Source organism: Mesorhizobium sp. KR2-14, assembly GCF_040049255.1.
Classification (GTDB): domain Bacteria; phylum Pseudomonadota; class Alphaproteobacteria; order Rhizobiales; family Rhizobiaceae; genus Pseudaminobacter.
In genome coordinates this window covers 618844-734186 of sequence record NZ_JBDZDR010000001.1, presented here as the reverse complement: position 1 = coordinate 734186, position 115343 = coordinate 618844, and the positions used below count along the sequence as shown (strand labels likewise).

The window sequence follows — 115343 nt, the reverse complement described above, 5'->3', positions numbered from 1 at the left end:
CGGCCGATGGGTGTGGTGCAATAGACGCCAAGGCCGCTCTCCATTTCCGTGGGCGGGTAGACGGAGATCGGATCACCTTCGGGCGACAGCGTGTCTGCCTTCGTTTCCTGGAGCCGCCGTTCCGCATCGAGCACATCCAGACGGACGGAGAAGCCGGCCGCAATGTCGCTCATGAATCCGCCGGCAATCTGGACGGGCCCGTCTGCCTGTGCGTCATTCGCTCTGGCCTGCGTGACGATGCTGTTGCCAAGAAGTGCAGAGATACTGTTCTGGTTTGCGCCGCCGTTGATGTATGAAGTGATCAGGGCCGGGGCGGCTATGCCTAGTTGCACGAGTGCAATCGGGCTTCTAACTTCATTGTTCAGTGAAGCTATTATTCCTCCAAGCAAGATCAGGATGGATACTCTTACGCCATAACCTATGTAGTTTCCCGGCGTAAGGGGGCTGGTGCCATCAAGCAGTGGTGCGAAATCAACGGTCAGCAGGCTTACAAGGATCGGCAATATTCCGCCAAGTGCACCGAGCCCGAATACAGATGTCCTGGACATGCATATGCCCCCACTTCTGTTTTATTGCTGGAAAATATCTCTTCCAACTTGTTAAAATGCAAGGGCCGTGACATCTGGCCTGCTCGCAATCTGCGACCTAGGCCATTGTTGGGGAGCCAGAGTTTCCTGAAGGCAAAGGGAGGGTGGAATGCGCGTCAATGAAAATCATCGTCTGGTGGCAGACAATGGACGACTGGTGCCGTTCGAACTCACGAACAACAAGGGGGCTCAGTTCGGGTCCGGCCGGCCGTCACATCTGATCATGCACTACACCGCCGGCGGGACGGCGGACGGTGCGATCTCATGGTTCAGGAACAGGGAGTCCGAGGCATCCGCGCATCTGGTCATCGATCACATCGGAGCCATTACGCAAATGGTGCCGTTCAATACGGTTGCCTGGCATGCCGGTCGCTCAAGCTGGCGAAACCTCGTCGGTATGAACCAGTATGCAATCGGCATCGAAATCGTGAACTGGGGACTGCTGAACGGGGAGCCGGGCAACTGGCGAAACCGGGTCGGCGGCCGGGTGCCGGACGAACGCGTGATACGGGCGCGCCACAAGAACTTTGACCCCAGCACAATGCACGGCTGGGAAATCTTTGAACAGGCCCAGATGGAGGCGGCGCTGCTGGCCGCGTCGGCGATCGTCAAGCATTACGGCATTCCCGAGCAGAACCTGCTCGGCCACGACGATGTCTCGCCGGGTCGCAAGCAGGACCCGGGTCCGGCTTTCAACCTGGAGCGGTTCCGGGCGCAGCTATACGGGCGATCCTCGGATTCGGATAACCTGTTCAAGGTAGTGTCCGGAACCGGGCTGACACTCCGCGCCGGGCCGGGGGTCTCGTTCAACGCAATCGAGATGCTGAAGGACGGATCGCTTGTCCGGCAGATCGGGGCTGACGGCGTCTGGTTCGAGGTGAACCCGGTAATCACCGGCGCTCCCCAGGACAAGATCGGCTGGGTGCACTCGCGCTGGCTGGAAGCGGCCTGAACCGGCTAATGGGCGAGGGGCCGGGCGCCCAGCAATGAGTGGCTGGCGCCCGGCGGAAAGCTGGAAACTACTGCTGCAATATCGTGTTCTGCGTACCTTCCTCGACCTGATCGATTACCAGCAGCTTGACGTCATCGGTGCCGACATTGGCGCCCCGATGCCACTGTCCGATCATTTCCACGACAAAGTCGCCGGGCCCGTAGGTGGTGCTCTTGCCGGTCTCCACATTGGTCACTTCCAGCGTGCCGGCCTGGACATAGGCGTAGCGCGGGAATGGGTGCTTGTGCACCGGCAGTTTCGCGCCGGGCGCGATCTCATAGGTCGAGACCAGAACCTGCACGTTCTTCTGCGGCAATGTGATCGGCTGGCCGGACGCGGTTTGCGTGGCTGACGCGACCGGAGATACCACCACCGCCGCGCCATGACTGTCGAGCGCCTGAGCCGCGCTTGTGGCGCATGCCAGCAGCAGCACTGATGCCAGTGTGGTTCGCATGAAAGCCTCCCATTTGCCAGGCAGCAGGGTGCGGAAAACGTCGCAGGCCGTCAATCCACGTCGGCTCATTCTTTGCCGCTTATTTGCAGCGGTACAGACGTGGGTGGAACTTTCACCACCGCTCCAAGTTATTGGTGTTATTGAGCATCTGCACAGAGGAGCGATTATTATGGGTCGTGGCATTCTTCTTTGGCTTCTTGGCGTACCTATCCCGATCATCATCCTTATCATGCTGTTCATGAGATAGGAGATCGTGATGGAAACGGTGCAGACCGGGCGTCCGGTGGTGGAATCATCATCATCGGCCGTATCGTGGGGCCCGATTATCGTCGGTGCCATAGCTGCTGTTGCGGCAACCCTGATCCTGATGCTGTTGGGAGCTGGCCTCGGACTGAGCGTGATTTCGCCGTGGTCGATGCGCGGAGTGTCGGCCACCACCTTCGCGGTTTCGGCGGCGGTGTGGCTGATCATCGTCCAGTGGCTTTCTTCCGCGCTGGGCGGCTATCTGACCGGCCGGCTGCGCACCAGATGGGTGGGCGTGCATGACGACGAAGTGTTCTTTCGCGATACCGCGCACGGCTTTCTCGCATGGGCCCTGGCAACCGTGGTCATCACTTTCATCGTCGGCTCGGGTCTGACCTCGGCGGTGAGCGGTGGCGTACAGGCCGCTTCCACCGTCGCTTCCGGCGCGGCCCTCGGGGCAGGCAGCCAAGCTGCCGGCGGTGGCGGTGGCACGGCGGAGAATGCGACGGGCTATTTTGTTGACTCACTCTTCCGGCCGGCAAACCCGTCGCCGACAGCCCCGGAAGATCGGGCGGCGGCGACTGCCGAGGCGACGAAAATCTTGTTGATGGGAGCGACGAGCGGCGAGATACCGGCCGAGGACCGCGCCTATCTGGTTACGCTCGTGGGGTCCCGGACGGGCCTCTCGCAGGCGGATGCAGAGGGCCGGGTGAATGCCGTTCTGCGACGCATCGCCGATACAAAAGCCAAGGCGAAAGAGGCCGCTGATACCGCACGCAAGGCCGGGCTAACCCTGTCGCTCGTTGCCTCCATGTCCCTCCTGATCGGGGCCTTCATTGCGGCCGTTGCCGCGTGCGTGGGGGGAAATGAGCGCGACAGGCGAGAGACCCTGATAGGCTAGGCGGGTTGCCACCTATCTTGAAAGCAGGAGCCGTTTCGCGGCTCCTGCTTGTCTTAATGACGCTGCGCCCGTCTCACTGACCAACTTCAATACGGCCGGTGGCACACAGTCACTTTCTTCGTGACCATATGGTTGTGTCGCCATTCACGGGTCACTTCCGTGTGGCAGCCGTGGCGATGATGACGGCGATATCCCTCGTCGTACTCCCGCTCGCGATATTCGGGACGGCCGTGGCGTTCCTGTATTCCGCCTTGATATTCCTGGTGTTCATATTGCGCAACGGCAGTCAGCGGGAGGGTCAGCAGGGCGCCTGCCGCCAAAACGCATACTTTGAGCAAGTCTTGCATGGCGATCTCCTGATCGAATGACCGGTATCCAACCTCACGCAACTGCTAGAGTTCCCATGCGGCCTCATTTTTGAGGCGCAGCGGCAGCGCCCAGCATTTTCAGCGCCGCCCGGTACTTATCGCCGCCATCGGCGGAATGCTCGCAAGCCCTCAGATTGTCCCGCAGATCGGCAATCTTGACCGGCAGCGCCAATGGGTTCGATGCCGCACGTCGCACGAAATCGAGATAGTCTTCGTTTTCGCGGCGCGTAAGCGCATCCACCGCGTCGACTATGCGGGCCGAAAAACCTTTCTGGCGCAACTGGTGCAGGGTGATTTCCGACTTCTCCACCACATCGTGGAGCAGGGCGACTATCTTTTGATCGTCCTCGCTCACGGAAGCCGCCACGCGCAGAACATGGCGGATGTATTCCTCACCGTTCTTGCCGGTCTTGCCTATGTGGGCCGAGAGGGCTGTCGATAACGCGTTCTCAAAAGGGCTCATGGCGCTTCAGATGCCTCCAATCAGGCAGAGAACAGACGCGATTGTCCAAGGTTCCAATCTGGGGCGAGAGGCCGCCCGGGGGAAACTCCGGCCGAGGAGGGGGAGGGGCACTCGACGCTTGTTCTCGAATTGGCGGTAGACGGGCCGCGGAGTTGCAGCCATTCTAGGCTTGTCAGCTTCCTTGGGGGACGAGAAGTGCACGCCCGAGGAAAACCGCGATGCCTACAAGCAATCCATACTTGACCGGCGCCGATCTGGAGAAGATCAAACGCGTTCTCGCAAAGAGCGGAGAACAATTGCCGCAGAGCGGCTCGCCGCTGGATTCCGAAGCGGCGAAGTATCTGATGCGGGTGTTTCAGGAAGGTGTGACCGACGAACACGCCCTGGCCGAGGCGCTGGACCAGTATATCGCCAGGCGGCGCGGCTGGCGGCACGGCCAGTCCGGCTGAGGCGCCGCCATCGCGGTGGCGGGGGCTCCAGATCAAGCGCTCCAAACAGGAACTCGGCCGTGCGATTGGCACGGCCGAGTCATCTGTCTTCCGATCGTGCCGAATGCCTCGGCAGAACGCTTGCTCCGGCCCGCTTTAAGCGGCTGCGCGGGCTCGTTCGTTGGCCCCGGCTTCGGCCAGCTTGGTCAATGCCGCGTCGGTCTTGGCCTCCTCGGCGAGCGTCTGGTCAAGCAGCCGCTCGGCATCCTTCATTCCGAGTTCGGCAGCCCAGCGCTTAAGCGTTCCGTATCGGGTGATCTCGTAGTGCTCCACCGCCTGGGCCGAAGAGATGAGCCCGGCATCGAGGGCCGGCGTATTCTTGAACTCGTCCGCGATCTCTTCGCCTTCCGAGATGATGCCTTCGATCGCCTCGCAGGTCTTGCCCTGAGCGCGCTTGCCGAGGATTTCGAAAACCTGCTGAAGCCGCTCGACCTGGCCCTCGGTCTCTTCCAGATGCTTCTGGAAGGCCTGCTTCAACTCGGCAGACTTGGCGGCCTTGGCCATCTTCGGCAGCGCCCGCAGGATCTTGCGTTCCGCGTAGTAGATGTCCTTCAGCGTGTCGTAGAAAAGATCTTCAAGCTTTTTCTCAGCCATCGCCTATTCTCCTTCTATCGTTGGCCGCCGAACGGCGCCTTTCTGCTTCGGCCGGCGAACGCGGGCCGACATTGTTGCCCGGTTGGCTAATGCCAGCGGCTTGTTGAGGTTCCCGATTTCGTGAAACAATTTCCGCAAGATGCCCCGTAACAGGCCGGCCGAAGGAAAGGCGGACCGTGCACGGAAAGCGAGCTTCCGCCGCTATTTTTTCGGCTCCGAACCCCGGTCCCGGTTGCCTTCGTCGGTCAGGCTCCAACCCTCGCCTTCGTAAAGCGTTCGCTGGTTCTGCAGGTCGACCGCGCCGTTCGATACCAGGATCAACCTGACCGCCTCGGCATGCTTTTCTTCGACTCCAGTGACGCTCACAATCGCTCCGCCGCGGCGAATTCCTTCGGCATAGACGCCGGCGTCATCCTTATCGATGCCTCCATCCACGAGAGCTGCGACCAGACGCCCGGCTACGCCGCCGACCACCGCACCTGCGGCAGCGCCCGCGAGCGTCGCGGCAAGCCAGCCTGCCGCGACAACAGGGCCAACGCCGGGTATGGCCACTATTCCCAGTCCGGCCAGCAGGCCGCCTGCACCGCCGGCGACAGCGCCGGCACCGGCACCGGCACCCGTGGCCACGTCGCTCTGCGCGTCGGCCTCAGGTTCCTCGCGCCCGACATATGCAATATCGGAACTCGCGATCCCTTCTTCTTCGAGACTATTTACAGCCGAGCGAGCCGCGCGGTTGGTAATGAAAAGTCCCGTCACCGTCTGCATCGCCATCTCCCTCATTGCCCGCTTCTGGTTCTTCGCGGCTCCGGTCAATCGAAAGGCAGTTGTCGCTCTTCCCGCACCCGCGAAGTCCCGGTCCTGCTCAGAGCCACGACCGATGGTTCGAGCCGGTGCGACGAGCGGCTTCCCGTCCCCTTGGGCGCCGATTTCCCGACAGCAGGCGTTTTAGAAGTGGCGGCGCGAAGGATTTCAACTCGGGCGCGACGTTTTCGGCCTCGGGCGCACGGCGCTTGCGCAGGCGCGCCGCGTCCTGCAGCATGGTGCCAGCCCAGCGATAGACGTTGTTGGTGCGGACGACGTCGCGCAGCCGGGTCATGCGTTCGCGCTGTTCCTCCTGCGGCATGGTTATCGCACGCAGCATTGCTTCGCCCATTGCGGTGGGATCGAAGGGGTTCACTATCAGCGCGTCGAGAAGTTCCTGCGAGGCGCCTGCGAAGGTGCTGAGGATCAGCACGCCCTGTTCGTCGTCGCGGGAAGCGACGAACTCCTTCGCCACCAGATTCATGCCGTCGTGCAGGCTGCTCACTACGCAGGCGTCGGCTGCACGATAGGCGGTGTACACATCGGGCTGGTTGTTGTGCTCGTCCAGGAACAGGATCGGGCGGTAGGTTCCGTTGCCAAAACGCTCGTTGAACGCTTCCACGAAGGCGAGGCACTCTTCGTGAAGATGCTTGTAGGCCGTCAGGACACCGCGGCTGGGGGCCGCGATCTGAAGAAACGCGACCTTGCCGACCCATTCCGGATGGCGCAGGAACAATTGTTCGAGGGCGTGGAAGCGGTCGATGATGCCCTTCGTGTAGTCCATGCGCTCGACACCCACGAGCAGCTTCGTTTCCGGAGAGAGGCCGAACCGGCTGATCAGCTTTTCCCTGCATTCCTCCACGGAAGGCAGGTCTTCCAGGGTCGTCGGCGGCCATTCTATGGAAATGGGGTAGGGGTGCACCAGCGTGCTCTGGCCGCCGTAGCAAATTGCCGAATGCTCGCGATCGATCCTGCTTTCCAGAAAGCGGTCGACGCTGTCGGTGAAATTGTTGCAGTGGAACTGGATGTGGAAACCCACGATGGAACTGCCCAGCAGCCCGTCAAGGATCTGCTCGCGCCAGGGGCAGATGCCGAAGACCTCGGAATTCGGCCAGGGGATATGCCAGAAGGTGATGATGGTCGCATCCGGCAGCGCATTCCGGATCATGCGCGGCAGAAGGGCAAAGTGATAGTCCTGAACCAGCACCACGGGAGCCGAACTGGTTGCCTCCTTCACGATCCGGTCGGCGAATTTCTGGTTGACCGCCTTGTAGGCCTCCCAGTCGGATTCGCGGAAGATGGGCCTGGTAAAGGCGATGTGGCAGAGCGGCCAGAGCCCCTCATTGGCGAAGCCGAAATAGTAGCCCTCCTGTTCCTCCTCGCTGAGCCAGATGCGGCTGAGCGTGTAGGCCGGCCGGCCGGGAGGGACCTGGACCCGGTCATGCTCATCGACCACGAGGTGGTCTGCGGACCCTCCTCCATGAGCGATCCATGTTCCTGAGCAGGCGCGCATGACGGGTTCCAACGCCGACACGAGCCCGCTTGCCGGAATGCAGAGCTCGACCTTCCCGTCGTTCAGGTTGTGGATGTAGGGTTCCCGGTTGGAAACGAGAATGATCTCCGCGCCGGGCAGTTCGCGGTCTATCACCTGCCGCATCATTTCCGGCGACCAGGTCACGAGAGGAGCGTCTGCCCCTCGGTTGTTTTGCTCGAATTCGGGCAGCAACTGGTGCGGTGCCTCGTCGAGCGGCCTGTTCGGCGGCCCGGCCCGCAGCGCGGGGAGATTGCGCATGGCGGCGAAGGACGTCCAGATCGCTGCAAGCGAAATGCAAAGAGCGGCGGCTGCCAGCCCCATGACGGCTAGAAATGCTGTTTCAATAGTCATACCGCTCGTGGCGTTTGCAAATGTCTCGAACGGTCTCAGCCCGCTCTGGTAGCGAACTCTCCGCGGCCCCAGGGGTTCCAGCCAGCCTCCGAATTTTTCAGCTGCGAACCACCAGGGTCGCCAGTCCTTCGTCGCGAGAGTCGAGGAAGGCCGCGACGCGATCGCCGACCCGCTGGAAGTGAAGGTCGACCCGAACGTCTCCTACGCTGAGGCGCCTGACCGACAGCCGGTCGATGCCGATGGGCAATCTCGGGCGGTTTACGTGGATCTCGCCCTCGAACCCGTCGATTTCCAGCCCAAGGCAGGCCTGCATGAGCATGAATGCAGAACCGGAAGACCAGGCCTGCGGCAGGCAGGCAACGGGATAGGCCACCGGGGCTTCGCCGGGGGCTCGCGTGAAGCCGCAAAACAGCTCGGGCAGGCGCATGTTGAAATGCACGGCGGCTTCGAACGTGCCGCTCATCAGCCTGACCACGCCGTCGCGCATTCCATAGCGAGCCATTCCGGCCCCGCATATGGCGGTGTCATGCGGCCATATCGAGCCATTGTGATACGACATCGGATTGAACGGCACTTCGTCGTCGGCAAGGGTTCGGATCCCCCATCCGGTGTGGAATTGTGCCGTGAGCAATTGGTCGACCAGTATGCGGGCACGTTCCGGAGCCGGAAGCTCCACATAGAGCAGGTGGCCGGCATTCGAGGCACGCACCTGACACTGCCTGCCATCGCCGTCCAGCGCTATGGCGTAGAAGCCATCCTCGGCCATCCAGAAATAGCGTTCCACGGACTCGCGCATGCGTTCGGCACGTTCCGTCCAGTGGTCCGCGAGCGCAAGCTCGCCGCGGCGAGTCGCAAGTTCCGCCAGCCCGCGATAGGCCGCAAAGACGTAGCCCTGGACCTCGATCAGCGCTATGGGCCCCTTCGGCATCGAGCCGTCCGCATGAAAAACCGCATCGAAGCTGTCCTTCCAACCCTGGTTGAAAAGGCCGGATTCGGCGGCGCGCTGATAGGCGATGAAGCCGTGCTCGTGGAGGGCGCCGACGGAGTCGATCCAGCCGGCTGCCGCGCGCAGGGACGGCCAGATGCTGTCGATGAATTCCATGTCGCCGGTCCGTCGGGCGTAGGCGCTGGCCAGGTAGATGTAGAGCGGCGTGGTGTCGACGCCGCCGTAATACCGGCCGAAGGGAAGCTCGCGCAGCGCCGCCATCTCGCCCTTGCGGGTTTCGTGCAGGATCTTGCCGGGCTGGGAGTCGCTGAACGGCAGCGTCTCCGTCGCCTGGTGCTGCGCCAGAAAGGCGAGCACGCCTTTCGCGAGCCCGGGATTCAGCCACAGCATCTGCAGTGAGGAAATGACGCCGTCCCGCCCGAAGGCGGTGGAGAACCAGGGAATGCCCGCATATGGGTATGGGCCCGTGGGCAATTCGGTGGTGAGCAAGGCGATGTCGGCGCGCGCCCGCGACATCCAGTCGTTGAAGACCCGGCCCGAACTGTAAAGGGTCGCGCCGTGCCGGCGCTTGGAGCGCATTTGCCAGCGCGCTCGCGCCGCCGCCGAACGATAGCGTTCGCGGCTGGGAAGCTCGATCTGCTCGGCACCGACTTCCAAGAACAGCGTGTGTGCACCGTGCCGCGGCACAGACAGGCGGAATTCCGCGCGCGAGGTGCTCAGCTCGCGCGGACGCTCGGAGAACGAGATGACCGACTGCCGAACCAGGCCGTCCAGCCCTTCGTAGCAGAGGGCGACAGTTTCTCGCGATGTCTTGCTGGCGCTGATTTTCCCGCGCTTCAGGCGCCTGCTTCCGCGGACTTCAAACATGTCGCGGAAGTCCGCGTCGAACTCCAGCTCCATGGGAACCTGCACGGTGCGGTCGCCGTAATTGGCCAGCCGGATCCGTTCGAACAGCCGATCCTGCCATATCAATCGCGAGCGCTCGATATGGATCACGCCCTGCGGCATGCTGGAGTCCGGCTCGACCTCCAGCGGCATGTTCGTCAGATTGGCGTTGAAGATAATGTTGTCCTGGCTGAGCGACGCCCCAAGCAGGGTCGGCTCCTTGTCGCCGATGGTTAGGCAAAGCAGCGAAAGGACGCGCGTGTCGTCGCGGAACAGGCCATCGCCCCGTCCACGGATGTCGCCCCGGTCATTGGTGACAATGAAACAGTCGCCGTGTTTCAAGGCAAACTGCTTGAGTGGGTTTCTCGGCGGCATCTTGTCAATTGCAGCAAGTGCGACTGCCGGATCGAGCTGGCGTTCGTCGAGTTCTGCCATGATGACTTTCCCATAGCTCGGATCATCCTGCCTTCGGACCGGGGGAAGGGACCCTAAAAGTCCAGCAGCCGAGTGTAAGCGTCGACATATTGCCTGACCATTCGGTCGGCGCCAAAGCGTTGTTCGAACGCCGCGCGAACTTGCGAGCGGTCAAGCTTTGCGACACGATAGACAGCTTCCACCGCGGCTTCCGTGCTGTCAACGACAGCTCCGGTCACACCCTCGTCGATGATCTCCTCCATTGCACCCTGGTTCCAGGCCACCACCGGGGTTCCCACCGCCATGGCTTCGATGACCACGAGCCCGAAAGGTTCCGGCCAGTCGATGGGAAAGAGCAAAGCCGCGGCGTTGCCGAGGAATTCCACCTTCTCGGCCTCGCCGATCTCGCCCACGAATTCGACATTCTCGCCATCGATCAGTGGTTCGATCGTCTCGTGGAAATACGCCCTGTCATCCCTGCCGATTTTCGCGGCGATCCTGAGGCGATAGCCAGTCCTGCGCGCGATCTCGATTGCCCTGTCCGGCCGCTTGTCGCGGGCAATGCGCCCGAGAAACGCCAGATACCCCCCGGACCCGTTCCAGACCGGCTGGCCGCTGTAGGGCAGGCCGTGGTGAATGGTGGCCAGCCATCTGGCTTCGGCAAGAGGCTTTCTCTGACTGTCCGAGATCGAAATCATCGGGAATTCGTTCCACCGCCTGTAGGCGTCGGGAAGGTCGCGATAGTCGAGGCGGCCGTGAGGGGTCGTCACCGTCTTGTGCGCCATGTTCTCGAAGAACGGGAAGTGCAGGAAATGGCTCAGATGAAAGTGGATGATGTCGAATTCCGACGCCCGCTTCCGCACCTCGTCGAGCATCGTGAAATGAGCCGCGATAGACGATGTGTGGGGATGCGGGTCAAGCCGCAGGGCGCAGTCGCGGGTGGCGACCAAGCTGGCGCGGGTGACGGAATCGCCGCTTGCAAACAGCGTGACCTCATGGCCGAGATCGACCAGGCCGTCAGCTAGATAGGAAACTATCCGCTCTGTTCCGCCATAAAGCCGGGGCGGAACGCTCTCCGCAAGTGGCGCGACCTGTGCAATCCTCATCACTCGTCTCTCGTCGCCCACATGCTCCATGTCATGGGGCTGAAATCGATTACTGCCTCGAATGGTTCCAAGTTCGTGGCTCGGCGCGAGTGTCATCGTCGATGAGGGGAACGAAAGCCGAGCTTCGCCGGTTAGACGAAACACCAGCAACGGAACGACGCACAATGAAAGCCTTAGCTCTTGCCACGGACTACGATGAAACCCTTGCCGATGAAGGCTCAGTGTCGGCGGAGGCGTTCGACGCGCTGACGAGGTTCAAGAATTCCGGGCGGAAGCTGATCCTGGTGACCGGGCGTGAACTACCGGACCTGAAGCTTACCTTTCCGGCGCACGCGATTTTCGACAGGATCGTCGCGGAAAACGGCGCGCTGCTTTATGCGCCCGAAACCGAAAACGCACGCCTGCTTTCCCCTCCGCCACCGCCGATCTTTGTCGAACGCCTGCGCCAGAGAGGCGTGGCGCCGCTGTACGTCGGGCGAACAATAGTGGCGACGTTGGTTCCCAATGAAACGATAGTGCTGGAAGAGATCAAACAACTGGGACTGGAACTCGAGATCATATTCAACAAGGGCGCCGTCATGGTGCTGCCCACCGGCATCAACAAGGCGACCGGACTGGCCGCGGCGCTCGAGGAGCTCGAGCTTTTGCCGCAGGACGTTGTGGGCATCGGCGACGCGGAAAACGACCACATGTTCCTTCGCTTGGTCGGCTACAGTGTGGCGGTTGCCAACGCGCTTCCGGCAGTCATCGAAACGGCCAGCCACACGACAACGGCCGCCCGGGGTGCCGGCGTGGCCGAGATGATCGGCAAGATCCTTTGCTCGGACACTGAATTCACCGGTACCGCTCTATAGCGGGGCTCATCGAGCGCCGGCTCTGAGGCCCCAAGGAACAAAGCGGCGGCTGGAGTGTTTTTTGGCGATATGGATCGAGCGAGGACAGGACCATGCGTAGAGCAATCATTGCAATCGCTGCCACTGCTGCGCTGATGGGTATCGGGCAGGCGCAGACCCCCGAAGCCAATGTTGCGGGGGATTTCGTCACCGTCCAGCCGACGGATATTCTTAGCTACAACCTGATTGGCCTGAACGTCACCAATAACCAGAACGAGACGGTCGGCGAAATCAAGGATCTGGTTTTGTCGAACAACACCCTTGCCGCATACATCATGTCGGTGGGCGGCTTTCTGGGCATGGGGGAACATTATGTGGCGGTCAGCCCGAGCGCTGTGAAAATCGACTACCAGGAAAACAACAAGAAATGGGTGGCGACGATGAACGCCACGAAAGACCAGCTCAAGGCGGCGCCGCAATTCAAATATGAAGGCCGGTGGAAACGCTAGGCCGCACGCATTTGTGCAGACGAGCAGCAACGGGAGCGCAAGCCGCGTTTCCCGTTTTGCTCGAAATGACTGGCAGAGCCGGCTTTTCGACGGCGTGATCGAAAGACGACCGCGACCGGGTGCCTGAGTAGTGCCGCGCATGCCAACCGAGGACAAAGACGTTCGTCAGGAAAGCCGCAGGACGCTCTGGGCGGCATCTCTGCTTCTTACGATCGTACCGGCGGGAGCGGCCGAGGCCGAAGCGCCCGTGGGCTTCGCGGGCTCCGGCGAGGGGACCTTCGTTCTTGCAATCGTCCTGCTGCTGCTGGTGGGCCGGGGGCTGGGCGAGATTTTCCAGCGCTTCGACCAGCCGGCGATCGTTGGCCAGTTGATCGGCGGCATCGTGCTCGGGCCGTCGCTGTTCGGCTGGCTGTTCCCTTCTGTTCAGCACTTCATATTCCCGCTCGATGCCCCTCAGAAGACCATGATCGAGGCGGTGGCCCAGCTCGGCATCCTGCTGCTGCTCATGCTGACCGGCATGGAAACCGACCTGAAGCTGGTGCGCAAGGTCGGGGCCTCGTGCCTGTCGATCTCCGCGGCGGGCATCCTGATCCCCTTTGTTCTCGGCGTGGCGTTTGCGTCGCTCTTGCCCCCTTCGCTGCTGCCGAACCCGGACCAGCGCCTGGTTGCCGGACTGTTTCTTGGAACGGCACTTTCGATCTCGTCGGTGAAGGTAGTGGCGATGGTGGTCCGCGAGATGAACTTCATGCGGCGGAACCTGGGGCAGATAATCGTTTCCTCGGCGGTTCTCGAGGACACCATCGGCTGGCTCACCATAGCTGTAACCTTTGCCATTGCGACCCATGGCACGGTGCAGCCCCTGAGCTTGCTGGCCACGATAGCGGCAGTGGCCGTGTTCATGGTCTTCAGCTTCACGGTTGGGCGACGCCTGGTTTTTTCGATGATCCGCTGGAGCAACGACAGCTTCCAGAGCGAATTCGCCGTGATAACCGTGATCCTCGTCATCACCGGCGTCATGGCCTGGACCACCAACCTGATTGGTGTGCACACGGTGCTTGGCGCCTTCGTGGCGGGCGTGCTGATCGGTGAATCGCCGATCCTTTCGGGCCACATCGAAGCGGAATTGCGCGGCGTGATCACCGCATTGTTCATGCCGGTGTTTTTCGGGGTGGCCGGGCTGTCGGCAGACCTTACCGTGCTTGCGGACCCCACACTCGCAATGCTTACCGTAATTCTCATCGCGATCGCCAGCGTGGGCAAGTTCAGCGGTGCTTTCCTCGGCGGAAAGCTCGTCGGCATGTCGGCGAAGGAAGCGATGGCCGTGGGCTGCGCGATGAATGCACGCGGCTCGACCGAGGTCATCGTGGCGAGCATCGGCCTGTCGATGAACATCCTGTCGCACACCCTTTTCACCATGATCGTCACCATGGCGATCTGCACCACGCTGGCGATGCCGCCAATGCTGCGCTGGGCGCTGCGGCGGCTGCCGATGACGCAGGAGGAGAAGGAGCGCATCGACCGCGAAGCCCTGGACGAACGCGGCCTCGTTGCCCGACTGGAGCGCTTGCTGGTCATCGCGGACGACAGCGCCGTGGGAAAGTTCACCGCACGCCTGGCAGGAATACTTGGAGGCAGCAGCGGTATGCCCATCACGCTCCTGCGTCAGGGCAAGCGCCCTTCGGCGGCGGCGTCGGAACGAATCCGGCCGGAAGAGCACGTGAGACAGCTGAAGCGGGCAGCCAAGACAAGCGCCGACGCCGTGCAGAAGGGCGAGGGCACCGCCATCGAGGAGGTGCATCTGACAGCTCGCGACGAGAGCCCGGTTACTCCCGAGACCGTCGCGGACGAGGCCCGCAAGGGCTATGACATGCTTTTCGTGGGGCTGGCTGGCGCACGGGACGAAGAGGCGGCATTCGCCCCCGGCTTGCGCGACATCGTCGCCGGTTTCGAAGGCGGGTTATGCCTCGTGCTGCAAGGCACCGGCACCGGAATGCCGCGCCTCAGCAGCACGTCCACCATTCTCGTCCCGGTCAATGGGACCGAGGTGGCGCGCCGAGCGGCGGACCTGGCTTTGGCGCTGGCCCGGCCTTGCAAGGCAAAGGTGAGGGCGCTCTATGTCGCCCGACAGGGAAGGGAAAGTGCTCGGCGGCCATGGATGTCGCGATGGCGGGAAGAAGCGGTGCTGAAGGAAATCGTGGAACTCGCAAACCGCTACGACGTGCCTGTCCAGACCGCGATCCGCATGCACGCCAACGCCGACAAGGTTATCTGCCGGGAGGCGAAGCAAGCTTCCCTGGTGGTCATGGGGGCTGCGCAGCGGCCCGGCCCGGAACTTTCCTTCGGCCATACGGCAACCTCCGTGGTGGCCGGGTGCCCGCAGCCGATCGTTCTGGTCGTGACCGAACGCGTGCCTTCCGACAAGGCGGTCGACGGAAAGAAGCCGGAAGGGCGTGCCACCCGAAAATAGAGCTGATTGGCGCGGGCTGCGCGGCATCTGCGCAGCGGCGGCATTGTGGCGCCGCCGCGGTGAACTTGTCCGATATTTGAAGGTCAATGGTCCGACCCAGCGGTGGGGGTTTGCCCTCGCGAGCCTCAAATATTGCCGGACGGACGCGGTTTTGCCCACGCCTCGATGGGTAATATCCCCGAATTGCTCATGGTTAACCAATCGTTAACACTAAAATACTGTGAGAGTACTCACCCGATGGGCGGGACGGCCGTAGAACCATCCACATCGATTGATGTTCACAGTCAACGAAAGGAATTTGCCATGAAGAAGCTCCTCCTTGCCTCGATTGCGGTGATCGCCATGACGGCTTTCGCGGCCGAAGGCTATGCCACCGGTGGCGGTGGTGGCGGCGGCGGCACCAGCCAGGGCGGTTCCAACAACGGGAACGGCAATGGCAATGGCAACACCGGCAACAACAACGGCAACAATAACGGCAATAACAACACGGGGTCGAACAACGGAAATAACAACGGCAACAACAATGCCGGTAACGGCAATGGCGTTGGCAACGGCAACCACAATTCTGGGAACAACAACGGAAACGGAAACGGCAACAACAATACCGGTAATAACAACGGCGGAAATAACGGAAACAACAACGCCGGATCCGGAAACGGCAACAACAACGGAAACGGAAACAAGGTCGTCGTCAAAAATCCCGGCGGCGGACACAACCATCATCATCACAAGAAGAACAAGTCGAGCACCAACGATTGAGCGATAAGGTAGAGCTTAGAGCGTAAGCAAGAAGCGAGGGCGGCTGGCTGTCTGGCAAGGCGGCCAGCCGTGTCTTCTTCGTCTTCGCAGTCCACGTCGCGGAGCAGTTCCCCGAACGGGAAGGCACCTCGACGTGACGGAACCTTGTTCGCAGGGGATCGTTAGATGCCGAACCTTCCAGGCTCTGGCTCCAAGTGAGGTGGCCATGAAAAGTAGCTTCAACCGTCGCACTTTTCTGGCCGGCGCCTCCAGCGTCGTCGTCTGGGGCGGGCCCACCCAGGCCCGCGAGATCAAGGGTGAGAGGCCGTGGGTTCCGCAGCAGGCGGATTTGCCGAACCCAAACCCCTCTTCGGACTATCTTTATTTCACGCCCGCAGAGGTCGCCTTCATCGATGCGGCGACGGAACGGCTAATTCCGGAGGACGAACTGGGGGCTGGCGCCCGTGCCTGCGGCGTGACGCTGTTCATCGACCACCAGCTTGGGGGCGCGTTCGGACGCGCCGAGGGTTGGTACATGTCCGGTCCGTGGGAAAAGGGGCAGGACACGCAAGGTTTTCAGTCGCGCTTCACCCCGGCCGCCCTCTATCGCGCCGCCGTCAAGGCGATCGATGAGCATGTCGGTAGCTCATCAGGCAAGCGCTTCGCCGATCTTGCCGCCGAACAACAGGACGCGCTGCTCAAGGATATTGAAGGCGGCAAGCTCGAGCTTGCCAATGTCGACGCCGAGACCTTCTTCAAGATGCTGCTGATGAACACCAAGGAAGGCATGTTTTCCGATCCGATCTACAGCGGAAACCGGGACATGGCCGGCTGGAAGATGCTGGGCTTTCCCGGCGCTCGGTACAACTACCGCGACTGGGTTGGCCGACACGGCCAGCGCTATGATCAGCCCCCGGTAGGCATCAGGGGCCGGCCCGCCTGGAACGGGAAGGGGTGAGGCGATGGCGCGCAAGCTTCCATCCGTCGACGCGGTTCTGATCGGGTTCGGCTGGACCGGCGCGCTGATGGCGCATCAGCTGACCGACAGCGGGCTGGACGTGCTGGCCCTCGAACGCGGCAGCTGGCGCGACACCGCCACCGATTTCGCGCCGACCTTCATTCAGGACGAGCTGCGCTATCGCTACCGCGAGCATCTGTTCGAACAGCCCGCTCGCGAAACGATCACTTTCCGCAACTCGCCGGACCAGACCGCCCTTCCGATGCGGCGGCTCGGGTCGTTCCTGCCGGGAACGGGCGTTGGCGGCTCGATCCTGCACTGGAACGGCCAGGCATTCCGATTCTTGCCCTACGATTTTCAGATCAAGTCGCAGACGATTGCCCGGTACGGAGCGCAGATGGTCCCGGACGAAATGACGATCCAGGACTGGGGCGTCACCTATGAAGAGCTCGAGCCCTATTACACGCAGTTTGACGAGCTTTGCGGCATTTCGGGACAGGCGGGCAACGTTCGAGGACAAAAACAGGCCGGCGGCAATCCGTTCGAGGGCAGTCGCTCGCAGCCTTATCCGACGCCGCCGATGCAGCAGACCTACGGGCCGACGCTGTTTGGCGAGGCGGCCTCTTCGCTGGGGCTGCACCCCTTTCCATGCCCCTCCGGCAATCTTTCGGTCGCCTACACCAATCCGCTCGGCGTCCGGCTCGCCCCCTGCACCTATTGCGGATTCTGCGAGAAGTTCGGCTGCGGCAACTACTCCAAGGCAAGTGCGCAGACGACCATCCTGCCGGTGCTGATGCACAAGCAGAATTTCACGCTTCGGACCGAAAGCGAGGTGCTCAGGATCAATCTCGATCGAAGCGGAAAGCACGCCACCGGCGTGACGTATGTCGACACCAGCGGGCAGGAATTCGAACAGCCGGCAGACCTGGTGGTCCTGTGTGCCTACATCACCCACAACGTCCGGATGCTGATGGTTTCGGGCATTGGCGAGATCTACGATCCTGCCACAGGCAAGGGCGCTCTGGGCAAGAACTACTGCTACCAGATGAACCCCTCGGTCGACATTTTCTTCGACGACAAGCTGCTCAATCCCTTCATCGGCGCCGGCGCGCTGGGCGTGATCGTCGACGACTGGAACGGCGACAACTTCGACCATACGGGCCTGGGCTTCATCCATGGCGGGTATATTGCAGGCTATGTCACGACGGGCCGGCCGATCGAAACGGAGTTGCTGCCCGAGGGCACCCCTAAATGGGGCGCCAAGTGGAAGCAGGCTTTCGTCAAGAACTACCTGACCTCCATGTCGATTTCCCTCATGGGGGCCGTGATGCCGCACAAGGCAAACCGGCTCGACCTCGACCCGACCTATCGCGACGTGCACGGCCGGCCGCTGATGCGCATGACCTTCGATTTTCAGGACAACGAGCGGAAGCTGCAGGATTTCGAAGTCGGCAAGATGGTGGACATCGCCAAGGCGATGAAACCGCGCGAGTTCAAGAAATCGCCTCGCGGTCCGCATTACGACATCACGGAATACCAGACCACGCACAATACCGGCGGCGCAATCATGGGCGCCACGCCGCAGGAAAGCGTGGTGAACCGCTATCTGCAGCACTGGGACGTGCCCAACCTGTTCGTCGTGGGCGCGAGCGCATTTCCCCACAATAGCGGCTACAATCCGACCGGCACTGTCACGGCCCTGACTCTTTGGGCAGCCAATGCCATCCGTTCCCAGTACCTCAAGCAACCCGGCCCGCTGGTGCAAACATGAGGATCTTCGCGCTTGTCGGCCTTTGCGCCGGAGGCGGTGCCCTGGCCCTCGCCTCACTGACCGCCGGGCTTGCGCATGTTGGCGAATATGCTCAACAGCAGCGTGGCCGCTACCTGACGGACCTTGGCGACTGCGCTGCATGTCACACAGCCGAGGGCGGACAGCCATTCGCCGGCGGCCGCCCGATAGAAACTCCATTCGGAACCATCTATTCGCCCAATGTCACTCCCGACCCCGACACGGGGATTGGGGCGTGGACCGACGATCAGTTCTATCGCGCCATGCATGAGGGCATAGCCGAAGACGGCACCCGACTTTATCCGGCGTTTCCCTATCCCTGGTTTACCAAGGTGACGCGGGAGGATGTGGACGCCATCCATGCCTACCTGCTGACGCTTCCGGCGGTAAGGTCGAGACGGCCCGAGAACACTTTGGTGTGGCCGCTGAACCAGTCCCTGGCGATGGTCGGATGGAACACCTTGTTCTTCCGGCCCGGGACCTTCCAACCGGACCCGGCAAAATCGGCGGAATGGAACCGCGGCGCCTATCTGGTCGAGGGGCTCGGTCATTGCGGCGCCTGCCACAGCCCGAAGAACGTCTTCGGCGCAGTGAAGGAAGCGGAGCGCTATCAGGGGTCTCAAATCCAGAACTGGTTCGCGCCGAACCTGACGGGGGATATGGGGAGCGGCCTTGGCAGATGGAGCGTGGACGACATCGTCCGTTTCCTCAAGACCGGCCACACCGAGCGCACGCTTGCCTACGGGCCCATGTCGGAAGTGGTTTCGGTCTCGACCTCGAAAATGGAGGAGTCCGATCTGCGGGCGATGGCCGAATATCTGAAATCGCTTCCGAGCCAGGCCGGCACGCCCGAGAAGGCGACCGCGGATCACGGGATCTCAAGCCAGGGCGAGGCCATCTACTACGACCAGTGTTCCGCGTGCCATCAGATCCGGGGCGAGGGCGTGCCCGGGTTGTTCCCGGCCCTGAAGGGAGGCACGATGGTGCATGCGCAGGACCCGAGCAGCATGATACGGCTGGTTCTCGAAGGCGGTCGTGGTGCGTGGACATCGCAGGACCCAAATGCGATGTCGATGCCATCCTTCAACTGGAAACTGTCGGACGAGCAGGTGGCTGCGGTGGTGAGCTACATCCGGGCCGCCTGGGGCAATGCGGCGCCGCCCGTATCTGCTGACGCCGTCAAGACCATGCGCAAAGCGCTGGAGCCCAAGAGCGAGCAGTAGAACACCCCGTTCGGCGGCATGCGCCGCAAGCGCCGGCAACCAGGTGCCATCCGCGGTCTTGGCTGGAAGTCCGGCTTTATCTTCCCGTTGGATGTCCCCTAAACTCCTGCATTTGATTTGAACGCTGGAGGACCGCGCCGCTCGTGCCACCACGCGGCAACGGCGCTGAGGACTGGGAATGACCGAGTTCAAAGCGAAAATCCAGAATGCACTGGACGAATGCCGCATCCTGGTTCTGGGCACCCAGGTCTTGATCGGTTTTGGATTCCGCTCCTTCCTTGAGCCTGGTTACGAACATTTGCCGTTCGAGGCGCAGGGCCTGAAGATGCTTTCGCTGGCGCTGCTCATCATTGCCTTCGCCGTGCTCTTGATGCCCTGCAGCGAGCACCAGATAGTCTATCAAGGCAGCGATGCTCCCGGCCTGCAGCGGATGGCGACCAGGGCCGTCGCCGTTGCGCTCGTACCGTTCTGTCTTGCCCTGTCCGCAGACGTGGGGGTGGCTCTGACGCCAGTCCTCGGGCCGCGCCCCGCCGTCGCCATAGGCCTTGTCGTGCTGGTGGCAGCGGCGGCGGCGTGGATGGGGCCGCGGGCTCTCTCGCATCGAAAGGAACGTCCCATGGCCAGCCAGCCGACGTCAGTTTCCACGAAAGTGCATCATGTCTTGACCGAAGCCAGGGTCATTCTGCCCGGAGCCCAGACACTGCTTGGCTTTGCGCTGGTCGCCACACTGATGGATGGCTTCGCCAGGCTGCCGCCGCTATCGCAGAAGGTCCACGTTGTCGGCCTCGTTTCGGTGGCGGTGTCGGTAATCATCCTGATGATGCCTGCCACCTATCACAGGCTCGTGGAAGCGGGGCAAGACAGCGAGGAGTTCCACAAGAAGGCCAGCGTGATGGTTCTGGCCGCGCTGGTTCCGCTGGGCGTCGGCATAGCAAGTGGCTTCTATGTCGCGCTGGAGCGGGCAACCGGGCACGTCCAGATCGCTGCCGTCGGGGCTTTGGCGCTGTGTGCGCTGCTCTATTTCTTGTGGTTTGCGGTTCCGTTGGCGAAGCGAGCCAGCCGGCGAAGTAACTGAGATCCGGTCCGGTACGTCGGCGCTTCGCTCGGCCTTTCCCCTTCGCTGCCCACCCCGCGAAAGGCGGAACGTTCTTTCGGGGGCGCGGTTAGTAAAGGTCCGCCCTGGAGAAGTAGCGGAGACGGCTTCCCGCCAGAGGATCGGTCGACGAAGAGGTGCAACATGGCCAGCAAACACGGAACGAAAGCCGCGGTCGAGCGGCAACAAGCCATACAAGGCCGGGTGGCCGCGGCGGACAAGGAAGGCAAGGACAAGGCTCAGGAAGGGGCCATGCAGGCCGGCGCGAGGCGATACCCGGAGCCGCCCTTTCCCAGGCAGCACCAGCCAAAGCCGGGAGAGGAGGCAAAGCTCGAACCGGCGCCGATGTACAACGCGCCATACTATCTCGGGTCCAGGAAGCTCGAAGGAAAGGCGGCTTTGATAACCGGAGGCGACTCGGGGATAGGACGGGCCGTCGCGGTGCTGTTTGCACGGGAAGGGGCCGACATAGCGATTTCTTATCTCGACGAACACCAGGACGCGGCAGAGACGAAAAAGGCTGTGGAAGCGGAAGGCCGCCGCTGCATACTGATACCTGGTGACGTTTCGGACAAGGACTATTGCCAGCGGGCTGTGACCCAGACTGTCGAGCAGTTCGGCCGCCTCGACGTGCTCGTCAATAACGCGGCCTTCCAAGTGCACGCCGCAGAGTTCGAGGACCTCACGCCGGAGCATTTCGATCAGACGGTGAAAACCAACCTCTACGGCTATTTCTACATGGCGCGCGCCGCGGTCGAGCACATGACGCCGGGGTCGGCGATCGTCAATACGGGGTCGGTCACCGGGATCGAGGGTTCCAAGGAACTGATCGACTATTCGATGACCAAGGGCGGAATTCACGCATTCACGCGCGCGCTTGCGGCAAATCTCATCGGGCAGGGCATCCGGGTGAACGCGGTGGCTCCCGGCCCGGTGTGGACGCCGCTCAATCCATCTGACAAGCAGCGCGAGGATGTTTCCAAGTTCGGGGCCAAGGTGCCGATGAAGCGCCCGGCGCAGCCCGAAGAGATTGCGCCGGCCTACGTCTTTCTCGCTTCCTCTCACTGCTCCAGCTACATAACCGGCGAAATCCTGCCGGTGATAGGCGGACACTGAAGAGCGCGGCTCGCCAAGGACGTGGATTGAAATTCGGGTACGTACTGCAGGTTGAAAAACGACATCGACGTCATGTCGGCGACTATGGCGCCTGAAATGTCGTGGAACCAATCGGTTGCATAGAAATTTATTCGAAATCCGACGAGGGCGGATTTCGCCATGCCGCAAATATTTACGGCGTCAGCCGACACTCGATTGCGGGCGTTTGCTTTGGCGATGCTTTTGCTTCTAGTGACGGTGACGTTCTTCACTGCGGGATATGCCAGCTCCAGCTATGAGACGCTCGTCGGCTGGGTGCGTGATCAACCCGTTCCCTTCAGTCACGAGCACCATGTCGGCGGCCTGGGCATAGACTGCAGCTACTGCCACACCTCCGCGGAAACGAGCGCGGAGGCAGGACTTCCAGCGACGCATATCTGCATGACCTGCCATTCGCAGATCTGGACGAACGCCGCGATGCTGGCGCCCGTGCGCGACAGCCTCGCCGACGGCAAGCCGCTCGAGTGGCGCCGGGTCGCGCGGGTTCCGGACTATGTCTATTTCAATCATTCGATCCATCTGGCCCGCGGCGTGCCGTGCGTCACTTGCCACGGACGCGTGGACCAGATGCCCTTGATGGCGCGTGCACAGCCCTTCCAGATGAAATGGTGCCTCGACTGCCACAGGAACCCCGCGCCGCATCTGCGCCCGCCTTCCGACATCACGCGCATGGACTGGTCCGAGTGGGACAGCCAGCCCGAAGAACACCGGCTCTACGGCGCGCTGATGGTGAAAGCTTACGGGCTGCAGCCGTCCAAGCTCGACAACTGCAACATCTGTCACCGGTGACCCAATGGAACGGCGAGAGGGACGTCAAGGCAAGCCGACCGGCGGGGGCACCGTCGAAGCTTCGTTTGCGGCGCCCGGACCCTTAATCGACCGAAGGGCAATGATGAAGGCGATGATCGCGTCGCTCGCCCTGGCCAGCGGATGCACCGGTGAGCCGGACGAGATGGCCTTGCCCTATGTCAATGCGCCCGAAGCCGTCACGCCCGGGAAGCCGAAATGGTATGCGACGGCCTTGACTTTCGCCGGATATGCGCAGCCGGTCCTGGGCAAGACCTATGTTGGCCGCCCCGTAAAGCTGGAAGGGAATCCCGATCACCCCCTTACCGGCGGCGCCACCGACATCTTCATGCAGGCGGCGTTGCTCGGACTCTACGATCCCGCGCGGTCGCAAGGGCCGGCCCATCTTGGGCAGCCGACCAGCTGGCAGGCGTTCGACACCGCCATCGCGGAGCGCGCCGAAGAACTGAACCGGCGCCAGGGGGCAGGGTTTCGCCTGCTGACCGGCCCGGTGTCCTCGCCAACGCTGGTCAGGCAGATCGGCGCATTGCTCGCCCGTTGGCCGCAGGCGCGCTGGCACGTGTTCGACGCGGTTGACGAAGACAACCGGGCTGCCGCAACGAAGATGCTGTTCGGCCGCGAGCTGGCGCTGCACGCCAGGCTCGACCAAACCGAGGTGGTCGTCAGCCTCGACGACGATCTGCTGGGCCCCGGGCCACGGCAGGCGAGCAACAGTCATCTCTGGTCGACCCGGCGCCTCGCTTCCCAGGCGGGCTCCGGCGTGTCCCGGTTGTTCGTGGCTGAACCGACCCCGACGCTGACGGGCGCGAAGGCCGACGACCGGCTGATCGTGCGGCATGCTCGCATCGGGGAAATCGCGAGCGCAATTGGCGGGGAACTCGGTCTTGAGGGTCCCGTCGCACAACTCTCCGAACGCGAGAAGGAGTGGGTCGCTTCGGCCGTTCGCGCGCTGCGCGGCAGCCAGGGCCGGGCGCTACTTTCCGTCGGAGCGCAGTACAGCGCCGAACTGCAGGCTTACGGGCTGCTGATCAACGAGAAGCTTGGCGCGTTCGGCACGACGCTCGGCTTCACCGAGCCGATCATCCAGCCGGCGTCGAACCCGGAACAATCCCTCGAAGCGCTCGTGCAGGACATGGATGCGGGCCGGGTGGACACGTTGGCCGTGCTCGGCGTGAACCCGGTCTACGCGGCACCGTCGGACCTGGCCCTTCGCAAAGCGATGCAGAAGGTAGCGTTCAGGCTGCACGCCGGGCTTTATTTCGACGAAACGGCGGAGCAATGCCAATGGCATGCGCCGCTCCAGCACGAACTGGAAAGCTGGAGCGACGCGCGTTCGGCCGACGGCACCGCAAGCATCGTGCAACCTCTGGTGCGGCCGTTCTATGCCGTGCGCTCGGCGCATGTGCTGCTGGACAAGCTGTCGGGCGGCTCGGGCACGGACAGGGACCTGGTGCAGGCCACATGGCGCGCCAACTGGGGCAGCGATTTCGACGCCCGCTGGCGCGACGCGCTCTTTCGCGGCTTCGTGGAAAACAGCGCATTCGCCCCGGTTTCTGCCGCGCCGGTCGACCGCTCCGTGCGCCCTCAAATCGAGCCGGACCAGCCGGAAAAGCTCGCCGTTCTGCTGCGGCCGGACCCCACGGTGTGGGACGGCTGCTTTGCAGACAATTCCTGGCTGCAGGAAACGCCCAAGCCGCTGAGCACGATCACCTGGGGCAATGTCGTCGCGGTCAGCCCGCATCTGGCGTCGATGCGCAAAATCACCAACGGCGACGAAGTGCGCTTGTCAGTGCAGGGCAGGGAGATCGTCGGGCCGGCCTGGGTGCAGCCGGGGCAGGAGCCTGGGACGATAACTTTGACCCTGGGCTATGGCCGCGCTCGAAGCGCGATTGCCGGCGGGCTCGGCTATAACGCCTTCACGCTCCGCACCGCGCGGGAACCGTGGCACCTCACGGGCGCCTCGCTCGATGTGACGGGCGCACACGCGACCGTCGCTTGCACCCAGCCTCACCAGGCCATGGACGGCTACGACTTCGTGCGCACCGTCGATAGCGCCCGCGCGCATGAGCAGGTCGAAGGGGTCAGCCACGGCCCGAGTCTCTATCCCGAGCGCGCATGGGAAAGCCCGTCATGGGGGATGTCGATAGATCTCGATCTGTGCACCGGCTGCAGCGCCTGCGTGGTTGCCTGCGTGGCCGAGAACAACGTTCCCATGGTCGGCAAGGAACTGGTGGCCGAGGGGCGCCACATGCACTGGCTGCGGGTGGACCATTATCATGAGGGCGATATCGCCGCGCCCCGGTCCTACTTCCAGCCCGTTCCCTGCATGCATTGCGAGCAGGCCCCGTGTGAAATGGGATGCCCGGTCAACGCGGCCGTGCACAGCTTCGACGGGCTGAACCTGCAGGTCTACAATCGCTGCATCGGCACCCGCACATGCTCGTCCTACTGTCCCTACAAGGTCCGCCGCTTCAACTGGTTCGACTATACCGGCGACGATCCCGCATCCGTGAAGGCCATGCGCAATCCTGACGTGACGGTGCGCAGCCGCGGCGTCATGGAAAAATGCACCTACTGCGTCCAGCGCATCGCCGAGGCACGGATCTCCGCCCAAATTGCCGGCCGGCCGGTCCAGGATGGCGAGGTTGTGACCGCCTGCCAGCAGGCCTGCCCGACCAGGGCGATCGTGTTCGGCAATATTCTGGATGCCAAAAGCGAAGTCAGCCGGCGCAAGGCGACCACACGCAATTACAGCCTGCTCGAGGAGGCCAACACCAGGCCACGAACCACCTATCTGGCCCGGATCGAAACCAAGGAAGATCCGGACGGCAGGGAGGGGCAAAAATGACCAGCAGCGAAGGCGAGCTCTCTGCGGTCACCGAAGAGGTCACGCGAATTCCCCTCGCTTATCCGGAGCCGCGAGCGTGGTGGATCTGTTTCGGATTTTCGCTTCTTCTGCTGCTGACGTTCCTGGCTTCGGCGGCTATGGTTTTCGGGCGAGGCGTCGGAGTCTGGGGCAACAACATCCCGGTCAACTGGGGCATCGCCATCTCCAACTACATCTGGTTCCTGGGCATCGGCCATGCCGGAACGCTGATCTCGGCGATGCTCCTGCTGTTGGAGGCGCATTGGCGCAATTCGCTCAATCGCTTCGCCGAGGCGATGACGCTTTTCGCCGTCATCTGCGCGGGACTTTACCCGATCCTGCACCTGGGGCGTCCGTGGTTCTTCTACTGGATGGCGCCTTATCCGAACACCATGACGATATGGCCCCAGTTCAAGAGCCCGCTGAGCTGGGATTTCTTTGCCGTGCTGACCTACCTGACCGTCTCGGCGCTGTTCTGGTATATCGGCATCGTGCCGGACCTGGCCGCCACGCGAGACCGCGCAAGGAAGCGGCGGTATCAGGTCTTCTACGGGCTCGCCGCGCTCGGCTGGCGGGGCTCGGCGCGGCACTGGGTGCGCTGGCGCCAATCCTACAGGCTGACCGCGGCGATTGCCGTGCCGCTGGTCGTGTCGGTGCATTCGGAAGTCTCGCTGCTGTTTGCGGCCGGGCCGCTGCCGGGCTGGAACTCGACCGTCTTTCCCCCCTATTTCGTGCTGGGGGCGGCGTTTTCCGGCTTTGCCGTGGTTTCGATGATCGCGGTGGTGCTGCGGCACGCGCTCGGCCTCGGCAACCTGGTCACCGCACGTCATCTCGACCTGCTTGGAAAGCTGCTGCTCGCGACCGGGCTCATGACCGCCTACGGCTATGTCATAGAGGTGTTTGACACGCTCTATGGCGGCGATCGCCAGGAGATGGACACGCTGATGAGCCGGGTGGCGGGCACCTATGCCTGGAGCTACTGGGGCGCGGTGGTGGCCAACTTCGTGCCGCTGCAGCTTCTGTGGTGGCGCGGTGTGAGGACCAACCCGATACTGCTGTTCCTGATCGGCCTGTCGGTGGCGGTCGGAATGTGGCTGGAGCGCTACATGCTGCTGGTGACCGGGCTTTACCGCAATTACCTCGTCTCTTCCTGGGGGGACTATCATCCGAGCTTCTGGGAATGGAGCCTTTTCGCGGGCATGCTGGGCGTGTTCCTGGCTCCGTTCCTGCTTTTCGTGCGGTTCCTGCCGGTAATTTCCGCTTTCGAGATCAAGGAGACGCTTTTCGAGGAACGGGAGGGCGCGCAGCATGCGTGAGCCTTCGCCCCAGACGGATTGTTTTGGGCTGCTGGCCGAGTTCAGCCGCCCGGAACAGCTTCTGGACGCGGTGCGGCGAACGCGAAAGACGGGCTATCGGCGGATCGAAGCCTACACCCCATTTCCGGTGGAGGGCCTCGGCGAAGCGCTCGGCTTTGATGATCAGCGGGTGCCCTGGGCGACTTTCGCCGGCGCCGTTATAGGCGCGGCGGCTGGTTACGGCATGCAGGTCTACACCAATCTCGATTTCCCCATCGACATTGGGGGGCGGCCGCTGCTGGCCACGCCTGCCTTCATGCTCATCACTTTCGAACTGTCCGTCCTGTTCGCCGTCACGTTCGCGATCGGGGCAATGCTCGTGCTGAATCGGCTTCCGCGCCTGCACCACCCTCTTTTCGATCTGGACCGCTTCCATCTGGCGAGTTCCGACAGGTTCTTCCTTGTCGTCTTCAGCGACGACGACAAGTTCGACCGCAGCCGCACCCGGCGCTTCCTGGACGGACTTGGCCCGGTGCGGGTGGATGTCGTCGCCCACACGGAGCAACCGGAATGAGGCGCGCGCTGCTGACCCTTTGCCTTGTGTCGGCCGGCTGCGACCAGATGAGCCATCAGCCCCGATACGATTCCTACGAACGCAGCACCTTGTTTGCGGACGGGACGTCGATGCAGGCGCCGCCCGGCGGGACGATCGGCCGCGACGATCCCGCCCTGGCCGCGGAGCTTGCACAGCGGCCCGACATCACTCCGCAGCTTCTCGAACGAGGCCAGCAACGCTTCGGCATCTATTGCTCGCCGTGCCACGACTACTCCGGCAGCGGACATGGCACCGTGCCCGCGCGCGGCTTTCCACAACCGCCGAGCTTCCATATCGATCGGTTGCGCCAGGCGCCCTCGCGCTATTTCGTCGAGGTCATCACCACCGGCCATGGCGTGATGTACTCCTATGCCGACCGCGTTACCCCTCGCGACCGATGGGCGATCGCAGCTTATATCCGTGCCCTGCAACTCAGCCAGGACGCACCGGCGGCACTGCTCACGCCTGATGAGCGCGCCAGGCTGGAGGCGCAGCCATGAACGGCTACCGGCAGCTCAGCAGGACGACGTTGTTGGGAGCTGCCATCGGTTTCGGTGCCTGTGCGGCGTGCCTTCTGCTGGGCGTGGTCGACGCCCACGCTGCACTTGCGGGCTGGCTCGTCGGCTTCGCGTTCTGGAGCGCCTTGCCGCTGGGCTGTCTGGTCCTGCTGATGATGATGCGCCTCATTCCCGGGCGGTGGACCGAAGAACTGGCCGGGCCGGCGGAAGCCGCCCTGTTTCTGCTTCCCGCAACCCTGGTCGCGGTGCTGCCCGTGCTTGGCCGCCTCGATCGGCTCTATCCTTGGGTAGGGCGCCCGCAGCACACGCCGTTCCGGGAGGTCTACCTCAGCCCCTGGTTCTTCTCGTTGCGCACTTTGGCGCTTCTTGCCGGGTCGATGCTGCTGGCCTCTCTGTTGATCATGCGCCCGCGCTGGTCGGTGCCGGTCGCTTCGGCGGGATTGATTGCCTTCGTCCTGCTCAACAGCGCGGTTTCGGTCGACTGGCTGATGTCGCTCGATCCCGGATTCCACTCTTCGGGTTTCGGGCTATACGTGCTGTCGGTACAGTGCACGATCGCGCTTTCGCTGTTGGTGTTGATGCGGGCTGCAGCGCCGGGCGACCTCCGCGATGGGACGGTCGGCGCCTTGCTGCTCACTGCGCTGCTGCTTTGGGCATATTTTGCCTTCATGCAGTATGTGATCATCTGGTCCGGAAACCTTCCGCAAGGGGCGGCGTGGTACATCTTGCGCGGCTCGGGAGGCTGGGCAGCGGTGGAATACGCCCTGGCCGGGCTGCAGCTTGCCCCGGCGTTCCTGCTCGGCTTTCCCCCCGTGAGGCGCAGCCGGGCGTGGCTGGTCGCATGTGCGTCCGCGGTGCTCGCTGGCAAGGCACTTGAAGTCTCCTGGCTGGTGCTTCCGGCGACCGGAGGCGGGGCTGTCGCAGTCGTCGCGGCGCTTCTTGCGCTGTGCGGTCTGGGCGTGCTTGCAGTTGGCGGGCTGGTGCTCGTCCAACGCAGCCGCATGAAACCGGCAAGCAAGGGGGCAGTCCCATGAAGGCGGCCCGGAGCGTCGGCGGCGAATTGGCGTATGAGCCCAGCGACGCGTCTCCGCGTCTGGTCGCCTACTCGGTTCTCGCGCTTCTTGCGGGCATCGTCATATCCGGCGTCATCGTCGCGGGTGTGCTGTGGCTTGTGACGCCGAGCCCGCCCGCCATTGTGCCCCTGTCGCCGCCAGCAGCGCAGTTGCCGCCGCCGCCCCGGCTGGAAACCACGCCCGAAGCCGACAGGTTGCAGATCGAGGCCAAGGCGCAGGCCATGCTTGGTGGCTACGCATGGGTCGACAACGCCAAGGGCCGCGTGCGGGTGCCGATCGAGAGGGCCATGAAGCTGCTGGAGGAGCAGGGATGGCCGGATGCGCAAGGCGGAGGCGCGCAATGAGGGCCGTGGCTGTGCTTCTGTTCTGGCTGGCAACAACGTCCGTTGCTTCAGCCTTCGACCCATTCTCCGAAGCTCGCATCGATCAACGGCCGGGGAGCCAGCTTCCGCTGGAAACGACATTTCGGGACGAGAACGGCCGGTCGCTGGTTCTCGGCAGCCTCGCGGCAGGCAAGCCGATGCTGCTCGCGCCCGTGGTGCACAACTGTCCCAACATCTGCGGGGTCACGCTGTCGGGCCTCGCCGAAGCGGTGCTTGCGCAGCCGCTGAAGGCCGGAGCCGATTTTGCCATTGTCGCGTTCAGCATCGATCCCCGCGAAGGCCCGGCCGAAGCGAGAAAGTCACTGGCCGAACTGCGCGAACGGTTTCCGGCGCTTGCGCCCGGCGCGGTCCACGCGCTCACCGGTGCGCCGGATCAGATTGCGGCGCTGACGAATGCCATGGGATATCGCTACGGCTGGGACGAGCAACTCGGCCAATACGCGCATGTGGCAGCGGTTGCCGTGCTCACCCCCGAAGGTCGGCTTTCGCGCTGGCTGTATGGGCTGGCGCCGGACCCGGGCGACCTGCGGCTGGCTCTCGCCGAAGCGGGAGGGGGCAAGCGGGGCTCCTGGCGCGAACAGTTCCTGCTGTTGTGCTATCGCTACGACCCGCAAACCGGGCGCTACGAGCCCCTGGTCTGGCTCCTTTTGCGGATCGGAGCCGGGGCCACCGGGGGCATCGGCGCCTTGCTGATCGCATCGGCGGTCATGCGCGAGCGCCGGGCTGCGAAACGGGTTGGCCCATGAGCGGCCTGTTGGAATTCTGGCCGCCCGAAGCGTCCAGCTATGGCCGGCATGTCGACCTTGTGCTTGCCAGCATGTCGGTGCTGACGCTTGCGCTGTCGGCGCCGGTCTTCGTGCTCATCGTGGCGTTTGCGGTGAAGTACCACCGCGGCAAGGCAGCCGACCGCAAGCACCCCGCCAACCGCAACGTCTGGCTGGAAGTTTCTTGGGCGGTCGTGCCGTTCGTGCTGACGTTTCTGCTGTACATATGGGCCACGCAGCTTTTCAGCGGCCTGTATCGTCCGCCTGCCGACACGCTGGACATCGCCGTGGTCGGGAAGCAGTGGATGTGGAAGTTCCAGCATCCGACGGGCCAGCGCGAGATCGACGAACTGCATGTTCCGATTGGCCGGCCGGTCCGGCTGACCATGACCTCCGAGGACGTGATCCACAGCCTGTTCATCCCCGCGCTGCGGATGAAGCGGGACGTTCTGCCGGGCCGTTATGTCATCATGTGGTTCGAAGCGGATACGCCCGGCACCTACCGCCTGGCCTGTGCCGAGTTCTGCGGCACCGACCACTCACGGATGACGGGGAGGTTCATCGCGCAAAGCCCGACCGATTATGCGCAATGGCTCGAGCAGGCGGGCTCCAACCAGACGCTGGCTGTCGAGGGCGAGAAGCTGTTCCGCCAATTTGGGTGCAGCGGCTGCCACGGGCCTGCCGCGACGGTCCACGCCCCCTCGCTGGCCGGGCTCTATGGCCGGCACGTGCCGCTCGAAAGCGGGGAGGTGGTGCTGGCTGACGACCAGTACATTCGCGACAGCATTCTCCTGCCGCAATCCCAGATCGCGGCAGGCTATCCGCACATCATGCCGACGTTCCAGAACGTGTTGAGCGAGGACCAGGTTCTCAAGCTGGTGGCCTACATCAAGTCGCTGGCGACCGAGGAGGGGAGGAGATGAGCAAGGCAGGGTCGCCCGGCGCGCGTCCGGATCCGGCAAATCTCGACGACCGCGGGCTTTCGGAAACGGAACTCCAGCGGCAAAGCTATCTGCGTGCCGGTCGCACGCTGAGGTCCTGGCTGCTTACCCACGACCACAAGCGCATTGCGATGCTCTACCTTATCTCCGTCACGCTCTTCTTCTTCATCGGCGGCTCGGCCGCGGCGCTGGTGCGGCTCGAATTGCTGGCGCCGGGTGGACGCTTCCTGTCCAACGAAGGCTACAACCGCACCTTCACGCTGCACGGCGTTGTGATGGTCTGGTTCTTCCTGATCCCCTCGATCCCCAACACATTCGGCAATTTCCTGGTTCCGCTGATGATCGGGGCGCGAGACCTAGCCTTTCCGAGGCTGAACCTGCTGAGCTGGTACATCTATATGCTCGGAGGTCTCTTCACCCTCTTCGTGCTGATCGCGGGGGGCATCGATACGGGCTGGACCTTCTACACCCCGCTGTCGTCGATGTTCGCCAACGGCTGGGTGGTGCTGGCGGCCACTGCCGTCATCATCGTGGGCTTCTCGTCGATCCTGACGGGGCTCAACTTCATCGTCACCATCCACAAGCTGCGCTGCCCCGGCATGACCTGGGGCCGCCTTCCGCTGTTCGTCTGGTCGATCTACGCCACCTCCCTGGTTCTGGTTCTGGCAACCCCGGTCCTGACGCTCACCCTTGCGCTCATCATCGCCGAGCGTGCGTTCGGGCTCGGCGTGTTCGATCCCAAGCTGGGAGGCGACCCTCTGCTCTACCAGCACCTGTTCTGGTTCTACAGCCACCCGGCCGTGTACATCATGGTTCTGCCGGCGCTGGGCGTGGTCAGCGAGCTTGTGGCGGCGGCGGCGCGAAAGCCGGTCTTCGGCTACACCTTCGTGGCGGCGTCTTCGATCGCCATCGCCGTCATCGGCTTTCTCGTCTGGGGCCATCACATGTTCGTTGCCGGCCAGTCCATGTATGCCAGCGCGATCTTCTCGTTTCTCAGCCTCGCCGTGGCCGTGCCCTCCGGCATCAAGGTCTATAACTGGACGGCGACGCTGTATAAGGGGCACATCTCGCTCGACCCGCCGTTCCTGTTTGCCATGGCCTTCATCGGGCTGTTCGTGGTGGGCGGCATGACCGGCCTCGTCCTGGCCATGCTCGCGGTCGACGTGCATGTCCATGACACCTACTTCGTGCTGGCTCACTTCCACTACATCATGGTGGGCGGCACGGTGTCGGCCTTCTTCGGGGCACTGCACTTCTGGTGGCCCAAGATGATCGGGAGGACCTACTCGCTGGTCTGGGGGCGGCTATCGGCAGCGTTCATCTTCATCGGGTTCAACCTGACCTTTTTCCCGCAGTTCCTGCTCGGCTATCTCGGCATGCCACGGCGCTATCACCTCTATCCGCCGGAATTCCAGACCTTGCACGTCCTGTCGTCCGCCGGGGCCAGCCTGCTCGCGGTCGCCTACCTGCTGCCTTTTACCTACCTGCTCTATTCGATGCGCTACGGGGACCCGGCGGAAGCCAACCCCTGGGACGTCACGGGTCTGGAATGGACGGTTCCCTCTCCGCCGCCGAAACACAATTTCGACAGGCAGCCGGAAGTTTCGCGCCCGCCCTATGATTATGAGATCGAGATGGAGGGCGAAGATGCCGCAGCAAGGCGTTGAACTGCAGGAGCCGTTTGCAAAACCCGCCCAACAGCGCCTGGCCGATATTTTGGGCACCTATGTGTTCCTGACCACCGAAATCATGCTGTTCGGCGGGTTCTTCGTGCTGGCGATGTTCCTGCGCATCGCCTATCCCGAAGAATATGTCAGGTCATCCAAGGCGCTCCACCTGTTCATCGGCGGCGCCAACACGGCCGTGCTGCTCACGTCCAGCCTGCTGGTTGCGCTTGCAGTGCAGGCCGCGCGATCCGGCGCGAGACGGTGGGCCGCGTGGTGTCTGGCGGGCGCCAGCCTTCTTGGCATTGCCTTCCTGTGCCTGAAGGCGTTCGAGTACAGCCTCGAATATTCGGAAGGAATGCTGCCGGTGCCCGCCTCAGAGGCGCAATTCAGCTCGCCGATGCAGCACCTGTTCATGAACCTGTATCTCCTGGCGACCGGGCTGCACGCCCTGCACGTGACTGCGGGTGTCGTTCTGCTGGCCGGCATGGGCTACGGGATTGCAAGAGGAGCGTTGCGCGTGCCCACCCGCTCGGTGGTGGTCGAAGCAGGCGGCCTCTACTGGCACGTCGTCGACGTGATCTGGGTGTTCCTGTATCCCGTTCTGTACCTGGCGAGGTGAAGGCGATGAAGGCTTTGCTTTGGCCCGTCTTTGCCTGGATCGCCTCGATCTGCCTGCTCACGGCCACCGTGGCGGCGAGCTTCGCAGTGACCGGTCCCACCTCCATCACGGTAAGCCTCGGGATTGCGCTGGCCAAGGCGGCGCTGATCTGCTGGTTCTTCATGAACTTGAGAGCCGAAAGCGGATTGCTGCGGCTCGCGGCGGGCGCGGCCGCCATCTGGCTTCTGATTTTCCTGGCACTGGTGGCAGCCGACTATGCAACGCGATCGTAATCCGCGACGGGAATTCGACGGGCTGAACAGATCGAGGCGCGCACTAGATCCGAGAGATCCGATCCCTTTTTGACGAAGCGAGGCATGCCATGGAGATCAAGAGAAGCGGTTCACAGCCGTCAGGCAAAGGGCCGGCAGACTGGTTCTCGGGCTCGGTCCGCATAGATCCGTTGTTTTCTCCGCCCGATCCGGCGCGGGTCATGGGTTCGCTGGTCACCTTCGAGCCGGGTGCACGCACCGCATGGCACACCCACCCGCTCGGCCAGACCCTGATCGTCACGTCCGGCCTTGGCTGGGTTCAGCGCGAGGGTGGGCCGGTCGAGGAGATCAGGCCGGGTGACGTGGTGTGGTTCGAGCCCGGCGAAAGGCATTGGCACGGCGCCACGCCCAGCACCGCGATGAGCCACATCGCCATCCAGGAAAAGCTCGACGGCTCCGCGGTCGACTGGATGGAAAAGGTCAGCGACGAGCAGTACCGGCGATAGCGCTGGTGTACTGAAGACGGTTGATCCGGGTCAATGACCCGGGTGCCGGGCGCTACGAGGATGGCGCTCCCATTGCGCAGCGGAGGCGAGCGGTGGAACACCACGCCGAGGTGTTGAGCGGAGGCGTATGGCAGCAGAGAATCCCGGGCTGGAGGGATCTTGTTGCAACGCTACTGCTGCTGAGCATCATTATTCTGCTCGGCATCGGTGCGCATCAAATGGTGGCGCCCGCCGCCCCCACCGAGGTCGCCGAGATTTCACTGTCGCCGACTGCCTTGCCGCTCTACACGCTTCGAACGATTACGCGGATGCTGATGGCGTTGCTCGCCTCGCTGGTCTTCACCTTCGTCTACGCGACCGTGGCGGCCAAGAGCCGGCGAGCCGAGATGGTCATGATCCCGATCCTGGATGTGCTCCAGTCGGTTCCGATCCTCGGCTATCTCTCCTTCACCGTCGTGTTCTTCGTTTCGCTGTTCCCTGGCAATGTGCTCGGGCCGGAACTGGCGGCCATCTTCGCCATCTTCACCAGCCAGGCCTGGAACATGACCTTCAGCTTCTACCAGGCGCTGAGGACCGTCCCGACCGATCTGGACGAAGTCAGCCGCAGCTTCCGGGACACTGGCTGGCAGCGCTTCTGGCGACTTGAAGTGCCGTTTGCGATGCCCGGGCTCATCTGGAACATGATGATGTCCATGTCGGGGGGCTGGTTCTTCGTCGTCGCTTCGGAGGCCATTTCTGTCGGCGATATTCATATCGCGCTGCCCGGCGTCGGGTCCTATGTGGCGCGCGCGATCCAGGAAAGTGATCTGCAGGCCATTGGCTGGGCAATTGCCGCAATGACGGTGGCCATCGTTCTTTACGATCAGCTGTTGTTCCGGCCGATGGTTGTGTGGGCAGAGAAATTCAGGTTCGAACAGACCGCGGCCCAGGTGGCGCCAAGAAGCTGGGTCCTTACCCTTTTTCGCCGCTCGCCTATGCTTAGCAGCCTTGCGGCCCCGGCATGGGTGGCATTGCGCAAGACGGCGCGAGCGCGAATGGCCCTCCCGCCGGCCATCACACGACTTGCCCTCTGGTCGCCACCGCGACTGCTTGTCGACGTCATCTGGTATGCCGCCCTGATCCTTGTGATCGGCTATGTCGTCATTTCGCTGCTTCGTTTTCTGGGTTCGGCCCTTTCCTGGGAGGATGCGAGGATCGCCATCAGCAATGGCTTGCTCACGCTTCTGCGCGTGGTCATTCTCGTCGCGCTTGCAACGCTTGTGTGGGTGCCGGTGGGCGTTGCCGTGGGGCTGCGGCCGAAGCTTGCGGGCCGCATTCAGCCCATTGCCCAGTTTCTCGCCGCCTTTCCGGCCAACCTGCTGTTCCCAGTCGCTGTGTACCTGATCGTAAGGTACAATCTGTCGCCGGTGATCTGGCTCAGCCCGCTGATGATCCTTGGGGCGCAGTGGTACATACTGTTCAACGTGATTGCGGGAGCCAGCGCATTTCCCTCCGATCTGCGGGAAGCAGCAGAGAGCCTTCGGGTCCGTCCCCGGCGCTGGTGGCGAGAGGTGATGCTGCCCGGCATCCTCCCTTATTACGTCACCGGCGCCATTACCGCCGCCGGCGGCGCCTGGAATGCCAGCATCGTCGCCGAATGGGCGAGCTGGGGGAACGTCAGGCTCAGCGCCTCCGGCCTTGGAGCCTACATTGCGGAAATGACCGCGACAGGCGACTATCCTCGGATTGCGCTCGGTGTCGTTGTCATGTCCATACTTGTCATTGCCATGAATCGCCTGCTGTGGCGCCCGCTCTATGCCTATGCGGAGCGGCGCTCGCGGCTGGATTGAGAGGGCGCCCGTGGGTGATGCTTCCTCACCGCCGATCATAGAGCTCGACAATATCTTCATGGCTTTTGCCAAGCCATCCGGCGAGCCGTTGCCGGTGCTTGCGGGCGTCAACCTCGTCTTGCGCGACGGAGAGATCCTGGGCCTGCTCGGCCGTTCGGGGTCGGGCAAGTCGACATTGCTGCGCATCGTGGGCGGTTTGATCCGGCCCACGTCGGGACAAGTGCTGTATCGTGGCGCGCCGTTGTCCGGCCCTTCACCCGGCATCGCGGTCGTATTCCAGACTTTCGCGCTCTACCCGTGGCTGACGGTGCTGGAAAATGTCGAGCTTGGCCTCGCCGCACTGGCTTTGTCCGACGAGGAGGAGCATCGCCGCGCTCTCTCCGCTATCGATCTCATAGGGCTGGAAGGCTTCCAGTCCGCCTATCCCCGCGAGCTTTCCGGCGGGATGAGGCAGCGCGTGGGCTTTGCCCGGGCGCTCGTCAGCGATCCGGTCCTGCTGCTCATGGACGAGCCGTTCTCGGCCCTGGACGTTCTCACGGCCGAGACGCTGAGAACGGATTTCCTCGACCTTTGGACCGAACACAAGCTGCCCATCAAGGCCGTGATGATGGTGACGCACAACATCGAGGAAGCGGTGTTGATGTGCGATCGCATTCTGGTGCTCGGCACCAATCCCGGCCACATCGCGGCCGAGATCGCGGTTCCGCTGCCGCAGCCGCGCAACCGGCTGGACGCAGCGTTCCACGCCATCGTTGACGAACTCTATTCCATCCTGACGGCCAGGATGACGCAGACGATCGACGCGCAAAGCCAACTGCATGGCGGTCTGGTCCAGCCATTGCCCGACGTCGCGATCAGTCGCCTCACCGGGTTCATCGAAAGGCTGAATGCGGTTCACGAGGGCTATGTCGAACTGGCGCATGTCAGCACGCCGCTTGCGTTCGAGACGAAAGACCTGTTCTCGCTGGCGGGAGCCTTGCACATTCTCGAGTTCGCCGAGTTGAAGGACGGGGCGATCAAGCTCACGGCGGCTGGACGGGTTTTCGCCGAGAGCGACGCCAGGGAGCGCAAGCGCCTGTTCAGGGAACATCTGCTGCGCTTCGTGCCGCTTGCCGCCCATATCCGCCAGGTGCTGGAAGAGCGCGCGGGGCACCAGGCGCCGCGGGAACGCTTCGAGCTGGAACTCCAGGATCACCTGAACAAGGGCGACACCGACAAGACCCTCCGTGCGGCCATCGGCTGGGGAAGATATGCCGAGCTCTTCCAATACGACGACCGTTCGCGAAGCTTCGGCCTGGGGCATCCCGGAGAATGACGGTCGCGAGTGGCTACAGGCCAGGCAGCGCGACCGTCGGGCACGAGCGCGCCCTACTTGCCGGGAACGATCGACGGGATGGGGATGAACAGCAGGTATTTGCGATCCTCGGCCACGGGCCTGAGCGCCTCGCCAAAGCGGGCAACGAACCCGTCGATCTCGCGTTTGGGCACAAGCACGCCGTCGCCGGGGGCGAGCCAGTCGGCCAGGGCCGCTGGCGTTTTCAACCGCGTGATCTTGCCTTCGCTGTAGAATTCGGCCGAGTAGCTGCGCCCGCCCACGATGGCCAGACGGCCGGTATCGGGGAAGGCGTCGACGAGGCGGCCTTCGGAGGGCAGGGCCGAGCGGTCCAGGCCGAGCATCGACACAACGACAATGCCCATGGAAGCCACCAGGACCTCCGCCACGCCGAGCTTCAGCCAGCCCGCCCCCGTGGGACCGGTCCGGACCCACAATATTACGCCCAGAAGGGCTGCCGCCGGCAAGCCAGGCAGCACATAGGCCAACAGAATGTTGGCGGCCGGGGTGAACAACGCCAGCGGCGCCAGCGCGAACAGAAGCAGGTACAGATGAAGGCCGTCGCCGTTTGGCATGCCCTGCTTTCGCAGCCGCCAGATCAGGAGAGGCAGCAGCGGGCTCCAGGGCAGGGTGGCGGCAATCCAGTATAGCCAGATCGTGCCCTTCGGGTGCGCGCGCCCTGCGCCGTAGAGATCGCCCGTCCAGCCGGGCTGCAGGAAGCGCTGGATATGCTCGCCGATCAGGAAATAGTGAAGGAAACCGGGCGTTGCGATTTCGGCGGCCACATACCAGGGGACGACCAGCACAGCCACCAGCGCGATACCTCCGACCCAGGGCAGGCGGGCGAGGTCTTTCCAGCCGCCGCGCCATAGCATCCAGATAGTGATCGGCATGAGCGACAGAACCGTGGCCACCGGCCCCTTGGCCAGGAGCCCGATGGCCAGGCCCAGAAAGAACAGCCAGCCCCAGCGGCGTTCTCCCTGCAGGCCACCGTAAAAGCCGGCCATGCAGGCCGTGACTCCAAGCGTCATCGCCATGTCGGTCTGGACGAAGGCCGCGGCGACGAAAAAGAGACCTGAGCTCGCGGCCACCAATACCGCGGCCGCCGCCGTCTGGCGGTCCGTCAGCGTGCAGGCCCAGCGCCACAGGATCAAAAGCGTCGCGATCGCCGAGAGCAGAATTCCCAGCCGCGCTGCAAAGGCGGTTGCCCCGAAAAGCGCGAGGCCCGCCGCCGAAAGCCAGGTGTGCAGCGGCGGTTTCGCCCAGAACGGCACGCCGTAGTCGAACTGCGGTGTGATCCAGTTGCCGGTTTCGACCATCTTGCGGGCGATTTCGGCATAGCGGGCTTCGGTCGGGTCCGTCAGTGGCACCCAGATCATCGCCAGCAGTCGAACGGCAAGAAGCAGGAGCAAGCCCCAAAGAATGGCGCGGCTTTTGGTCATGTCAGTTCAACGCACTTTCAAGCAGGATTTCGGCCTCGGCAGCACGGCTTTCAGGGGCATGGCCAAGGCATTGAATCGGGTCTGTGGCGTCGCCCGGATGCAGCATAACCAGGCATTGCGGCCCGGCCGCCGACAGCAGGCGCGGAAGCCGGCGCCTGACAGCGGCCGGATCGTCGAGGCGGAGAAAACCGGAAAAGTCGCTGTTCACGCGCAGGCCCGCGCGGGCGAATACCGTCCGCGCCCGTGCCGCGAAGGTCATGATGGCCAACACCTTGGCGCCGCCCGCGCACAGGTTGAGCCATCGCCCCGCCCATGTGGCGGGCAGCGGCACGCGCACCCATGTGTTTGGCCCGTAGGGTAATCTCGGGATCAGCGGCGCTATTGCCGGGAAGCAATGGCAATGTTGGTGGCCGTCGTAATAGTCGGGCAGGTTGCCGAAGAGGGCCACGAACTCTTCCACCTGACGGTGGAGCGAAGCGGCGATGCCGTCGGGCAGGCGGCCGCCCGGCCGTATCAGCTTGCCCAGTGGCGAGACCGGCCCGCTTTCCGGGAAGGGCTGCGTCAGGTTCAGATGAAGGCCGACCTGCGCGCCGTTGTCCCGCAACGCCCGAAGCCGGGCTATTGCACCAGGCTCGATCCTCCCATGGACCATGACCGATGTGCCGTCGAGCTTTCCTGCCGCCAGCAGCGACAGGATCACCTCGTCGTGCCTGCGGCCCAGTCCGAAATCATCCGCGATCCGCAACGGCGTGCCCCTTGCGGCTGATGTCTTCGGCCAGGATGTAGGGGGGGCGTTTCTTGGCCTCCAGGACGGACTTGCCGACATATTCGCCCAGAAGACCCAGGAAAATCATCTGGACACCCCCGAAGAAGGCAATCAGCGCAAGGACCGAAGCGATGCCGGACGGCACTGCGGGGAAGAAGAAATGCTGGATGACGATGTAGATGCCATAGGCCGCGCTGAGCAGGGCGATGGCGATCCCCGCCAGCGCCATCAGCCGCAGCGGCGTGGTGGTGAAGCTGGTGAAAGCATCGAGCGTCGTCAGCAGCAGGCGAAGCGGGTTGTAACTGCTCGTGCCCCGGGTGCGCGGGGGCGGCTCGAGCGGCAGGCCGGTCTGGCGAAAGCCGACCCAGCCATAGAGCCCCTTCATGAAGCGGTCGCTCTCCGGCAGGCGGCGCAGGGCGTTCATGAAGCGGTGGTTGATGAGGCGGAAATCGCCGGCATCGGGCGGGATCTCGTAGCGGACGTCGCGATTAATCACCCAGAAGAACAATTTCGAAAAGATTGACTTCGCCAGCCCTTCGGACGCGCGGCGGCTGGCCTTGTAGGCATAGACGCTGTCGGCCCCTTCGTTCAGCCAGATGCGGACGAAATCGGAAATCATTTCGGGCGGATGCTGGAGATCGGCGTCCATGAGAACGGCTGCATCGGCATATTCGGCGGCGTCTATCCCGGCCGACAGCGCTGCCTCCTTGCCGAAATTGCGCGAGAACTGGAGAAGACGGACCGACCGCGCGCCGAAATCATGCGCCTTGAGCAGGCCAAAACTGTCGTCGCTGCTGCCGTCGTCGATGAAGATGTAATCGACGGTGAGTGCAAACTCGGCGGAAACAGTGTCTGCAATGGCGTCGAGCCGGCCAAGAAGATCAGGCAGGCCCTCGGCTTCGTTGTAGACTGGAACGATGATGCAGAGCGTCTTTGCGGTCATGACGGGCTTTTAGCGAAAATCACCGCCGAGGAAATGGCGAAGTTTATGATCGAGGCCAGCCCGATCGCGAGTAGCAGCGCCGCAGCCAGTGGCAGGCCTGTATACAGCATCGTCTTCAGTAGAAAAGCCCGTAGCATGAAGATCAGGCCGCTCCAGCCCATGAAGAGCACATATCGGCGCACGATGTTGCTCGTCGCGTCCTCGAAAGTAATCCGGACGTGGAACAGGAACACGACAGACGCACTGACGATCATGGCCAGCCCCAGTGCCAAGGCCGGGTCCAGACCGAGCCAGCCCGTTGCCGCGAGCGTCACGACATAGTCGATCGCCGCGCCGATGGTGGAACCGCCAGCAAAGAGGGAAAATCGTTTCAGCATCATCCAAATGGTCTAGTCGAAACAGGTTCACGAATTCTCACGTGGACCTGCGCTCCTGTAGCCCATTTTCAGCAATTGCGGCAGATAAATCGAACCAGGCAGCCTGGCCAACGCAAGAAAATCGGTTCTTAGCGTGGCGGGCGGTCAATGGCGGCACAATGTGGGGGAAGGAGTGGCAAAAAGCAGCCGATGGCTTAGCCAGCCGGCGGCGGTCTCGGCGGGCCTGGCTGCGGCGGGAGCGCGTTAGCCGGCAGCCCTCACTTCATGCCCGTCGAGACCGTCCTTCGCGAAAGTCAGTGCGGGGCAGCCACCGCATGGATGAGTTCGCCGCACAGCTCGCGGCTGACATGATGCGAGATGTCGCCGAGCGCGAGCATGCCCACCATGCGCTTGTTCTCGTCGATTACCGGCAAGCGCCTGACCTGCTTTTCTTCCATGAGGTGGATGGCGTCCTCCAGGGGCTGGTCGGTGCGGCAATAGATTATGCCCTTGGGCATCACGTCCCGCGCTGTGAGGCGGGTTGGGTCCTTGCCACTGCCAAGCGCGCGGAGCGCCAGGTCGCGGTCGGTCACCATTCCTATCAGCCGGTCGTTTTCACCCACGGGCAGGGCGCCGATGTCCTGTTCCTTCATGAGGGCGGCGATCTGGGCGACCGACATTTCCGGGTCGATCCATTTGGTTCCCTTGTGCATCACGGTGGTGATATTCATCGTCTTCTCCTTGGTTATGCTGCCTTTCAGGAGCTGGCCGCCATCGAGGAAGCATCTCTGATGCCGTGTCCTAGGCGCCCTTGACCTCGATCTTCTTTTCAGCCTGCTTGGCTTCCATCGACTTGGGCAGCTTCAGCTTCAGCACGCCCTTGGTGAAGTTCGCCTCGATCTTGTCGGCATCCACGTCTTCGGGGAGATGGAAGGAACGCTGGAAAGATCCGAACCGGCGCTCGGACATGTGGAAGTCTTTGCGCTTTTCTTCCTTTTCCTCCTGCTTTTCGCCCCGGATCGTCAGCATGTCGTTGGCCAGCTTGACCTCCACGTCCTTTTCGTCGAGCCCGGGCAGTTCGGCGGTGATCTCGTACTCGTCTTCCTTCTCGGTCAGGTCGATCGCGGGCATGACCCGCCATTCGGATGGGCCGATGTGACGAGGCATTTCAAGCCCCAGCATCGACCGCCACGACGGGCGCGACAAAGGGCGGAAATCTTCGAACAGCCGGTCGATCTCCCGTTGCAGGCTTTCGAATGGAGACCACTCAGTGGTCATTGCCCGCGTGGTCTTTTCATTCTTTACAGGCACCTTGCTTGCAGGTTCAGCCATGGTCTTGCTCCTCTTCGGCAGTTTGGGCTCATCTTCGAGCCTGCTCGGCACGTTCCAGAGGCCGAGGACGAGTGCGGTTGCGCTGTCGGTAGGCCTCGTTCGCGGGCAGGCATTCGCCTCTGGAAAAATGACAATCAAACCCCTTTCCGGTGGGCCTTTCATTGATGGGAGTCAAAGCGCGCGTTGAGGTTGGTCGTCGCGCTCGCCACGAAGTCCGCTGCGGCATTGCGCCGACCCTCAGCATGGCCTAGGGCTGCCCTGAACGGCATGGACAATCCTTCGGCATGTTTTCTTTTCTCTTCCGGCCTGTCCGGCAAAACCAGTTCGCCCGCCGGTGGCCGTCGCGAGGCGGCGAGGCCGGTCTGGGGCGAGGAAGGCTTTGATGGATGAGCTTGCTGTGTTCGGTGGCCTGTTTGCCGTCGGCTTCCTGGCCGCGACGCTACTGCCGATGCAGTCGGAAGCGGCGCTGGCCGGAGCCTTGGCCGTGGGATCGTTTTCGCCGGCGGGACTGGTGCTGGCCGCAAGTGCCGGCAATATCCTCGGCTCCGTGGTCAATTGGCTGATCGGCCGCCGCATCGAGGCTTTTGCCGGCCGCCGCTGGTTTCCGGCGAGCCCGCGGATGCTCGACCGCGCCACCGCGTGGTATCGGCGCTACGGCCGGTGGTCGCTGCTGCTGAGCTGGGCGCCCGTGGTGGGCGACCCGCTGACGCTGGTGGCGGGGGTGCTGCGCGAGCCGCTGTGGAGCTTCGTTGCGCTGGTGGCGGTGGCCAAGACAGCGCGCTACCTGACAGTGGCGGCGGCTGTTTCAAGCCTTTGGTGAGTGCAGGGAGCCTTCGGATGAAAACCCCGACGGCGGCTGTCAGAGCCGTGGCCGGGCGACGCGGTAGGCGGCGATGCGCCGGCGGCGGCTGCTGTTCGATGCCGAGATCAGGGCATCCTTGGCCAAAAGGCCTCCCACCTTGGCGAAATTGAAGAACGCCTTGCGCGCATCCTCTGCGGATGCCTGGTCCAAGCTGGCGGAAAAGCAGGCGTTCAGCGCGCGCTGGTACACCGGCCCCTGGCGGCCGATGGGCCACGCAAGCAGAAAGTCGAGCGCTTCGTCGACGCCGTAGATTTCGATGACCGGCTGTCCGGCCTCGGTCACCAGTCGCACCGGCATCAGGAATTGCAGGCTGTCCATCATTTCCTCCAGCTACCCCAATTCGAACAGAATGCCCGCACCGCGTGCGGCTTCTGCAAAGGCCTTTCGCGCATCCTCGGGTCTTCTTTCGCCGCGCAATACCTCCAGGCAGGCCTGCCGCGCGTCCCTATGCTGCTGGGTGCCGGCGCTTGGCCAGTGGTTCATGAGTATATCCAACGCCTGCCGAGCATTGGATATGTTGCGAACATCATGCGTCAAGCCGACGGAAACTGGAACCGGCTTGTCGAACCATCCGAAAATCTGATCTGTGTCCATGGCGACACCCCCCAATTTTCTGCGCATGTCTCAACGCATGACGGCGCGGGAGGTTGCATGCGGAAGCAGGCATTCGCGGCAATCCGAAGGGGGCCGCTTGCGCGACCATTCAGTCGACGGGGACGGTCACCGCCGGGGCTGCGAAACGTCCGATGGACCGTGTCGTGGTCCGCGCAGGCGGTGTCGTTTTCGCGCTCGCCGGCCACCGGCGTCGGTGATTTGATGGCGGTGTTCGAGGTGCCGGTTTCCGGAGCGCTCAGGCCCGTTTTAAAGCCTTCGGGCCAAGCTCCAATTCCTTCAAACCAAGCATCGTGCCCGCGGCGGACCGGACCCCGATTTCGGGGTCGGTTCCCAATGAGTGCGTGCGAGGCAAAGACGGGAAGGGACCGCCCGCGAATGTCGTCAACCTGGCCTGCCAGGCGGGCGCCGAGGGGTAGGTGGTTGCGCATGGCAGACCCTGGCGGACCTGCGCGACGATCCGATTTTGAGGTCTCCGCACGGCCGGTCCCATGCAACAAATGATCAGGAGCGGCGCATGACCGTGGTTCCTTTCCCGCAGGCCTCCAGTGAGATCGACCCAATCGACGGCCTGGTGGCGTCCCATCGTCCCGGCTACGGCCTGGCTCGCGCGTTCTACAAGGACCCGGCCATCTACGACCGCGACATGGAGCGCGTGTTCCGCCGCCATTGGCACTGCCTGGGGCATGCCAACATCATTCCCAACCCTGGCGACTTCGAACTGTTCAAGATCGACAGCGAGGCCGTGATCCTTTCGCGTGCCGAGGACGGCACGATCCACGCGATGCTCAACGTCTGCCGCCATCGCGGCGCCGAGGTCTGCACCAAGCCCAAGGGCAATGCCAAATTCTTCGTGTGCCCCTATCACGCCTGGACCTATTCCAACGACGGCAGCCTGCGCGCCGCGCGGCTGATGCCGAAGGATTTCGACCGCTCCGCCCATGGGCTGAAGAAGCTGCATGTGCGCGTGGCCGAGGGGCTGGTGTTCATCTGCCTTGCCGAGAAGCCGCTGGACTTCGAGCCGATCGCCGAGCAGTTGCGCACGAGCTGCGGCCAGTATGGCTGGGCGGACGCCAAGGTTGCCTACCGCCAGACCTATCCGGTCGCCGCGAACTGGAAGCTTGCGGTGGAGAACTATGTCGAGTGCTACCATTGCGGGCCGGCGCATCCCGAATACTCCAAGACGCATGCGCTGGAGCAGCCGCTGCACATGATCGAGAAGCTGAACGCCGCGATGGAGGAGCGCACCTGCGCGCTGGGCATCGAGATCGTCAGCGCCGACAACTGGCAGACTTCCGCCAAGGGCCAGGAGGCGATTCACAGCTTCCGCTATGCGCTTTACGACGGCGTTTCGAGCGGCAGCGAGGACGGCTCGCCGGTGGCGCCGCTGATGGGCCGCTTCACCGACTATGACGGCGGCGTGACCTCGATCCATCTCGGCGGCACGACCTTCCTGGTCTGCTATCCCGACCATGGCATGATCTACCGCTTCATTCCCAAGACGGTGGACACCTGCGAGATGGAGCTGATCTGGCTGGTGCGCGGCGATGCCGAGGAGGGCAGGGACTACGACCTCGAAAAGCTGATCTGGCTGTGGAAGGTCACCACCGAGGAAGACAAGAAGATCATCGAGCACACCGCGCACGGCGTGGCTTCGCGCTACTTCGAACCCGGGCCGATCGCGCCGATGGAGCACAACGAACTGCGCTACATCGGCTGGTATCTGGACGAGATCAGCCGGCCCTGACGGGCCTTTGCCGACCTGCCTCGGCGGTTGGGCTCACAGGCTGTGCAGGGTGGTTGCGCCGTGCACGGCCGCGGGCTCGAATGAATAATCATGGAGCGATTGTTCGCAACCTCGCAGGATTGAAGGCTCAATCGTCGTTCGAGGCGTTCAGTTCGTCCGGACGCAGGCCGTCCTCTGCATCGCGGTCATAGAGCACTGCGCGCACGAAGATGGTGTTGGCTGCGCCGGGTTCGATGGAGAAGACCCCGAACTGCGGGGCTTCCGGCTCCTGATGGGGAATGTGCAGCGCCACGCCGTCGCCGGGTGTATCCACTGCGGAAAGCGTGAACGTCACGCCGTTGCCCAGCGTGACCTCGATTTCGTCGGCGTCGATTTTGGTCGTCTTGCCGCCGCGAACGGCGCGGAAACGGACCGCGCCGTGGCTACCTTTGTGTTGCTGGTCCATGCCGCTTTCCGGAGCCCGGCTGCCCCGAACTGGCGGGAAGCCGCGGCCCTAACCCCTTGGTTTGGCGCGTGATCCTTGCAAAACAAGTGTGCTACTTTTCAGCTCGTTGCGCCAGCGGAGATTTCGGAAATGCGGAATTCCCGCGGTTGATCAGACGTCCTTGTAGATGACGTAGAGCTTGCGCACCTTTTCGTGGACCGTCCACTCGCCGCGCCAGCCCTTGGGCAGCACCAGCACCTCGCCGGGGCGAACTTCCTGGGTGCGGCCGTCGGGGCCATGCAGCGAGACGCGGCCCGACACGATGTGGCAGGTCTCGGAGTTGTCCTCGCGCACGGCGGTGAAGCGGCCGGGGGTGCACTCCCAGACGCCGATCTCCAGCTTGCCATCCGGCGAGGTCCACAGCGTCTTGGCCGCCTCTTCCTGGTTGCCCTCGACCGAGGTGGGCTTGGGCTCCGGGGCGCCAAGATCGATGTTGGCGAGGTGGGCGAAGGTCTGGAATTCGATCATGGCAATCTCCGGATGGTCGTTAAAATACTAAGTTCTTGAAGTTGTTCTGATTTCTCAGAAGACCACCGGGCTTAGTGCCCGGTGATGCTGTCGGCGAGGGCTGCCAGCTTCGAAGTTTGCTGGAGGCCGGCTTCCTCGCGCTCGTCGGCGATGCGGTAGAGTTGGTACATGGAATGTACGCCCAGCCAGCGCATCGGCTCGGGCTCCCACTTGCGCACCCGGCGGTTGACCCAGGGCAGGCGGGTGAGCTCGGTGTCGCGGCGCAGGATGAGATCGCGCAGCGTGCGGCCCGAAAGGTTGGAGCTTGAGACGCCCAGGCCCACATAGCCGCCTGCCCAGGCGATGCCGGTTTCCTCGTCGAGCCCGGCGGTGGTGCACCAGTCGCGCGGCACGCCCAGCACGCCGCACCAGGCATGGTCGATCTTGAGATCGCGGGTCTGCGGCAAGAGCCGCATCAGGATCTTGTAGAGCGCGTCGATGGTTTCCTGCTGCGTCTGGCCGCGCACGTCGGTCTTCGAGCCAAACCGATAGGGCACGCCGCGCCCGCCCATGGTGATGCGGCCCTCGCGGGTGCGCTGGGCGTAGCAATAAGCGTGTGCGGCATCGCCGAGCAGTTCGTGGCCGTTCCAGCCGATCTCGTCCCACAGCGATTGCGGCAGCGGCTCGGTGATGATCTGGGCGCTGTTGAGCGGTAGCCACAGCCGCTCGTTGCCCGGAATGCCGGCGGTAAAACCTTCCGTGGCCCGCACGATGATGGGTGCGCGCACCGTGCCGCGATCGGTCGTGACCTTGCCCTTCTCGAGGCCGAGCACCGTGGTCTGCTCGTAGATCGGCACGCCGAGGCGCTCGACGGTGTGGGCCAGGCCGCGCACCAGCTTGGCCGGCTGCACCCGCGCCATGCCGCGCAGCACATAGGCGCCCTGCACATTGTGAATGTTGATGCGTTCGCGTGCTTCCTGCGCGCTGAGGAACGCAATGCGGTCGGCCGGCATGTCCCAGGTCTTGGCCTGTTCGTATTCCGCCTTTGCACGCTCAAGCTGGGGCTTGTTGGTGGCGACAGTGATGTTGTCGACGCGCATGATGTCGGCGTCGATGCCCTCGGCCTCGGTCACCGAAATCACCTCATTGACCGTGCCATACATGGCAAGCTGCATGTCCACCACAGCGCCGCGGGTCGAGGTTTTCAGGTATTTTTCCCGCGACCAGCCGAAGCCGCCCGACAGCCAGCCGCCATTGCGACCGGAAGCGCCGAAGCCGGCGAATTCCTTTTCCACGATGGCGATGCGGATCGAGGGATCGGCCTTCTTGAGGTAGTAGGCCGTCCACAGGCCGGTGAAGCCGGCGCCCACGATGCAGACATCGGCTTCGAGATCGCCGGGCAGGGGGGCTCGGTAGGAAGGTACGCCGCCTATGTCGGCGTACCAGAAGGAGATGTTGCCGTTTGTCTTGGCTTGCATGTGGTGAGGTCCGGCTTGGGTGAAAATCAGGTCAGCGTGAGGTCGGCGCGCTCGTCGTCGGCGAGCAGCTTGGAATCGGCGATCGACCAGCGCACATCGACCTCGTCTCCGATCGAGAAGGAGGCGGCTTCCAGCGGCGAGCGCACGATGGCGACCGAGCCGTCCTTGAGCGTGACCTGGTATTTGGAGCCGGAGCCGAGATAGATCGCCTCGCTCACCCGGCCGGCCAGGCTGTTGTGGCCATCGGCCAGCGGTGCGCCGGCAGCGGCCAGCGCCAGCTTTTCCGGCCGCAGCAGGATGACCGGCTTGCGCCCGTCGGAAAGATGTCCTTTCGCCACCGCCTTCTGGCCGGCGATGGTGAGGCCGGTCTCGCCGCCCGCGGCTTCGGCGGTGCCGCGCAGGGTGGTGGATTCGCCTATGAACTTGCCTACGAACAGCGTGGCCGGCTCGTCGTAGAGCTCGCGTCCGGTGCCGATCTGCTCGATGCGGCCCTGGTTGAAGACCGCGATGCGGTCGGACAGAACCAGCGCTTCCTCCTGGTCGTGGGTGACGTAGACGAAGGTGGTGCCGAGTTCGCGGTGGATGCGCTTGATTTCAAGCTGCAGCCATTCGCGCAGCTTCTTGTCCAATGCGCCCAGCGGCTCGTCCATGAGCAGCAGCGGCGGGTCGAACACGATGGCGCGTGCCAGCGCCACGCGCTGCTGCTGGCCGCCCGACAGTTCGCTTGGATAGCGATGCGCGAAATCGGCCATCTTGACCATGTCGAGGGCCAGCGCCACGCGGCGGTCGCGCTCGGCCTTGTCCACGCCCCGGAGGGTGAGCGGATAGGCCACGTTCTTGCCCACGGTCATGTGCGGGAACAGCGCGTAGTGCTGGAACACGACGCCGATGTTGCGCTTGTGGGCCGGCACGCCGACGATGCTCTGGCCGCCGACGGAGAGCTGGCCGGCGGTGAGGTCGGTGAAGCCCGCGACGACATTGAGCGTCGTGGTCTTGCCTGAGCCGCTGGGGCCCAGCAGGGTCATGAACTCGCCCGGCTCGATGTGCAGGCTGACATCGTTGAGGGCGACGAAATTGCCGTAGCGCTTGGTGGCGTTGCGGATGTCGATGGCCGCGCCGCGTTCCCTGGTCTTCGAGGGGGACATGTTGGTTGTGTGCATGTCAGCTTCTTTTCGATTTCGAGCCGATGAGCAGCCCTGCAGTGATGATCAGCGACGTGGCCAGGAAGATGATGGTTCCGACGGCCGCGACCGTCGGGTCGGCGTCACGGGTGATGCTGGTGAAGATCTGCACGGGCAGGGTCTTCAGGTAGGGGCTGGTGATGAACAGCGCCACGATGATCTCGTCGAACGAGGTGACGAAGGCAAACAGCAGCCCCGAGAGGATGCCGGGCGCGATCAGCGGCAGCGTGATGGTGCGGAAGGTGGTGAAGCGGTTCGCGCCGAGGCTGGCGGCGGCCGTTTCAAGCCGCACGTCGAAGACCTCAAGGCTGGCCGACACGGCGATGATGACGAAGGGGATCGCCAGCATGGTGTGTGCGATGACGAAGCCGAGCGTGGTGCCGACGAGCTGGTAGTTGAGGTAGACCGCATAGACGCCGATGGCCAGCACCACGCCGGGCACGATCATGGGCGTGATCAGCAGCGCACGCAGGATGCCGGCGCCCGAATGCTTCATGCGGCTGAGCCCCAGAGATGCCAGCGTGCCGATGAAGGTGGCAACGATGGCGACGATGCCAGCCACCTTCAGCGAGTTGACGAAGCTCGTGAGCCACTCCGGATTGGTGAAGAAATTGACGTACCACTGCCAGGAGAAGCCGGCGGGCGGGAAGGCCAGTGACTTCTTCTCGTTGAACGACATGGGGATGACGACCAGCGTCGGCATCACCAGCCAGATGGCGACGAGCAGGCAGAACAGGCCGAGAATGATGCGGAAGGGCTTCATTTTCACGACCTCGCAGACTTCTTGTGGCGCTGGCGCATGAACGGTGCGGCGACCGCCAGCAGCACGAAGGTCGACATCAGCAGCACCACGCCCATGGCGCCGCCGCGGCCCCAGTTGAGCAGGCTGAGCACCTGGTTCTGCACGAGCGTGGACAGCATGGTGCTGCGCGGGCCGCCGAGCAGGGCCGGCGTGATGTAGAAGCCGAGCGCCAGGATGAAGACGATGATGGCACCGGCGAAGACGCCGGGCAGCGACAGCGGCAGATAGACCTGCAGGAAGGCGAGCGAGGGCCGCGCGCCGAGGCTGCGTGCGGCCTGGACCAGCCTGAGGTCGATGCCGCGCATGACGGAATAGAGCGGCAGGATCATGAAGGGCAGGAGCACCTGCGCCATGCCGATGACGACGCCGGTGGGGGTGCGGATGAGCTTCACCGCGCCGAAGCCGAGCGACTTGATGATGGTATTGATGACGCCGGAATCCTGCAGCAGGATCACCCAGGCCAACGTGCGCACCACGCCGCTGACCCAGAACGGCACCAGCACGCACAGGATGAGCAGCAGCCGCATGCGCGGCCCCACCACCGTCATAAGATAGGCGTAGGGGTAGGCCGCGACGACGCAGACGATGGCGACCCAGGCCGAGATGGAGAAGGTGCGGGCCAGGACCGTGAGGTTGACGGGGGTGGAAAAGAACCAGACGTAGTTCTGCAGCCCCCATTCCGGTTCGGAGAAGCTGCGCAACACGATGGTGAGCAGCGGATAGCCCATTGCCGCGATGAGAAGCAGGACCGCCGGCGCCGTCAGCAGTGACGGATAGGCGGCCAGCCGCCAGCGCCGCGGCGCTGCGCTGCCTGCGGACCGGGGGCTAGGCCCCCCGGTCATGGTCATGTCGATTGTCTGGTTCACGCTTTACAGCCCCGGTCTGACGATGCGGCTTAGTTGCCGGACATCAACGCCGTCCACTTTTCAGAGGCGGCATCGAAGTTCTCGACCCAGAACTTGATGTTCTGCTGGTAGCCCTGCTTCACGCGCTCGGGCGTGTTGGTCAGGAAGGCGGCGACCGACGGATCGACCTTCGGCTGGGCCTCGTCATGGATCGGCGAGTAGGAGGTCTGCTCGGTCAGCACTTCCTGCGCCTGCTTGCCCAGATAGGCGTTGATGAGCGCGTAGGAAGCTTCCGTGTCCTTGACGCCGACCGGAATGGTCATCTGGTCCATCACGACCATCCAGTCCTGCCAGACCGGCGTGTATTCCGCGCCGTTCTTCACGGCGGTCATGGCGCGGCCGGTCCACATCATGATCATGTCGGCTTCGCCGGACTCGGCGAGCTGCTGCGATTCCGCGCCGGTCTTCCAGAAGATGGTGTCCGGGCCGAGCGCCTTGATCTTGGCGATGCCGCGGTCGATGTCGGCAGCGGTCATGTTCTCAACCGAGCCGCCGTCGGCCAGAACGCCCTGCTCGATGAGGCCGCCCAGCGGGTCGCCGCTGCCGTCGATGGCGCGGATGCCGGGGAACTTCTCGGTGTCGAAGAAATCCTTCCAGTCCTTGGGCGGATTGTCCTTGTAGGTGTCGTTCTTGTACATCAGGACGATGCCGTAGTTCATCGCCGGCACGCTGCACTCGCCGACCTGGCCGGGCGGAATGTGCGAGATGTCGAGCTTGGAGAAGTCGAGCTTCTGGAACAGCGTGCCGCAGTGCACGTAGGGCGGGAAGTCGGCGGTGTCGACGACGTCCCAGGTGACATTGCCGGATTCGACCTGCGCCTGCAGCTTGGCGATCTCAGTCGGGCCGTCATTGAGCAGCGTAACGCCGGTCCTGTCGACGAATTCCTTCATCGCCGCGACCTGGCCGTCCTGGTAGATGCCGCCATAGGAGACGAAGGTCAGCGTCTTGCCCTTGAGCGAACCGTCCACGATGGTGCCGGCGGGCGGCGCATCCTGCGCCACGGCGGCAGTGGCGAGCATGGCAAGCGCCGAGGCGCTGGCAATGCCCATAATCGACTTATGGATCATTTATTCCTCCGATAACCCGCTGTCTGTTTTTGAATGCCCGGATGCGAGCGATTTCCGGGCCACATATTGATCGAGTTCGACGGCTTCGCTGGTGGGGGGCGCAATCACCCACAGCACCTCGGCCGGCTTGTCGCCAACATTCCTCGCCTTGTGCGGCGTTGCGGTTGAGTATTCGATGCTGTCGCCTTCATCGAGGATGAAGCGCTCGTCGCCGAGGGTCAGCTCCAGCCGGCCTCGCAGCACTATGAACATCTCATGCGCGTTGCCATGCGTGTAGAGCAGGTCCCCTGTAGAGCCGCCGACGGCGAACTCGCCCGAATAGACTTCCATTTCGTGGATCGGACGACGCGAGAGCATCGTCTTGCGATAGCCTTCGCTGAGGGCCAGGGCAGGGCGTTCGGCACGGTTCAGGACCCTGTGCGGCGACACTTCCCCTTCATCGAAAAGGTTGGAGACGCTTATGCCGAGCGCATTGGCGATCAGCATCAGCGTGCTGGTGTTGGCGCCAGAGCGACCCCGCTCGAGCTGGCTCAGGAAGCTGGCCGTGGTGCCGACCATCTCGCCCAGCTGCCGCAAGGTCAGGCGCCTGGCGGTGCGAAACGCCTTCACGCGCTCGCCCAACAGCGGCGGGCGCGGCTGCATTCCGGCTTCCCCGGCCGTGGCAGATTGCTCCTCCGAAAGCTTCAATCTATCCTCTATTCCTACCCACTTTACAGCTTATGAAGTGGTGTCCGGCGCGGTCAAGTATGAATCTGCGGCGGCATCATTTGCCTGTGAATAGGGCTCGGTCCCGACGTTCCGTCCGCCCGATTGCGACCGGCCCCTGGCGGAAAAAGGTATTTGGACCCAAGCGCTTGCTGTTTCCCTCGTGGGTCCGATGGCAGGCGCATCCGGATGGTCGCGCCTGCTGCCGCGGTTCGTCAAATGCGGCCTTTATGCGGCGACCGCGGCGCGCGCGTCGAGTATCTGGTGGCAGGCGTTGGCTGCCTCCTGGCCCTTCACCTTGAAGTGCTCGAAGAAGAATCGCCGGTGCTCCTCGCTCTCGTGGAAATTGTGCGGCGTGAGCACTGCCGACAGCACCGGGACATTGGTGGCGAGCTGCACGGTCATCATGCCGTCGAGCACGGTGCCGGCCACGAAGTCGTGCCGGTAGATGCCGCCATTCACCACGAAGGCGACGCCCAGGATGGCGTCGTAGCGGCCGGTCTCGGCCACCAGCTTGGCGTGCAGCGGGATCTCCAGCGCGCCGGGCACGTCGAAGACGTCCACGGCCGTCTTGCCGTTTGACAGCGAATGCGTGAGTTCGGTGAAAGAGTTCACGCACTGGTCGACGATGTCGGCGTGCCAGCGTGCGCGGATCACGGCAACGCGGCGGGTTTCGAATTCGCGAGGGGTAATCTGATTCATGGGTCCTTCCTTCCGTTCAATGCCCAGAATCAGGACGCACGAGACGAGACACAATCAGCCCTTGGGGCAGCCGCGGTCGCGTTCGTTCTCTTTCATCCGGACTATGACCGTCGGCTCCGGAATTCAACCGGATCTGCTGACCCTTTCGAAGGTTCGAAAGGCGCTCGCGGGCTCAAGCTTTCGCTCTTACCGCCGGTGGGGAATTTCGCCCCGCCCTGAGAACTTGACGCCCGTGTTTATGGAGTATGACCTGGCATGGCGTCAATCCACGTCGTGCTTATGTGGAAGCAGCCTTCGGTTCCGAAGCCGCGGCTAGGACATTCCTTTCGTTTCCAGGGGAAGAGTCGCAACTCGAAAGCATGGCTCAAAAGACTTGCCAGCGGCGTGTTGCAGGGTTCAATGGCAATTCACAGCCGCGCTCGCGGTGATTTCGTTTGACATTCGTTATAGGTTCGAAATATTTCCATATTGGCTGAGGCAGTGGCCGGAAAGTCGGGCCCGTCAGCGGCATCAGAGTGCACAGATGAGCGAACTTCCCATCCACGACGTGTTCATCATCGGCGGCGGCATCAATGGCTGCGGCATTGCGCGCGATGCGGCCGGGCGGGGCTATTCGGTGTGCCTGGCCGAGATGGACGACCTCGCCAGTGGCACCTCCTCGGGCTCGACCAAGCTGATCCACGGCGGCCTGCGCTATCTCGAGCACTACGAGTTCCGCCTGGTGCGCGAGGCGCTGATGGAGCGCGAGGTGCTGTGGCGGATGGCGCCGCACATCATCCGGCCGATGCGCTTCGTGCTGCCCCACGCCGCGGGCCTGCGCCCGGCCTGGCTGATCCGGCTCGGCCTGTTCCTCTACGACCACATCGGCGGCCGCAAGCTCTTGCCGGCCACCAGGACGCTGGACATGCGCCGCGACCCGGCCGGCAAGCCCTTGAAGCCGCTGTTTGCCAAGGCGTTCGAATATTCGGACGGCTGGGTCGACGACGCCCGGCTGGTGGTGCTCAACGCCCGCGACGCCGCCGACCGCGGCGCCGACATCCGCACCCGCACCAGGGTGGTGGCGGCCCGCCGCGCCGGCGACCACTGGGTGGTGCTGCTCGAAGACACCCGCAGCGGTGCGGTCGAGGAGGTGCGGGCTCGCCTCATCGTCAACGCCGCCGGCCCCTGGGTGGACAGGGTTTTGGCCGATGCGGTCGGCGATGCGAAGGCCCATCATGTGCGCCTGGTGCAGGGCAGCCACGTCGTGGTGCGCAAGAAGTTCGACGACCCGCGCGCCTATTTCTTCCAGAACAAGGACGGGCGCATCATCTTCGCCATTCCCTATGAGGAGGATTTTACGCTGATCGGCACCACCGACCGCGATTTTTCTGGCGATCCGCACGGGGTAAAAATCACCGACGCCGAGGTCGACTATCTGTGCGCGGCGGCCAGCGAATATTTCGCCGACCCCGTGAAGCGCGAGGACATCGTCTGGACCTATGCGGCCGTGCGCCCCCTCTACGACGACGGCGCCTCGAAGGCGCAGGAGGCGACGCGCGACTACGTGCTGAAGGCGGAGGCGGGCGAAGGCGCGCCGCTGATCAACGTCTTCGGCGGCAAGATCACCACCTACCGGCGCCTGGCCGAAGCCATGCTGGAAAAGATCGAGGCGCATCTGGGCAAGCGCGGCAAGCCCTGGACCGCCGGCGCGCCGCTGCCGGGCGGCGACTTCTTCGCCATCGGCTTCGAGGCGCAGGTGGCGGCGCTGAGCCGTGCCTATCCGTTCCTCGCGCCCGGCCATGCCCGGCGGCTGACCCGGGCCTACGGCACGCGCGCGGCCGAACTGCTCGGCGATGCGCGCTCGGCCGCCGATCTCGGCCGCCATTTCGGCGCCGACCTCTACGAAGCCGAACTGCGCTACCTGATGCAGCACGAATGGGCGCTGACGCCCGAGGACGTGCTGTGGCGGCGGACCAAATGCGGGTTGCACATCGATGCCGCACAGCGCCAGGCGCTCGGCGACTTCATGCGCGGCGCTGCCGACGGCACCGGCAGGCTGGCAGCCCAATAATCGGCGCGCGATTGGCCGCCGACGCAAATGCGGCAAAATTTCGTGCTAGGTGGTGACGCGACGGCGTCTTTTGGCTATGAGGGAGTACCCGCGGGTACGGTTCGGGCGCAAGGGACGGGATTCTCCCATGCCGTTGCGCCGGGCCAAGCCTGTGAAAAGGGCGGCCACTGCTCGTTAAATGAGGCGGAAGGGCCCTGAAGCCGCTGATTTTTCGCGCTGATCCCGCGGAAAGCCTATATCAGGGGTCAACGACCAGCTTAGGAAGAATCCGATGCCTGCTTATCGCTCCCGCACCACCACCCACGGCCGCAATATGGCCGGCGCGCGCGGCCTCTGGCGCGCCACCGGCATGAAGGACTCCGATTTCGGCAAGCCGATCATCGCGGTCGTAAACTCCTTCACCCAGTTCGTGCCGGGCCACGTGCACCTGAAGGATCTCGGCCAGCTCGTGGCGCGAGAGATCGAGAAGGCTGGCGGCGTCGCCAAGGAGTTCAACACCATCGCCGTCGACGATGGCATCGCCATGGGCCACGACGGCATGCTCTACTCGCTGCCTTCGCGCGAGCTGATCGCGGATTCGGTGGAATATATGGTCAATGCGCATTGCGCCGACGCCATGGTCTGCATTTCCAACTGCGACAAGATCACGCCCGGCATGCTGATGGCCTCGCTGCGCCTCAACATCCCCACCGTCTTCGTCTCCGGCGGGCCGATGGAAGCCGGCAAGGTGGTGCTGGCCGGCAAGACGCAGGCTCTCGACCTGGTCGACGCCATGGTGGCGGCTGCCGACGATCGCGTCAGCGACGAGGACGTGAAGGCCATCGAGCGCTCGGCCTGTCCGACCTGCGGCTCGTGCTCGGGCATGTTCACGGCCAATTCCATGAACTGCCTGACCGAGGCGCTGGGCCTGTCGCTGCCGGGCAACGGCTCGACGCTGGCCACCCATGCCGACCGTAAGCGGCTGTTTGTCGAAGCTGGCCACCTCATCGTCGACCTGGCGCAGCGCTATTACGAGCGGGACGACGAGACCGTGCTGCCGCGCAACATCGCCTCCAAGGCCGCCTTCGAGAACGCCATGACGCTGGACATCGCCATGGGCGGCTCCACCAACACGGTGCTGCACATCCTGGCCGCGGCGCATGAGGGCGAGATCGACTTCACCATGGACGACATCGACGCCCTGTCGCGCCGGGTTCCGGTGCTGTGCAAGGTCGCGCCCGCCAAGGCCGACGTGCATATGGAAGACGTGCACCGCGCCGGCGGCATCATGGCCATCCTCGGCCAGCTCGACAAGGCTGGCCTGCTCAACCGGGATTCGCCGACCGTCCACGCCGCCACCCTCGGCGAGGCGCTGGAGCATTGGGACATTTCGCGCTCCAACAGCCAGGCCGTGCGAGACTTCTTCCTGGCTGCACCCGGCGGCGTGCCGACGCAGACCGCCTTCAGCCAGGATCGCCGCTGGGACGATCTCGACCTCGACCGCGAGAACGGCGTCATCCGCTCGGCCGAGCATCCGTTCTCGAAGGACGGCGGCCTTGCCGTGCTCAAGGGCAACATCGCGCTCGACGGCTGCGTGGTGAAAACCGCCGGCGTCGACGAGTCGATCCTGAAATTCACCGGCCCGGCCAAGGTGTTCGAAAGCCAGGACGCTGCGGTCAAGGGCATCCTCGGCAACGAGGTGAAGGCCGGGGATGTCGTGGTGATCCGCTATGAAGGGCCGCGGGGCGGACCGGGCATGCAGGAAATGCTCTATCCGACCAGCTACCTCAAGTCGAAGGGCCTCGGAAAGGCCTGCGCGCTGCTCACCGACGGACGTTTCTCGGGCGGCACGTCGGGCCTGTCGATCGGCCACGTTTCGCCGGAAGCGGCGGAAGGCGGCACGATCGGACTGGTGCGCGACGGTGACATCATCGAGATCGACATTCCGGGCCGCACCATCCGCCTCGCGGTGGACGAGGCGACGCTGGCCGCGCGCCGTGCCGAGCAGGACGCCGCCGGCTGGAAGCCCGTCGAGCAGCGCAAGCGCAAGGTCACGACGGCTCTGAAGGCGTACGCTGCCTTCGCCACCAGCGCCGCCCGTGGCGCCGTGCGCGACCTGGGCGAAGACTGACACTTCCAGAACACGCCGGCGACCTGCCCTATAGGCAGGCCGCCGGCTGACATAAGACGCGCCTGGCATGCGGGGAGTATGAGAGTGGCAGGCCAAGTGTCCACCCGAACGCTGGTCGTTTCGGAGGGGCCAACAGCAGGAAGACTATCGTGACCGATGCTTCGGCGACAGCCGGCCGTATCCAGGCGGACAACACAGTCTACGCCATTCTCCTGGCGGTGAGCTTCTGCCATCTCATCAACGATGTGATGCAGTCGCTTCTGGCGGCGATCTACCCGATGCTGAAGACCGGATACGGCCTTGACTTCTGGCAGATCGGCCTGCTGACGATGACCTTCCAGCTCACGGCTTCGCTGCTTCAGCCGCTTATCGGCATGTTCACCGACAAGCGGCCAATGCCCTATTCGCTGCCCGCGGGCATGACGTCGACGATGATCGGCCTCTTCGTGCTCGCCTATGCCGGAAACTACGCGATGCTGCTGCTTGGCGCCTCGCTCATCGGCATCGGCTCGGCCGTGTTCCATCCGGAATCCTCGCGCGTGGCGCGCATGGCCTCGGGCGGCCGCTACGGGCTCGCTCAGTCGGTGTTCCAGGTCGGCGGCAATTTCGGATCGTCGCTCGGGCCCCTGCTGGCCGCCTTCATCGTGGTGCCCAAGGGGCAGACCAGCGTTGCCTGGTTCTCGGCGGCGGCTCTTGTCGGCATTTTCGTGCTCTGGCAGGTCAGCGGCTGGTATAGCCGTTACCGCGCGGCCTCGGCCAAGCGGCCCGCCAGCAGCCATGCCATTTCGCTGCCACGCCGCAAGGTGGTGATCGCGTTGGTGGTGCTGGCCACGCTGGTGTTCACCAAGAACATCTACATGGCCAGCCTGTCGAGCTACTACACCTTCTACGTCATCCACAAGTTCGGCGTGTCGGTGCAGGAAGCGCAGATCATGCTGTTCATCTTCCTGGGTTCCGCCGCAGTCGGCACCGTGGCGGGCGGGCCGATCGGCGACCGCTTCGGCCCGAAATTCGTCATCTGGTTCTCGATCCTGGGTGTGCTGCCGTTCACGCTGGCGCTGCCCTACGCGGACCTGTTCTGGACGCGCATCCTGACCGTGCTGATCGGCCTTATCCTGGCTTCGGCCTTCTCGGCCATCGTGGTGTTCGCGCAGGAGCTGGTGCCGGGCCGTGTGGGCATGATCGCCGGTATCTTCTTCGGCTTCGCCTTCGGCATGGGCGGCATAGCGGCCGCGGTGCTCGGCATTATCGCCGACATCAAGGGCATCGACTTCGTCTACATGATCTGCTCGTTCCTGCCGCTGCTGGGGCTGCTGACGATCTTCTTGCCTTCGATGAAGGCCGTGCGCACGGCTGCGGCCTGAGCGCCGATGGCGGGGCGGCGGCTTCCGTCCCGTGAATACGACCCCATGTCCGGCATCTCTTCGACGCAATGACGGGCCGGCCGCTTGAGCGGCCGCACTTCTTCGAGCCGGCTTCCCATCCCAACGCATGCCGCTCCTGCGACAGGAGGGGAATTGTCGTGGATGCATCTCGCCGGGCTTGGCGGGGTGAGGCAAAGGCCATGCCTGCGCTACGCCCAAGGCGTACGCCGCCGGATTTAAGAACTGACCCGGCCAGAGGGTTTCCCGCTGGCGATGCCCTTCTTGTTAAGCTGGCACTTGCCCGAGACAGCGGCATCGGCCGCCGCCTTCCTGGCGGAGCTATCGGCGAAACAGAACCGGTTCCATCTACCCTGAGCCGCTTCGCTCCTTTCTCGACCCACCAGACGGCCAAACAAAAAACGGCGCCCCGAGAGGCGCCGTTCTTGTGTCGGTAAGCCGCTCCGGAAAGCCGGAGCGGAACGCCGGCCTAGCTCTTGGCCGGAGCGCCTTCCACGCGCTGCGGGTGGTTCTTGGCCCACCAGTCGCCGAGCAGCAGCAGGATCGGTGCCGCGATGAAGATCGACGAGGAGGTGGCGATGAAGACGCCGAACACCATCGGGATCGCGAAGTTCTCGACCGCGCTGCCGCCCCAGATCGCCATCGGCAGGATCGAGAGCAGGATCGCGACCGAGGTGTAGATGCATCGCGCGAACACCTGGTTGATGCTCATGTCGATGATCTGGCGCAGCGGCATCTTCTTGAAGAGGCGCAGGTTCTCGCGCATCCGGTCATAGACCACGACCTTGTCGTTCACCGAATAGCCGATGATCGTCAGCAGCGCGGCGATGGCCGTCAGGTTGAAGTCCAGCCCCATCAGCGCGAAGAAGCCGACCGCCTTGGTGGTGTCCAGTATCAGCGTGGCTATGGCTCCGAGTGCGAAGTTCCACTCGAACCGCCACCAGATATAGACCAGCATGGCCAGCGCCGAGAGCACTACGGCCAGCACGCCCGATTGCGCGAGCTCGCCGCTGACCTTCGGCCCGACGACGTCGACGCGGTCGAACTTTACGCCCGGATCGAGCTTCGAGACTGCTTCCTTGACCTTGGTCACGGCTGCCGTCTGCGCGGCCTCGCCGCCGTCCTGGCGCTGCACGCGGATCAGCACGTCGTTGTCGCCGCCGATCCTCTGCAGGGCCACTTCGCCCAGTTCGAGACTGCTCAGCGTGCTGCGCAGCGAGGCCAGGTCGGCCGGCTGCGAGGTGGTGATCTCGACCTGGATGCCGCCCTTGAAGTCGATGCCGTAGTTGAGGCCCGGCTTGATGAACAGCGCGATCGACGCCAGCGACAGCAGGATCGACATGCCGATGCCGAGGAAGCGGGCGTTCATGAACGAGATCGACGTGTGATCGGGGAAGAAGCGGACCAGCGGCTCGATGTGGATGGTCTTCATCTTCTGGCGGCGCACCACCGCGGTCATCAGCACCCTGACGACGGCCACGGCCGTGAACAGCGACAGGCAGGTGCCGAGGATCATGGTGACGGCGAAACCGCGCACCGGGCCGGAGCCGAACATGAACAGCAGCGCGGTCACGATCAGCGAGGTGACGTTGGCGTCGACAATCGTGGAGAAGGCTCGCTTGAAGCCATGGTCCAGCGCGGCGAAGGCGCTGATACCCTTCTTCGATTCCTCTCTTATTCGTTCGTTGATGAGAATGTTGGCGTCCACCCCGAAGCCGATGCCCAGGATGATACCGGCGATGCCGGGCAGGGTCAGCGTCGCACCGATGATGGCGAGGCCGCCAATGGTCATGATGAGGTGCAGCAGCAGGCCGAAATTGGCGATCATGCCCCAACTGCCGTAGAGCAGCACCATGAACACCACGACGGCCAGGAAGCCGGCGACACCGGTGTAGAGGCCCATGCGGATGACGTCGCCGCCGAGGTCCGGACCGACGGTGCGCTCCTCGATGACGGTCAGCGGCGCGGGCAGGGCGCCGGCGCGCAGCAGGGCCGACAGAACCGTAGTGTCTTCGACGGTGAAGCTGCCGCTGATCTGGCCCGAGCCGCCGGTGATAGGCTCGCGGATGACCGGCGCGCTCAGCACCTTGCCGTCGAGCACGATGGCGAAGGGCCGTCCGACATTGGCCTGGGTGATCTCGGCGAACTGGCGGGCGCCGACGCTGTCGAAGCGGAAGGAGACGATCGGCTCCTGGGTGGTCTGGTTGAAGCCGGCGCGGGCATCGGTCAGACGCTCGCCGCTGATCGCAACGCGGTCCTCAATTGGGTATTGCTGGTTGGTCTTGGCGTCCGGCAGCATGGACACGCCCGGAGGCAGCGGCTGGCCGGGCTCCACATTGGTGGCGACCATGTGGAATTCCATCTTGGCCGTGCTACCCAGCAGCTCGCGCAAGCGTGTCGGATCCTGCAGGCCTGGCAGCTGAACCAGGATGCGGTCGGAACCGACGCGCTGGATCGTCGGTTCGGCGACGCCGACCTGGTCGACGCGCTGGCGCACGATCTCCAGGCTCTGCTGGATCGCCGCGTCGATGCGGTCGCGGATGCCGGCTTCCGTCAGCACCAGCCTGATCTGCTTCTGCTGGGTGGTGACGTCGATGTCGGCCGTGCCCGCGCCGAAGCCGATGCCGCTGACGGGAGCGGCGAGCTTCTTCAGCACGTCGAGCGCCTGGGCGCGCTGGTTGTCGTCGTCGATGCTGATGACAACGGCATCGCCAGCCACGCGGGCCGACTGCACGGGGATGCGCTCCTTGCGCAGGGCACCGCGTGCATCGTCCAGCAGCGAGCGCAGCCGGTCGGTCTTCAGCGCATTGGCGTCGACTTCGAGCACGAGGTGGGAGCCGCCCTGAAGGTCGAGGCCGAGGGTGACCTGGTGCCTGAACCAGCTCGGCATCTTCTCGAGCATGGAGGGCGGCATGGCGCTTGGAAGGGCGGCGAAGATGCCGATAAGGATGATGACGACGTAAGACGCCACCACCCATTTGGAAGTTCGCATTGGTTCTGGTCCTGTCTATGCGCGATGCCGGTCGATCAGCCGGTCAATCCGCAGTCAATTTCAAAGCAGGTGGATCCTGTCGAGCGCGCGGCTCGCTCAAGCCGCAGCCGGCGGCGCGCGCGCGCGATGAGCTGCCGCCCAGACCTCGCGCAGACCCTGCGGAGCCTTGTCGCTCAGGCAAGGGCGGAATGTGGAAGCGACGCACCCTTGCGCCACGGGCAGGATGGCCGGGCCGGTGTCGCCGCCTGGAAGCTGCGATTTCAGCGCAAGGCCGCGCCATTCGGCAATCGCCACCAGCCGCTGGTGGCTGACAATGCTGGTGCGCTCGCCGCCCTGCTGGCCGGCGGCGCCGACGCTGTCGGCCTGCAGTCTCAGCCCGCGGGCAGGAGAAATCGCGCCTACCAGGCCATGAGCCGCGGCCGCCGCAACGACAAGCCACAGCAGGACGGCGGAAGCATATCCGCGTCCTGCAGGCGTGTGGGCGTTGCTGAACTTCATCGTGCCAGGTCGTTTCCTGCGGCTTCACCTTGCGCCCAAGTTTAGCATGGGGCAGCGGATGCTCCTACACCATTGCGGCGGAACTACCAACCCCATGCGCATCCTGAGGCGGGCTGATTGCCCGCCGCAAGGCCTACAGCAGGCGCGAAACAGCCTGGAAGAAGGCCAGGTTCTGCTTGTCCATTTCGTCGTCCACCGGCAGCGGCTGCGACGACATCTTGACCAGCACGACCTCGTTCGCCGGGTCGACATAGAGCCACTGGCCGTGGATACCGATGCCGCAATAGGGCTCGCCCTCGAAGCCGGTCTGGTACCATTTGTTGCGATAGCTGCCATTGGGCAGCAGGAAGGCGAAATCGCCCTTCTGCCATGCCTGGCGGTCGCCGCCCGTGGCAGTGTCCTTGACCCAGCTCTCGGGCAGGATGCGGCGGCCTTCGTAGACGCCGCCGCAGCGCATCATCTCGCCGACGCGGGCGAGGTCGCGCGCCGTAACCGAGACGCCGCCGGCCGCACGCGCGGTGCCTTCACCATCGACGGTCACGCGGCCGCCGCGCTTCGCACCCAGCGGCGCCCACAGGCGCTCAACCATGAGGTCGGCATAGCGGCTGCCGGAAGCGCGCTCGACGATGACACCTAGCAGGTCGGAATTGGGCGAGCGATAGCGGAAGACCTCGCCGTGCTCGCCGGCGCCCTTGGAGATGGACATGATGAAAGGCAGCAGCTTCTCGCTGTCCGGGCCGTTGGTGTTGGGGTTCCACAGCGTCGCGCGGCGATAGCGGGCAAAGGCGCTTTCCGGGTCGAGATAAAGCTCCTCGAAATCGATGGTGCTGGTCATGTCCAGCACGTGCTGCACCGTGGCGTCGGCAAAGGCCGTGCCTGCGGCCTCAGAGATGTACCGCGTGACCGGGGCGGTGGGATCGAGGAGACCATCGGCATGGAGCGAGCCGGCGAGGATGGCCGTCAGCGACTTCGAGATGGAAAAGATAATGTGGCGTCCGCCCGGCTTCATGTGGGGCGCGTTGTAGTCGCCCAGGAAGCGGCCACGCTTCATGGCCACGAAAGCGTCGGTGTGGGTGCGCTCGAGGAAGGCGGAGATGGTTTCGGACCCGGCGGCAGTGACCACGGTCTCGGCAAGCAGTTCCTTCAGGTCGCCCGCGGACGCCTCGGGCGCGTCGCCCGGGGCTGCGATCTCGGCGCTCGGCACCAGCTCGCCGACATTCTGGAAGGCCCAGCGGTTGTAGGGATGGGTGCGCCAGTTCTCCAGCGTGACGTCGGAGCGGGCAAAGCCGAATTGGCGCGCGAAATCGGTCTGGGCGGTCATGATGATGTGCTGTCCGGGATGGGGAAGGGGGAGAGGGCGCGTCGCCCGTGGCGCGGCGGGGGCGGCCCGGCTGTGCGCCGGGCCGCGGTCATGCTGTTACTTCTGAAGCTCGGTCCAGATCTTGGTGTAGAGGTCGTGCACCTCGGGGGAGCAGGTCTCCAGGAATTCGCCGGCCGCCTGGTACTCTTCCGGCACGTTCAGCTCCGGAGCGCCCCTCATGTCCTCGGGCATGAATTCCTCGGAGCCCTTGATGCCGTTGGCGTATTTCGCGAAGGCGGAAAGAAGCGCGGCGTTTTCGGGCGCCATGATGAAGTTCATGAACAGCTTGGCATTCTCGGGGTTCTTGGCGTCCTTCAGCATGGCGACGCTGTCCATGAAGTAGGGGAAGCCTTCCTTCGGATAGCCGAAGCGAACGTCGGGGTTCTTTTCACGCGAGCGCATCGCCGCGCCGTTCCAGTAGTAGGCTGCGCCGTAGTCGCGGCTGGCGAACTTTTCGATGGTGCCGTAGTCCATGGCGATCCATTTCGGCTTCGCCTCGGCCACCTTGTCACGAACCTTCTTCAGCAACTCGCGGTCGTCGGTACACCACTTGCCGCCGAAATACCGGATCGTGGCGTAAAGGACGTCGTTCATCTCCGGCGCGACGTTGATCTTGCCTTCCAACTCGGCCGGCGGATCGAGGAAGATAGCGGAGGTGTTGATATCGCCCTTGTAGAGCGACGTGTCGACGATGATGCCGGTCAGGCCCCACTGCCAAGGCACGGTGTAGTGCCGGCCCGGATCCCACGGCACGTCCACCCAGCGCTCGTCCACGTTCTTGAAGTTCTCCATCTGGTCGGGGCGAGCCTCGGCGAGCAGGCCTTCCTTGACCCAGATCTGCACATAGTTCGCGGACGGCACGACGAGGTCATAGCCGTGGCCGCCGGCGCGCACCTTGGCCAGCGCGGTGTCGTTGGAATCGTAGTCGGTTACGGTCACCTTGACCTTGTAGGTGTCCTCGAACTTCTTGATCAGTTCCGGGCTGGTGTAGTTGCCCCAGTTGTAGATGTTGAGTTCGCCTTCGGCCCAAGCCGCCCCGGCGGAAGCCGCGACGGTCATGGCCGTCGCCAGCGCTGTCAGTGTCCGTTTCATAGTTCCTCTCCCAATGTTTGGCGTCGAATTGTACTCACTGGGCCTTTTTCCGGTTCAGGAAGAAAAAGGCCGTCACGATTGCCACCGAAAGCGCCAGGAACACGGTGGCGATGGCGTTGATCTCGGGCGTGACGATGCGGCGAAGCTGGCCCAGCATGTAGGTGGGCAGCGTTTCCTGGCCGCCCGACTTGACGAACTCGGTGATGACCACGTCGTCGAGCGAGATGACGAAGGCCAGCATGAAGCCCGCTATGATGCCCGGCCGAAGCAGAGGCAGCGTGATGCGCCGGAATGTCATCCAGGGTGTGGCGTAAAGATCGGCAGCCGCCCGCTCGAGCATGAGGTCCATGCCTTCCAGCCGCGCCCGGATGGGCAGATAGGCGAAGGGAATGCAGAAGGCCGTATGCGCGGCGAGCAGGTAGCCGAGCCCCGAATAGCCCGTCCACACCTTGATGCGCGAGAAGACAATGAGCAGCGCCACCGCCGTGACGATCTCGGGCACCATTAGCGGCTGGTTGATGAAGGCGTATTTGAAGGTGAGGCCGCGGTAGGACCGCGTGCGGGTCGTCGCCAGTGCAGCCATGGTGGCCGCAATCGTCGAGATGGTTGCCGCCACGGTGGCGATGATGAGCGAGCGTTTCGCCGCGTCCTGCACGATGTCGTTGTTTGCAGCCGAGATGAACCAGCGCAGCGACACGCCTTCCCACACTGCGATCGAATTGCCGGCGTTGAACGCATAGGTGACCAGCGTGGCGATCGGCAGATAGAGCAGGAAGAAGGTGAACAGCGCTATCACCGCGAAGCCGGGTTGTGCGCGGATGTCGAAGCGCCTAGCCATTCCGTTCGGCTCCCGATCTGGTCGTGCTGCGGACGTAGAAGAGCAATGCCGTCATGACGAGCGCCATGAGCGTGATGGAGATCGCCGCGCCCAGCGGCCAGTTCCTGCCCTGGCCGAACTGGAGTTCGATCAGGTTGCCGAGCATCATGTTCTTGCCGCCACCGAGCACGCGCGGCGTCACATAGGCGCCAAGCGAGGGAATGAAGACGAGGATGGAGCCGGCCACTATGCCGGGCATGACCAGCGGAATGATGATGCGCCGCAACACCTTGAAGCGGCTGGCATAAAGGTCGTAGCCGGCCTCCACCAGCCGGAAATCCAGCTTGTCCATGGAGGCGTACAGCGGCAGGACCATCAGCGGCAGGTAGACATAGACCATGCCAAACAGGATCGCCGTGTCGGTGAACATGATCTGGATGGGCCGTTCGATGAGACCGAGCCAGATGAGGGTCGAGTTGATGATGCCTTCGTTGCGTATCACTTCCTGCATCGCGAAGGTGCGGATGAGCAGGTTGGTCCAGAACGGGATCGTTACCAGGAACAGCCACACCTCGCTCTTCTCTGCCGGTCGCGTGGCGATGAAATAGGCCGTGGGGAACCCGAACAGGAACGTCACCGCGGTGGTCACCAGCGAGAGGCGGACGGAGCGCCAGAAAATGGCGAGGTTGGCGTCGGCGAACGAAACCGTATCGTCGAAAATGTCGCGTTGAAGGAAGACCGAGAACCAGCCGTCGAGCGAGAACTCGCCGAACTTCACGTCCCCGTAATCGCCCTTCGCCATGAAGGAATAGGCCAGCATGATAAACAGCGGGCCGACAGCGGCGAAGAAGATGATCAGCAATGCCGGCGTCGAAAGCAGCCAGCGATTGCGCACGTCCTGCCTTTCGGCAGCCCTGACGATTTCCTGTGCGCTCGCCATCTGGTCAGTCCTTCAGGATCTGCGCGACGTCTTGGCCGAACTCGATGCCGACGCGATCGGCCTTGGCGAAGCCGTTATGGCCGTTGTGACCGTTGCGGCTGTTCTGCTGGCGCACGATGAAGGGCGTGCCGTCGTCGAGGCGCACGTGGAAATGCGTGTCGGTGCCGAGGTAGACGACGTTCTCGACCTGGCCGATGTGCGCGGAAGTGCCGTTCGGCGCGGCCACGCGCGCATGCTCGGGCCTGACCACGATGGTGACCTTGCCTTGTGGGCTCAGGCCGGCAGGGAAGGTGGCCGGAATTTCCTTGCCCGAAGACAGGCGCACCGTGGCGCGGCCATCAGCGGCCGAAAGCACTTGTGCCTCGAGGAAATTGGTCTCCCCGATGAAGTCGGCGACGAAGCGCACTGCCGGGCGGTCATAGATGTCCCACGGCGAGCCGACCTGCAGGATCTTGCCCGCCGACATCACCGCGATGCGGTCCGACATCGTCAGCGCCTCTTCCTGGTCGTGGGTGACGAAGATGAAGGTGATTCCGGTCTCGTGCTGCAGGCGCTTCAGCTCGATCTGCATTTCCTTGCGCAGCTTGTAGTCCAGCGCCGAGAGCGGCTCGTCGAGCAGCAGGACCTTGGGGCTCGGCGCCAATGCGCGGGCCAACGCTACGCGCTGCTGCTGTCCGCCGGAAATCTGGCTGGTCTTGCGGTCCTTCAGCGCCTCCATGCGCACAAGCCTGAGCATCTCGGCGACCCGCGCCTGGATCTCCGCCTTGGGCTTGCCCAGCATCTCCAGGCCAAATGCGATGTTCTGGCCGACCGTCATGTGCGGGAACAGCGCGTAGCTCTGGAACACGGTGTTGACCGGCCGCTTGAAGGGCGGCAGCGGGGCGATGTCTTGGCCGTAGAGCATGATCTGGCCGTCGGTCGGGAAGTCGAAGCCGGCGATCAGCCTGAGCAGGGTGGTCTTGCCGCAGCCGGACGGCCCCAGAAGGGTGAAGAACTCGTTTTCGCGGATCGATACGGAAACGTCGTCGAGCGCCGCGACCTGGCCCTCTCCCGTACCGAATAGTTTGCTGACGCCGCGGACTTCAATCGCATTCTTATCCGGCATTTCCGGCACGCGTTCCCCTTTTTTCGCTCGCTCTTTCGGCGACGCATTTCTGGCCAATTGTCATCACATGCCGTTGGCATTGGCAACTGGCCGACTGAACAAAGATTCAAGTGGATGCGTAGTTCAGGCCGCTTGTTTCTGAGCTAGGATTGTGATGCGGCCGCCGCAGATCTTAGTGACCGGGCGATGATCGGGCATGTGCTCGACCCATGTTTCGCCAGTCATTGAAGCCCGCATGGCCGCGGTCGGATCAGATCGGCACAGGATGTCATGTCGTTCTCCGTGATCCGAGCAGGCTAGCAATCCCCGGAAAGTTGAGATGATGCCAGAAGCGGCGCTGCGCTTGGCACAGGCCTGCCCTTGTGGAAAGGCGGGGCATCCGGCTAGGGTCACGCCCCGAACCACCATGGGGATACTGAATGAAGACGATCTTTTCTCCGCTGCACGCGGGTCATGCCGGACAGATGGAGCTGGTTGCCGGCGAGATCGTGCCGGGCTTCGAAAAGCCCTCGCGCGCCGAATACATCAAGGCACGGGTCGAGAGCGAGAAGCTGGGCCCGATCCTGGCGCCGAAGGAGCATACGCTGGATGCCGCCAAGCGCGTGCACGCCGCCGACTATATCGATTTCCTGCCGACGGTCTGGCCTCTGTGGCAGGAGGCCGGCTATCCGGGCTCGGCGATGGCATTCACCTGGCCCACGCGCGGCCTGCGCGGCGACGTGCGCCCGACGCGGATCGACGCGGCTCTGGGCTATTATTCCTTCGATGCAGGCGCGACCTTCACCAAGGGCACCTGGGATGCCATCAAGTCTTCCTATGATGTGGGGCTGACCGCGGCCGAGGTGGTGAAGGCCGGCGAGCGGGCTGCATTCGCGCTCTGCCGTCCGCCCGGGCATCATGCCGGCGCTGCCTTCATGGGCGGCTACTGCTTCATCAACAATGCGGCCGTGGTGGCGCAGTGGTATCGCGACCAGGGCGCGGCCCGCGTGGCGATCCTCGATGTCGACTACCACCACGGCAACGGCACCCAGGAAATCTTCTACGAGCGCGACGACGTGCTGGTGTTGAACCTGCACGGCGACCCCAACACCGAATATCCGTTCTTCCTCGGCCATGCCGATGAGCGCGGCGCAGGCAAGGGCGAGGGCTTCAACGTGAACTATCCGATGGCGCCCGGAACGCCGTGGGACAAGTGGAGCCTCGCGCTCGAAGACGCCTGCAAGAAGGTCGCCGCCTATGCGCCCGACGTGGTGGTCGTGTCGCTCGGCGTCGACACCTTCGAGAAGGACCCGATCAGCCAGTTCAAGCTGAAGAGCGAGGACTATCCCAAGATCGGGCAGCGCATCGCCAGGCTCGGCCTGCCGACGCTTTTCGTCATGGAGGGCGGCTATGCGGTCGAGGAAATTGGCATTAATGCCGTCGGCGTGCTGACGGGCTTCGAGGACGCGTGACTTAAACGGGGCGCTGCGGCGCCCCAATCTTGCGGTCTTTGACCAGATCGGAACGGAAACCATGAGCAATCATCTGAAATTCTACATCGACGGCGAATGGGTTGCGCCGGTGAAGCCAGCCACGCTGGACGTCATCGACCCGTCGACCGAAGAAGCCTACACCACGATCTCGCTCGGCTCGAAGGCCGACGTAGACAAGGCAGTGGCTGCCGCCCGCGCGGCCTTCGCCAGCTTCTCGCAGACCACGCGGGAAGAGCGCCTGGCGCTGCTGAAGAAGGTGCTGGAAATCTACAACCGGCGCTATGAGGACGTAGCGCAGGCGATCTCTCAGGAAATGGGCGCGCCGATCACCTGGGCGCGCGAGGCGCAGGCCGCTGCCGGCCAGGTGCATATGGAATCCACCATCAAGGCGCTGGAAGAGTACGAGTTCAGCCATCTGCGCGGCACCACCATGGTGGTGAAGGAGCCGATCGGCGTCTGCGCGCTGATCACGCCGTGGAACTGGCCGCTGAACCAGATCGTCTGCAAGGTGGCCCCGGCCATCGCAGCCGGGTGCACCGTGGTGCTGAAGCCGTCCGAGATCGCGCCGATCAGCGGCATCGTCTTCGCCGAGATCATGCATGAGGCCGGCGTGCCGAAGGGCGTGTTCAACCTCGTCAACGGCAACGGCCCGGATGTCGGCCAGGTGATGGCCGAGCACCCGGATGTCGACATGGTGTCCTTCACCGGCTCGACGCGCGCCGGCGTGCTGGTCGCCAAGGCGGCGGCCGACACGGTCAAGCGCGTGGCGCAGGAACTGGGCGGCAAGAGCGCCAACATCATCCTGCCCGATGCCGACTTCGAGCATGCCGTGCGTGAGGGCGTGAACGCCTGCTTCGGCAACACCGGCCAGTCTTGCGATGCGCCCACGCGCATGCTGGTTCCCGCCTCCCGTCACGACGAGGCGCTGGAAGTGGCGAAGGCCGCAGCCGAAGCCCACAAGACCGGCGATCCGCGCTCGACCGAGACGCAGCTCGGCCCGGTCGTCAGCCAACTCCAGTACGACAAGATCCAGGGGCTGATCGAAACCGGCATCGCTGAAGGCGCCAAGCTGGTGGCCGGCGGCCTCGGCCGCCCCGAGGGCCTGAACCGCGGCTATTACATCCGCCCCACCGTGTTCGGCCATGTCACGCCCGACATGACGATTGCGCGCGAGGAAATCTTCGGGCCGGTTCTCTCCGTCATCTCCTATCAGGACGAAGACGACGCGGTGCGGATCGCCAACGACACGGTCTATGGCCTTGCCGCCTACATCCAGTCGCAGAACATCGAGAACGCGCGCCGCGTGGCCTCGAAGATGCGCGCTGGCTCGGTCTATCTGAACTATCCCGACTGGGACACGCACGCGCCCTTCGGCGGCTACAAGCAGTCGGGCAACGGTCGCGAATATGCCGACTGGGGCATCCACGACTTCCTCGAGATCAAGGGCATCGTCGGCTACGCCGGCTAATTGCCATTGGACGCGGCGGTGAAAACGCCGCCGCGCCCCCCATGTGCGGAGAAGGCGGGCGAACCCGCCCCTCTGGGCGCATCCGCAGCGTTCGTCCCCAAATCATCCCTTATCGTACTGCCTGTTGAGAGGCCGAGGCATGGATCCCCGCGATCCTGCCCTTCTCGCCGCTTGCTGCGCACGCGGCTCGGCGGCCAGGACGCGAGGATGACGGCTGTATTGGTTGTTTGCGCTAATCTTTGAGGTAGCGATTGCCGCTACTGCCACCCGTCTGCCGTTACTCCTCCCGTCGTCCTCGGGCTGGAGCACGAGCGGAGCGAAGTGCGAAGGTTCCGGCGACCCATGCCTCGACCGCGGTGCAATCAGAGCCGGTGAAGAATGTGTGTGTGTGAATAATGCGGCGATGGCTCGCGAGATTGGGCCATAATGGCTCGCTGGAGCCTGCCTTGCCATGCGCATCGCCCAAAAAAGAAAACACCCGCCAGGGGAGGAGGTCCGGCGGGTGTCTCTAAAGGTGGTCGACAATCGGGAGGAGGTGAAAGTCGACCGTATCCGGATTGGCCTGGGAGGAGGAAAGGCCGCTCCGAAATCGCGTCCCCCAGATGCGCCCTTTCGATCGTGAAGACAACCGCCAATGGCGCATGGCAGCCTTGCAAAATTGTGCGATGCAACATTCTGCCGCACTGATGTTGCGATGCGAGATGGGCGAGGCGAGGGGGATGATGCGCTCCGGCGTCCACCTTTGGGAGGACGATCGCATGTAGAATTCGACCCCCACTCCGGTTTGCTTTGCAAACCACCATTCCGGGGCGAGCCACGGGTCTCGCCCGTCCTTCGGACCCCCCGCTCGACGGGGGAGAGGAAAACGCCGTCCGCGAGCTAGGCGCCCTTCCTCTCCCTTTTTGAGGGGGAGAGGTGCCGAGCAAAGCGAGGCGGAGTGGGAGTAGATCGCGGCATATGCGGTTGTCCTGCCCTCAAGGGGGAGGTCGCACTCAAATATGCAGCGCATGGCCGAGCGCCTTGAGCGCCGCTTCCTGGAAGGCTTCGCCCTGGGTCGGATGAGCATGGATCGTGCCGGCTATGTCTTCCAGCCGCGCGCCCATCTCGATCGCCAGGCCGAAGGCGGTGGAGAGTTCCGAGACGTGCTGGCCGACCGCCTGGATGCCGAGCACCAGATGGTTGTCGGCCCGCGCCACCACGCGCACGAAGCCGGCTTCGCCCTGCATGGTCAGGGCTCGGGCATTGGCGGTGTAGGGGAACTGGCCGACCTTGATCTCGTGGCCCTGCGCGCGCGCTTCTTCGGGGGATAGCCCGGCGCTCACCACCTCCGGGTCGGTGTAGCAGATGGCCGGAATGCAGCGCTTGTCCCACGAGCGTCGGTCGCCGGCGACGATCTCGGCCACCATCTCGCCCTGCGCCATGGCGCGGTGCGCCAGCGTCGGCTCGCCGGTCACGTCGCCGATGGCATAGACGCCGCGCATGGAGGTGCGGCACTGGCTGTCGATGCGCAGGAATTTTCCGGCGCGGTCGAGGTCCAGTTCCTCCAGCCCCCAGCCTTCCATCACCGGCTTGCGGCCGACCGTGACGAGAATCTTGTCCGCGAGAAGTTCTTGTTCCCGACCGTCGTCCGTTTCCACAATGAGGGCGTCGCCCTTTGCCGAAAGGCCCTTTGCCTTTGCCTCGGTCAGCATGGTCACGCCAAGCTCGCCGAGCCGCTTTGCCACTGGCCGGGTCAGCTCGGCGTCATATTGCGGCAGGATGCGCGGCAGGGCTTCTACCACCGTCACTTTCGAGCCGAGCTTGGCGAAGGCAGTGCCGAGTTCCAGCCCGATATAGCCGCCGCCCACGACCACCAGCCTTTCGGGTACCTTCGTCAGGGAGAGTGCTTCAGTCGAGGAAATCACCGGCCCGCCGAAGGGCAGGGCGGGCAGTTCCATCGGCGTGGAGCCGGTGGCGATGACCACCGTCTCGGCGCGGATCACCTGCGTGCCGGTCTCGGTCTCGACCTCCACCGTCTTGCCGTCGCGGAATTTTCCGCGGCCATGCACGATCTTCACGCCGGCCTTCTTCAACAGGCCGACCACGCCGTTGTTGAGGCGACCGACCACGCCGTTCTTCCAGGCCATGGTCTTGGCGAGGTCGAGCTTGGGGGCTTCGACGGTAATGCCGAGCGTGCCCTTGCCGTTGCCGTTGGCCATCAACACGGTCTTTTCGAATTCGTCGGCGGCGTGGATCAGCGCCTTGGACGGGATGCAGCCGATGTTGAGGCAGGTGCCGCCGGCTTTCTCCATCTCCACGATCACCGTGTCGATGCCGAGCTGGCCGGCGCGAATTGCGCAGACATAGCCGCCCGGGCCTGCTCCGATCACCAGAAGCTTGCAGGAGATATCTTTCATCGGCTCACCCCTCGACGAAGATCAGCGCCGGCGTTTCCAGCAGCGTCTTGACGCGCTGGATGAAAACGGCGGCATCCCAGCCGTCGACCACGCGGTGGTCGAAGCTGGAGGAAAGGTTCATCATCTTGCGTGGAATGAACTGCGTGCCGTCCCACACCGGGCGCACCATGATCTTGTTGACGCCGACGATCGCCACTTCCGGATGGTTGATGACCGGCGTGGTGACGACGCCGCCCATTGCGCCGAGCGAGGTGATGGTGATGGTCGAGCCCGAAAGTTCCTCGCGCGTGGCGGTGCCGGCCTTGGCGGCATCGGCCAGGCGACTCACCTCGGCCGCGCAATCCCAGATGTCGCGCGCCTCGGCATGGTGCACCACGGGCACCATCAGGCCGCTCGGGGTCTGGGTGGCGATGCCGATATGCACGCCGCCATATTGATGCACCACGCCCGCCTCGTCGTCGAAGATGGCGTTGACATTGGGCTGGTCGGCTATCGCCTTCACCATGGCCCGCATCAGGAAGGGCAACAGCGTCAGCTTCGGCTGGTCGGCGCGCTTTTGCTTGTTGAGCGCCGCGCGCAGGTCTTCCAGCGCGGTGACGTCGATTTCCTCGACATAGGTGATGTGCGGGATGCGCGACTTCGCCACCGCCATCTTCTCGGCGATGCGGCGGCGCAGGCCCACCACCTTGATGTCTTCCACCGTCGTGTTCCGGACGAGGCCGGGCGCCGGGGTGGGGGCGATCTGCGGGCCCCGTGCGAGGAATGCGTCGATGTCCTCGTGCGTGATGCGGCCGGCCGGGCCCGTGCCGGGCACCTGGCGCAGGTCGATGCCGGCTTCGGTCGCGCGCAGGCGAATGGCGGGCGCGGCGATGGGTTTTTCGCCCTCGGCACTGGGCGCGAAGGTCGGCTGACCCCCACCCCTAACCCCTCCCCACAAGGGGGAGGGGGATGGCATCGCGCCTGTCGCCTGGGGGGCGGCTTTAACTTGAGCGGCCTTAACCGGGGCAATTTCAACCGGTGCAGCAACCGGTTCCCCTCCACCTTGTGGGGAGGGGCTAGGGGTGGGGGTATGCGGCGTCTCCATCTGCGGTTCCGGTTGTGCTTCGGCTTCGCCCTCCACCTTCAACCTGATCAGCGGCGAGCCCACCGCGATCACGTCGCCGATCTCGCCGCCCAGCCACGTGATCTCGCCATGGACGGGCGAGGGGATTTCCACGGTCGCCTTGTCGGTCATCACGGCGGCCAGCATTGTGTCCTCGCGCACCAGGTCGCCGACCTTGACGTGCCACTCGACAAGCTCGGCTTCCGCCACGCCTTCGCCGACGTCCGGAAGCTTTATCACGTGCTCGGCCATGCTCACGCCTCCATCGTTTCGCGCATGGCCTGCCCGAGGCGGGCGGGGCCGGGAAAATAGTCCCACTCCTGTGCGTGCGGGTAGGGCGTGTCCCAGCCGGTCACGCGGGCGATGGGCGCCTCGAGATGGTAGAAGCAGTGCTGCTGCACCAGCGCCGCCAGTTCCGCGCCGAAGCCGGATGTCAGTGTAGCCTCGTGCACGATCACGCACCGCCCGGTCTTGTTCACCGAGGCGACGATGGTCTCCAGATCGAGCGGCAGCAGCGTGCGCAGGTCGATGATCTCGGCGTCTATGCCGGTTTCGTCGGTCGCGGCCTCGGCCACATAGACCATGGTGCCGTAGGCGAGGATGGTCATAGCCGACCCTTTGCGGCGCACCGAAGCCTTGCCGAGCGGCACGACGAAATGGCCGTCCGGCACTTCGCCCAGCGGGTGCTTCGACCATGGAGTGACAGGCCGTTCGTGATGTCCATCGAAGGGGCCATTGTAGAGCCGCTTCGGCTCCAAAAAGATCACCGGGTCGGGGTCTTCGATGGAGGCGATCAGCAATCCTTTGGCGTCATAGGGGTTGGAAGGCACCACCACCTTCAGGCCCGAGACGTGGGTGAACAGCGCCTCCGGGCTCTGGCTGTGCGTCTGGCCACCGAAAATGCCGCCGCCGGTCGGCATGCGCACCACGATGGGGCAGGTGAACTCGCCGTTGGAGCGATAGCGCAGGCGCGCCGCCTCCGAGACGATCTGGTCGTAGGCGGGGTAGACATAGTCGGCGAACTGCACCTCCACGCAGGGGCGAAGGCCGTAGGCGGCCATGCCGATCGCAGCGCCCACGATGCCGGATTCGCTGATCGGCGCATCGAAGCAGCGGGTCTTGCCGTATTTCTGCTGCAACCCTTGCGTGCAGCGGAACACGCCGCCGAAATAGCCGACATCCTCGCCGAACACGACGACGGTGTCGTCGCGCGCCATCGACACGTCCATGGCGCTGCGGATCGCCTCGATCATGGTCATTCTGGCCATGGTCTACACCCCCGCTTCCTGCCGCTGGCGCCGCAGATGCGGCGGCATCTCGGCATAGACGCCTTCGAACATGTCGCGCGTGGAGGGCTTGCCGCCCGCATGCAGCGTGCCGTGGCTCTCGGCTTCCTTCTGCGCGGCGATGACGGCGTCGAGGATTTCGGCCTCCGCCTGCTTGTGGCGCTCTTCCGACCAGACGCCCTTGAGGATCAGGTGGTTCTTCAGGCGCAGCACCGGATCGCCTAGCGGCCAGGCCGATGACTCCTCCTTTGGCCGATAGGCGGAGGGATCATCAGAGGTCGAATGCGCGCCGACGCGATAGGTGACATATTCCACCAGCGTCGGCCCGAGATTGCTGCGGGCGCGCTCGGCGGCCCATTTGGCCACCGCATGGACGGCCAGATAGTCGTTGCCGTCCACGCGCAGGGCCGGAATGCCGAAGCCGAGGCCGCGCGCGGCAAATGTGCCGGAGCCGCCGCGGGCGATGCCCTGAAAGGTGGAGATCGCCCACTGGTTGTTGACGATGTTGAGGATGACCGGCGCCTTGTAGGTGGAGGCGAACACAAGTGCTGCGTGAAAATCGCTTTCGGCGGTCGCGCCGTCGCCCACCCAGCCGGCGGCGATCTTCGTGTCGTTTTTGATGGCCGAGGCCATCGCCCAGCCGACGGCCTGGATGTACTGCGTGGTGAGGTTGCCCGAGATCGAGAAGAAGCCGTGCTCCTTCGACGAATACATGACAGGCAGCTGGCGGCCCTTCAGCGGGTCGCGCTCGTTGGAGAAGATCTGGTTCATCATGTCGACCATCGGATAGCCGCCCGCGATCAGCAGGCCGGCTTGCCGATAGGTCGGAAAGTTCATGTCGCCGGGGGCAAGCGCCTTTCGGAAGGCGCAGCTCACCGCTTCCTCGCCCATGTGCTGCATGTAGAACGAGGTCTTGCCCTGGCGCTGCGCCATCAGCATGCGGGCATCGAAGGTGCGCAGGGTCATTATGTCGCGCAGCCCCTGCAGCAGTTCCTCGTCGGTCAGTGTACCGGCCCAGGGGCCGACGGCCTCGCCCTCGCGGTTCAGCACGCGGATGATGGAATAGGCGAGGTCGCGGATTTCCCTGGGATCGACGTCGATCGCGGGGCGCGGCACGGAGCCGGCTCTGGGAATGGGAACGTTGGAGAAGTCCGGCGTGCCGCCGGGGCGAACCTCAGGCTCGGGAACGTGAAGGCTGAGCGGTCCATGTTCGGTCATGCGGCCAATTCCTCCCGGTTCCGGTTGGCCAAGACACTCGACACCGCCATTCTTTCCACCCCGGCGGATGGCAATCAACCCCTGCGGCCAGCCACGGGGCGCTCTGGACCAATGCGCCGCGGTGATGTTTCATCCAAGCCGAAACTTTATGAGCCGCTCCAGGCGCGTCTGCTTCTTTCGTGTCTGTGCGAGAATTTCGAACAGCGTTTCATGTCTTGCTGGCCCATTGCTTTTTTCACTCACATGAGAAACTTTTTCCTATCCGTTACTAACGGTGGCTCATGCGGACAAATGCATCTAAGCTAATGAGCCGGAGAGGGGAGAGGAGACCGACATGCCTGCCTTGCTGCCGCCGCTTTACCAGGGTCATGCACCGATCATGCTTCACCAGGCGTTTCACGATGCGCTGGAAGCCTATGAGGAGTGGCGGCTCGATGCGCCGGAGCCTTGCGTCGAAGTAGAAGGCAGGAGCGTGGCCATAAGCGCCGTCTTCGGCCGGATGCGTTCCTGCACCGACCTCATCCCCGTCCGCACGCTGGATGCGCTGCATGATATTGTCGGCAAGGCGGCGCGGGAACTGGGCGAAGAGCAGGTCACCTATGCACATGCCGCGTTGCTGTTGCGGGCCTTGTGCGTGGAGCGACTCAAGGGCTGAGCTGATTTTTCCGAGTTTTCAGATCTGCGGAATTTTTGAAACCAGGTTTCTAGCAGAAAGAATTCTTGGAAAAAAAATCTCGATTCGCCACGGAAAATCGCAATCGACAAAATCTACAAAACTCATAGACTATTCGGGATCATGGAGGTCTCGATGGCTCGCAGCTTGCAGTCCACGGCAAAATGGCACCGCGCCCGCACGTCGCTGGCCATTCGCCGCCGCGGTTTCCGCTTCGGGCTGGAGATCCTGATTTTCGCGCTTGCCGTCGGTTTTGCAGCGGCGCTGGTGTTCGGCCTCATCGGCTGACCGATACAAGGAGGCGCCCGTCAGGCGCCGCTGGCTTTCAGACCCTGTACTTTATGGTGCGCAGCACGTCGTCATTGTCGGCGTCGCGCATGGCGGCCAGGCTGCGATTGTCCAGAACCTCGGCAATGGCCTGGCGGACTTCCAGCATCATGTGGCGAACCTGGCAGGTGGCCTCGTCGCAATCCTCGCAGCGCTGGTACTGCGTGCGGCTGGCGCAGGAAATGGGCGCCAGCGGGCCATCCAGCACGCGCACCACATGGCCGATCCTGATCTCGGAGGCCGGGCGCGCGAGCCGGTAGCCGCCATCCTTGCCCTTGCGGCTCTGCACGAAGCCCGCATTGCGCAACTCGCCCAGAATGGCGTCGAGGAATTTCTTGGGAATGTTGTTGGAGACGGCGATATCGTTGACGAAGGCGAATTGACCGACCGGCAGGCCCGAGAGATGCACCAAGGCCTTGAGGCCGTATTTGCCTTTTTTAGTCAGCATATCCGCGAGAACTCACAGAAAATACGCCAATGCCTGTGGCGAGCGTTTGTGTGCAAATAATGACAGCACGCCCCTGGATGGCACGCATGCCTTCCATAAGAGTGCCTGTCGGCATAGACAAGCGCAAACTCGTTGACGTTCGGTGACTTTCCTGCGGTTTCTATCCACTGGCGAGCAAAGACGTGTCACGCGGCAAAAACGCGTCCGCGCCGCACCGCCACGAAGCCTTCGTCGCCGGCGCGCGCCCGCGTTTCCGGCGCAACGTCGAGCTCCAATACACTGCCATGATCGGGAGCCACCAGCAGCCGGCGGCCCCCCGGATGGTCGATGACGCGCAGGATCTTCGCCGCCACGCCGTCCCTATCTGCAGTCCAGTCAAGATCCCCCGGGCGCAGGAACACTTCTGCCTTGCCGTCGGCCACGCCGGGGGCGGGCAGGGTGGCATCGCCGACCTTCGCCAGACCGTTCACCACGGTGGCCGGCAGGCGGTTGGTGTCGCCCAGGAAACTCATCACGAAGGGCGAGTTCGGCTCGCGGCACACCTCTTCCGGCGTGCCTTGCTGCACGATGTCGCCATCCTTGAGGATCACGACGCGGTCGGCAAGGTCGAGCGCCTCTTCCTGGTCGTGGGTCACGAACAGCGTGGTGATGCCGAGCTCGTCATGGATTTCGCGCAGCCAGCGGCGCAGGTCGCGGCGCACATTGGCATCTAGAGCGCCGAAGGGTTCATCGAGGAGCAGCACTTTCGGGTCCACGGCAAGCGCGCGGGCCAGCGCCACGCGCTGCCTCTGGCCGCCGGAGATCTGCGAGGGGAAGCGCTCGCCCAACCCGTCGAGCTTGACGAGGCGCAGCAGTTCAGCCACGCGCGCGGCGATCTCCTGCTTACTGCGCTTGACCTTCGACACTTTCATGCCAAAGGCGACGTTTTCGGCGACCGTCATGTGCGGGAACAGCGCATAGTGCTGGAAGACAAAACCGACGCCCCGGTCGCGCACGGGAATGTCGGTGGCGTCTATGTCGCCAAAATGGATCTTGCCGCTGTCGGCATATTCCAGCCCCGCGACCATGCGCAGTATGGTCGTCTTGCCCGAGCCCGAGGGGCCCAGCAGCGCCACCAGCTCTCCGCTTTCGATCTCCAGCGACACGCCATGCACGGCGCGGAACGTGTCGAAGCTCTTCACGACATTGTCGAGGCGGATTTTCACGTCGTTTTCTCCGAGGCGAGTTGGGGGATGACCGCAGCGGCTTTCGGCGTGGCAAGCGCGGGGCGGCCGCGGCGGCCTGCGCCCTGGCGCTCCAGCAGTACCTTCGCGATCAGCGTCACCACCGCCAGTACGGCGAGGATGGAGGCGACGGCAAAGGCGCCGGCGGTCTGGTAGTCGTGGTAGAGCAGCTCGATGTGTAGCGGCATGGTGTTGGTCTGGCCGCGAATGTTGCCCGAAACCACCGAGACGGCGCCGAACTCGCCCATCACGCGGGCGTTGCACAGCACCACGCCATAGAGCAGCGCCCAGCGGATGTTGGGCAGCGTGACCGAGAAGAAGGTGCGCCAGCCCGAGGCGCCGAGCGAGGTGGCGGCTTCCTCCAGGTCGCGGCCCTGCGCCTGCATCAGCGGGATCAGCTCGCGCGCGACGAAGGGCGCGGTGACGAACATCGAGGCAAGCACGATGCCCGGTAACGCAAATAGGATCTTTACGTCGGCCGCCTGCAGCGCGGGGCCGAACAGGCCTTGCAGGCCGTAGACGAAGAGGTAGGCCACGCCCGCGACGATGGGCGAGATCGAGAAGGGGATCTCGATGACGATCAGCAGGAAGCGGCGGCCTCGGAAATCGAACTTGGTGATTGCCCAGGCGGCGGCGACGCCGAAGACGGTGTTGACCGGCACCGCGATCAGCGCCGTCACCACCGTCAGATAGATGGCGTGGCGGGTGTCAGCATCGGTGATGGCGGCGGCATAGACCGCCCAGCCCTTGGAGAAAGCCTCAACGCCAATGACGACCAGCGGTGCGACGACGAAGAACGCAGTCACCACCAGCACGGTCGCGATCAGGGCGCGGCGGAAGACGCGATTGTCGCCGACGCGCGGCGGCTTCTTTGCTGTGCTTGCGCTCATGGTCTCAGGCCCTTTGCGTGTAGCGCAGCGCGCGCGCCTGCAAGAGGTTGGTCACTGCCAGCATCGCGAAGGCGGTTATCAGCAGCACCGAGGCGATCGCGGCTGCGGCCTGGTAGTCGTATTCCTCGAGCCGGATGAAGGTCAGCAGCGCCGTGATCTCGGTCTGGAACGGCTGATTTCCGGCGATGAAGATGATGGCGCCGAATTCGCCCAGGCTGCGGGCGAAGGCGAGCGAGATGCCGGCCAGCAGGGCCGGTGTCAAAAGCGGCAGGATCACCTTGCGGAAGATCGCGCTGTCCGAGCCGCCGAGCGACTGTGCGGCTTCCTCCAGCGCCGGGTCGAGGTCTTCAAGCACTGGCTGCACCGTGCGCACGATGAAGGGCAGGCTGGTGAAGGCCATGGCGATCATGATGCCGAGCGGGGTGTAGGCCACCTGAATGCCGAGCTTGCCGAGATAGGCGCCAAACCAGCCACTGGGCGCAAACAGCGCCGTCAGCGCAATGCCGGCCACGGCCGTGGGCAGAGCGAAGGGCAAGTCCACCAGCGCATCGATGAAGCGGCGCCCCGGAAAGCGATAGCGCACCAGAACCCAGGCCAGCGCGAAGCCGAAAATCACGTTGAAGACCGTTGCAGCGAGCGCGCACAGTACCGTCACACGGTAGCTCGCCACCGCGCGGCCGGACGAAACTATGCGCCAGTAATCGGTGAAGCCGAGGCTCGCCGCCTTGTAGACCAGCGCGCCGAGCGGCAGCACGACGATGATCGAGACATAGAGCAGCGTTAGCCCGAGCGTCAGATGCAGGCCCGGCAGGACACGTCGTTTCACGCTGCCGCCCCTCGGGAAAGGAAGGAAGCGTCGGGCACTCCATGACACCCCCCTCTGTCCTGCCGGACATCTCCCCCACAAGGGGGAAGATTGGCTGTCATCGCTGCTTTCGCCAATCTCCTACGTTGCAGAGAAAGCGGCGCGGTTGCGGCCGGCTGATCTCCCCCCTTGTGGGGGAGATGTCCGGCAGGACAGAGGGGGGCAACGTAGAACGCCAAGATCGCTATCCGTATGCTTTTCACAAAAAATGAGCCCGGCGGAGAGACGCCGGGCATCGGTGCCAAGATTGTGCCGGCGTCAACGTTCGCCGTAGATCTGGTCCAGCAGCGCGCCGGAGGCGAAGTGCTCGGCCTGCACCTTGTCCCAGCCGCCGAACACGTCCTCGACGGTCACCAGGCGAACCTCGGGGAACTTGTCCTTGAACTCGGCCACGACGTTTTCATCGCGCACGCGGTTGCCGTGCTCGGCCAGGATCTTCTGGCCTTCCGGCGTGTAGAGGAAGTCGAGATAGGATTTCGCCAGCTCACGGGAGCCCTGCTTGTCCGCCACCTTGTCGACGATGGCAACCGGGAACTCGGCCAGCAGGCTGACGGAGGGGGCGACCTGCTCGAACTTGTCCTCGCCGAATTCCTTGCGGATGCCGGTGGTTTCGGATTCGAAGGTGATCAGCACGTCGCCGATGTTGCGTTCCACGAAGGTGGTGGTGGCGGCGCGGCCGCCGGTGTCGAACACCGGCACGTTGTTGAACAGCTTGGAGATGAACTCCTTCACCTTCTCCTCGTCGCCGTTGAAGGCCTCGCGGGCATAGGCTGTGGCGGCCAGATAGGTGTAGCGGGCATTGCCCGAGGTCTTCGGGTTAGGGAAGACGACCTTCACGTCGTCGCGGACGAGATCGCCCCAGTCCTTGATGTTCTTGGGGTTGCCGGCGCGCACCAGGAAGGAGGGCAGCGAATAGAAGGGCGAGGCCTGGTTGGGGAAGTTGCTCTTCCAGTCTTCCGAGACAAAGCCGTTCTTGACCAGGAAGTCGATGTCGGTGACCTGGTTGAAGGTCACCACGTCGGCCTCCAGCCCTTCCACGATCGCCCGGGCCTGCTTGGAGGTGCCGGCATGCGATTGGTCGATGGTGACGCCCGGGTGCTGGGCGGCGAAGGCCTTGTTGACGTCCACGAACAGTTCGCGCGCCACGTCGTAGGAGGCGTTGAGCAGCTTGTCGGCGGCAAGCGCCGAGGCGGGGGCGGCGAGCAGGCCGGCAATGGCCGCGCCGACGAGCAGGAAACGTCTCATTCAATCAACTCCAGAATCAATGGACGGCTTGGTGTCCGGTATCGAAGGCCAAACTAGCCAGAGGTGGCGCAGCGCGCGAGGAATGGCCGCCCCCGTTGCGTGCGCAAATGGGAAAGGCTGGGTCCCGTGATCTGCCGCGATTGGAAAATTATTTCCAGGAGATGGAAGTGATGGTGCGGAAGCCAGTGTTTTTGCGGCTCGCCCAAAATTCTTTTCCGAAGAACCGGTTTCCGTCCCGTTCCCGGCGCTGGCCGGAATCGCGTTCCCGGCAGGCGCACCCGTTTCCGTCGTCCTCGGGCCGGAGCACGAGCGTAGCGAAGTGCCAAGGTTCCGGGGATCCATGCCTCGACCTCGACGAGGCCAAAGCCGGCCCAGAACTCAAAAGCCGGAAACCCTCACGCGGCCGGAAACACCTTCCACCGGCGCGGGCGGAAGGCGACGCGGGTCTTCTGCGCCGCCGGGTGCTCGATGGGCAGCTCGATCTCCACTTGCTGTCGCGCGCCGCCAATCTCCAGCTCCACACGCCGTGTGCCGGCCACGCGACGACTGGCCGCCACCGTGCCGGCGATGCAGCCGCTGCAGCCGTCGAGCAGCTCCACATCGTGCGGCCGGAAATAGAGCGTCGCCTTGCCATCGGGCGCGTCCGGCGCTGAAAGCCCGATGGGCCGGTCGGCGACCCAGAGCTGCCCGTCCTCGATCTTGACCGGCAGCGAGCTGGAATCGCCGACGAAACCGTAGACGAAGGGCGAGTTGGGCGTGTCGTAGACCTCGTCGGCGGTGCCCACCTGCTCGATGCGCCCCTGGCTCATGACCACGACGCGGTCGGCCAGCTCCAGCGCTTCTTCCTGATCGTGGGTCACGAAGACGGTTGTGTGGCCGGTGGCATCGTGGATCTCGCGCAACCAGCGGCGCAGTTCGCGCCGCACCTGCGCGTCGAGCGCGCCGAAGGGTTCGTCCAGCAGCAAAACCTTGGGCTCGATTGCCATGGCGCGCGCCAGCGCTACCCGCTGGCGCTGGCCGCCGGAAAGCTGGGCCGGATAGCGCTTCTCCAGCCCCGAAAGCTGCACCAGGTCGAGCAATTCGGAGGCGCGGCGGCGGATCTCGGCCTTGGGCGGCCGCGTCGCGCCGGGGCGGACCTTCAAGCCGAAGCCGATATTGTCGGCCACCGTCATGTGCCGGAACAGCGCGTAGTGCTGGAAAACGAAGCCGACATTGCGCTCCTGGATGGTGCGCTGTGAGGCGTCCTCGTCGCCGAAATAGATCTTTCCGCGCGTCGGCTTTTCCAGCCCGGCAATGAGGCGCAGAAGCGTCGTCTTGCCCGAGCCGGACGGCCCCAGAAGCGCGATCAGCTCGCCCGATTTGATGTCCAGCGAAACGTCGTGGAGTGCCGGGAAGCGGTCGAACTCCTTGCGTACATTGGCAACGCGAACTTCCATGAAATTACCCTTGTCCCCAAATGCGTTCGTCAATGCCCGCGGCTGGCGGCGATGGCGTGGCCGTAGCGGATTTCCAGAATGGTCTTCAGCACCAGCGTCACCAGTGCCAGCCCCGCCAGCAGCGAGGCCACCGCGAAGGCGCCGACGGCGTTGTATTCGTTGTAAAGAATTTCGACATGCAGCGGCATGGTGTTGGTCAGCCCGCGAATGTGGCCAGACACCACCGAAACCGCGCCGAACTCGCCCATGGCGCGGGCGTTGCAAAGAAGCACGCCATAGAGCAGGCCCCATTTGATGTTGGGCAGGGTGACGTACCAGAAGGCCTGCCAGCCGTTGGCGCCGAGCGACAGCGCTGCCTCCTCGTCGCCGCTGCCCTGTTCCTGCATCAGCGGGATCAACTCGCGCGCCACGAAGGGGAAGGTCACGAACATGGTTGCCAGCACAATGCCGGGCACCGCGAACAGGACCTCGATGCCGTGGCTCTTCAGCCAGGGGCCGAGCAGGCTGCTTGCGCCGAACAGCAGCACATAGACGAGACCCGAAATGACCGGCGAGACCGAGAAGGGCAGGTCGATCAGCGTGATCAGGAAGGCCTTGCCCTTGAACTCGAACTTGGCGATCGCCCAGGCCGCGGCCACGCCGAAGACGAGGTTGAGAGGCACGGCAATCGCTGCCACCAGCAAGGTCAGGCGGATCGCGGAGATCGTGTCGGGATCGACAAGCGTTTCGAAATAGGGGTCCCAACCGCGCTTGAACGCCTCGGCGAAAACCAGGACCAGCGGCAGCAGCAGGAAGACGGCGACGAAGGCGAGGGCCAGCGCCAACAGCACCCAGCGCGTGGCGCGGCTTTCGCTGATGGCCGAGGCGCGCGTATCACGGGTGTCGGCCGCGGCGGTGAAGGAGAGATCAACCATAGCGCTTGCGGCTCCAGGACTGGATCAGGTTGATGACAAGCAGCATCAGGAATGAGATCGCCAGCATGATCGTGGCGATCGCGGTCGCGGCGGCATAGTGGTATTCCTCCAGCCGGATGACGATCAGAAGCGGCGCGATTTCAGACACATAGGGCAAGTTGCCGGCAATGAAGATCACCGAGCCGTATTCGCCAACGCCGCGCGCGAAGGCGAGCGCGAAGCCGGTGACGATGGCCGGCGCCAGGCCCGGCAGCAGCACCCGCGTGATGGTCTGCAAGCGGCTGGCGCCGAGGGTTGCGGCGGCTTCCTCGACCTCCCGGTCAATCTCCTCGATGATGGGCTGCACCGTGCGCACCACGAAGGGCAGGCCAATGAAGATCAGCGCGATCACGATGCCCAGCGGCGTATAGGCCACCTTGATGCCGAGTGGGGCGAGCAGGCTGCCGACCCAGCCCTTGGGCGCATAAAGCGAGGTCAGCGCAATGCCCGCCACGGCCGTGGGCAGGGCGAAGGGCAGGTCGACCATGGCGTCGATGACGCGCCGGCCGGGAAAGCGGTAGCGCACCAGCACCCAGGCCACGAGCGTGCCGAAGACCACATTGACGGCGGCCGCGATCAGCGCCGTGCCGAAGCTGACCCGTAGCGCGCTGACCGTGCGTCGGTCGGTGGCGATGGCCCAAAAGTCCGCCCAGCCTAGCGAAGCCGAGCGCCAGACCAGCCCCGAAAGCGGAATGAGGATGATGAGGGTGAGGTAGGCAAGCGAGAAGCCGAGCGTCAGTCCGAAACCCGGGATCACGCTCGGCAGTTTAAATCGCCACCCTGCCTGGGCGGTTGCTGTGTTCATGTGTTCCCCGTTTTTTATCGTCGCCGGTCGCCATCGGCGCCATCATAGCATGCCCTGCCAGAGTGGATGACGCGGCGCTGTCCAAAGTCGCGTCAGGCTTTTCCCGGCGGGCTGGATCGCAAAGGGCTGCTATTGGCCCGGCTTGTAGAGCTGGTCGAAGATGCCGCCGTCCCCGAAGTGCTCGGGCTGCACCTTCTTCCAGCCGCCGAAGATCGGATCGTCGATGCTGACGAGCTTGAGCTCGGTCAGCTTCTGCAGGTCCTCGGCCGGAACGAGTTCCGGCTTGGACGGCCGGTAGTGGTGCCTGGCGGCGATACGCTGGCCTTCTTCCGAGTAGAGATGGCCGAGATAGGCTTCGGCCACCTTGCGGGTGCCCTTGGCTTCGACATTGCCGTCGACCACCGCCACCGGCGGTTCGGCAAGAATGGAAGAGGGCGGGATGACGATGTCGAACTGGTCGGCGCCGAATTCGTCGAGCGCCAGATAGGCTTCATTCTCCCAGGCCAGCAGCACGTCGCCCAGGCCGCGCTCCGCGAATGTCACGGTGGCGCCGCGCGCGCCTGTGTCGAGCACCGGCACATGCTTGTAGAGGCTGGCGATGTAGTCCTTGATCCTGGCCTCGTCGCCGCCGAACTGGTTGTGCGCCCAGGCCCAGGCGGCCAGATAGTTCCAGCGCGCGCCGCCGGAGGTCTTGGGGTTGGGCGTGATGACCTGAAGATCGTCCTTGACCAGGTCGCCCCAATCCTTGATGTCCTTGGGATTGCCCTTGCGGACCAGGAAGATGATGGTCGAGGTGTAGGGCGAGGAATTGTTGGGCAGCTTGCCGCGCCAGTCGGGCGCGATCTTGCCCGTCTTCTCGGCGATGGCGTCGATGTCGCCTTCAAGCGCCAGCGTCACCACATCGGCGTCCAGCCCATCGATCACGGCGCGAGCCTGCTTGCCGGAGCCGCCATGCGAGGTGCGGATCGTCACCGTCTCGCCGGTTTCGGCCTTCCAGTGCCTGGCAAAGGCGTCGTTGTAGTCCTTGTAGAGTTCGCGGGTCGGATCGTAGGACACGTTCAGGATCGTCGTGTCGGCGAATGCGAAGCCGAAAACCCCGAACTGCACCGCGCCGGCGAGGAGGCCGGCAAGAAGGAAACGCGGTCGAAATTGGGTCATGTCTGCCTCCGTTGAATAACCATACTCTATCGATTTGGTGGAGTTTGCATGCGCCGGTTCGTGCCAAATTTTGTATGCCGGGGCAATTTTCCTCACTTCGCCCCTCGGCCGGGACGGAATTATTTTCCGGCGGAGAGGAGCGGCATCAACGGGGCAGAGGTGCTTCGGTTCCCCAGCGGGCATGTAGGGAAGCCCCACGCCCGCTGAAGATCGCCGGGGCGCTCCTCACTCCACGAACACCTTCACGCTTGCCGCGCGGCCGGCGGCGTCGATCACGGTCAGCGTCGAATAGCCGGTGCCGTCGGGCTGCCAGGTGGCGGTGCGACGGCGGGAAGGCTCTTCCAGCGGCTTGCCGTTGGCCAGCCAGCGGAAGGGTGCGCGGCCGCCCTGCAGCTTCAGCACCAGCGGCGTGGCGACGTTCGAGGCGGCGGCAAGGTCGACATGAGCGCCGTCGGGCGGGAATACGATCTGCGGCGCCGGTTCGGTCGGCGCAACTGCCACCAGCCCGTCGGCTGCCGGTGAAAAGCGCTGCTGCGTGACCGGCAGGTCGGCGCGGGTGGTGCGGAAGGCGCCTGCCGGCGCGCGACCGAGCGGCACGGCGGCAAGGCCGGATTTTGCAAATCCTTCGAACAGGATGGGCGCGGCGGAAGCGTAGCCGGAAAGGCCGGGCACGGAGCCGGCATCCGCGCGGCCCACCCACACGCCCAGCACGTGGCGCCCGTCGAAGCCGACAGACCATGCATCGCGATAGCCGTAGGAGGTGCCGGTCTTGTAGGCGATGCCGCGCGGCGAGGCGCCTTCCGGCGGCCGAACGCCTGACAATATGTCGGCGATCTGCCATGTCGCATGTTCATCGAGAATGGTGCCGCCGCTGTTTTCGACCGGCGCGGTCTCGGTGCCGTCGCGCAGCGTGCGCGCCTTTCCGCCATTGGCGAGCCCGGTATAGAGCTGCACCAGGTCGCGCAGCGACACGCCGACGCCGCCGAGGCCGATGGCCAGCCCCGGCGCCTCGCCCTTGGGCAGAACGGGCGTGACGCCGGCCTGCCGGAAGCGCGCCGTCAGCCGCGCCGGGCCAACCGCGTCGAGTAGACGCACGGCAGGTACGTTGAGCGAAAGCTGCAGCGCCTGACGCACGCTGACATCGCCCTGATAGCTCATGTCGAAATTGCGCGGACGGTAGCCGGAGAAGTCGGCCGGGCGGTCCTCGATCATCGTTTCCTGGGCGATCAGGCCCTGTTCCATCGCCAGCCCGTAGATGAACGGCTTCAGGGTCGAACCCGGCGAGCGCACGGCGCGCGTCATGTCGATCCAGCCGGAGCGGCCGCCGTCGAAATAGTCGGCCGAGCCGACTTCGCCGAGGATCTCGCCATTGCTGGCATCGGCCAGCACCATGGCGACGGAAATGCGCGGGCCCAGTCTTTCGGCGGCATTTCTGGCGACCGCTTCCAGCCCTTCCTGCACGCGCTTGCTCAAGGTCAGCCTGTGCCGGCTTTCGGAAGGCGCCTTGCGCAAGGCGGTGTCGGCGACATGGGCGGCGAGTGCCGGCAGGGCAAGGCGGGTGCCGGCCACGGCCTCCCCCGCGGCACGGTCGGCCTCCGGCTCGTTCAGCACGCCGGCCGTCACCATGCGCGCCAGCACGCGGTCCCGGGCGGCTTCCGCCACGTGGCGGTTGCGGTCGGGACGGCGGCGCTCGGGCAATTGGGGCAATGCAACCAGCAGCGCCGCTTCCGACACGGTGAGCCGGCGCGGCTCCTTGCCGAAATAGGCGAGGGAAGCCGCGCGCACGCCTTCGAGATTGCCGCCATAGGGTGCAAGCGTCAGGTAGCGTTCGAGGATTTCGGTCTTGGACAGCCGCCGCTCGATCTGGAAGGCGCGCAGCACCTGCCGCAGCTTGGAGCCGAAGCTGCGGCTTTCGCGCGGCTCGATCAGGCGCGCAAGCTGCATGGAAAGCGTGGAGCCGCCCGAGACAATACGGCCGTTGCCGGCGAACTGTTTCGCCGCCCGCATGAGCGCCAGCGGGTCGACACCGCCATGCTCGAAGAAGCGCTTGTCCTCATAGGCGATCAGCATTTCCACGAACTGCGGATCGACTTGGTCAAGGCGGGTGTCCAGCCGCCAGAAACCGTCCGGCGTCGCATAGGCGCGCAAGAGTGCTCCGTCGCGGTCTACCACCTCGGTGGAGACGGCAAGTCGCGCGGGCAGCGGCGGCGGGTAGGCGCGGTCGAGCGCATAGAGAGCGCCCATTACGCCGGCGAGGCCGATGGCAGCCGGGGCGGAAAGTGCAAGTGTGCGCAGCCGGGTCATGGCGTGGCTCCGCAACGCTGGTAACGTATCCGGCTACCACCCCCCTCTGGCCTGCCGGCCATCTCCCCCACAAGGGGGGAGATAAGATGTCGCGACGGCTTTCGCCAATCCTCAACGTTGCAGGAAGGGCGGCAGCGCCGCAACTGCCAATCTCCCCCCTTGTGGGGGAGATGGCCGGCAGGCCAGAGGGGGGTATTTCCAGCCATCGGTTTCGCTCGCCTTACGGCGCCGCCACCTCCATCATGCCGGTCGAGGTGCGGGCCGAATATTGTGGCCGGTACATGTCCTCCACACTTGCGGCCGGGTGGGCATAGAGGCCCGGCGTTACCGCGCGCACCACATAGGCCAGGGTCATTGCGCTGGCATCGCCGGCCTGCCGGTCGAAGGCTGCAACAAAACGGTCGTTGCGGAATTCGAGATGCGCGGGCTCCGTGCGCTCCAGCCACGGGAAGTTGGAAAGGTCGGCGCTGGACACCAGACCCGGATTGTCGATCTCGAAGCCGGCCGGCAGCAGGTCGGTCACCAGCACGCGCGATGGCCAGTTATTGAGCGCGTCGATCTTCAGAACCACGACGAAGCGGTGGTTCTGCTGAACGCTGGTGACGTTCGCCTCCGAGCCGTCGAGCGCGTAATATGTGCGCTGTATGTTGAAGCCATTGCCGCCGGCGGGCAGCGGCTGCGAAGGCGCTGCCACGGCGGTCACCACCGCCTGTACGGGCTCGCCGCCGGTGTTGGCGATCACAACCGGGTTGTCGGCCAGCACGCTCCCGTCGATGCGCTCGGAATAGACACCGCCATGCGGGGTGCCGTTGACGGTGAGCTGGATGGCCTCGTTGTCGGCCCTCAGCGCGCGCGCGGCCAGCAGCATCCAGGCCTGGTCCTGCGTGCTGAGATTTTCAGTAGCCCTGCGCTCGGCGGTCACGAGGCCGATCAGCTCCGGCACCACCCTCGGCGTCGGCCGGCTTTCGGCCGCCAGCGCCAGCATGCCGGCGCCGTCGCGCAGGCGCGAGCCGTAGTCGGAGCGGGCGAGGTCGTGCGGCGTGGCCTTGGCCAGTGCCAGCGCGGCGCCGAAGGTTGCCTCCGAGCGCTGCTGGTCGCCATAGAGCGCAAGGCTCGCGGCCAGCTGCGCCACCGCCATCGGGCTCGAGAACGCCTCGAGCTGCGTGTCGGAATAATAGCGCAGGTCGCCGATCGAGGCCTTCTTGTTGCGGGCCAGGACATAGAGCGCATATGCGATGTCGCTGCCGCGGCTCTGCAGGTCGGTGGTATAGGTCAGCGCGTTCTGCAAATTGTTCAGCGCCGACATCATGGCCTCGCGCGGCACGTCATAGTTCTTCTCTCGCGCGCGGGTCAGGAAGTCGGTGACATAGGCGTCGAGCCACAGGTCGCCCGAGCCCGGACCCCACAGGCCGAAGCCGCCCGCAGACGACTGGTTGTTGAGCACGCGGTAGATCGCATCCTGGATGCGCTGGCGCATCTCCGGATCGTCGGCCATGCCGGCGCTCTGCGCCATCTCGCTGAGATAGAGCAGGGGAAGCGCGCGGCTGGTGGTCTGCTCGGCGCAGCCATAGGGATAGCGGTCGAGCGTCATCAGCAGCGACGGCACGTCGAAGGCCGCGGCGCGCGATACGCCGATGCTGACATGGGCGCCGTCGAGCAGGCTCGCCGCCAGAAGCTCGCGGTCGACGCGCAGGCTGCCGCCATTGGCCGCCAGGTCCACCACGGTGCGGGTGGTGATCGGCAGTTCGGCCGGCCGCACCGGCAGCGACAGGGTCTGCTCGACGCTGACGCCGCTGTCATTGGCGAGGCGGATGGTGAGGCCCGCTTCGCCGGTCGCATGCGCGGTAAGCGGCAGGGTCAGCGACTGGCGCTTGCCGGACGTCAGCGTCACCTTGCCGGGAGCCGCGCTGCCGTCGACCGCGAGATTGCCGCTCGGCTCGACCGACAGGTTGTAGTCGCCTTCCGGCGCGTCGGTGTTGGCGATGTCGAGGCGCATCGTCGCCTGGTCGCCGGGCGTCAGGAAGCGCGGCAGGCTGGCGGTGATCACCACCGGGTCGCGCACGATCACGTCGGTCACGGCGTGGCCCACGGCCTCCCTGGTCCAGGCCACGGCCATTACCCGCACCGTGCCGTTGAACTGCGGCAGGTCGAATTCCACCGTCGCCCGGCCTTCGCCGTCCAGTTGCACCGGGCCGGAGAAGAAGGCGACCAGCTTTTCGGTCGGCGGGCTACCCTCGACGGCCATGTTGCCGCCGTCGCCGCCGGTGCGCAGCCTGCCGGTGGTGCCGAGCGATCCGTCGATCAGCCGGCCGTAGAGGTCGCGCAGCTCAAGTCCGAGCTGGCGCTGGCCGAAGAACCAGCTTTCGGGGTCGGGCGCCTGGTAGCGGGTGAGGTTGAGGATGCCGACATCCACCGCCGCGACCATCACATAGGCCTCGCTTGCGGCGGACGTGCCAGTGACGGCAACGGGAACGGAAAGCGTGCGGCGCGGCTCGGTCTTTTCCGGCGGCGAAAGCGTGACGCCAAGCTGTTTCTCGCCCGGCTCGACCGCAAGCCATTTCACGCCGATGGCGCGGGCCGGCATGCGCGATTCCTGCGCATTGCCCGGCCGGTAGAGCGTGGCGGTCACATAGGCGCCCGCGCCCCAGTCGTCGCCGACCGGAATGTCCACCGTCGCGCCGCCTTCCGGCACCGTCGCGGTGAAGGTTCTGAGCAGCCGGTCGGCACCCACCGTCACCAGAAGCTCGCCGGCAAAGCGCGGCGAAACCTGCAGCTTGGCCGTCTCGCCGGCGGCATAGGCGTTCCTGTCCAGCGCGATCTCCAGCCCGTCCGGCGTCTCGGTCGAGGTTGCTTCCACGAACCAGCCGGCATCGAACTCGTAGCTGGTCATCGGGCCGGCCGGATCAGCGGTCGCGACCTCCAGCCGGTAGCGGCCCCATTCGACCGGCAACGTAATGGATGCTTCGCTGTCGGCGGCAACGTCGACCTGGCCGTTGGCGATGGCGCGGGTGAAGGTCACCGGCTCATAGTTCCAGTAGTTGTTTGCGCGGTACCATTGGTAATTGCGCTCGATCTTGATGAGCGACCAGCGCGCGCCCTTCATCTCCTTGCGCTCGCCATATGCACTCGTCGCGATGATGCTGAACCTGGCGGTCGAGCCCTGCGGCACCTCGTTGCCGGAGAATTCGGGGCGGATCCCCAGCATGTCGCCTTGCGGGCGAACGGCGATGTCGAGCGCGCGCTCCACCGCGCGGCCGCCGCTTTCGCGCATGCGCACGGTGACGGCCGCATTGAGCAGGCGTGTGGTGGAGGGCACCTGGTCGACCGCCACCGGGAACGTGGTCTTGCCGTCCTCGCCCGTCGGCGGCAGGTCCAGCGGAGTGCGCGTCGCCTCGCCCTCCTGCTCGTCCGCGAGTCCGAAGGAGAAGCCGGGGAAACGCTCCCAATCCCGCTTCGTGGAGACGGTGACCTCGCCCTCGAGCGCCAGGCCGGCGGCGGGCGCGCCATAGAGGAAGCGTCCGTCGACGGTCACGTTGGCCGCTTCGCCGGGCGCGATTTCGCTGCGGTCGCTGGTGAGGTCGAATTCGATGCGGTCGGGCACGAAATCCTCGACCAGGAACACCTGCCTGGCCACCGCGGGCTGCTTGGGGTCGGTGTGGATCGCCACGTTCCAGGTACCGCGCATGGCATTAACCGGCAGGGTCAAGTCCACGGCATGGCCGCCGGCCTTGCCGCCGTCGGAGATGATCCGGCGGTCTTCCACGCCGTCAGGTCGCGTAAAGATAAAGGTGAGCGGCAGGTTCTCCACCGCCCTGGCCGCCTCGTCACGGGCAAGGGCGGCCACATGCACCTCTTCACCGACGCGGTAGATGCCGCGTTCGGTCCAGGCATAGACGTCGAGTGCGGCGGGCGCGGCGCGGCCGGCGACGCCACGGTCGGAAAGGTCGAAGCCGGCGCGGGTCATGTCGAGGAAGACGAAGTCGCTGTCGCCCTGGCTGGCCATCAGCACGGCCGGCACCATGCCGCCCGTGCCGCGCGTCAGGCCAGGCGTGAAGGTGGCGCGGCCCGCCGCATCGGTCGTGGCCTTGCCGAGAACTTCGTTGTTGCGGGCAAGCAGCGTCAGTTCGACGCCCGAAAGCGGCTGCGCGGTGCCGAGCGAGCGGGCAAACGCGTTCAGCCCGTCCTGGCCGGTATAGGTCGACAGGCCGATGTCGGAGACGACGAACCATTGCGTGGCGCGGGCTTCGTAGCTCTCGCTGCGGTCGTTCTGCGGCTGCGCCGTGAGCACGTAGACGCCGGGCCTGCGGTTGGGCAGCGCCTCGTCGATCGGGAAGCTGGTGGTGACTTCCTTGTTGAGCTCGTTGCCGGCGGTCTCGATCTGGCCTTCCCAGATCGGCTCGCCCATCTGGTCGGAAACGCTGGAGATGTCGTAGCCGTCGAGCTGGCGCAGGAACTGGTAGCCGGACAGAAGCTGGGCCAGCGACCGGTCGCCAATGCGGAAGAGCTTCACATCGGCAACGGCGGTGTTGACGCTGACCAGCGGAATGCCGCGCCGCGCCGTGGCGGGCAGGACAAAGCTGTCGCCGGTGAAGCGCACGGAAGGCGAGCGGTCCTTCACATAGATCGACAGCGTCACCGGCGCGGCCAGCGCCTCGCCGACCGCCGCCGGCAGGCCAGCACGGAAGGTCACGCGGTAATGGCGGCCGTGTTCCAGACCCTCGACGCAGATCTGCTTGTCCTTGGCCTCGATCGCCTTCGGCGTCGCATCGTCGAGCTTCACGAAAGAGGTATAGTCAACGCCGGTTCTTACCAGATCCTCGGAGAACTGGGCGCAGATGCGCGGCGTGGCGGCATCGCGGTCGATCGAATGATCAACGATGCGAAAGCCCTTGCGCGCCTTCAGGTCCTCGTATTCCGCGCGCACGGAAGCGGAGTTTTCAAGCGCCAGGCTTGCTTCAAAGGCCTGCAGGGCAGGGCGGTAGAGTTCGCGCTTGTCTAGCCCTGCGGCCAGCACGGCAAGCGCCTCGGCGCGCGCGGCCGCGCTGCGGGAAAGCTGGTAGCCGTTCCATGCGGCCGAGGTCGCGTCGCGCTGGAGCCTGACTGCCTCTTCCTCGTTTGCCGGCGCCGTACCAAGGATGGCGCGGGCAAGCTCGATCCACAGCGCGCCGTCGTCGGGTGCGGTGGCCACGGCCGAGGTAAACTTCTGCATGGCGGTGCGCGGGTCGCCGTTGCGCATTGCCTCGCGCCCGGCGTCCGTCAGGGCGGCAAGGCCTTCCTCGCCCACCGGCACCGAACCGTTGGTCAGGCTGGCGTGAAAGCGGCGTGCCTCATCCACCATGTTTGCGGCGAAGAAGGACAGCGGGGGCGGCGCGCCGATGTCGGGTGCGCTGTCGCGCAGCACCACCTTGCCCGCCACCGCGCCGGGAAAGGGATTGAGGTGGCTGAAGTCGGACTTCAGGAAGCACCACTTCGCCTTGGGGTTGTAGGTGAAGGCGCGGCAGGCGCTGTCGCCCAGGCAGGTGCTCTTGCACTGGTCGAGCGTGACATTCTGCACGGAGCGAAGGTCGAAGCCGAAATAGTCGCTGTCGGGCGTCGTGGCAATTGCGCGGGCTTCGACCGCCAGCGCCGGCGACCATGAGAGAAGCATGGCAAGGAGTGCGAAAGCCGACCAGATACGAGCAGCGCGAATTGCCATGAGCTTCCTCCGGACTCTGGTGCCTTCCCGTGTCCATGATCAAGAGCACTGGCTTTGCTTGTCAACATGGACGCGGCCGCAGGCTAGCCCACGCACATGTGATTTGTACGTCAGCCTCCTGCAGCGCGCGTTTCTTGCGAGTGTTGCGTGCCCGCGGATAGTAGCTTCCGCCACTTTCCACAGGTTTTGGCCCCGAGGGCGAAATAAGCAGGCGGGCAAGGCAGCGTGAAGCCTTGGCTGGCCCCACGTTGAGCCCGATCTGGTGCTGTTCGCTTCCCGGATTTGGCCGTAGTTTCTATGGCTCGCGAAAAAAATGCTCGAATCTGCCGCTGACTACCAATTTTGCGGCATTCTTGTCGTATTCGCGCCACCCGCTCCCCATCCAAAGTTGCACTCTTGCCTGCAAGTTTCGAGCTCTCGCTTTTTGACATTGGCGAGGGGATACGAAATGCTAATCGGCGGAAAGCCAACAATGGGAGAACAATAATGTCTTTCTACAAGAGCAACGCGGATGTAGTGCCTGATCACATTCGCGAAATGGCCAAAGACGTGAAGGCGGGAAAAGTCGACCGCCGTGAGTTTCTTGCTTTGGCGAGCGTGTTCGGCGCTTCCACGGCCATGGCCTATGGCATGATAGGCCTTGCCGCACCCACCCCGGCTCGTGCCGAGGAGCCCAAGAAGGGCGGCGTGCTCAAGATTGCCATGTTCATCAAGGCGCCCAAGGACCCGCGCATGGCGGACTGGTCCGAAATCTCCAACTCGCAGCGCCAGTCGCTTGAGCCGCTGGTCAAGTATACGCGCGACTATACTTTCGAGCCCTATTTGCTCGAAGGCTGGGAAGTGAACGACGATGCCACCGAATATGTGCTGAAGGCGCGCAAGAACGCCACCTGGACGAATGGCGATGCCTTCAACGCCGACGACGTGATCTACAACCTCAACCGCTGGTGCGACAAGAAGGCCGAAGGCAACTCGATGGCCGCGCGCATGGGCACGCTGATCGACGAGGCCACCGGCAAGGCCCGCGAAGGTGCCATCACCAGGGTCGACGACCACACCGTCAAGATCAAGCTGGCCGCCTCCGATATCTCCTTCATTCCCAACCTGACCGATTATCCCGGTCTTGTCGTGCACCGCACCTTCGACGAGACGGGCGCCGACTTTACCAAGCACCCGATCGGCACCGGCCCGTTCGAACTCGTCTCCTTCGATGTCGGCCAGCGCGTGGTCTACAAGCGCCGCACGGACAACAAGTGGTGGAACGGTGACGTCTATCTCGATGGCGTCGAGTTCATCGACTACGGCACCGACCCCGCCGCGACCGTGAGCGCCTTCGAGTCCGGCGAAATCCACGCCAACTACGAGACGACCGCCGACTATGTGAACATCCTCGACGGGCTCGGCCTGGTGAAGTCCGAAGTGGTCACGTCGACCACGCTGGTGGCGCGCACCAACGTCAACAACAAGCCCTATGACGACCAGAAGGTGCGCAACGCCCTGCAGCTTGCCGTCGACAATGAGACGATCCTGCAGCTCGGCTATGGCGGCGCCGGCTCGGTGGCGGAAAACCACCATGTCTGCCAGATCCATCCGGAATATTTCGCCCTGCCGCCGATCAAGCGCGACATCGAGAAGTCCAAGGCGCTGATGGCGGAAGCCGGCCAGGCCGACTTCGAGCACGAGCTGATCACGGCCGACGAGGATTGGCACAAGAACACCGGCGACGCCATTGCGGCCCAGCTTCGCGAGGCCGGCATCAAGGTCAAGCGCACGGTGCTGCCGGGCTCGACCTTCTGGAACGACTGGACGAAGTATCCCTATTCCATGACCAACTGGAACATGCGCCCGCTCGGCGTGCAGGTGCTGGCGCTGGGCTATCGCAGCGGCGAGGCTTGGAACGAGACCGGCTGGTCGAACAAGGAATTCGACGAGAAGCTCAACAAGGCCCTGGCCGTCGCCGATGCCGAAAAACGCAAGGCGATGATGGAGGACATCGAAAAGATCCTCCAGGATTCCGGCATCATCATCCAGCCTTACTGGCGCAAGCTCTACAACCACTCGGTGGCCGCGGTGAAGAACCACGGCATGCATCCGACCTTCGAGATTGACGTCGGCAAGGTCTGGCTCGACGAAGCCTGAGCGCATTGATGGCGGGAGAGGCGCTGGCGCGTCTTTCCCGCCTTTCCAACTGGGTTGATCCGCGTCGCTGAATTCATGAAACTGGCCGCAGGTCGTGAGGCGGTCCGCCTCCGCCGGTACGTCCAGCCCGGACGGCTTGTGAGCGCATCCGCCGGGCGGGCCCTTCGGCCGGCTCATGAATCGCGGCCCGCCCGAAACCCGACAGGCAGGGGCACGCATGCTTGCATTCATTCTCCGCCGGCTCGGCACCATGGCATTGACCATGGTCTGCCTGACGCTGCTCGTTTTCTTTCTCGTCAATCTCGAACCCAACCTGAAGAAGCTGGCGATCAGCCAGACCGAGCAGCGGGCCACCGCCGAGCAGCTCGAGAGCTGGCTGGTGAAGAACGGCTACCGGCAGAATTTCTTCGTCCGCTACGGCCAGTGGCTCGGCGTGCTGCCCAAGCAGCCCAACATCGACCCCGCCACCGGCAAGGCCGTGCCGCGCTTCCGCTTCTGCAACGAGCCGGACGTGCCGACCTTCTCCGGCGTTTTCCAGGGTGATTTCGGCTGTTCGACCAAGTTCCGCGCGCCCGTGGCCGAAAAGCTGTTCCCGGCGCTTGGCGCCACCGGCATCCTGATGTTCTGGGTGATGGCGACGATGGTGCCGATCTCGCTCCTCATCGGCATACTGGCCGGCATGCGCGAGGGAAGCCGCACGGACCGCGCGCTGTCCGTGGCTTCCATCACCACCACCGCGACGCCCGAATATGTCTCGGGCATCATCTTCACCGTCATCTTCGCCTCCTGGCTCGGCTGGCTGAACGGCTCGGCTGCGACGGCAACCGCGCAGGGCGTTACCTTCTACAATTTCACCCTGCCGGTGATGACCATGGCCATCTACGGCATCGGCTACATCGCCCGCATGACGCGTGCCTCGATGGTGGAGGTGATGACGCAGCAATATATCCGCACCGCGCGACTGAAGGGCCTGAGCTTTTCCGGCGTCGTCATAAAGCATGCGCTGCGCAACGCGCTGATTGCGCCTTTCACCGTCATCATGCTGCAGTTCCCGTGGCTGCTCACCGGCGTCGTCATCGTCGAGGTGATGTTCCGCTACCAGGGGTTCGGCTACACGCTGGTCGAGGCGGCGAGCAACAACGACATCGACCTTCTGCTCGGCTGCTCGCTGGTTTCCGTCTTCGTCGTGCTGTTCACGCAGCTCATCTCCGACCTGGGCTACGCCTATCTCAATCCACGCATCAGGGTGCAATAAGATGAGCGGATTGGAATATCTCTCGACCACGCAGATCGTGTTCGGCGCCCTGGCGCGGTTCTGGCCCGTCTGGGTGGCCCTTGCCCTGGTGCTGGCGGCAAGCTTCCGTTTCAGGAAGCGCCTCGGCCTCTATGGCCAGATCTTCGAAAGCGGCGTCGGCGTCGCCGGGGTCACCATCTGCCTGTTCTGGCTGTTCACGGCCATGTTCGCCGGCCATGTCGCCACCTTTGATCCGCTGGCGCAGGTGCCCGTCATGAAGGATGCGCTGCCGGGTGCCATCGATCCGGCCTCGGGCATGCCCTACCTCTTCGGCGGCGACAAGCTCGCCCGCGACGTCTTCAGCCGCATGGTCTATGGCAGCCAGATCGTTCTGGCCATCGCGCCGGCGGCCACCGCGTTTGCGCTGATGGTGGGCATCACGCTCGGCCTGCCGGCCGGCTACTATGGCGGCAGGATCGACACGGTTCTGTCCTTCCTCGCCAATCTGGTGCTGGCCTTCCCGGTGATCCTGCTGTTCTACCTGCTGGTCACGCCGGGCATCATGGACACGCCCATTCCCTATGCGATGGCCGGGCTGTTCTTCGTGTTCCCGATCGTGTTCTTCTGCGTGCTGTTCTACACGCGCTTCAAGAGCCGGCCGGAGCGCCTCTACATCCTGCTTGCCCTGACCCTGCTGGTCGGCGGCTGGGTCTATGCCGGCCTGGTGTTCAACGCCGATCCGCTCGGGCTGATCAGCATGGCGCCCAACGAGCTGAACATTTTCGTGGCGGTGGTGTTCGCCTCCAGCCCCGGCGTATTCCGCATCGTGCGCGGGCTCACCATGGACATCAAGACGCGCGACTATGTGGCGGCGGCACAGACGCGCGGCGAGGGGCCGTGGTACATCATGCTATGGGAGATATTGCCCAATGCGCGCGGACCGCTCATCGTCGATGCCTGCCTGCGTATCGGCTACACCACCATCCTGCTTGGCACGCTCGGCTATTTCGGCCTAGGCCTCGCGCCTGAAAGCCCCGACTGGGGCACTGCCATCAAGGACGCCAGCCGCCTGCTGCGCTCGGCCGTGCACCCGGCGCTGCCGCCCACCATCGCGCTGATGTCCTTCGTGCTCGGACTGAACTTCCTGGCCGACGCGCTGCGCGAGCAATCGCTGAAAGACTGATGGAGGCAACCATGAACGAAGCCGCCAGGACCACGGACACCGTTCAGGGCGTCGAACCGATCCTCGAGATCGAGAATCTCTCCATCTCCTTCTTCACGCGGGCCGGGGAAATTCCGGCGGTGATGGATTTCTCCTGCACCGTCATGCCGGGCGAGGCCATGGGCATTGTCGGAGAAAGCGGCTGCGGCAAGTCCACCGTGGCGCTCGGCGTCATGCGCGACCTGTCCAATATCGGCAAGATCGTTGGCGGCCGGATCAAGTTCCAGGGCCGCGACATGGCCGAGATGTCGGAAAAGGAACTACGCGCCATCCGCGGCAACAAGATCGCCATGATCTACCAGGAGCCGATGGCGAGCCTCAACCCGGCGATGAAGGTCGGCAAGCAGCTCATGGAAGTGCCGGTCATCCATGAGAAGGTCTCCAGGGACGAGGCCTACAAGCGCTCGGTGGAGATGCTGAAGGCGGTGCGCCTGCCCGACCCGGAACGGCTGATGAAGTCCTATCCGCACCAGCTTTCCGGCGGCCAGCAGCAGCGCATCGTGATTGCCATGGCGCTGCTTTCCAAGCCGGCGCTGCTGCTGCTCGACGAGCCCACAACCGCGCTCGACGTCACCGTGGAGGCCGGCATCGTCGATCTGGTCAAGGCGCTGGGCAAGGAGTTCGGCACGGCGATGATCTTCGTGTCGCACAATCTCGGCCTGATCCTGGAAACCTGCGACCGCATCACGGTCATGTATTCGGGCGAGGCGGTGGAGACCGGCGAGGTCAAGGACGTGTTCGACCGCATGCGCCACCCCTATACGCAAGGGCTGTTTCGCTCGATTCCGCTGCCGGGCGCCGACAAGAATGCGCGGCCCCTGATCGCCATTCCCGGCCAGCTGCCGCTGCCGCATGAGCGGCCCAAAGGTTGCAATTTCGGCCCGCGCTGCCACCACTTCGTGGAAGGCGTCTGCAACGCGGCCGAGATTCCCATGCTGCCCGTGGAAGGGCACGCCCACCATTTCAGCCGATGCGTGCGGTTCAACGAGATCGACTGGTCGGCGGTGCCGGAAGGCGCCAAGACCGGCAAGGAGCCGGTGAAGCCTGGCAAGCCGGTACTGCAGATCGAGGAGCTGAAGAAATACTACAAGGTCTCGGCCAACGAGGTGTTCGCCAGCAGCGAGGGCCGCGTCGTCAAGGCCAATGAGGAGATCAGCTTCGAGGCGCGCGAGGCCGAAACGGTCGCCATTGTGGGCGAAAGCGGCTGCGGCAAGTCCACTCTGGCCAAGGTTCTGCTGGGGCTGGAGACGGCGAGTTCGGGAAAGGTCAGCCTCGCGGGCCGCGAGATCCAGTCCACCCCGGTCGAGGAACGCGACGTCGACACCGTATCGTCGATCCAGATGGTGTTCCAGAACCCGTTCGACACGCTGAACCCCAGCCATTCGGTCGGCTCGCAGATCATCCGCGCGCTCGAAAAATTCAAGGTCGGCAAGAGTGCTGCCGAGCGCCGGCAGAAGATGTTCGAGCTTCTGGATCTGGTGAAGCTGCCGCGCGCCTTTGCCGAGCGCATGCCGCGCCAGCTTTCCGGCGGCCAGAAGCAGCGCATCGGCGTGGCGCGCGCCTTCGCCGGCCATGCCCGCGTGGTGGTGGCCGACGAGCCGGTCTCGGCGCTGGACGTGTCCGTGCAGGCGGCGGTGACCGAGCTTCTGATGGACATCCAGCGCGAGCAGAAGACGACGATGCTGTTCATCAGCCACGATCTTTCGGTCGTGCGCTACATCGCCGACCGCGTGGTGGTCATGTATCTCGGCCATATCGTGGAGCAGGGCACCACCGAGCAGATATTCTCGCCGCCCTATCACCCCTACACCGAGGCACTGCTTTCGGCGATTCCGATTGCCGACACCAGCGTGGTCAAGAAGCGCATCGTGCTGGAGGGCGAAATCCCCTCGGCCATGAACCCGCCCACCGGCTGCCCGTTCCAGACCCGCTGCCGCTACAAGCACCTGGTGCCGGATAATCTGTGCGAGACCAAGGTGCCGCCGTTGAAAGATCTCGGCGGCGGTCACAAGAGCCTGTGCTGGCTGTCGGACGAGGTGCTGGCCAAGATGGAGCCGGTGATCAGCTTCGAGCGGGACGATAAAATGCAGGATCCGGCCGCATCTGCCCGCTGAAGATGGTCCGAAACCGGGAGAACCCTATATAAGTCGGTGCAAGTGCATGACCGCACCGGAGTTGGTGCGGTGCAGTGGAGTGCGTGCGATGTCGGCTTTGCGGAATGTGTCGGGGTTGATGGTGGCGGTCTTGGTGGCAACGATGCTTGGGGGCATGACCCAGGTTTTCGCGGCCGAACGGGGAGGCGGTTCGGGGCGAAGCTCCGCGCCGCCGCCGCAGATCCTGGTACCTGACGATTCCCAGTCGCTGCGCGACGAGCAGATGCGTGAGAACTACCAGCTGCAGCAGCAGATCTACCGCGATCAGGACCGTCCGCGCATCAGCCCGCAGCCGATGGATGTGCCGATCATGCGACCGCGCGGGCAATAGGGCAGCCGAAGATCCGGGCTGTTGACTGGGCTACGCGGCAAGTCCCGGAATTTTCGAGAATGCCAGCCGGCGGTGCTGCGCGCAGCAGATGCAGGTTCCCACGAAAATATGAGTACCATATTCATGTTTTCATATAGTCATTTCAGGTAGTTACTTCGAAAATTGACCAATTGATAAAAAAATAATCTGTGCTAGCCTTTCCCAAAACCACAATAATGGGGAACTGAAATGGCCGAAGGTCAGTTCAAGGAAGGCATAGCCGCCGGAAGGCTTGCCGCCGCACAGTATGCGGAGAATTTTTCCGATCTTCATCCTCCGCTGGATCATCACGAAGCCCTCGTCGAGGCGGACCGTTGCTACTTCTGCTACGATGCGCCCTGCATGCAGGCCTGCCCGACGTCTATCGACATCCCGATGTTCATCCGGCAGATCGCCACGGGCAATCCGCTCGGCTCGGCCAAGACCATCTTCGACCAGAACATCTTGGGCGGCATGTGTGCTCGCGTCTGCCCCACCGAGACGCTGTGCGAAGAGGTCTGCGTTCGCGAAGTCGCTGAAGGCAAGCCGGTGCAGATCGGTCGCCTGCAACGCTATTCCACCGATATCGCGATGGAGGAGGGCAAGCAGTTTTATGAGCGTGCCGAACCGACCGGCCGCAAGATCGCCGTGGTCGGCGCCGGACCGGCCGGCCTCGCCGCCGCGCATCGCCTGGCGCGTTACGGCCATGAGGTGACGGTTCTCGATGCCAAGCCCAAGTCCGGCGGTCTCAATGAATACGGCATTGCCGCCTACAAGAGCACCGACGATTTCGCCCAGGCCGAGGTCGACTATGTCACGGCAATCGGCGGCATCACCATCGAGAACGGCAAGGCGATGGGCCGCGATTTCCATCTGGCCGACCTCACCGCGAACTATGACGCCGTGTTCCTCGGTCTCGGCCTTGGCGGCATCAATGCGCTGCGGGCCGAAGGCGAGGATGCGGCTGGCGTCGAAAACGCTGTCGAATATATCGCTACGCTGCGCCAGGCCAGCGATCTCGGCGCGCTGCCCGTCGGCCGGCGCATCGTCGTCATCGGCGGCGGCATGACCGCCATCGACGTGGCCGTGCAGTCGAAGCTCTTGGGCGCCGAAGAGGTCACGATCTGCTACCGGCGCGGACAGGAGCACATGAACGCCTCCGTGTTCGAGCAGGATCTGGCGGCCGCCAACGGCGTCGTCATTCGTCACTGGATGCAGCCCAGGCGGGTCGTCTCCGAAGGCGGCAAGGTGGTGGGCATCGAGCTCGAATACACCACCATGAAGGGCGACAAGCTCGCCGGCACCGGCGAGATCGTGCGGCTGGCTGCCGACCAGGTCTTCAAGGCCATCGGCCAGGCCTTCGAGCCCGCGGCGGTGAACGGCTCCGGTGCGAGCCTCGCCATGGAAGGCGGCCGCATCGTGGTCGACGATCAGGGCCGCACGTCGCTGGCCAGGGTCTGGGCCGGCGGCGACTGCATCCTCGGCGGCGAGGACCTCACCGTTTCGGCAGTCGCTCAAGGACGCGACGCTGCCGAAAGCATTCACCGGGCACTCACCGCGAACGGGAGGGCGTGAGCATGGCTGACATTCGCAACAATTTCATCGGCATCAAGTCGCCCAATCCGTTCTGGCTGGCCTCCGCGCCGCCCACCGACAAGGCCTACAATGTCGAGCGCGCCTTCAAGGCGGGCTGGGGCGGCGTGGTCTGGAAGACGCTGGGCGAGGAGGGGCCGCCGGTCGTCAACGTCAACGGCCCACGCTACGGCGCGATCTGGGGCGCCGACCGTCGCCTGCTCGGCCTCAACAATATCGAGCTGATCACAGACCGCGACCTGCAGACCAACCTGCGCGAGATGAAGCAGGTGAAGATGAACTGGCCGGATCGGGCGCTGATCGCCTCGATCATGGTGCCCTGCGTGGAGGAAAGCTGGAAGGCGATCCTCCCGCTTGTGGAGGAGACCGGCGCCGACGGCATCGAGCTGAACTTCGGCTGCCCGCACGGCATGAGCGAGCGCGGCATGGGTTCGGCGGTCGGCCAGGTGCCGGAATATATCGAGATGGTGGTGCGCTGGTGCAAACAGTACACGCGCATGCCCGTCATCACCAAGCTGACGCCCAACATCACCGACATCCGCAAGCCGGCGCGGGCGGCACATGCCGGCGGCACCGACGCGGTGTCGCTGATCAACACCATCAACTCGATCACCGCGGTCGATCTCGACAGCTTCTCGCCCGAACCCTCGATCGACGGCAAGGGCAGCCATGGCGGCTATTGCGGCCCGGCGGTAAAGCCGATCGCGCTCAACATGGTGGCCGAGATCGCTCGCGATCCGGAAACCCGCGGCCTGCCCATCTCGGGCATCGGCGGCGTCACCACCTGGCGCGATGCGGCCGAGTTCCTGGCGCTTGGCGCCGGCAACGTGCAGGTCTGCACGGCGGCCATGACCTATGGCTTCAAGATCGTGCAGGAGATGATCGCCGGCCTTGAGAACTGGATGGACGAGAAGGGCCACAAGACGCTGGACGACGTGATCGGCCGCGCCACGCCAAACGTCACGGACTGGCAGTATCTCAACCTCAACTACATCGCCAAGGCGCATATCGACCAGGACGCCTGCATCAAGTGCGGTCGCTGCCACATCGCCTGCGAGGACACCTCGCACCAGGCGATCACCAGCATGGTCGACGGCGTGCGCCACTTCGAGGTGATCGAGGAGGAGTGCGTGGGCTGCAATCTGTGCGTCAATGTCTGCCCGGTCGAAGGCTGCATCACCATGGAGCCGCTGGCGGTGGGCGCGCTGGACAAGCGCACGGGCAAGACGGTTTCGCCCGACTACGCCAACTGGACCACGCATCCCAACAACCCGATGGCGCGGCAGGCGGCGGAATAAGGTTCCTCCCGGCCAGGCGGAATCCCGAAGGGGGAAGGGAGGCCGCCTGGCCACAGATTTGCAGAACTGGTGGGCCTTTGGTCCGCCAGTTTTCTATTTGCATAATTGACGATAAAAAACATCCAGGATATAAAATATCCATGAATAGGATTTGCAAGCCATGAAGCTGAGTGAAGGCGTTGAAGCGGCGATCCATTGTGCGGCTGCTCTGACCGGCATGGAAGAGGGTGCAACCATGCCGGGCGCCGCACTGGCCGAGCAGTTCGGCCTCTCATCCAGCTATCTCTTGAAGCATCTCAATGCGCTGGTCGCTGCGGGCATTTTCGAATCCGTGCCGGGGCCCACCGGCGGGTACAGGCTGGCTCGTGCGGCCGAGGAAATTTCGCTGTTCGACATCGTGCTGGCTATCGAAGGGCCGCAACCGGCCTTCCGCTGCGGGGAGATACGCCAGCGCGGCCCGGCAAGGCTGCCGGCTTCGGCCTATGTGAAGCCGTGCGGCATCAACGCCGCGATGCTGCGGGCGGAAAAGGCCTATCGGGCAGCGTTGGCGGCCGAGCGCCTGTCCGACATCGTGGCCGAGTATCTGGCGGAAGCCGACCCCCGTTCCGTGGCAGCCAACTGCGCCTTCGTCGCGCGCCATCAGCGTGTGCAGAAAACGCCGTTTTCCAAACGATAGAGAGAGGAAATGTCGTGAAGCCAAGACTGAATTTCTACAATGCTGCTCCCGAGCTGATCAAGGAGGTGTGCGCCCTCAACAAGGCCGTGGACGAATGCGGGCTGGAAAAGAGTCTCCTGCATCTGATCAAGCTGCGCGCGTCGCAGATCAATGGCTGCTCCTACTGCGTCGACATGCACAGCCGCGAGGCGCGCCACGACGGCGAGACCGAACAGCGGCTCTATCTCGTCGCGGCCTGGAAGGAATCGCCATTGTTTTCCGAGCGCGAGCGAGCAGCCTTCGCCTGGGTCGAGGCGACAACGGTGATTTCTAAAGGTGGTGTTCCCGACGAACTCTACGAGAACACGCTCAAGCACTTTTCCGAGCAGGAACTGGTCAAGCTCACCGTGGCGGTGGGTATGATCAACATGTGGAACCGGCTGTGCGTGTCGTTCCACGCCATCCATACTGTTGCGAAGGCCGAGGCTGCGTAACGCTTCGATAAACCCGACATCAGAAGCCCAGTCCGGCCCGCGGGCCGCCTGTCTTGAGGCGTCTTGCCCCACGTCCCGTGCGGTGCTTTGCTGTGCGCAGACAGGGAGGAAGGGAATGCGATCCATTTTTCTTGGGCTTGCCGTCGCCGCGTGCCTGCAGTGCGGCGGCGCCTTCGCTGAGGAAGCTGCGTTCGACCAGTTGCATGCGATCGACATCGACAACGCCGATCCCGAGTTCGTCTCCGACATGTTCGGCCCGTGGACGATCAGCAACGCTGCGGGCGACAAGCATTGCATGGTCGTCCTGAAGCGCGAGCTGACCATCGGCGGCATGGAGCTGGAACTCGCGCCCGACTGCCCCGCGAGCTTCCCGGTTCTGGACGACATCACCGCATGGCGGCTGCTGGAAGGCTGGGCGATCGATCTGGTCGATGCCGAGCGCAGGACGCGCATCCACTTCGAAACGCCCGACGACATCTATGTCGCGTTCCCCGACACGGACGGCGTCTTCACGATCCAGCCGGCGCCCAAGGGCTGAGCCGCACGTCTGAAGCGGAAGAACGGCTGCCGTTGCGGGGAAGTCCGGCCAGCATGGTCGTAGCTTGCTTTGGTGAATAGCCGGACGATAGTCCTGCGCGGCCGTCATTGCTCAAGCCTTGTGCGGCGCCAGCCCGTGGATGAACAGGTTTTCCAGGAAGCGGGCCGCGTCCTCGAAGCGGCCTTCGCCGCTCCGGTCGGGCCCCAGCACGGCGCGCACCTGGACGTCGAAATCGGCATAGTGCTGGGTCGTGGCCCAGATGGCGAAGATCAGGTGCCAGGGGTCGGTCTTGACGATCTTGCCGGCTCGCATCCAGCCTTTGATGATCTCGGCTTTCTCGTCCACCAAGGTTTTCAATTCGCCCTCCAGCATCGGCATGATGCGCGGCGCGCCCTGCAGGATCTCGTTGGCGAACAGCCGGCTTTCGCGCGGATAGTCGCGCGCCATCTCCAGCTTGCGGCGGATATAGCCGCGGATCTCGGCGATCGGGTCGCCGCTGTCGTCCAGTTCGCGCAGCGGCGCCAGCCAGGTGTCCAGCAGGCGCTCCATCAGCGTTTCGTGGATGTCCTCCTTGCGGCGGAAGTAATAGAGCAGGTTGGGCTTCGACATGCCGGCGGCTTCGGCGATCTGGTCGATGGTGGAGCCGCGGAAACCGTGGGTGGAAAACACCTCCAGCGCGGCTTCCAGGATGAGTTCACGCTTTTCTTGCTGGATGCGTGTGCGGCGGGGCGGCGCGGCGCTTTCCATCGTCATGGAAGCCTCCTGGCGAGGGCGCGGGCCACTCGGCTGTGGACTAATTCGCTGGACCAGTTCCTCTTGGTCCGTGGAACGCGATTTGGCGCGCGCATATGGGCTAGTATTCCCTTGACCGCCTGTCTGGCGGTGCTAACGTTTGTCCAACCGGTCAAAAAATTGCGTAACACAGAAGTGTCGCAAAGACCAAGCGTTGGCCGCATCGAAACAGGGGACCGCAGAAGGAAAGCTTGGTTATGTCTAACAGAAAGAACGTCGCTCCGAACGACCTCAGCGCATTCTGGATGCCGTTTACGGCAAACCGTCAATTCAAGCAGGCGCCGCGCATGCTCGTCGGCGCCAAGGACATGCACTACACGGCAAGCGACGGTCGCAAGATCCTCGACGGCACTGCCGGCCTGTGGTGCGTCAACGCCGGCCACTGCCGCCCCAAGATCACCGAGGCGATCCAGCATCAGGCCGCTGAGCTCGACTATGCGCCCGCCTTCCAGATGGGCCACCCGATCGTGTTCGAGCTGGCAAACCGCCTGGTCGACATCGCGCCGGCCGGCATGGATCATGTCTTCTTCACCAATTCGGGTTCGGAATCGGTCGACACCGCGCTGAAGATGGCGCTGGCCTACCAGCGCGTGAAGGGCGAGGGCTCCCGCACCCGCCTCATCGGCCGCGAGCGCGGCTATCACGGCGTCAACTTTGGCGGCATCTCGGTCGGCGGCATCGTCACCAACCGCAAGATGTTCGGCACGCTGCTCGCCGGCGTCGACCATCTGCCGCACACCCATCTGCCGGCCAAGAACTCCTTCACCAAGGGCGAACCGGAGCATGGCGCCGAGCTTGCCGACGAGCTGGAGCGCATCGTCGCGCTGCATGACGCCTCGACCATCGCGGCCGTCATCGTCGAGCCGGTCGCCGGTTCCACGGGTGTTCTAATTCCGCCGAAGGGCTATCTGCAGCGCCTGCGCCAGATTTGTGACAAGCACGGCATCCTGCTGATCTTCGACGAGGTCATCACCGGCTTCGGCCGTCTTGGCACGCCGTTCGCGGCCGACTATTTCGGCGTCATCCCGGACATCATGACCACCGCCAAGGGCGTCTCCAACGGTGTCATCCCGATGGGCGCGGTGTTCGTGAAGAAGGAAATCCACGACGCCTTCATGAACGGCCCAGAGCACCTGATCGAGTTCTTCCACGGCTACACCTATTCGGGCAACCCGATTGCCTCGGCCGCCGCTCTCGGCACGCTCGACACCTACAAGGAAGAGGGCCTGCTGACGCGCGGCGCCGAACTGGCGCCCTACTGGGAAGAGGCGCTGCACTCGCTCAAGGGCGAGCCGCATGTCATCGACATCCGCAACATCGGCCTCGTCGGCGCGATCGAGCTGGAATCGATCCCTGGCCAGCCCAGCAAGCGGGCGTTCTCGGCCTTCGTGAAGGCGTTCGAGCGCGGCGCGCTGATCCGCACCACCGGCGACATCATCGCGCTGTCGCCGCCGCTGATCATCACCAAGGGCCAGATCGATGAACTCATCGATCATGTCCGCGAAGTGCTGAACATGATCGACTAAAACAATGATGCCGGGAGGCGAGGGTCTCCCGGCATTTTTCTGTTCGAACAGGGGGAATGAAAAGAATGGCCGCGCCGGGCGAGAATCTGCGAATCAATTCAGAACGCTTGTGGGATTCGCTGATGGAAATGGCGAAGATCGGCCCCGGCATTGCCGGCGGCAACAACCGCCAGACGCTGACCGATGCCGACGGCGAAGGCCGCCACCTCTTCAAGAAATGGTGCGAGGAAGCGGGCCTCGAAATGGGCGTCGACGAGATGGGCACCATGTTTGCCCGTCGCGAGGGCACCGACCCGGACGCGCTTCCGGTCTATGTCGGCAGCCACCTCGACACCCAGCCTACCGGTGGCAAGTTCGATGGCGTGCTTGGCGTTCTGGGCGGCCTGGAAGTCATCCGTACCCTGAACGATCTCGGCATCAAGACAAAGCATCCCATCGTCGTCACCAACTGGACGAACGAGGAAGGCACCCGCTTTGCCCCGGCCATGCTGGCCTCCGGCGTGTTTGCCGGCGTGCACGAGCAGGACTGGGCCTATGACCGCAAGGATGCCGAAGGCAAGCGCTTCGGCGACGAGCTCGCCCGCATCGGCTGGAAGGGCGACGAAAAGGTCGGTGCGCGCAAGATGCGCGCCTTTTTCGAATTGCATATCGAGCAGGGCCCGATCCTCGAGGACGAGGAAATCGAGATAGGTGTCGTTACCCACGGGCAAGGGTTGAAGTGGCTGCAGGTGACGCTGACCGGCATGGAAGCGCATACCGGCTCGACGCCGATGTACAAGCGCCGCAATGCCGGCCTCGGCATGGCGCGCGTGACCGAGCTGGTGCATGAAGTGGCGATGGACTACCAGCCCGACGCCGTCGGCGCGGTCGGCCACATGGAAGTCTATCCCAACTCGCGCAACATCATCGCGGGACGCACGGTCTTCACCATCGACATACGCTCGCCCGACAAGGAAGTGCTGGACGAGATGGATGCCCGCATTCGCGACGGCATCGCCACCATCTGCGACGCGCTCGATATCTCGTTCGAGATCGATCAGGTCGGCCATTTCGACCCGGTCACCTTCGACGAGGGCTGCGTGAAGGCGGTCCGCGACGCTGCCGAGCGGCTGGGCTACACCCACCGCGACATTGTCTCTGGCGCCGGCCACGACGCCTGCTGGATCAACCGCGTGGCGCCTACGGCAATGGTATTCTGCCCATGCGTCGACGGGCTCAGCCACAATGAGGCTGAGGAAATCTACCCGGAATGGGCAGCCGCCGGCTGCGACGTGCTTTTCCACGCGGTGGTGGAGACTGCTCAGATCGTGGAGTAAGATCACGCAGGAGAATACCGGGCCGACGCGCCACAAAGAAGTGCGCGGCCCGCAAGAAGGGGAATACGGGAGAATGAGGAGCACCTTCACCTACGGCACATAGCGACCGGTCGCCATGCGGCGGCCGCAAGGTCGCGCGCTCAACGATCCGGTCCTCCATTGGGGCGGGAAACGCACTCTCGCGACCAAATTGCGAAATCGAGTCAGGAGACGGGCGTAATCCGTTGTTTTTGGGCTTGTTTTTGCGCATGCGCCGTCTGCCGCACCCCGAAAATACGCTTTGATCGATCAACGGAAATTGGAAAGAGCCAGCTTGCAGCCAGCACACAACAATACCGTCATCGAAGCCAGTAAGCTTGGGCTTACCTTCCAGACCAATGACGGGCCCGTCAGGGCGCTTTCGGATGTCGACCTCTCCATCGGCAAGGGGGAGTTCGTTTCCTTCATCGGCCCGTCGGGATGCGGCAAGACCACCTTCCTGCGCGTGATCGCCGACCTTGAAAGGCCGACCTCGGGCACGATTTCCATCAACGGCATGACGCCGCAGCAGGCGCGCGAGGCGCGCGCCTATGGCTACGTGTTCCAGGCCGCGGCGCTGTTCCCATGGCGCAGCATCGAGAACAATGTCGCGCTGCCGCTGGAGATCATGGGCATATCCAGCAGCGAGCGGAAGGCGCGCATCAGGCGCACGCTCGACCTCGTCAACCTGTCCGGCTTCGAGAAGAAATATCCGTGGCAACTCTCGGGCGGCATGCAGCAGCGCGCCTCTATTGCCCGCGCGCTCGCCTTCGATGCCGACCTGCTCCTGATGGACGAGCCCTTCGGCGCGCTCGACGAGATCGTGCGCGACCACCTCAACGAGCAGCTTCTGAAGCTGTGGGACCAGACCAACAAGACGATCTGTTTCGTCACCCACTCCATCCCGGAGGCGGTCTATCTCTCCACCCGCATCGTGGTGATGTCGCCGCGCCCGGGCCGCGTGACCGACGTGATCGAGTCCACCCTTCCGCGGGAGCGCCCGCTCGACATCCGCGAAACGCCCGAGTTCCTGGCCATCGCTGCGCGCGTGCGCGACGGCCTGCGCGCGGGGCACAGCTATGACTGACACAGCTATGCTAAATTCCCCTCCCCCTTGTGGGGAGGGGTTAGGGGTGGGGGTGCTTCTCATGCCAACTGGCATTCGACCTGCCGCTATTCGCCGCGCCAGGCGGCTGCGGCGCAACATGACCGAAGGTGAACGTAAGCTCTGGTCGGAACTGAGGGAATTTCGTCGACTTTACGGCATTCACGTTCGTCGGCAGGCTCCCATTGGTCCGTATGTTGTTGATTTCGTGATCCACGAACGACACCTCGTCATCGAGGTCGACGGTGAACATCACTTCACGACCACTGGCCTCGTTCGCGATCGCATACGTGATGAATGGTTCGCAGCCCAAGGCTACAATACATTGAGGTTCAACACCGGCGAACTGTCTGACTCTTTTGAAGGGTGCGTCGTAGAGATCCTGCACGAGCTTGGCCTCTTTCCGGAGGCGGAAAATACCCCCACCCCTAACCCCTCCCCACAAGGGGGAGGGGAACGAATGCCCTGCCGTCGTGACAAGACTTTCTCCGTCAACACGACAGTGGAGAGGGTAGCCGCGCAGCGGCCGGGCGAGGAGGACATCTCAACCAAGGGGGCCAAGGAATGACCATGGCCTCGAATGTCCTCGCGCAATCCCCGGAAAAACAGGCCGGCATTCTTTCGCGCATCGTTTCCGGCAGCGTCTTTCCGGTGCTGTCGATCCTCTTCGGGCTGGTGGTGCTCTGGTACGTCTTCGCCGTCGTCATGAATGCACCGTTCCAGCGCGATCTCGACCGGCGCGCCGGCGAAGCGCCCGGCTTCGTTGAATTCGTCGGCAAGACGCTGTCGCAGCCCAAGCCGACGCTGCCGGCGCCGCACCAGGTGGCTTCGAACTTCTTCGAAAACACCTTCATGCGGAAGATCACCAGCAACCGCAGCCTGGTCTATCACGCCTGGGTGACGCTCTCCTCCACCATGCTCGGCTTTGCCTTCGGCACCGCGCTTGGCATCATGATCGCGGTCGGCATCGTGCATTTCGTGGCGCTCGACCGCAGCCTGATGCCCTGGATCATCGCGTCCCAGACCATTCCCATCCTGGCGATCGCGCCGATGGTGGTGGTGGTGTTCGCGGCCATTGGCATCACCGGCCTGGTGCCAAAGGCGCTGATCTCGACCTATCTGTCGTTCTTCCCCGTGGCCGTGGGCATGGTGAAGGGCCTGCGCTCGCCGGAGATCATGCATCTCGACCTCATGCACACCTATAACGCCAGCGCCTCGCAAACCTTCTGGAAGCTGCGTGTGCCGGCCTCGGTGCCGTATCTCTTCGCCTCGATGAAGGTGGCGGTCGCGGCAAGCCTTGTCGGCGCCATCGTTGCCGAACTGCCCACGGGTGCGGTGGCCGGCATCGGCGCCAAGCTCTTGGCCGGCTCCTACTACAGCCAGACCATCGACATCTGGTCCGCGCTCGTGGCCGGGTCGATCGTCGCGGTGCTGCTTGTCACCCTGGTGGGCGTTGCCGGGCGCATTGTCGAGCGTTCTATGGGCGGGAGGCCGGCATGAGCGGGTTCAGGATTTCCTGGCAGGCGGCGCTGGCGATCATCGTCTGCGCGATTGCCGCCGCGAAGCTGCCCATTGCTGGCGTCGAGGGCGCTGAACCGTTCGGCTCCGGCACAACAGCGGCGATTTTCGTGCTGATCGGCGCGGCGGCTCTGCTGTCCATGTTGCCGCTGTCGGCCGCGCTTGCGGCGGCGGTCCTCTTCGTCGGCGCGCATGGAGCGGCATGGCTGCTCATTTCGGGCATCTACGGCAACGAGGGGGCGGCGCACGCCTCGTTCTTCCTGCTGGTAGGGGCGGCCTGGCTGCTGGCATGGCGCTGCGTGACCGTGCTTTCGGCAATGCGGCCGGCAGACCGCACCGCCAACACGCTGCTCCGGTTGCTGATCCCGACCATCTTCGGCGCGTGGATCCTCATCATCTGGGAGACGGTGACGCGCGGGGCGGGCATTCCCTTCGTGCTGCTGCCGCCGCCCAGCGCGGTCGCCGCCCGCTTCGCCAATTCGCTGCCGGTGCTGTGGGCGGACGTCAACCAGACCATCTTCCACGCCGTGATCTTCGGCTACATCATGGGCTGCGGCGCGGGCTTCGTCGTCGCCATCCTCGCCGACCGCGTAGATTTCCTGCGGCGCGGGCTCTTGCCCATCGGCAACATGGTCTCCGCGCTGCCGATCATCGGCGTCGCGCCCATCATGGTGATGTGGTTCGGTTTCGACTGGCATTCGAAGGCGGCGGTGGTGGTCATCATGACCTTCTTTCCCATGCTGGTGAACATGGTAGCCGGGCTTGCCGCCTCCGGCCACATGGAGCGCGACCTGATGCGCACCTATGCGTCGGGCTACTGGCAGACGCTGCGGAAGCTGCGCCTGCCGGCGGCCGCGCCCTTCATCTTCAACGCATTGAAGATCAACTCGACGCTGGCGCTCATCGGCGCCATCGTCGCCGAGTTCTTCGGCACGCCGGTGGTGGGCATGGGCTTCCGCATCTCCACCGAGGTCGGGCGCATGAACGTCGACATGGTCTGGGCCGAGATCGCGGTTGCGGCCCTTGCGGGTTCAATATTCTATGGCGTGGTTGCCCTTGCGGAAAGGGTCGTCACGTTTTGGCATCCGTCTGTCCGTGGTGGGTAGGCGAACTTCAGAGGGTGTAAAAATGAAGAAACTGATTGTTTCCATGCTTGCCGGCGCCATGTCGCTGGCGGCTGCCCAGGCCTGGGCGGCCGACAAGGTGACCCTGCAGTTGAAGTGGGTGGCGCAAGGGCAGTTCGGGGGCTACTTCGTCGCCAAGGACAAGGGCTTCTATGAAGAGGAAGGCCTCGACGTCGACATCAAGCCCGGCGGGCCGGACATCGCGCCCGAGCAGGTGATCGCCGGCGGCGGCGCCGACGTCATCGTGACCTGGATGGCGGCTGGCCTGTCGGCGCGCGACAAGGGCGTGCCGCTGGTGAACATCGCCCAGCCCTATGCGAAGTCCGGCCTTGAACTGATCTGCCCGAAGGATGGCCCGGTCAAGTCCGAGGCAGACTTCAAGGGCCACACGCTCGGTGTCTGGTTCTTCGGCAACGAGTACCCGTTCTACGCCTGGATGCACAAGCTTGGCTATTCCACCGAAGGCGGGCCGGACGGCGTGACGGTTCTGAAGCAGAGCTTCGACGTGCAGCCGCTGGTGCAGAAGCAGGCCGACTGCATCTCGGTCATGACCTACAACGAATACTGGCAGGCCATCGACGCCGGCTTCAAGCCTGAAGATCTCATCGTCTTCAATTACTCGGAACTGGGCAACGACCTGCTCGAAGACGGCCTCTACGTCATGCAGGACAAGCTCCAGGACCCGGCCTTCCAGGACAAGATGGTGCGTTTCGTTCGTGCTTCGATGAAAGGCTGGAAGTATGCGGTGGAGCATCCGGATGAGGCCGCCGAGGCGGTGATGGATGCCGGCGGGCAGGACGAGAACCATCAGAAGCGCATGATGGGCGAGGTGGCCAAACTGATCGGCGACGGCAAGCTCGACAAGGCTCTGTACGAACGCACCGTGAAGGCGCTGCTCGACCAGAAGATCATCACCAAGGAGCCGGAAGGCGCCTACACCACCGAGATCACCGACAAGGCGCTCTAAGCGCGCTCAGTGCCGCCGCAGCCTGGCTGGCGGCGGGTGGATGACAGGGCCGGCAGACGGCCAGCTGGCCTCGCGTGGGGCACGGAAAAAGGGGCGGGCAACCGCCCCTTTTTCTTGGCAGTGCGGCAACCTTCAGGCACCGCTGCCGTTAGAGCAGCCATACCGGAAGCGCTGTTCGCCTTCTCTGGGGGCGCTTCTGGAAACCACGGGAGGAAGTGAAATGAAGCACTTCAACTACACGCCCCTGCTTGCGGGCCTTGCCATCGCCATTCTGGCGGCATCGCCCGTTTTGGCAAAGGAGATGAAGTTCTCAGCCAAGATGGACGGCTCGCATGAAGTTCCGCCCACCGACACCAAAGGCTCGGGCATCGTGCATGCGACCTACGACCCCAGCACGAAGACGCTTAGCTGGACGCTGGAATATAAGGGCCTGACCGGCGAGGCCACTGCAGCGCATTTCCATGGCCCGGCGGCGCCTGGCGAAAATGCCGATGTGGCGGTGCCGCTGCCCGACGCGGCCAGCGGTTCCAAGGGTTCCGCCACGCTCACGGACGAGCAGGCAGCCGATCTTGATTCTGGCAAATACTACGTCAACGTTCATACGGAAAAATACCCCGACGGCGAAATTCGCGGTCAGGTGGAGAAGGCAGGCAAATAGCCGGCTGCTTCAAGCCAGGCAGGGCCCGGACTGACACTTCGGCTCATCGGGCTTCAAATGAAGAGGGCGCCAGCGGCGCCCTCTTGTGATTTTCTCAGCGCTTTTCGCGGATGTCGGTCAGCGTGCGCGCGGGCGTGATCGCTTCCGGATCGAGCTTGATTTCGA

At 64.0% G+C, this 115343-nt stretch carries 103 protein-coding genes, 1 pseudogene and 1 riboswitch (2 of these 105 only partly in view); of the genes and pseudogenes, 54 read left to right on the top strand and 50 right to left on the bottom strand.

The window, feature by feature from the left end; genetic code table 11:
• On the bottom strand, positions 1-548 hold the 5' portion of the coding sequence (locus tag ABLE86_RS03410; RefSeq protein ID WP_348777495.1) for a hypothetical protein. Its footprint begins 88 nt before the window's first position; 548 of the gene's 636 nt are visible here — the first part of the coding sequence; the start codon lies at positions 546-548; the stop codon falls past the left edge of the window.
• 148 nt (positions 549-696) lie between these two features.
• On the opposite strand from ABLE86_RS03410, the gene ABLE86_RS03405 reads away from it, so the two are divergent.
• Positions 697-1539 carry an N-acetylmuramoyl-L-alanine amidase gene (locus ABLE86_RS03405; protein WP_348777494.1) on the top strand — a complete coding sequence of 281 codons (843 nt, stop codon included), beginning with the start codon at positions 697-699 and terminating at the stop codon, positions 1537-1539.
• A 67-nt stretch (positions 1540-1606) separates the two neighbouring features.
• Here the strand turns inward: ABLE86_RS03405 and ABLE86_RS03400 are convergent, their stop codons facing one another.
• Entirely contained in the window at positions 1607-2032 is a 426-nt protein-coding gene (locus tag ABLE86_RS03400) for a cupin domain-containing protein (protein ID WP_348777493.1), read from the bottom strand.
• 256 nt (positions 2033-2288) lie between these two features.
• On the opposite strand from ABLE86_RS03400, the gene ABLE86_RS03395 reads away from it, so the two are divergent.
• Positions 2289-3176, top strand: coding sequence for a hypothetical protein (locus ABLE86_RS03395; RefSeq protein ID WP_348777492.1), 888 nt, complete (start codon positions 2289-2291; stop codon positions 3174-3176).
• 86 nt (positions 3177-3262) lie between these two features.
• On the opposite strand, the gene ABLE86_RS03390 is transcribed toward ABLE86_RS03395, so the two are convergent.
• Together ABLE86_RS03390 and ABLE86_RS03385 are read right to left on the bottom strand one after the other, a co-directional pair.
• On the bottom strand, positions 3263-3523 hold the full coding sequence (locus ABLE86_RS03390) for a hypothetical protein (RefSeq protein WP_348777491.1): 261 nt from the start codon (positions 3521-3523) through the stop codon (positions 3263-3265).
• Between the two features lie 64 nt (positions 3524-3587).
• Complete coding sequence (locus ABLE86_RS03385; protein WP_348777490.1) at positions 3588-4007, bottom strand: HD domain-containing protein; 420 nt, start codon at positions 4005-4007, stop codon at positions 3588-3590.
• Between the two features lie 239 nt (positions 4008-4246).
• Between ABLE86_RS03385 and ABLE86_RS03380 the strand changes: the two genes are divergently transcribed.
• A complete protein-coding gene (locus ABLE86_RS03380) occupies positions 4247-4456 on the top strand; it encodes a hypothetical protein (protein ID WP_348777489.1) in 210 nt (69 codons plus the stop codon).
• Positions 4457-4591: 135 nt separating this feature from the next.
• On the opposite strand, the gene ABLE86_RS03375 is transcribed toward ABLE86_RS03380, so the two are convergent.
• From ABLE86_RS03375 to ABLE86_RS03355, 5 genes are all read right to left on the bottom strand, one after another.
• A complete protein-coding gene (locus ABLE86_RS03375) occupies positions 4592-5089 on the bottom strand; it encodes a ferritin-like domain-containing protein (RefSeq protein ID WP_348777488.1) in 498 nt (165 codons plus the stop codon).
• A gap of 201 nt (positions 5090-5290) precedes the next feature.
• The gene (locus tag ABLE86_RS03370) at positions 5291-5854 is read right to left on the bottom strand and encodes a hypothetical protein (protein ID WP_348777487.1); all 564 of its coding nucleotides are present in this window, start codon (positions 5852-5854) and stop codon (positions 5291-5293) included.
• A gap of 97 nt (positions 5855-5951) precedes the next feature.
• Positions 5952-7775: a trehalose-6-phosphate synthase gene (locus tag ABLE86_RS03365; protein WP_348777486.1), complete on the bottom strand. Its 1824-nt coding sequence runs from the start codon at positions 7773-7775 to the stop codon at positions 5952-5954.
• Positions 7776-7872: 97 nt separating this feature from the next.
• Positions 7873-10041: an amylo-alpha-1,6-glucosidase gene (locus ABLE86_RS03360; protein WP_348777485.1), complete on the bottom strand. Its 2169-nt coding sequence runs from the start codon at positions 10039-10041 to the stop codon at positions 7873-7875.
• 53 nt (positions 10042-10094) lie between these two features.
• A complete protein-coding gene (locus tag ABLE86_RS03355; RefSeq protein WP_348777484.1) occupies positions 10095-11126 on the bottom strand; it encodes a glycosyltransferase family 4 protein in 1032 nt (343 codons plus the stop codon).
• Between the two features lie 164 nt (positions 11127-11290).
• Here ABLE86_RS03355 and ABLE86_RS03350 point away from each other — a divergent pair.
• The 24 genes and pseudogenes from ABLE86_RS03350 to ABLE86_RS03235 form a co-directional block, all read left to right on the top strand.
• Positions 11291-11953 (top strand): annotated as a pseudogene (locus ABLE86_RS03350) (HAD family hydrolase); the annotation flags it as partial.
• 119 nt (positions 11954-12072) lie between these two features.
• The gene (locus ABLE86_RS03345) at positions 12073-12468 is read left to right on the top strand and encodes a PRC-barrel domain-containing protein (protein ID WP_348777483.1); all 396 of its coding nucleotides are present in this window, start codon (positions 12073-12075) and stop codon (positions 12466-12468) included.
• Positions 12469-12607: 139 nt separating this feature from the next.
• The gene (locus ABLE86_RS03340) at positions 12608-14935 is read left to right on the top strand and encodes a cation:proton antiporter (protein WP_348777482.1); all 2328 of its coding nucleotides are present in this window, start codon (positions 12608-12610) and stop codon (positions 14933-14935) included.
• Between the two features lie 132 nt (positions 14936-15067).
• The gene (locus ABLE86_RS03335; RefSeq protein WP_348777481.1) at positions 15068-15694 is read left to right on the top strand and encodes a hypothetical protein; all 627 of its coding nucleotides are present in this window, start codon (positions 15068-15070) and stop codon (positions 15692-15694) included.
• A gap of 205 nt (positions 15695-15899) precedes the next feature.
• Entirely contained in the window at positions 15900-16631 is a 732-nt protein-coding gene (locus ABLE86_RS03330) for a gluconate 2-dehydrogenase subunit 3 family protein (protein ID WP_348777480.1), read from the top strand.
• 4 nt (positions 16632-16635) lie between these two features.
• Positions 16636-18402, top strand: coding sequence for a GMC family oxidoreductase (locus ABLE86_RS03325; protein ID WP_348777479.1), 1767 nt, complete (start codon positions 16636-16638; stop codon positions 18400-18402).
• The gene (locus ABLE86_RS03320) at positions 18399-19643 is read left to right on the top strand and encodes a cytochrome c (RefSeq protein ID WP_348777478.1); all 1245 of its coding nucleotides are present in this window, start codon (positions 18399-18401) and stop codon (positions 19641-19643) included. The genes ABLE86_RS03325 and ABLE86_RS03320 overlap by 4 nt, the downstream gene beginning before the upstream one ends.
• Positions 19644-19821: 178 nt before the next feature.
• A complete protein-coding gene (locus tag ABLE86_RS03315; protein WP_348777477.1) occupies positions 19822-20718 on the top strand; it encodes a DUF6328 family protein in 897 nt (298 codons plus the stop codon).
• A gap of 162 nt (positions 20719-20880) precedes the next feature.
• A complete protein-coding gene (locus tag ABLE86_RS03310; protein WP_348777476.1) occupies positions 20881-21852 on the top strand; it encodes an SDR family oxidoreductase in 972 nt (323 codons plus the stop codon).
• Positions 21853-22011: 159 nt separating this feature from the next.
• A complete protein-coding gene (locus ABLE86_RS03305) occupies positions 22012-22680 on the top strand; it encodes a cytochrome c3 family protein (RefSeq protein ID WP_348777475.1) in 669 nt (222 codons plus the stop codon).
• Positions 22681-22780: 100 nt separating this feature from the next.
• Positions 22781-25546: a 4Fe-4S dicluster domain-containing protein gene (locus tag ABLE86_RS03300; protein WP_348777474.1), complete on the top strand. Its 2766-nt coding sequence runs from the start codon at positions 22781-22783 to the stop codon at positions 25544-25546.
• Positions 25543-26880 carry an NrfD/PsrC family molybdoenzyme membrane anchor subunit gene (gene nrfD / locus ABLE86_RS03295; protein WP_348777473.1) on the top strand — a complete coding sequence of 446 codons (1338 nt, stop codon included), beginning with the start codon at positions 25543-25545 and terminating at the stop codon, positions 26878-26880. Before ABLE86_RS03300 ends, nrfD begins: the two co-directional genes overlap by 4 nt.
• Positions 26873-27433 carry a DUF3341 domain-containing protein gene (locus ABLE86_RS03290; RefSeq protein ID WP_348777472.1) on the top strand — a complete coding sequence of 187 codons (561 nt, stop codon included), beginning with the start codon at positions 26873-26875 and terminating at the stop codon, positions 27431-27433. Before nrfD ends, ABLE86_RS03290 begins: the two co-directional genes overlap by 8 nt.
• On the top strand, positions 27430-27954 hold the full coding sequence (locus ABLE86_RS03285; RefSeq protein WP_348777471.1) for a cytochrome c: 525 nt from the start codon (positions 27430-27432) through the stop codon (positions 27952-27954). Before ABLE86_RS03290 ends, ABLE86_RS03285 begins: the two co-directional genes overlap by 4 nt.
• On the top strand, positions 27951-29006 hold the full coding sequence (locus ABLE86_RS03280) for a hypothetical protein (protein WP_348777470.1): 1056 nt from the start codon (positions 27951-27953) through the stop codon (positions 29004-29006). The genes ABLE86_RS03285 and ABLE86_RS03280 overlap by 4 nt, the downstream gene beginning before the upstream one ends.
• Positions 29003-29389: a hypothetical protein gene (locus ABLE86_RS03275; protein ID WP_348777469.1), complete on the top strand. Its 387-nt coding sequence runs from the start codon at positions 29003-29005 to the stop codon at positions 29387-29389. Before ABLE86_RS03280 ends, ABLE86_RS03275 begins: the two co-directional genes overlap by 4 nt.
• Positions 29386-30174 (top strand): SCO family protein, encoded by a 789-nt coding sequence (locus ABLE86_RS03270; protein WP_348777468.1) that lies wholly within the window; start codon positions 29386-29388, stop codon positions 30172-30174. The genes ABLE86_RS03275 and ABLE86_RS03270 overlap by 4 nt, the downstream gene beginning before the upstream one ends.
• Positions 30171-31115: a cytochrome c oxidase subunit II gene (gene coxB, locus ABLE86_RS03265; protein WP_348777467.1), complete on the top strand. Its 945-nt coding sequence runs from the start codon at positions 30171-30173 to the stop codon at positions 31113-31115. Before ABLE86_RS03270 ends, coxB begins: the two co-directional genes overlap by 4 nt.
• The gene (locus tag ABLE86_RS03260) at positions 31112-32800 is read left to right on the top strand and encodes a cbb3-type cytochrome c oxidase subunit I (RefSeq protein WP_348777466.1); all 1689 of its coding nucleotides are present in this window, start codon (positions 31112-31114) and stop codon (positions 32798-32800) included. The genes coxB and ABLE86_RS03260 overlap by 4 nt, the downstream gene beginning before the upstream one ends.
• A complete protein-coding gene (locus ABLE86_RS03255; protein ID WP_348777465.1) occupies positions 32781-33419 on the top strand; it encodes a cytochrome c oxidase subunit 3 in 639 nt (212 codons plus the stop codon). The genes ABLE86_RS03260 and ABLE86_RS03255 overlap by 20 nt, the downstream gene beginning before the upstream one ends.
• Positions 33420-33424: 5 nt before the next feature.
• On the top strand, positions 33425-33691 hold the full coding sequence (locus tag ABLE86_RS03250; RefSeq protein ID WP_348777464.1) for a cytochrome C oxidase subunit IV family protein: 267 nt from the start codon (positions 33425-33427) through the stop codon (positions 33689-33691).
• A gap of 89 nt (positions 33692-33780) precedes the next feature.
• Complete coding sequence (locus ABLE86_RS03245) at positions 33781-34176, top strand: cupin domain-containing protein (RefSeq protein ID WP_348777463.1); 396 nt, start codon at positions 33781-33783, stop codon at positions 34174-34176.
• Between the two features lie 218 nt (positions 34177-34394).
• A complete protein-coding gene (locus ABLE86_RS03240) occupies positions 34395-36005 on the top strand; it encodes an ABC transporter permease subunit (RefSeq protein WP_348777462.1) in 1611 nt (536 codons plus the stop codon).
• A gap of 58 nt (positions 36006-36063) precedes the next feature.
• A complete protein-coding gene (locus ABLE86_RS03235) occupies positions 36064-37320 on the top strand; it encodes a nitrate/sulfonate/bicarbonate ABC transporter ATP-binding protein (RefSeq protein ID WP_348777738.1) in 1257 nt (418 codons plus the stop codon).
• Positions 37321-37373: 53 nt separating this feature from the next.
• Here the strand turns inward: ABLE86_RS03235 and ABLE86_RS03230 are convergent, their stop codons facing one another.
• The 6 genes from ABLE86_RS03230 to ABLE86_RS03205 form a co-directional block, all read right to left on the bottom strand.
• Positions 37374-38780: a glycosyltransferase family 39 protein gene (locus tag ABLE86_RS03230; protein WP_348777461.1), complete on the bottom strand. Its 1407-nt coding sequence runs from the start codon at positions 38778-38780 to the stop codon at positions 37374-37376.
• Between the two features lies 1 nt (position 38781).
• Entirely contained in the window at positions 38782-39525 is a 744-nt protein-coding gene (locus tag ABLE86_RS03225) for a ChbG/HpnK family deacetylase (RefSeq protein WP_348777460.1), read from the bottom strand.
• Entirely contained in the window at positions 39509-40489 is a 981-nt protein-coding gene (locus tag ABLE86_RS03220; RefSeq protein ID WP_348777459.1) for a glycosyltransferase family 2 protein, read from the bottom strand. The genes ABLE86_RS03225 and ABLE86_RS03220 overlap by 17 nt, the downstream gene beginning before the upstream one ends.
• Positions 40486-40866, bottom strand: coding sequence for a GtrA family protein (locus ABLE86_RS03215; RefSeq protein WP_348777737.1), 381 nt, complete (start codon positions 40864-40866; stop codon positions 40486-40488). The genes ABLE86_RS03220 and ABLE86_RS03215 overlap by 4 nt, the downstream gene beginning before the upstream one ends.
• 293 nt (positions 40867-41159) lie before the next feature.
• On the bottom strand, positions 41160-41576 hold the full coding sequence (locus ABLE86_RS03210) for a CBS domain-containing protein (RefSeq protein ID WP_348777458.1): 417 nt from the start codon (positions 41574-41576) through the stop codon (positions 41160-41162).
• 70 nt (positions 41577-41646) lie between these two features.
• Entirely contained in the window at positions 41647-42177 is a 531-nt protein-coding gene (locus ABLE86_RS03205; protein ID WP_348777457.1) for an Hsp20/alpha crystallin family protein, read from the bottom strand.
• Between the two features lie 382 nt (positions 42178-42559).
• Here ABLE86_RS03205 and ABLE86_RS03200 point away from each other — a divergent pair, with 382 nt between their 5' ends.
• Entirely contained in the window at positions 42560-42997 is a 438-nt protein-coding gene (locus ABLE86_RS03200) for a YqaA family protein (RefSeq protein WP_348777456.1), read from the top strand.
• A gap of 39 nt (positions 42998-43036) precedes the next feature.
• Here ABLE86_RS03200 and ABLE86_RS03195 read toward each other — a convergent pair whose 3' ends face one another.
• Positions 43037-43357: a DUF982 domain-containing protein gene (locus tag ABLE86_RS03195; protein WP_348777455.1), complete on the bottom strand. Its 321-nt coding sequence runs from the start codon at positions 43355-43357 to the stop codon at positions 43037-43039.
• Between the two features lie 12 nt (positions 43358-43369).
• Entirely contained in the window at positions 43370-43633 is a 264-nt protein-coding gene (locus ABLE86_RS03190; RefSeq protein ID WP_348777454.1) for a DUF982 domain-containing protein, read from the bottom strand.
• Positions 43634-44168: 535 nt separating this feature from the next.
• Here ABLE86_RS03190 and ABLE86_RS03185 point away from each other — a divergent pair.
• The gene (locus ABLE86_RS03185; protein ID WP_348777453.1) at positions 44169-45398 is read left to right on the top strand and encodes an aromatic ring-hydroxylating dioxygenase subunit alpha; all 1230 of its coding nucleotides are present in this window, start codon (positions 44169-44171) and stop codon (positions 45396-45398) included.
• Positions 45399-45525: 127 nt separating this feature from the next.
• Here ABLE86_RS03185 and ABLE86_RS03180 read toward each other — a convergent pair whose 3' ends face one another.
• The 9 genes from ABLE86_RS03180 to ABLE86_RS03140 all read right to left on the bottom strand — a co-directional run bounded on the left by ABLE86_RS03180 (position 45526) and on the right by ABLE86_RS03140 (position 53169).
• Complete coding sequence (locus ABLE86_RS03180) at positions 45526-45843, bottom strand: hypothetical protein (protein WP_348777452.1); 318 nt, start codon at positions 45841-45843, stop codon at positions 45526-45528.
• Positions 45844-45993: 150 nt separating this feature from the next.
• Complete coding sequence (locus ABLE86_RS03175) at positions 45994-46350, bottom strand: cupin domain-containing protein (protein ID WP_348777451.1); 357 nt, start codon at positions 46348-46350, stop codon at positions 45994-45996.
• 71 nt (positions 46351-46421) lie between these two features.
• Complete coding sequence (locus ABLE86_RS03170) at positions 46422-47807, bottom strand: FAD-binding oxidoreductase (RefSeq protein ID WP_348777450.1); 1386 nt, start codon at positions 47805-47807, stop codon at positions 46422-46424.
• Between the two features lie 26 nt (positions 47808-47833).
• Positions 47834-48967, bottom strand: coding sequence for an ABC transporter ATP-binding protein (locus tag ABLE86_RS03165; protein ID WP_348777449.1), 1134 nt, complete (start codon positions 48965-48967; stop codon positions 47834-47836).
• A 1-nt stretch (position 48968) separates the two neighbouring features.
• Positions 48969-49757, bottom strand: a complete 789-nt coding sequence (locus ABLE86_RS03160; protein ID WP_348777448.1) for an ABC transporter permease — start codon at positions 49755-49757, stop codon at positions 48969-48971.
• Positions 49754-50638, bottom strand: coding sequence for an ABC transporter permease (locus ABLE86_RS03155; protein ID WP_348777736.1), 885 nt, complete (start codon positions 50636-50638; stop codon positions 49754-49756). The genes ABLE86_RS03160 and ABLE86_RS03155 overlap by 4 nt, the downstream gene beginning before the upstream one ends.
• A gap of 47 nt (positions 50639-50685) precedes the next feature.
• The gene (locus ABLE86_RS03150; protein WP_348777447.1) at positions 50686-51762 is read right to left on the bottom strand and encodes an extracellular solute-binding protein; all 1077 of its coding nucleotides are present in this window, start codon (positions 51760-51762) and stop codon (positions 50686-50688) included.
• Entirely contained in the window at positions 51763-52404 is a 642-nt protein-coding gene (locus ABLE86_RS03145; RefSeq protein ID WP_348777446.1) for an XRE family transcriptional regulator, read from the bottom strand.
• Between the two features lie 291 nt (positions 52405-52695).
• Positions 52696-53169, bottom strand: coding sequence for a 6,7-dimethyl-8-ribityllumazine synthase (locus ABLE86_RS03140; RefSeq protein WP_348777445.1), 474 nt, complete (start codon positions 53167-53169; stop codon positions 52696-52698).
• A gap of 80 nt (positions 53170-53249) precedes the next feature.
• Positions 53250-53396: riboswitch (FMN riboswitch) on the bottom strand.
• A 296-nt stretch (positions 53397-53692) separates the two neighbouring features.
• Here ABLE86_RS03140 and glpD point away from each other — a divergent pair.
• From glpD to ABLE86_RS03125, 3 genes are all read left to right on the top strand, one after another.
• The gene (gene glpD / locus ABLE86_RS03135) at positions 53693-55219 is read left to right on the top strand and encodes a glycerol-3-phosphate dehydrogenase (RefSeq protein ID WP_348777444.1); all 1527 of its coding nucleotides are present in this window, start codon (positions 53693-53695) and stop codon (positions 55217-55219) included.
• 271 nt (positions 55220-55490) lie between these two features.
• Positions 55491-57329: a dihydroxy-acid dehydratase gene (gene ilvD / locus ABLE86_RS03130; RefSeq protein WP_348777443.1), complete on the top strand. Its 1839-nt coding sequence runs from the start codon at positions 55491-55493 to the stop codon at positions 57327-57329.
• Positions 57330-57478: 149 nt separating this feature from the next.
• Positions 57479-58693: an MFS transporter gene (locus tag ABLE86_RS03125; RefSeq protein WP_348777442.1), complete on the top strand. Its 1215-nt coding sequence runs from the start codon at positions 57479-57481 to the stop codon at positions 58691-58693.
• 487 nt (positions 58694-59180) lie between these two features.
• On the opposite strand, the gene secD is transcribed toward ABLE86_RS03125, so the two are convergent.
• The 7 genes from secD to ABLE86_RS03090 all read right to left on the bottom strand — a co-directional run bounded on the left by secD (position 59181) and on the right by ABLE86_RS03090 (position 67524).
• A complete protein-coding gene (gene secD / locus ABLE86_RS03120) occupies positions 59181-61703 on the bottom strand; it encodes a protein translocase subunit SecD (protein WP_348777441.1) in 2523 nt (840 codons plus the stop codon).
• Between the two features lie 96 nt (positions 61704-61799).
• The gene (locus ABLE86_RS03115) at positions 61800-62201 is read right to left on the bottom strand and encodes a hypothetical protein (protein WP_348777440.1); all 402 of its coding nucleotides are present in this window, start codon (positions 62199-62201) and stop codon (positions 61800-61802) included.
• A gap of 133 nt (positions 62202-62334) precedes the next feature.
• The gene (locus tag ABLE86_RS03110) at positions 62335-63522 is read right to left on the bottom strand and encodes a serine hydrolase (protein WP_348777439.1); all 1188 of its coding nucleotides are present in this window, start codon (positions 63520-63522) and stop codon (positions 62335-62337) included.
• Positions 63523-63618: 96 nt separating this feature from the next.
• Positions 63619-64653 carry an extracellular solute-binding protein gene (locus ABLE86_RS03105; protein WP_348777438.1) on the bottom strand — a complete coding sequence of 345 codons (1035 nt, stop codon included), beginning with the start codon at positions 64651-64653 and terminating at the stop codon, positions 63619-63621.
• 34 nt (positions 64654-64687) lie between these two features.
• Entirely contained in the window at positions 64688-65491 is an 804-nt protein-coding gene (locus ABLE86_RS03100; RefSeq protein ID WP_348777437.1) for an ABC transporter permease, read from the bottom strand.
• Positions 65484-66410 carry an ABC transporter permease gene (locus tag ABLE86_RS03095; RefSeq protein ID WP_348777436.1) on the bottom strand — a complete coding sequence of 309 codons (927 nt, stop codon included), beginning with the start codon at positions 66408-66410 and terminating at the stop codon, positions 65484-65486. Before ABLE86_RS03095 ends, ABLE86_RS03100 begins: the two co-directional genes overlap by 8 nt.
• Before the next feature lie 4 nt (positions 66411-66414).
• Complete coding sequence (locus ABLE86_RS03090) at positions 66415-67524, bottom strand: ABC transporter ATP-binding protein (protein WP_348777435.1); 1110 nt, start codon at positions 67522-67524, stop codon at positions 66415-66417.
• A 410-nt stretch (positions 67525-67934) separates the two neighbouring features.
• Between ABLE86_RS03090 and ABLE86_RS03085 the strand changes: the two genes are divergently transcribed.
• Positions 67935-68966 carry a histone deacetylase family protein gene (locus ABLE86_RS03085; protein ID WP_348777434.1) on the top strand — a complete coding sequence of 344 codons (1032 nt, stop codon included), beginning with the start codon at positions 67935-67937 and terminating at the stop codon, positions 68964-68966.
• Between the two features lie 61 nt (positions 68967-69027).
• Positions 69028-70455 carry an aldehyde dehydrogenase family protein gene (locus ABLE86_RS03080; protein WP_348777433.1) on the top strand — a complete coding sequence of 476 codons (1428 nt, stop codon included), beginning with the start codon at positions 69028-69030 and terminating at the stop codon, positions 70453-70455.
• A 992-nt stretch (positions 70456-71447) separates the two neighbouring features.
• On the opposite strand, the gene lpdA is transcribed toward ABLE86_RS03080, so the two are convergent.
• Genes lpdA through ABLE86_RS03060 form a run of 4 tightly spaced genes read right to left on the bottom strand, consistent with a single transcriptional unit; the run spans position 71448 to position 76457 of the window.
• Entirely contained in the window at positions 71448-72851 is a 1404-nt protein-coding gene (gene lpdA / locus ABLE86_RS03075) for a dihydrolipoyl dehydrogenase (RefSeq protein WP_348777432.1), read from the bottom strand.
• 4 nt (positions 72852-72855) lie between these two features.
• Positions 72856-74205, bottom strand: coding sequence for a dihydrolipoamide acetyltransferase family protein (locus ABLE86_RS03070; protein WP_348777431.1), 1350 nt, complete (start codon positions 74203-74205; stop codon positions 72856-72858).
• Positions 74206-74207: 2 nt separating this feature from the next.
• Positions 74208-75221 (bottom strand): alpha-ketoacid dehydrogenase subunit beta, encoded by a 1014-nt coding sequence (locus ABLE86_RS03065; protein ID WP_348777430.1) that lies wholly within the window; start codon positions 75219-75221, stop codon positions 74208-74210.
• Between the two features lie 3 nt (positions 75222-75224).
• Positions 75225-76457: a 3-methyl-2-oxobutanoate dehydrogenase (2-methylpropanoyl-transferring) subunit alpha gene (locus ABLE86_RS03060; protein ID WP_348777429.1), complete on the bottom strand. Its 1233-nt coding sequence runs from the start codon at positions 76455-76457 to the stop codon at positions 75225-75227.
• Between the two features lie 334 nt (positions 76458-76791).
• On the opposite strand from ABLE86_RS03060, the gene ABLE86_RS03055 reads away from it, so the two are divergent.
• Together ABLE86_RS03055 and ABLE86_RS03050 are read left to right on the top strand one after the other, a co-directional pair.
• The gene (locus ABLE86_RS03055; RefSeq protein ID WP_348777428.1) at positions 76792-77112 is read left to right on the top strand and encodes a hypothetical protein; all 321 of its coding nucleotides are present in this window, start codon (positions 76792-76794) and stop codon (positions 77110-77112) included.
• Positions 77113-77265: 153 nt separating this feature from the next.
• A complete protein-coding gene (locus ABLE86_RS03050) occupies positions 77266-77418 on the top strand; it encodes a hypothetical protein (protein ID WP_348777427.1) in 153 nt (50 codons plus the stop codon).
• Positions 77419-77455: 37 nt separating this feature from the next.
• Here ABLE86_RS03050 and ABLE86_RS03045 read toward each other — a convergent pair whose 3' ends face one another.
• From ABLE86_RS03045 to ABLE86_RS02995, 11 genes are all read right to left on the bottom strand, one after another.
• A complete protein-coding gene (locus ABLE86_RS03045; protein ID WP_348777426.1) occupies positions 77456-77905 on the bottom strand; it encodes an Rrf2 family transcriptional regulator in 450 nt (149 codons plus the stop codon).
• A gap of 185 nt (positions 77906-78090) precedes the next feature.
• A complete protein-coding gene (locus tag ABLE86_RS03040) occupies positions 78091-79110 on the bottom strand; it encodes a sulfate/molybdate ABC transporter ATP-binding protein (RefSeq protein ID WP_348777425.1) in 1020 nt (339 codons plus the stop codon).
• On the bottom strand, positions 79107-80018 hold the full coding sequence (cysW, locus tag ABLE86_RS03035) for a sulfate ABC transporter permease subunit CysW (protein ID WP_348777424.1): 912 nt from the start codon (positions 80016-80018) through the stop codon (positions 79107-79109). Before cysW (ABLE86_RS03035) ends, ABLE86_RS03040 begins: the two co-directional genes overlap by 4 nt.
• A gap of 4 nt (positions 80019-80022) precedes the next feature.
• Complete coding sequence (gene cysT, locus ABLE86_RS03030) at positions 80023-80844, bottom strand: sulfate ABC transporter permease subunit CysT (protein WP_348777423.1); 822 nt, start codon at positions 80842-80844, stop codon at positions 80023-80025.
• A gap of 297 nt (positions 80845-81141) precedes the next feature.
• The gene (cysP, locus tag ABLE86_RS03025; RefSeq protein ID WP_348777422.1) at positions 81142-82128 is read right to left on the bottom strand and encodes a thiosulfate ABC transporter substrate-binding protein CysP; all 987 of its coding nucleotides are present in this window, start codon (positions 82126-82128) and stop codon (positions 81142-81144) included.
• Positions 82129-82523: 395 nt separating this feature from the next.
• On the bottom strand, positions 82524-83564 hold the full coding sequence (locus ABLE86_RS03020) for a sulfate/molybdate ABC transporter ATP-binding protein (RefSeq protein ID WP_348777421.1): 1041 nt from the start codon (positions 83562-83564) through the stop codon (positions 82524-82526).
• 29 nt (positions 83565-83593) lie between these two features.
• On the bottom strand, positions 83594-84478 hold the full coding sequence (cysW, locus tag ABLE86_RS03015) for a sulfate ABC transporter permease subunit CysW (protein WP_348777420.1): 885 nt from the start codon (positions 84476-84478) through the stop codon (positions 83594-83596).
• Positions 84471-85322 (bottom strand): sulfate ABC transporter permease subunit CysT, encoded by an 852-nt coding sequence (gene cysT, locus ABLE86_RS03010; protein WP_348777419.1) that lies wholly within the window; start codon positions 85320-85322, stop codon positions 84471-84473. Before cysT (ABLE86_RS03010) ends, cysW (ABLE86_RS03015) begins: the two co-directional genes overlap by 8 nt.
• A 129-nt stretch (positions 85323-85451) precedes the next feature.
• A complete protein-coding gene (locus ABLE86_RS03005; protein WP_348777418.1) occupies positions 85452-86480 on the bottom strand; it encodes a sulfate ABC transporter substrate-binding protein in 1029 nt (342 codons plus the stop codon).
• Positions 86481-86705: 225 nt separating this feature from the next.
• Entirely contained in the window at positions 86706-88724 is a 2019-nt protein-coding gene (gene pbpC / locus ABLE86_RS03000) for a penicillin-binding protein 1C (RefSeq protein WP_348777735.1), read from the bottom strand.
• Between the two features lie 280 nt (positions 88725-89004).
• Positions 89005-94479, bottom strand: a complete 5475-nt coding sequence (locus ABLE86_RS02995; protein ID WP_348777417.1) for an alpha-2-macroglobulin family protein — start codon at positions 94477-94479, stop codon at positions 89005-89007.
• A gap of 486 nt (positions 94480-94965) precedes the next feature.
• On the opposite strand from ABLE86_RS02995, the gene ABLE86_RS02990 reads away from it, so the two are divergent.
• The 10 genes from ABLE86_RS02990 (at position 94966) to ABLE86_RS02945 (ending at position 106154) form a co-directional block, all read left to right on the top strand.
• On the top strand, positions 94966-96618 hold the full coding sequence (locus ABLE86_RS02990) for an ABC transporter substrate-binding protein (protein WP_348777416.1): 1653 nt from the start codon (positions 94966-94968) through the stop codon (positions 96616-96618).
• 217 nt (positions 96619-96835) lie between these two features.
• On the top strand, positions 96836-97873 hold the full coding sequence (locus tag ABLE86_RS02985) for an ABC transporter permease (protein WP_348777415.1): 1038 nt from the start codon (positions 96836-96838) through the stop codon (positions 97871-97873).
• Position 97874: 1 nt separating this feature from the next.
• Positions 97875-99035 carry an ABC transporter permease gene (locus ABLE86_RS02980; RefSeq protein ID WP_348777414.1) on the top strand — a complete coding sequence of 387 codons (1161 nt, stop codon included), beginning with the start codon at positions 97875-97877 and terminating at the stop codon, positions 99033-99035.
• 11 nt (positions 99036-99046) lie between these two features.
• Positions 99047-101188, top strand: coding sequence for an ABC transporter ATP-binding protein (locus ABLE86_RS02975; RefSeq protein ID WP_348777413.1), 2142 nt, complete (start codon positions 99047-99049; stop codon positions 101186-101188).
• Positions 101189-101276: 88 nt separating this feature from the next.
• Entirely contained in the window at positions 101277-101558 is a 282-nt protein-coding gene (locus ABLE86_RS02970; protein WP_348777412.1) for a hypothetical protein, read from the top strand.
• 228 nt (positions 101559-101786) lie between these two features.
• The gene (locus ABLE86_RS02965) at positions 101787-103151 is read left to right on the top strand and encodes an NAD(P)-dependent oxidoreductase (RefSeq protein WP_348777411.1); all 1365 of its coding nucleotides are present in this window, start codon (positions 101787-101789) and stop codon (positions 103149-103151) included.
• A 2-nt stretch (positions 103152-103153) separates the two neighbouring features.
• Positions 103154-104467 carry an NAD-dependent dihydropyrimidine dehydrogenase subunit PreA gene (gene preA / locus ABLE86_RS02960; RefSeq protein WP_348777410.1) on the top strand — a complete coding sequence of 438 codons (1314 nt, stop codon included), beginning with the start codon at positions 103154-103156 and terminating at the stop codon, positions 104465-104467.
• A gap of 160 nt (positions 104468-104627) precedes the next feature.
• The gene (locus ABLE86_RS02955; protein ID WP_348777409.1) at positions 104628-105143 is read left to right on the top strand and encodes an Rrf2 family transcriptional regulator; all 516 of its coding nucleotides are present in this window, start codon (positions 104628-104630) and stop codon (positions 105141-105143) included.
• Between the two features lie 14 nt (positions 105144-105157).
• On the top strand, positions 105158-105616 hold the full coding sequence (locus ABLE86_RS02950) for a carboxymuconolactone decarboxylase family protein (RefSeq protein WP_348777408.1): 459 nt from the start codon (positions 105158-105160) through the stop codon (positions 105614-105616).
• A 115-nt stretch (positions 105617-105731) separates the two neighbouring features.
• Positions 105732-106154, top strand: a complete 423-nt coding sequence (locus ABLE86_RS02945; protein ID WP_348777407.1) for an AprI/Inh family metalloprotease inhibitor — start codon at positions 105732-105734, stop codon at positions 106152-106154.
• A gap of 111 nt (positions 106155-106265) precedes the next feature.
• Here ABLE86_RS02945 and ABLE86_RS02940 read toward each other — a convergent pair whose 3' ends face one another.
• A complete protein-coding gene (locus tag ABLE86_RS02940; protein ID WP_348777734.1) occupies positions 106266-106901 on the bottom strand; it encodes a TetR family transcriptional regulator C-terminal domain-containing protein in 636 nt (211 codons plus the stop codon).
• Positions 106902-107143: 242 nt separating this feature from the next.
• On the opposite strand from ABLE86_RS02940, the gene ABLE86_RS02935 reads away from it, so the two are divergent.
• The 8 genes from ABLE86_RS02935 (at position 107144) to ABLE86_RS02900 (ending at position 115178) form a co-directional block, all read left to right on the top strand.
• Positions 107144-108472: an aspartate aminotransferase family protein gene (locus ABLE86_RS02935; protein ID WP_348777406.1), complete on the top strand. Its 1329-nt coding sequence runs from the start codon at positions 107144-107146 to the stop codon at positions 108470-108472.
• A gap of 65 nt (positions 108473-108537) precedes the next feature.
• The gene (locus ABLE86_RS02930; protein WP_348777733.1) at positions 108538-109788 is read left to right on the top strand and encodes a Zn-dependent hydrolase; all 1251 of its coding nucleotides are present in this window, start codon (positions 108538-108540) and stop codon (positions 109786-109788) included.
• A 313-nt stretch (positions 109789-110101) separates the two neighbouring features.
• Positions 110102-110893 carry an ABC transporter ATP-binding protein gene (locus tag ABLE86_RS02925; protein WP_348777405.1) on the top strand — a complete coding sequence of 264 codons (792 nt, stop codon included), beginning with the start codon at positions 110102-110104 and terminating at the stop codon, positions 110891-110893.
• The gene (locus tag ABLE86_RS02920) at positions 110886-111479 is read left to right on the top strand and encodes an endonuclease domain-containing protein (protein WP_348777404.1); all 594 of its coding nucleotides are present in this window, start codon (positions 110886-110888) and stop codon (positions 111477-111479) included. Before ABLE86_RS02925 ends, ABLE86_RS02920 begins: the two co-directional genes overlap by 8 nt.
• Positions 111476-112411 (top strand): ABC transporter permease, encoded by a 936-nt coding sequence (locus ABLE86_RS02915; protein ID WP_348777403.1) that lies wholly within the window; start codon positions 111476-111478, stop codon positions 112409-112411. The genes ABLE86_RS02920 and ABLE86_RS02915 overlap by 4 nt, the downstream gene beginning before the upstream one ends.
• Positions 112408-113535, top strand: coding sequence for an ABC transporter permease (locus tag ABLE86_RS02910; protein ID WP_348777402.1), 1128 nt, complete (start codon positions 112408-112410; stop codon positions 113533-113535). The genes ABLE86_RS02915 and ABLE86_RS02910 overlap by 4 nt, the downstream gene beginning before the upstream one ends.
• 22 nt (positions 113536-113557) lie before the next feature.
• Entirely contained in the window at positions 113558-114520 is a 963-nt protein-coding gene (locus tag ABLE86_RS02905) for an ABC transporter substrate-binding protein (RefSeq protein ID WP_348777401.1), read from the top strand.
• A 40-nt stretch (positions 114521-114560) separates the two neighbouring features.
• Positions 114561-115178, top strand: coding sequence for a CHRD domain-containing protein (locus ABLE86_RS02900; protein ID WP_348777400.1), 618 nt, complete (start codon positions 114561-114563; stop codon positions 115176-115178).
• A gap of 94 nt (positions 115179-115272) precedes the next feature.
• Here ABLE86_RS02900 and ABLE86_RS02895 read toward each other — a convergent pair whose 3' ends face one another.
• Positions 115273-115343, bottom strand: the end of a protein-coding gene (locus ABLE86_RS02895; protein ID WP_348777399.1) for a thiamine pyrophosphate-binding protein. It continues 1579 nt past the right edge of the window; 71 of the gene's 1650 nt are visible here — the last part of the coding sequence; its start codon lies beyond the right edge, outside the window; its stop codon occupies positions 115273-115275.

Coding starts and splice junctions, on each gene's coding strand:
- ABLE86_RS03405 (WP_348777494.1), top strand. CDS start 697: ATGCGCGTCAATGAAAATCATCGTCTGGTGGCAGACAATGGACGACTG.
- ABLE86_RS03400 (WP_348777493.1), bottom strand. CDS start 2,032: ATGCGAACCACACTGGCATCAGTGCTGCTGCTGGCATGCGCCACAAGC.
- ABLE86_RS03395 (WP_348777492.1), top strand. CDS start 2,289: ATGGAAACGGTGCAGACCGGGCGTCCGGTGGTGGAATCATCATCATCG.
- ABLE86_RS03390 (WP_348777491.1), bottom strand. CDS start 3,523: ATGCAAGACTTGCTCAAAGTATGCGTTTTGGCGGCAGGCGCCCTGCTG.
- ABLE86_RS03385 (WP_348777490.1), bottom strand. CDS start 4,007: ATGAGCCCTTTTGAGAACGCGTTATCGACAGCCCTCTCGGCCCACATA.
- ABLE86_RS03375 (WP_348777488.1), bottom strand. CDS start 5,089: ATGGCTGAGAAAAAGCTTGAAGATCTTTTCTACGACACGCTGAAGGAC.
- ABLE86_RS03370 (WP_348777487.1), bottom strand. CDS start 5,854: ATGCAGACGGTGACGGGACTTTTCATTACCAACCGCGCGGCTCGCTCG.
- ABLE86_RS03365 (WP_348777486.1), bottom strand. CDS start 7,775: ATGACTATTGAAACAGCATTTCTAGCCGTCATGGGGCTGGCAGCCGCC.
- ABLE86_RS03360 (WP_348777485.1), bottom strand. CDS start 10,041: ATGGCAGAACTCGACGAACGCCAGCTCGATCCGGCAGTCGCACTTGCT.
- ABLE86_RS03355 (WP_348777484.1), bottom strand. CDS start 11,126: ATGAGGATTGCACAGGTCGCGCCACTTGCGGAGAGCGTTCCGCCCCGG.
- ABLE86_RS03345 (WP_348777483.1), top strand. CDS start 12,073: ATGCGTAGAGCAATCATTGCAATCGCTGCCACTGCTGCGCTGATGGGT.
- ABLE86_RS03340 (WP_348777482.1), top strand. CDS start 12,608: ATGCCAACCGAGGACAAAGACGTTCGTCAGGAAAGCCGCAGGACGCTC.
- ABLE86_RS03330 (WP_348777480.1), top strand. CDS start 15,900: ATGAAAAGTAGCTTCAACCGTCGCACTTTTCTGGCCGGCGCCTCCAGC.
- ABLE86_RS03325 (WP_348777479.1), top strand. CDS start 16,636: ATGGCGCGCAAGCTTCCATCCGTCGACGCGGTTCTGATCGGGTTCGGC.
- ABLE86_RS03320 (WP_348777478.1), top strand. CDS start 18,399: ATGAGGATCTTCGCGCTTGTCGGCCTTTGCGCCGGAGGCGGTGCCCTG.
- ABLE86_RS03315 (WP_348777477.1), top strand. CDS start 19,822: ATGACCGAGTTCAAAGCGAAAATCCAGAATGCACTGGACGAATGCCGC.
- ABLE86_RS03310 (WP_348777476.1), top strand. CDS start 20,881: ATGGCCAGCAAACACGGAACGAAAGCCGCGGTCGAGCGGCAACAAGCC.
- ABLE86_RS03305 (WP_348777475.1), top strand. CDS start 22,012: ATGCCGCAAATATTTACGGCGTCAGCCGACACTCGATTGCGGGCGTTT.
- ABLE86_RS03300 (WP_348777474.1), top strand. CDS start 22,781: ATGATGAAGGCGATGATCGCGTCGCTCGCCCTGGCCAGCGGATGCACC.
- nrfD (WP_348777473.1), top strand. CDS start 25,543: ATGACCAGCAGCGAAGGCGAGCTCTCTGCGGTCACCGAAGAGGTCACG.
- ABLE86_RS03290 (WP_348777472.1), top strand. CDS start 26,873: ATGCGTGAGCCTTCGCCCCAGACGGATTGTTTTGGGCTGCTGGCCGAG.
- ABLE86_RS03285 (WP_348777471.1), top strand. CDS start 27,430: ATGAGGCGCGCGCTGCTGACCCTTTGCCTTGTGTCGGCCGGCTGCGAC.
- ABLE86_RS03280 (WP_348777470.1), top strand. CDS start 27,951: ATGAACGGCTACCGGCAGCTCAGCAGGACGACGTTGTTGGGAGCTGCC.
- ABLE86_RS03275 (WP_348777469.1), top strand. CDS start 29,003: ATGAAGGCGGCCCGGAGCGTCGGCGGCGAATTGGCGTATGAGCCCAGC.
- ABLE86_RS03270 (WP_348777468.1), top strand. CDS start 29,386: ATGAGGGCCGTGGCTGTGCTTCTGTTCTGGCTGGCAACAACGTCCGTT.
- coxB (WP_348777467.1), top strand. CDS start 30,171: ATGAGCGGCCTGTTGGAATTCTGGCCGCCCGAAGCGTCCAGCTATGGC.
- ABLE86_RS03260 (WP_348777466.1), top strand. CDS start 31,112: ATGAGCAAGGCAGGGTCGCCCGGCGCGCGTCCGGATCCGGCAAATCTC.
- ABLE86_RS03255 (WP_348777465.1), top strand. CDS start 32,781: ATGCCGCAGCAAGGCGTTGAACTGCAGGAGCCGTTTGCAAAACCCGCC.
- ABLE86_RS03250 (WP_348777464.1), top strand. CDS start 33,425: ATGAAGGCTTTGCTTTGGCCCGTCTTTGCCTGGATCGCCTCGATCTGC.
- ABLE86_RS03245 (WP_348777463.1), top strand. CDS start 33,781: ATGGAGATCAAGAGAAGCGGTTCACAGCCGTCAGGCAAAGGGCCGGCA.
- ABLE86_RS03240 (WP_348777462.1), top strand. CDS start 34,395: ATGGTGGCGCCCGCCGCCCCCACCGAGGTCGCCGAGATTTCACTGTCG.
- ABLE86_RS03235 (WP_348777738.1), top strand. CDS start 36,064: ATGGCTTTTGCCAAGCCATCCGGCGAGCCGTTGCCGGTGCTTGCGGGC.
- ABLE86_RS03230 (WP_348777461.1), bottom strand. CDS start 38,780: ATGACCAAAAGCCGCGCCATTCTTTGGGGCTTGCTCCTGCTTCTTGCC.
- ABLE86_RS03220 (WP_348777459.1), bottom strand. CDS start 40,489: ATGACCGCAAAGACGCTCTGCATCATCGTTCCAGTCTACAACGAAGCC.
- ABLE86_RS03215 (WP_348777737.1), bottom strand. CDS start 40,866: ATGCTGAAACGATTTTCCCTCTTTGCTGGCGGTTCCACCATCGGCGCG.
- ABLE86_RS03210 (WP_348777458.1), bottom strand. CDS start 41,576: ATGAATATCACCACCGTGATGCACAAGGGAACCAAATGGATCGACCCG.
- ABLE86_RS03205 (WP_348777457.1), bottom strand. CDS start 42,177: ATGGCTGAACCTGCAAGCAAGGTGCCTGTAAAGAATGAAAAGACCACG.
- ABLE86_RS03200 (WP_348777456.1), top strand. CDS start 42,560: ATGGATGAGCTTGCTGTGTTCGGTGGCCTGTTTGCCGTCGGCTTCCTG.
- ABLE86_RS03195 (WP_348777455.1), bottom strand. CDS start 43,357: ATGGACAGCCTGCAATTCCTGATGCCGGTGCGACTGGTGACCGAGGCC.
- ABLE86_RS03190 (WP_348777454.1), bottom strand. CDS start 43,633: ATGGACACAGATCAGATTTTCGGATGGTTCGACAAGCCGGTTCCAGTT.
- ABLE86_RS03185 (WP_348777453.1), top strand. CDS start 44,169: ATGACCGTGGTTCCTTTCCCGCAGGCCTCCAGTGAGATCGACCCAATC.
- ABLE86_RS03180 (WP_348777452.1), bottom strand. CDS start 45,843: ATGGACCAGCAACACAAAGGTAGCCACGGCGCGGTCCGTTTCCGCGCC.
- ABLE86_RS03175 (WP_348777451.1), bottom strand. CDS start 46,350: ATGATCGAATTCCAGACCTTCGCCCACCTCGCCAACATCGATCTTGGC.
- ABLE86_RS03170 (WP_348777450.1), bottom strand. CDS start 47,807: ATGCAAGCCAAGACAAACGGCAACATCTCCTTCTGGTACGCCGACATA.
- ABLE86_RS03165 (WP_348777449.1), bottom strand. CDS start 48,967: ATGCACACAACCAACATGTCCCCCTCGAAGACCAGGGAACGCGGCGCG.
- ABLE86_RS03155 (WP_348777736.1), bottom strand. CDS start 50,638: ATGACCATGACCGGGGGGCCTAGCCCCCGGTCCGCAGGCAGCGCAGCG.
- ABLE86_RS03150 (WP_348777447.1), bottom strand. CDS start 51,762: ATGATCCATAAGTCGATTATGGGCATTGCCAGCGCCTCGGCGCTTGCC.
- ABLE86_RS03145 (WP_348777446.1), bottom strand. CDS start 52,404: ATGCAGCCGCGCCCGCCGCTGTTGGGCGAGCGCGTGAAGGCGTTTCGC.
- ABLE86_RS03140 (WP_348777445.1), bottom strand. CDS start 53,169: ATGAATCAGATTACCCCTCGCGAATTCGAAACCCGCCGCGTTGCCGTG.
- glpD (WP_348777444.1), top strand. CDS start 53,693: ATGAGCGAACTTCCCATCCACGACGTGTTCATCATCGGCGGCGGCATC.
- ilvD (WP_348777443.1), top strand. CDS start 55,491: ATGCCTGCTTATCGCTCCCGCACCACCACCCACGGCCGCAATATGGCC.
- secD (WP_348777441.1), bottom strand. CDS start 61,703: ATGCGAACTTCCAAATGGGTGGTGGCGTCTTACGTCGTCATCATCCTT.
- ABLE86_RS03115 (WP_348777440.1), bottom strand. CDS start 62,201: ATGAAGTTCAGCAACGCCCACACGCCTGCAGGACGCGGATATGCTTCC.
- ABLE86_RS03110 (WP_348777439.1), bottom strand. CDS start 63,522: ATGACCGCCCAGACCGATTTCGCGCGCCAATTCGGCTTTGCCCGCTCC.
- ABLE86_RS03105 (WP_348777438.1), bottom strand. CDS start 64,653: ATGAAACGGACACTGACAGCGCTGGCGACGGCCATGACCGTCGCGGCT.
- ABLE86_RS03100 (WP_348777437.1), bottom strand. CDS start 65,491: ATGGCTAGGCGCTTCGACATCCGCGCACAACCCGGCTTCGCGGTGATA.
- ABLE86_RS03095 (WP_348777436.1), bottom strand. CDS start 66,410: ATGGCGAGCGCACAGGAAATCGTCAGGGCTGCCGAAAGGCAGGACGTG.
- ABLE86_RS03085 (WP_348777434.1), top strand. CDS start 67,935: ATGAAGACGATCTTTTCTCCGCTGCACGCGGGTCATGCCGGACAGATG.
- ABLE86_RS03080 (WP_348777433.1), top strand. CDS start 69,028: ATGAGCAATCATCTGAAATTCTACATCGACGGCGAATGGGTTGCGCCG.
- lpdA (WP_348777432.1), bottom strand. CDS start 72,851: ATGAAAGATATCTCCTGCAAGCTTCTGGTGATCGGAGCAGGCCCGGGC.
- ABLE86_RS03070 (WP_348777431.1), bottom strand. CDS start 74,205: ATGGCCGAGCACGTGATAAAGCTTCCGGACGTCGGCGAAGGCGTGGCG.
- ABLE86_RS03065 (WP_348777430.1), bottom strand. CDS start 75,221: ATGGCCAGAATGACCATGATCGAGGCGATCCGCAGCGCCATGGACGTG.
- ABLE86_RS03060 (WP_348777429.1), bottom strand. CDS start 76,457: ATGACCGAACATGGACCGCTCAGCCTTCACGTTCCCGAGCCTGAGGTT.
- ABLE86_RS03055 (WP_348777428.1), top strand. CDS start 76,792: ATGCCTGCCTTGCTGCCGCCGCTTTACCAGGGTCATGCACCGATCATG.
- ABLE86_RS03050 (WP_348777427.1), top strand. CDS start 77,266: ATGGCTCGCAGCTTGCAGTCCACGGCAAAATGGCACCGCGCCCGCACG.
- ABLE86_RS03045 (WP_348777426.1), bottom strand. CDS start 77,905: ATGCTGACTAAAAAAGGCAAATACGGCCTCAAGGCCTTGGTGCATCTC.
- cysW (WP_348777424.1), bottom strand. CDS start 80,018: ATGAGCGCAAGCACAGCAAAGAAGCCGCCGCGCGTCGGCGACAATCGC.
- cysP (WP_348777422.1), bottom strand. CDS start 82,128: ATGAGACGTTTCCTGCTCGTCGGCGCGGCCATTGCCGGCCTGCTCGCC.
- ABLE86_RS03020 (WP_348777421.1), bottom strand. CDS start 83,564: ATGGAAGTTCGCGTTGCCAATGTACGCAAGGAGTTCGACCGCTTCCCG.
- cysW (WP_348777420.1), bottom strand. CDS start 84,478: ATGGTTGATCTCTCCTTCACCGCCGCGGCCGACACCCGTGATACGCGC.
- cysT (WP_348777419.1), bottom strand. CDS start 85,322: ATGAACACAGCAACCGCCCAGGCAGGGTGGCGATTTAAACTGCCGAGC.
- ABLE86_RS03005 (WP_348777418.1), bottom strand. CDS start 86,480: ATGACCCAATTTCGACCGCGTTTCCTTCTTGCCGGCCTCCTCGCCGGC.
- pbpC (WP_348777735.1), bottom strand. CDS start 88,724: ATGGGCGCTCTCTATGCGCTCGACCGCGCCTACCCGCCGCCGCTGCCC.
- ABLE86_RS02995 (WP_348777417.1), bottom strand. CDS start 94,479: ATGGCAATTCGCGCTGCTCGTATCTGGTCGGCTTTCGCACTCCTTGCC.
- ABLE86_RS02990 (WP_348777416.1), top strand. CDS start 94,966: ATGTCTTTCTACAAGAGCAACGCGGATGTAGTGCCTGATCACATTCGC.
- ABLE86_RS02985 (WP_348777415.1), top strand. CDS start 96,836: ATGCTTGCATTCATTCTCCGCCGGCTCGGCACCATGGCATTGACCATG.
- ABLE86_RS02980 (WP_348777414.1), top strand. CDS start 97,875: ATGAGCGGATTGGAATATCTCTCGACCACGCAGATCGTGTTCGGCGCC.
- ABLE86_RS02975 (WP_348777413.1), top strand. CDS start 99,047: ATGAACGAAGCCGCCAGGACCACGGACACCGTTCAGGGCGTCGAACCG.
- ABLE86_RS02970 (WP_348777412.1), top strand. CDS start 101,277: ATGTCGGCTTTGCGGAATGTGTCGGGGTTGATGGTGGCGGTCTTGGTG.
- ABLE86_RS02965 (WP_348777411.1), top strand. CDS start 101,787: ATGGCCGAAGGTCAGTTCAAGGAAGGCATAGCCGCCGGAAGGCTTGCC.
- preA (WP_348777410.1), top strand. CDS start 103,154: ATGGCTGACATTCGCAACAATTTCATCGGCATCAAGTCGCCCAATCCG.
- ABLE86_RS02955 (WP_348777409.1), top strand. CDS start 104,628: ATGAAGCTGAGTGAAGGCGTTGAAGCGGCGATCCATTGTGCGGCTGCT.
- ABLE86_RS02945 (WP_348777407.1), top strand. CDS start 105,732: ATGCGATCCATTTTTCTTGGGCTTGCCGTCGCCGCGTGCCTGCAGTGC.
- ABLE86_RS02940 (WP_348777734.1), bottom strand. CDS start 106,901: ATGGAAAGCGCCGCGCCGCCCCGCCGCACACGCATCCAGCAAGAAAAG.
- ABLE86_RS02935 (WP_348777406.1), top strand. CDS start 107,144: ATGTCTAACAGAAAGAACGTCGCTCCGAACGACCTCAGCGCATTCTGG.
- ABLE86_RS02930 (WP_348777733.1), top strand. CDS start 108,538: ATGGCCGCGCCGGGCGAGAATCTGCGAATCAATTCAGAACGCTTGTGG.
- ABLE86_RS02920 (WP_348777404.1), top strand. CDS start 110,886: ATGACTGACACAGCTATGCTAAATTCCCCTCCCCCTTGTGGGGAGGGG.
- ABLE86_RS02915 (WP_348777403.1), top strand. CDS start 111,476: ATGACCATGGCCTCGAATGTCCTCGCGCAATCCCCGGAAAAACAGGCC.
- ABLE86_RS02910 (WP_348777402.1), top strand. CDS start 112,408: ATGAGCGGGTTCAGGATTTCCTGGCAGGCGGCGCTGGCGATCATCGTC.
- ABLE86_RS02905 (WP_348777401.1), top strand. CDS start 113,558: ATGAAGAAACTGATTGTTTCCATGCTTGCCGGCGCCATGTCGCTGGCG.
- ABLE86_RS02900 (WP_348777400.1), top strand. CDS start 114,561: ATGACAGGGCCGGCAGACGGCCAGCTGGCCTCGCGTGGGGCACGGAAA.